This is a genomic window from Flavobacterium sp. MEB061 (assembly GCF_000834715.1).
Taxonomy (GTDB): domain Bacteria; phylum Bacteroidota; class Bacteroidia; order Flavobacteriales; family Flavobacteriaceae; genus Flavobacterium; species Flavobacterium pectinovorum.
In genome coordinates this window covers 1-98,217 of the sequence record NZ_JXQR01000016.1, presented here as the reverse complement: position 1 = coordinate 98,217, position 98,217 = coordinate 1, and the positions used below count along the sequence as shown (strand labels likewise).

87 protein-coding genes and 2 tRNA genes are annotated in these 98,217 nt (G+C 33.2%); 35 read left to right on the top strand and 54 right to left on the bottom strand.

Annotated features, from left to right (window positions below; all coding sequences use genetic code 11):
* Positions 1-381: 381 nt before the first annotated feature.
* The 5 genes from RT99_RS10440 to RT99_RS10420 all read right to left on the bottom strand — a co-directional run bounded on the left by RT99_RS10440 (position 382) and on the right by RT99_RS10420 (position 5,966).
* Positions 382-1,287, bottom strand: coding sequence for an N-acetylmuramoyl-L-alanine amidase (locus RT99_RS10440; protein ID WP_042564690.1), 906 nt, complete (start codon positions 1,285-1,287; stop codon positions 382-384).
* Between the two features lie 35 nt (positions 1,288-1,322).
* On the bottom strand, positions 1,323-1,865 hold the full coding sequence (locus tag RT99_RS10435; RefSeq protein WP_042564689.1) for a hypothetical protein: 543 nt from the start codon (positions 1,863-1,865) through the stop codon (positions 1,323-1,325).
* A 39-nt stretch (positions 1,866-1,904) separates the two neighbouring features.
* Complete coding sequence (rimO, locus tag RT99_RS10430; RefSeq protein ID WP_042564688.1) at positions 1,905-3,218, bottom strand: 30S ribosomal protein S12 methylthiotransferase RimO; 1,314 nt, start codon at positions 3,216-3,218, stop codon at positions 1,905-1,907.
* Between the two features lie 184 nt (positions 3,219-3,402).
* A complete protein-coding gene (locus tag RT99_RS10425; RefSeq protein ID WP_042564687.1) occupies positions 3,403-4,905 on the bottom strand; it encodes an OmpP1/FadL family transporter in 1,503 nt (500 codons plus the stop codon).
* 44 nt (positions 4,906-4,949) lie between these two features.
* Positions 4,950-5,966, bottom strand: a complete 1,017-nt coding sequence (locus RT99_RS10420; protein WP_042564686.1) for a hypothetical protein — start codon at positions 5,964-5,966, stop codon at positions 4,950-4,952.
* Positions 5,967-6,067: 101 nt separating this feature from the next.
* On the opposite strand from RT99_RS10420, the gene proS reads away from it, so the two are divergent.
* From proS to rpsT, 4 genes are all read left to right on the top strand, one after another.
* The gene (gene proS / locus RT99_RS10415; RefSeq protein ID WP_042564685.1) at positions 6,068-7,546 is read left to right on the top strand and encodes a proline--tRNA ligase; all 1,479 of its coding nucleotides are present in this window, start codon (positions 6,068-6,070) and stop codon (positions 7,544-7,546) included.
* A 77-nt stretch (positions 7,547-7,623) separates the two neighbouring features.
* A tRNA-Glu gene (locus RT99_RS10410) sits at positions 7,624-7,695 on the top strand.
* A gap of 42 nt (positions 7,696-7,737) precedes the next feature.
* A tRNA-Glu gene (locus RT99_RS10405) sits at positions 7,738-7,809 on the top strand.
* 155 nt (positions 7,810-7,964) lie between these two features.
* Entirely contained in the window at positions 7,965-8,216 is a 252-nt protein-coding gene (gene rpsT / locus RT99_RS10400; protein WP_041517133.1) for a 30S ribosomal protein S20, read from the top strand.
* Positions 8,217-8,381: 165 nt separating this feature from the next.
* Here rpsT and RT99_RS10395 read toward each other — a convergent pair whose 3' ends face one another.
* Positions 8,382-8,792, bottom strand: a complete 411-nt coding sequence (locus RT99_RS10395) for a response regulator (RefSeq protein ID WP_042564684.1) — start codon at positions 8,790-8,792, stop codon at positions 8,382-8,384.
* A 5-nt stretch (positions 8,793-8,797) separates the two neighbouring features.
* Positions 8,798-10,510: a PAS domain-containing protein gene (locus tag RT99_RS10390; RefSeq protein ID WP_042564683.1), complete on the bottom strand. Its 1,713-nt coding sequence runs from the start codon at positions 10,508-10,510 to the stop codon at positions 8,798-8,800.
* Between the two features lie 167 nt (positions 10,511-10,677).
* Between RT99_RS10390 and typA the strand changes: the two genes are divergently transcribed.
* Positions 10,678-12,474, top strand: a complete 1,797-nt coding sequence (gene typA, locus RT99_RS10385) for a translational GTPase TypA (RefSeq protein WP_042564682.1) — start codon at positions 10,678-10,680, stop codon at positions 12,472-12,474.
* A gap of 90 nt (positions 12,475-12,564) precedes the next feature.
* Here typA and RT99_RS10380 read toward each other — a convergent pair whose 3' ends face one another.
* From RT99_RS10380 to RT99_RS10370, 3 genes are read right to left on the bottom strand one after another with little or no spacing between them, the layout of a single operon-like run.
* Positions 12,565-14,901, bottom strand: coding sequence for a T9SS type B sorting domain-containing protein (locus tag RT99_RS10380; protein ID WP_042564681.1), 2,337 nt, complete (start codon positions 14,899-14,901; stop codon positions 12,565-12,567).
* 13 nt (positions 14,902-14,914) lie between these two features.
* Positions 14,915-15,751, bottom strand: coding sequence for an ABC transporter permease (locus RT99_RS10375; RefSeq protein WP_042564680.1), 837 nt, complete (start codon positions 15,749-15,751; stop codon positions 14,915-14,917).
* 3 nt (positions 15,752-15,754) lie between these two features.
* A complete protein-coding gene (locus tag RT99_RS10370; RefSeq protein ID WP_042564679.1) occupies positions 15,755-16,666 on the bottom strand; it encodes an ABC transporter ATP-binding protein in 912 nt (303 codons plus the stop codon).
* A 107-nt stretch (positions 16,667-16,773) separates the two neighbouring features.
* Here RT99_RS10370 and RT99_RS10365 point away from each other — a divergent pair, with 107 nt between their 5' ends.
* Both RT99_RS10365 and RT99_RS10360 read left to right on the top strand, forming a co-directional pair.
* A complete protein-coding gene (locus RT99_RS10365; protein ID WP_042564678.1) occupies positions 16,774-17,826 on the top strand; it encodes a hypothetical protein in 1,053 nt (350 codons plus the stop codon).
* A 103-nt stretch (positions 17,827-17,929) separates the two neighbouring features.
* On the top strand, positions 17,930-18,790 hold the full coding sequence (locus RT99_RS10360) for a hypothetical protein (RefSeq protein WP_042564677.1): 861 nt from the start codon (positions 17,930-17,932) through the stop codon (positions 18,788-18,790).
* Positions 18,791-18,952: 162 nt separating this feature from the next.
* Here RT99_RS10360 and RT99_RS10355 read toward each other — a convergent pair whose 3' ends face one another.
* The gene (locus RT99_RS10355; RefSeq protein ID WP_042564676.1) at positions 18,953-22,687 is read right to left on the bottom strand and encodes a metallophosphoesterase; all 3,735 of its coding nucleotides are present in this window, start codon (positions 22,685-22,687) and stop codon (positions 18,953-18,955) included.
* Positions 22,688-22,713: 26 nt separating this feature from the next.
* Between RT99_RS10355 and RT99_RS10350 the strand changes: the two genes are divergently transcribed.
* Complete coding sequence (locus RT99_RS10350) at positions 22,714-23,898, top strand: Pycsar system effector family protein (RefSeq protein WP_042564675.1); 1,185 nt, start codon at positions 22,714-22,716, stop codon at positions 23,896-23,898.
* Between the two features lie 17 nt (positions 23,899-23,915).
* On the opposite strand, the gene RT99_RS10345 is transcribed toward RT99_RS10350, so the two are convergent.
* Positions 23,916-26,285, bottom strand: coding sequence for a GAF domain-containing protein (locus RT99_RS10345; RefSeq protein ID WP_042564674.1), 2,370 nt, complete (start codon positions 26,283-26,285; stop codon positions 23,916-23,918).
* 228 nt (positions 26,286-26,513) lie between these two features.
* Between RT99_RS10345 and RT99_RS10340 the strand changes: the two genes are divergently transcribed.
* Together RT99_RS10340 and RT99_RS10335 are read left to right on the top strand one after the other, a co-directional pair.
* Complete coding sequence (locus RT99_RS10340) at positions 26,514-27,266, top strand: glucose 1-dehydrogenase (protein WP_042564673.1); 753 nt, start codon at positions 26,514-26,516, stop codon at positions 27,264-27,266.
* A gap of 71 nt (positions 27,267-27,337) precedes the next feature.
* Positions 27,338-27,919 (top strand): TetR/AcrR family transcriptional regulator, encoded by a 582-nt coding sequence (locus RT99_RS10335; protein ID WP_042564672.1) that lies wholly within the window; start codon positions 27,338-27,340, stop codon positions 27,917-27,919.
* An 80-nt stretch (positions 27,920-27,999) separates the two neighbouring features.
* Here the strand turns inward: RT99_RS10335 and RT99_RS10330 are convergent, their stop codons facing one another.
* The 9 genes from RT99_RS10330 to RT99_RS10290 form a co-directional block, all read right to left on the bottom strand.
* Positions 28,000-28,236: a hypothetical protein gene (locus RT99_RS10330; RefSeq protein WP_042564671.1), complete on the bottom strand. Its 237-nt coding sequence runs from the start codon at positions 28,234-28,236 to the stop codon at positions 28,000-28,002.
* Positions 28,237-28,360: 124 nt separating this feature from the next.
* Complete coding sequence (locus tag RT99_RS10325) at positions 28,361-29,419, bottom strand: nucleoid-associated protein (protein WP_026984812.1); 1,059 nt, start codon at positions 29,417-29,419, stop codon at positions 28,361-28,363.
* A 44-nt stretch (positions 29,420-29,463) separates the two neighbouring features.
* Positions 29,464-29,823, bottom strand: coding sequence for a four helix bundle protein (locus tag RT99_RS10320; RefSeq protein ID WP_042564670.1), 360 nt, complete (start codon positions 29,821-29,823; stop codon positions 29,464-29,466).
* 91 nt (positions 29,824-29,914) lie between these two features.
* Complete coding sequence (locus RT99_RS10315) at positions 29,915-30,454, bottom strand: hypothetical protein (RefSeq protein WP_042564669.1); 540 nt, start codon at positions 30,452-30,454, stop codon at positions 29,915-29,917.
* A gap of 181 nt (positions 30,455-30,635) precedes the next feature.
* Positions 30,636-31,235: an HPP family protein gene (locus RT99_RS10310; RefSeq protein WP_042564668.1), complete on the bottom strand. Its 600-nt coding sequence runs from the start codon at positions 31,233-31,235 to the stop codon at positions 30,636-30,638.
* Positions 31,236-31,327: 92 nt separating this feature from the next.
* Positions 31,328-32,608, bottom strand: a complete 1,281-nt coding sequence (locus RT99_RS10305; protein ID WP_042564667.1) for a chloride channel protein — start codon at positions 32,606-32,608, stop codon at positions 31,328-31,330.
* Positions 32,609-32,872: 264 nt separating this feature from the next.
* On the bottom strand, positions 32,873-33,262 hold the full coding sequence (locus RT99_RS10300) for a VOC family protein (protein ID WP_042564666.1): 390 nt from the start codon (positions 33,260-33,262) through the stop codon (positions 32,873-32,875).
* Positions 33,262-33,837, bottom strand: coding sequence for a sugar O-acetyltransferase (locus RT99_RS10295; RefSeq protein ID WP_042564698.1), 576 nt, complete (start codon positions 33,835-33,837; stop codon positions 33,262-33,264). Before RT99_RS10295 ends, RT99_RS10300 begins: the two co-directional genes overlap by 1 nt.
* A 320-nt stretch (positions 33,838-34,157) precedes the next feature.
* The gene (locus RT99_RS10290; RefSeq protein ID WP_042564665.1) at positions 34,158-34,616 is read right to left on the bottom strand and encodes a DinB family protein; all 459 of its coding nucleotides are present in this window, start codon (positions 34,614-34,616) and stop codon (positions 34,158-34,160) included.
* 138 nt (positions 34,617-34,754) lie between these two features.
* On the opposite strand from RT99_RS10290, the gene RT99_RS10285 reads away from it, so the two are divergent.
* From RT99_RS10285 to RT99_RS10250, 8 genes are all read left to right on the top strand, one after another.
* Positions 34,755-36,920: a TonB-dependent receptor gene (locus tag RT99_RS10285; protein WP_042564664.1), complete on the top strand. Its 2,166-nt coding sequence runs from the start codon at positions 34,755-34,757 to the stop codon at positions 36,918-36,920.
* 264 nt (positions 36,921-37,184) lie between these two features.
* On the top strand, positions 37,185-37,592 hold the full coding sequence (locus RT99_RS10280) for a DUF2141 domain-containing protein (RefSeq protein ID WP_117614809.1): 408 nt from the start codon (positions 37,185-37,187) through the stop codon (positions 37,590-37,592).
* 47 nt (positions 37,593-37,639) lie between these two features.
* A complete protein-coding gene (locus tag RT99_RS10275) occupies positions 37,640-38,263 on the top strand; it encodes a hypothetical protein (RefSeq protein ID WP_042564663.1) in 624 nt (207 codons plus the stop codon).
* A gap of 17 nt (positions 38,264-38,280) precedes the next feature.
* On the top strand, positions 38,281-39,648 hold the full coding sequence (locus RT99_RS10270; protein WP_042564662.1) for a histidine kinase: 1,368 nt from the start codon (positions 38,281-38,283) through the stop codon (positions 39,646-39,648).
* A gap of 2 nt (positions 39,649-39,650) precedes the next feature.
* Positions 39,651-39,977, top strand: a complete 327-nt coding sequence (locus RT99_RS10265) for a 2TM domain-containing protein (RefSeq protein ID WP_042564661.1) — start codon at positions 39,651-39,653, stop codon at positions 39,975-39,977.
* Between the two features lie 2 nt (positions 39,978-39,979).
* Positions 39,980-40,285: a 2TM domain-containing protein gene (locus RT99_RS10260; RefSeq protein ID WP_042564696.1), complete on the top strand. Its 306-nt coding sequence runs from the start codon at positions 39,980-39,982 to the stop codon at positions 40,283-40,285.
* A gap of 16 nt (positions 40,286-40,301) precedes the next feature.
* Entirely contained in the window at positions 40,302-40,667 is a 366-nt protein-coding gene (locus tag RT99_RS10255) for a 2TM domain-containing protein (RefSeq protein WP_042564660.1), read from the top strand.
* Positions 40,668-40,704: 37 nt separating this feature from the next.
* Positions 40,705-41,472, top strand: a complete 768-nt coding sequence (locus tag RT99_RS10250; RefSeq protein WP_042564659.1) for a LytTR family DNA-binding domain-containing protein — start codon at positions 40,705-40,707, stop codon at positions 41,470-41,472.
* Positions 41,473-41,651: 179 nt separating this feature from the next.
* Here the strand turns inward: RT99_RS10250 and RT99_RS10245 are convergent, their stop codons facing one another.
* Entirely contained in the window at positions 41,652-42,677 is a 1,026-nt protein-coding gene (locus tag RT99_RS10245; protein WP_042564658.1) for a COX15/CtaA family protein, read from the bottom strand.
* 16 nt (positions 42,678-42,693) lie between these two features.
* Positions 42,694-44,127: a CCA tRNA nucleotidyltransferase gene (locus RT99_RS10240; RefSeq protein WP_042564695.1), complete on the bottom strand. Its 1,434-nt coding sequence runs from the start codon at positions 44,125-44,127 to the stop codon at positions 42,694-42,696.
* A gap of 339 nt (positions 44,128-44,466) precedes the next feature.
* Here RT99_RS10240 and yaaA point away from each other — a divergent pair, with 339 nt between their 5' ends.
* The gene (gene yaaA / locus RT99_RS10235; protein WP_042564657.1) at positions 44,467-45,225 is read left to right on the top strand and encodes a peroxide stress protein YaaA; all 759 of its coding nucleotides are present in this window, start codon (positions 44,467-44,469) and stop codon (positions 45,223-45,225) included.
* A 237-nt stretch (positions 45,226-45,462) separates the two neighbouring features.
* Here the strand turns inward: yaaA and RT99_RS10230 are convergent, their stop codons facing one another.
* The 23 genes from RT99_RS10230 to RT99_RS10120 form a co-directional block, all read right to left on the bottom strand.
* The gene (locus RT99_RS10230) at positions 45,463-47,052 is read right to left on the bottom strand and encodes an MDR family MFS transporter (RefSeq protein WP_042564656.1); all 1,590 of its coding nucleotides are present in this window, start codon (positions 47,050-47,052) and stop codon (positions 45,463-45,465) included.
* A gap of 3 nt (positions 47,053-47,055) precedes the next feature.
* Complete coding sequence (locus RT99_RS10225; RefSeq protein WP_042564655.1) at positions 47,056-48,135, bottom strand: HlyD family secretion protein; 1,080 nt, start codon at positions 48,133-48,135, stop codon at positions 47,056-47,058.
* A gap of 12 nt (positions 48,136-48,147) precedes the next feature.
* A complete protein-coding gene (locus RT99_RS10220; protein ID WP_042564654.1) occupies positions 48,148-49,467 on the bottom strand; it encodes a TolC family protein in 1,320 nt (439 codons plus the stop codon).
* Positions 49,457-50,086 carry a TetR/AcrR family transcriptional regulator gene (locus tag RT99_RS10215; protein ID WP_042564653.1) on the bottom strand — a complete coding sequence of 210 codons (630 nt, stop codon included), beginning with the start codon at positions 50,084-50,086 and terminating at the stop codon, positions 49,457-49,459. Before RT99_RS10215 ends, RT99_RS10220 begins: the two co-directional genes overlap by 11 nt.
* Before the next feature lie 281 nt (positions 50,087-50,367).
* Positions 50,368-51,129 carry a tryptophan synthase subunit alpha gene (trpA, locus tag RT99_RS10210; RefSeq protein ID WP_042564652.1) on the bottom strand — a complete coding sequence of 254 codons (762 nt, stop codon included), beginning with the start codon at positions 51,127-51,129 and terminating at the stop codon, positions 50,368-50,370.
* Between the two features lie 158 nt (positions 51,130-51,287).
* Complete coding sequence (locus tag RT99_RS10205) at positions 51,288-52,025, bottom strand: carbon-nitrogen hydrolase family protein (protein WP_042564651.1); 738 nt, start codon at positions 52,023-52,025, stop codon at positions 51,288-51,290.
* Between the two features lie 11 nt (positions 52,026-52,036).
* Positions 52,037-52,354, bottom strand: a complete 318-nt coding sequence (locus RT99_RS10200) for a gamma-glutamylcyclotransferase family protein (protein ID WP_042564650.1) — start codon at positions 52,352-52,354, stop codon at positions 52,037-52,039.
* A gap of 128 nt (positions 52,355-52,482) precedes the next feature.
* Positions 52,483-53,664, bottom strand: a complete 1,182-nt coding sequence (gene trpB, locus RT99_RS10195; RefSeq protein WP_042564649.1) for a tryptophan synthase subunit beta — start codon at positions 53,662-53,664, stop codon at positions 52,483-52,485.
* A 12-nt stretch (positions 53,665-53,676) separates the two neighbouring features.
* Positions 53,677-54,309 carry a phosphoribosylanthranilate isomerase gene (locus tag RT99_RS10190; RefSeq protein WP_042564648.1) on the bottom strand — a complete coding sequence of 211 codons (633 nt, stop codon included), beginning with the start codon at positions 54,307-54,309 and terminating at the stop codon, positions 53,677-53,679.
* A 146-nt stretch (positions 54,310-54,455) separates the two neighbouring features.
* Complete coding sequence (gene trpC / locus RT99_RS10185; protein ID WP_042564647.1) at positions 54,456-55,241, bottom strand: indole-3-glycerol phosphate synthase TrpC; 786 nt, start codon at positions 55,239-55,241, stop codon at positions 54,456-54,458.
* Between the two features lie 71 nt (positions 55,242-55,312).
* Positions 55,313-56,305: an anthranilate phosphoribosyltransferase gene (gene trpD, locus RT99_RS10180; protein WP_042564646.1), complete on the bottom strand. Its 993-nt coding sequence runs from the start codon at positions 56,303-56,305 to the stop codon at positions 55,313-55,315.
* Positions 56,306-56,391: 86 nt separating this feature from the next.
* The gene (locus RT99_RS10175; protein ID WP_042564645.1) at positions 56,392-56,799 is read right to left on the bottom strand and encodes a GNAT family N-acetyltransferase; all 408 of its coding nucleotides are present in this window, start codon (positions 56,797-56,799) and stop codon (positions 56,392-56,394) included.
* A gap of 48 nt (positions 56,800-56,847) precedes the next feature.
* Complete coding sequence (locus tag RT99_RS10170) at positions 56,848-57,414, bottom strand: aminodeoxychorismate/anthranilate synthase component II (protein WP_042564644.1); 567 nt, start codon at positions 57,412-57,414, stop codon at positions 56,848-56,850.
* A gap of 92 nt (positions 57,415-57,506) precedes the next feature.
* On the bottom strand, positions 57,507-57,950 hold the full coding sequence (locus RT99_RS10165) for a hypothetical protein (RefSeq protein WP_042564643.1): 444 nt from the start codon (positions 57,948-57,950) through the stop codon (positions 57,507-57,509).
* 204 nt (positions 57,951-58,154) lie between these two features.
* Positions 58,155-59,555 carry an anthranilate synthase component I family protein gene (locus tag RT99_RS10160; RefSeq protein WP_042564642.1) on the bottom strand — a complete coding sequence of 467 codons (1,401 nt, stop codon included), beginning with the start codon at positions 59,553-59,555 and terminating at the stop codon, positions 58,155-58,157.
* Positions 59,556-59,848: 293 nt separating this feature from the next.
* Positions 59,849-61,123, bottom strand: a complete 1,275-nt coding sequence (locus tag RT99_RS10155) for a hypothetical protein (RefSeq protein ID WP_042564694.1) — start codon at positions 61,121-61,123, stop codon at positions 59,849-59,851.
* A gap of 200 nt (positions 61,124-61,323) precedes the next feature.
* Positions 61,324-61,890: a YceI family protein gene (locus RT99_RS10150; protein WP_042564641.1), complete on the bottom strand. Its 567-nt coding sequence runs from the start codon at positions 61,888-61,890 to the stop codon at positions 61,324-61,326.
* Between the two features lie 31 nt (positions 61,891-61,921).
* The gene (locus RT99_RS10145) at positions 61,922-62,554 is read right to left on the bottom strand and encodes an NAD(P)H-dependent oxidoreductase (protein WP_042564640.1); all 633 of its coding nucleotides are present in this window, start codon (positions 62,552-62,554) and stop codon (positions 61,922-61,924) included.
* A gap of 4 nt (positions 62,555-62,558) precedes the next feature.
* A complete protein-coding gene (locus RT99_RS10140) occupies positions 62,559-63,020 on the bottom strand; it encodes a MarR family winged helix-turn-helix transcriptional regulator (RefSeq protein ID WP_042564639.1) in 462 nt (153 codons plus the stop codon).
* Positions 63,021-63,246: 226 nt separating this feature from the next.
* Positions 63,247-64,857, bottom strand: coding sequence for a glycerol-3-phosphate dehydrogenase/oxidase (locus RT99_RS10135; protein ID WP_042564638.1), 1,611 nt, complete (start codon positions 64,855-64,857; stop codon positions 63,247-63,249).
* Positions 64,858-65,041: 184 nt separating this feature from the next.
* Complete coding sequence (locus tag RT99_RS10130; protein WP_042564637.1) at positions 65,042-65,521, bottom strand: DUF6691 family protein; 480 nt, start codon at positions 65,519-65,521, stop codon at positions 65,042-65,044.
* Positions 65,522-65,549: 28 nt separating this feature from the next.
* The gene (locus RT99_RS10125) at positions 65,550-66,119 is read right to left on the bottom strand and encodes a YeeE/YedE family protein (RefSeq protein ID WP_042564636.1); all 570 of its coding nucleotides are present in this window, start codon (positions 66,117-66,119) and stop codon (positions 65,550-65,552) included.
* A 200-nt stretch (positions 66,120-66,319) separates the two neighbouring features.
* Positions 66,320-67,738: a rhodanese-like domain-containing protein gene (locus tag RT99_RS10120; protein WP_042564635.1), complete on the bottom strand. Its 1,419-nt coding sequence runs from the start codon at positions 67,736-67,738 to the stop codon at positions 66,320-66,322.
* A 209-nt stretch (positions 67,739-67,947) separates the two neighbouring features.
* On the opposite strand from RT99_RS10120, the gene RT99_RS10115 reads away from it, so the two are divergent.
* From RT99_RS10115 to RT99_RS10100, 4 genes are all read left to right on the top strand, one after another.
* Positions 67,948-68,538 carry an HD family hydrolase gene (locus RT99_RS10115; RefSeq protein ID WP_042564634.1) on the top strand — a complete coding sequence of 197 codons (591 nt, stop codon included), beginning with the start codon at positions 67,948-67,950 and terminating at the stop codon, positions 68,536-68,538.
* A 187-nt stretch (positions 68,539-68,725) separates the two neighbouring features.
* On the top strand, positions 68,726-70,072 hold the full coding sequence (locus RT99_RS10110; RefSeq protein ID WP_042564633.1) for a cytochrome ubiquinol oxidase subunit I: 1,347 nt from the start codon (positions 68,726-68,728) through the stop codon (positions 70,070-70,072).
* A gap of 2 nt (positions 70,073-70,074) precedes the next feature.
* Positions 70,075-71,151 carry a cytochrome d ubiquinol oxidase subunit II gene (gene cydB, locus RT99_RS10105; protein WP_042564632.1) on the top strand — a complete coding sequence of 359 codons (1,077 nt, stop codon included), beginning with the start codon at positions 70,075-70,077 and terminating at the stop codon, positions 71,149-71,151.
* Between the two features lie 68 nt (positions 71,152-71,219).
* Complete coding sequence (locus RT99_RS10100; protein ID WP_042564631.1) at positions 71,220-72,497, top strand: hypothetical protein; 1,278 nt, start codon at positions 71,220-71,222, stop codon at positions 72,495-72,497.
* Positions 72,498-72,720: 223 nt separating this feature from the next.
* On the opposite strand, the gene RT99_RS10095 is transcribed toward RT99_RS10100, so the two are convergent.
* Positions 72,721-73,506 (bottom strand): sulfite exporter TauE/SafE family protein, encoded by a 786-nt coding sequence (locus RT99_RS10095; protein WP_042564630.1) that lies wholly within the window; start codon positions 73,504-73,506, stop codon positions 72,721-72,723.
* Between the two features lie 212 nt (positions 73,507-73,718).
* A complete protein-coding gene (locus RT99_RS10090; RefSeq protein ID WP_042564693.1) occupies positions 73,719-74,360 on the bottom strand; it encodes a Crp/Fnr family transcriptional regulator in 642 nt (213 codons plus the stop codon).
* 467 nt (positions 74,361-74,827) lie between these two features.
* Between RT99_RS10090 and RT99_RS10085 the strand changes: the two genes are divergently transcribed.
* From RT99_RS10085 to RT99_RS10060, 6 genes are all read left to right on the top strand, one after another.
* Positions 74,828-75,139, top strand: coding sequence for a rhodanese-like domain-containing protein (locus tag RT99_RS10085; RefSeq protein ID WP_042564629.1), 312 nt, complete (start codon positions 74,828-74,830; stop codon positions 75,137-75,139).
* 79 nt (positions 75,140-75,218) lie between these two features.
* Entirely contained in the window at positions 75,219-76,799 is a 1,581-nt protein-coding gene (locus RT99_RS10080; RefSeq protein WP_042564628.1) for an NADP-dependent glyceraldehyde-3-phosphate dehydrogenase, read from the top strand.
* 308 nt (positions 76,800-77,107) lie between these two features.
* Positions 77,108-78,967: a M1 family metallopeptidase gene (locus RT99_RS10075; RefSeq protein WP_042564627.1), complete on the top strand. Its 1,860-nt coding sequence runs from the start codon at positions 77,108-77,110 to the stop codon at positions 78,965-78,967.
* Positions 78,968-79,150: 183 nt separating this feature from the next.
* Entirely contained in the window at positions 79,151-79,768 is a 618-nt protein-coding gene (locus RT99_RS10070) for a hypothetical protein (RefSeq protein WP_042564626.1), read from the top strand.
* A gap of 159 nt (positions 79,769-79,927) precedes the next feature.
* The gene (locus tag RT99_RS10065) at positions 79,928-81,205 is read left to right on the top strand and encodes an alpha/beta hydrolase-fold protein (RefSeq protein WP_207384886.1); all 1,278 of its coding nucleotides are present in this window, start codon (positions 79,928-79,930) and stop codon (positions 81,203-81,205) included.
* Positions 81,206-81,225: 20 nt separating this feature from the next.
* Positions 81,226-81,618: an ACT domain-containing protein gene (locus tag RT99_RS10060; protein WP_042564625.1), complete on the top strand. Its 393-nt coding sequence runs from the start codon at positions 81,226-81,228 to the stop codon at positions 81,616-81,618.
* Between the two features lie 71 nt (positions 81,619-81,689).
* Here RT99_RS10060 and RT99_RS10055 read toward each other — a convergent pair whose 3' ends face one another.
* A complete protein-coding gene (locus RT99_RS10055; protein ID WP_042564624.1) occupies positions 81,690-82,253 on the bottom strand; it encodes a hypothetical protein in 564 nt (187 codons plus the stop codon).
* Between the two features lie 176 nt (positions 82,254-82,429).
* On the opposite strand from RT99_RS10055, the gene RT99_RS10050 reads away from it, so the two are divergent.
* From RT99_RS10050 to RT99_RS10030, 5 genes are all read left to right on the top strand, one after another.
* Positions 82,430-82,834: a GNAT family N-acetyltransferase gene (locus RT99_RS10050; protein ID WP_042564691.1), complete on the top strand. Its 405-nt coding sequence runs from the start codon at positions 82,430-82,432 to the stop codon at positions 82,832-82,834.
* Positions 82,835-83,121: 287 nt separating this feature from the next.
* Entirely contained in the window at positions 83,122-83,469 is a 348-nt protein-coding gene (locus RT99_RS10045) for a hypothetical protein (protein WP_242607190.1), read from the top strand.
* 184 nt (positions 83,470-83,653) lie between these two features.
* Positions 83,654-84,736: an efflux RND transporter periplasmic adaptor subunit gene (locus RT99_RS10040; protein ID WP_042564622.1), complete on the top strand. Its 1,083-nt coding sequence runs from the start codon at positions 83,654-83,656 to the stop codon at positions 84,734-84,736.
* A 121-nt stretch (positions 84,737-84,857) separates the two neighbouring features.
* Entirely contained in the window at positions 84,858-88,025 is a 3,168-nt protein-coding gene (locus tag RT99_RS10035; protein WP_042564621.1) for an efflux RND transporter permease subunit, read from the top strand.
* On the top strand, positions 88,018-89,451 hold the full coding sequence (locus tag RT99_RS10030) for a TolC family protein (protein WP_042564620.1): 1,434 nt from the start codon (positions 88,018-88,020) through the stop codon (positions 89,449-89,451). Before RT99_RS10035 ends, RT99_RS10030 begins: the two co-directional genes overlap by 8 nt.
* A 300-nt stretch (positions 89,452-89,751) precedes the next feature.
* Here RT99_RS10030 and RT99_RS25325 read toward each other — a convergent pair whose 3' ends face one another.
* Both RT99_RS25325 and RT99_RS10025 read right to left on the bottom strand, forming a co-directional pair.
* Positions 89,752-89,916, bottom strand: coding sequence for a hypothetical protein (locus RT99_RS25325; protein WP_165587196.1), 165 nt, complete (start codon positions 89,914-89,916; stop codon positions 89,752-89,754).
* Between the two features lie 44 nt (positions 89,917-89,960).
* A complete protein-coding gene (locus RT99_RS10025; RefSeq protein WP_042564619.1) occupies positions 89,961-91,322 on the bottom strand; it encodes a GH1 family beta-glucosidase in 1,362 nt (453 codons plus the stop codon).
* A 446-nt stretch (positions 91,323-91,768) separates the two neighbouring features.
* On the opposite strand from RT99_RS10025, the gene RT99_RS10020 reads away from it, so the two are divergent.
* A complete protein-coding gene (locus RT99_RS10020) occupies positions 91,769-92,140 on the top strand; it encodes a lipocalin family protein (RefSeq protein WP_242607189.1) in 372 nt (123 codons plus the stop codon).
* A 92-nt stretch (positions 92,141-92,232) separates the two neighbouring features.
* Here the strand turns inward: RT99_RS10020 and RT99_RS10015 are convergent, their stop codons facing one another.
* From RT99_RS10015 to hmpA, 3 genes are all read right to left on the bottom strand, one after another.
* On the bottom strand, positions 92,233-95,820 hold the full coding sequence (locus RT99_RS10015) for a PAS domain-containing protein (RefSeq protein ID WP_042564617.1): 3,588 nt from the start codon (positions 95,818-95,820) through the stop codon (positions 92,233-92,235).
* 10 nt (positions 95,821-95,830) lie between these two features.
* A complete protein-coding gene (locus tag RT99_RS10010; protein WP_042564616.1) occupies positions 95,831-96,277 on the bottom strand; it encodes a response regulator in 447 nt (148 codons plus the stop codon).
* A gap of 471 nt (positions 96,278-96,748) precedes the next feature.
* On the bottom strand, positions 96,749-97,960 hold the full coding sequence (gene hmpA, locus RT99_RS10000; RefSeq protein WP_042564614.1) for an NO-inducible flavohemoprotein: 1,212 nt from the start codon (positions 97,958-97,960) through the stop codon (positions 96,749-96,751).
* Between the last annotated feature and the right edge of the window lie 257 nt (positions 97,961-98,217).

Sequence of the window (98,217 nt, the reverse complement as noted above, 5' to 3'; positions counted from 1 at the left end):
TTTTTTTGGAGCTGTCGAAACATACTAATGTTTTGGCAGCTTTTTTATTTGTGCTTATTTTTTTACACAAATTAAAAGATTAAAAAGATGCTGTTTCTTTGTGTTGAATTTTTTGCCACAGATTAAAAGATTAAAAAGATTCTCTTATTTGTGTTGAGCTTTTTTTTTACCAAGACTCGAACGATAAAGAACTAGAGAAGCAATTTCCCTGTTTTTTTCTAATTTCTAATTAAACTAAGCGGATAATAAAAAATTAATCTGTGACAAAATTTCCGCATTTTAAATTCGTGAAAATTAGTGTAATTCGTGGCGAACTTCTGTAAACAAAAAAAGCGTTTCTAAATTTTAGAAACGCCTTTTGTATTTTATAATAATGATGTATTATTGAAGTTGCTTTTTATAAATCGAATAAATCGTATCAATCGTTTTTCGATCTAAAACAGATGTTGCATCCGTTTGAATATAATGTAATTTAAAAGCCTGAATTGCTGCAGTAAGATTCTTGGTATTGTAACCAATAATGCGTAAAGCAGGTTCAATTTTAAAATCAAAAGGAGCTTCTTCCAAAATTTCGTCTGGCCAGATTCCAAAACCTTTTTCTGCTAAGGTTTTCCATGGAAACAATGCACTCGGATCTTGTTTTCTTCCTGGAGCAATATCTGCATGACCTAAAATATTTTGAGTTGGAATATTATAGTCTTTTTTCAGTTTTGTCAAAAGCGCAACTAAACTGCTTATTTGTGCTTCGGTAAAAGGTTTAAAACCATTATTGTCAAGCTCAATACCAATAGAACTGGAGTTTAAATCTGTATTTTTCCCCCAGGTTGATGCGCCGGCATGCCATGCTCTTAAATAGTCATTTAGCATTTGCACTACTTTTCCATTTTCAGAAATAATATAATGTGCGCTAACTTGTGTTTTAGTTTTTGTAAAAGTGTTTATAGTTTGCTGTACAGAATCTTGAGCTGTGTGATGAATAATAATAAAACTTGGTTTTCTTAAATTAAAATTTACAGTACCAATCCATTCTGTGTTTATACCATTCAATAAAGCAGTTGATCCCGTTTTTGATAAGGTATCTTTTATAATACCTAATTGCTGCGCATAAGTAGTGTCAATAACTACAGGGCTAACAGCAGGTATTGGCTGAGCTTCTTTACTTGTAATTTGATTTTCTAAAGTTTTAAGCTGTTGGTCGTAGGCTTTTTCAGTAGTTTTATAAGGATTTGTAGAGCAAGAAGTAATAATAATTGCTAAAATCAGATAACAAAAATGTTTTTTTGCCATGGTTTTATTATTTTTTAAAGATATAGTTAAAACAATTATTCTTCTGTTTTTATTGCCTCGGTTTCTTTTTTATCGTCTTTGTTTTCTTTAGAATCTTTTTTCTTTTTAGATTTTGTTTTTTTGATCTCCTTAAAGTTCTCCATAAAATCGGTGTATTTTGGAATCTGGTCAGGATTTAAAAAAGCAGTTATTTTTTTAGTAGTGCTTTCTCTCAACGCTTTCATTTGCTCAATTTTTTCATCTTGGCTGCTGCTTTCGTTTTTCAAAAGAACCCCTTGTTCTTTCATGCTGTCTGTTAGAACATTGGTGATAGCAATAGCTTGCAATTCATCAAGGTTTACTTCGGGTTTCATTTGTTCTACGATCTTGGCTGCTGTTTCTTCAGCCGGAACTTCTTTTGGTTTGCTTGTGTTGCCTTGAGGACCTTGCATCATGCTTCTGTCCATGCCCATTCCGCCGCCTCTTCCGTAGCCATTGCTGCCATAACCATTGTTATACCCGTTTCCGTATTGAGCAGAAATAGTGTTGAAACATAATAAGGCAAAAACTAAAAGAAATAAAGATTGGATAGATTTCATAAATGTTTTTTCTAAAATTAGCAAATGAATACTGTAAATTTAAGCAGGTTCTCCGTATAAATCAAATTCTGTAGCTTCAATTATCCTTATATTAACAAATTCACCTGTTTTTACATAATGTTTTGATGCATCTATTAAAACTTCATTATCAACATCCGGGCTGTCAAACTCTGTTCTTCCAACAAAATGTGCGCCTTCTTTTCTGTCAATAATACATTTAAATACCTGTCCAACTTTTTCCTGATTCAAATCCCATGAAATTTGCGATTGCAATTCCATAATTTCATTAGCTCTGGCTTGTTTCACATCGGCAGGAACATCATCTTCAAGTAAATAGGCATGAGTGTTTTCTTCGTGAGAATAAGCGAAACATCCCATTCTGTCAAATTTCATTTCCTGAACAAAATCTTTCAAAATTTCAAAATCTTCCTGTGTTTCACCTGGGTAACCAACAATTAAAGTAGTTCTAATTGCCATTCCCGGAACTGCAGCACGGAAATCTTTCAATAATTGAGTTGTTTTTGCCTGAGTTGTACCACGACGCATTGATTTCAAAATAGAATCAGAAATATGCTGTAACGGAATATCAATATAGTTGCAAATTTTTGGTTCGCGTTTCATTAATTCCAAAACGTCCATCGGGAAACCGGTAGGGTAGGCGTAGTGCAAACGAATCCATTCTATACCTTCTACTTTTGCTAATTCTTCTAAAAGCTCAGCAAGATTTCTCTTTTTATAAATATCAAGACCATAATAAGTTAAGTCCTGCGCTATTAAAATTAATTCTTTAACGCCATTTTTAGCTAAGCCTTGAGCTTCTTTGACTAATTTTTCAATTGGTTGAGAAACGTGAGTACCTCTCATTAAAGGAATTGCACAAAAACTGCATGGTCTGTCACAGCCTTCGGCAATTTTCAAATAAGCGTAATTTTTAGGAGTTGTAGTTAAACGTTCTCCTAATAGTTCATGTTTATAGTCAGCTCCTAAGGCTTTCAATAGTTGAGGTAATTCTGTTGTACCAAAATATTGATCTACATTCGGAATTTCTTTTTCTAAATCGGGTCTGTAACGTTCAGATAAGCATCCGGTTACAAAAACTTTATCAACTAAACCTTTGTCTTTTTTATCAGCGTATTCCAAAATCATATTTACTGATTCAGCTTTTGCATTATCAATAAATCCACAAGTGTTAATTACAATGATATTTCCTTCTTCTGCAGCTGGTGCTTCGTGTTGTACTTCTTTTCCATTCGCACGAAGCTGTCCCATAAGCACTTCGCTATCATATACATTCTTCGAACACCCAAGAGTGATTACGTTAATTTTGTTCTTTTTTAAAGACTTGGTTCTCATACTTTTATAAATTGGAGTGCAAAATTACACTTTTTTATTCAAACACCACTTGTTTCGGTTTGTTTTACATGTTTTTTATGAAGCTAATCGTTTCATAATTGTGGTTCAATCTTTTTTCGTATTAAAAAAAAATCCGTCAGATAAAAAACCTGACGGAAATTTCCATTCATCTATTTATTTTTAATTACAATTCAAATAATAAAGTCAAAGAAACATTATTCAGTTTCGATGTAATATTGGCACCATCAGTAAATCCTGTGGCAAAAAATCCCTGATTTGTTTTTCTTTCAGCATAAGAATATGCTAAATCTAATTTTGTGCCTCCAAAACTATATCCTAAACCGCCAGAATAGCTGTTTAAATCTCCAATAGTAGTTCCGTTTTTATATGGGCTTTCTTCAAATCGATATCCGCCTCTTAAGCTTAATCTCTTTATTTTATATTCTGCACCAATTCTCAATTCGCCATTATTTGTCAATTGATTGCTTATGTCGTTATTTACGCCTCTAAAACCGGCATCATTTGTTGGTTTGAATTTTGTGTTTCCGTAATCTTTAATAGAATAATCAACACTAATTAATCCTGATTTTCCAAATACATACGCACCGCTAAAAGTGAATTTTCCCGGAGTTTGTAAGGTGTAAGATTCATAAACATTTACAACATTAGGATCTACATCTTCATAAAGTTCAGGTCCTCCGTTAGCTTGTCTTGTTGTGTGTAGGCTTTGGTAAGTTTCGTCATAAAGTTTATACCAGGTATTAGATTCGTAGGCTAAACCAAGTCTAAATGCTTCTGTAACTTTGGCAATAGCACCTAGTTGAAAAGAGAATCCGTTTCCGTAAGTATATAAGTTATTGTTGAATCTTAAATTAGATATAGTTGCAGTTGACTGTAACGGATTATTGTTATCTTCATAAAAGCTGCTTGATCTCGTATAATCTGTGATATGTACATTTAAGTTTGCCCCAAGAAAAATTCTGTCTTTATAAGAAGTTGCAATATTGAAACTTAATTTACTGTTATATCCTCTTGTATAAACTTCATTTTCGTGATAGTAATTACCGCCGGCAGGGACATTTGAAGTATATTGTGTATTGTTGTCATTGTTGGCTAAAGGGTTTATAACATATCCTTCATACCCAAAATGAGCTTGTTGCTCATCATAGAATTGATCTATATATGGAATGTTTCTAATGTCTCCCAAAGAAATTCCATTAGCGTAAGTTAAAAAATATTGATCAACAGAATTTGTTGGATTAGTTCCTGCTGAAAAAATATTGTTATTGAAGTTGTTAGTGTTTTCGTAAGAAGCCCCAATAGCAATTTTATTCCATCCGTTTTTTGGATTCCTGTCATGAAAAACAAATACACCTCCGGCCTGATTCAGGATAAAAGAATTATCCTTGTCGCTTGTTTGAGTTCCGAAGTAATTAGAATTATTTTTATTGTTCTGATTGCTGAAAGTTACCGCCATCTGATTATTTGAAAACACAGCAGATCCTGCAGGGTTTACGGAAAGAGAAGATAAATCTCCGCCAACAGCTCCAAAGGCTCCGCTCATGGCTCTAAATCTGGCAGTTCCGGTCAAATTGTCCTGAGCATAGCGTACGGCATCTGAAACTTCTTGAGAATGTGAGACGCTAAAAGTTAGTCCTGATAGAATTAGGAATAATATTTTTTTCATTTGATTAGGTGTTAAATGATTTAAAGATTGAAACAGTAGAGGAATTATCTTCTTCCTCCGCCGCCACCGCCGTAAGATCTTCCACCGCCGCCACCGCCGCCTGATGATCTCATGCTTCCGCCGCCGCCACTGTTGTAAGAACGTGAAGAACTGTTGCTTGGTGTTGAATAACTTCTTGATGAGTTATTGCTGCTGTTGTTATAGCTTCTGCTAGTTGAGTTGCCTGATCCTCTGTTTGAGTAATCGTAACTACTATTTCTGGAAGAGTTGTTTCTGTTTGTAAAAGTAGGGCTTGTCGTTCTGCTATTTACAGAAGAACCTCTTCTGTAATCAGAATAGCTGCTTTGTCTGTTTGTGTTATAACTATTTCTGTTAGTAGTATAGCTTCTGTTTGAATAGCCTCTATTGGAATAACTTCTGTCTGTGTAGTTTCTGTTAGAATATCCTCTTGAAGTGTAATTTCTGTTATAAGCATAATTTCTTCCTCCATAGTAAGCAGCAGATCCTCTTCTTCCATAATTATAGGCGTAGTTGTTATAACGGTATCCGTAACCACCTCCCCAGTATCCAGGGTATCCCCATCCAGGTCCCCAATATCCAGGATAACCCCAGGCATATCCAGGGTATCCCCAGTAGCCACCACCATAACCCCATCCATAATAAGGGTATCCTAATCCAAAGCCAAAACCTATTGACCAGGTTGGATCAGAATAATAGTTAACTGCAACTTCAGTATTACCGCTTCCCCATGCAGGATATGCATTCGTAGTTACAGCAGTTTGTGTGCTGTCATTTTCGGCATAATTGCCATAAGAATCTACATCAGTAAAAATTTCGGTCGGCTGATCGTCGTCTTGTAATGATTTAAAGTATTCTTTATATTGATTGTTGGTACCTGTGGTATTTGTTTGAGCATACGTTCTTGATGAACCACCATATACTCCGTCATTGTCATTATATGAAGTATTTTGGTAAGAACCACACGATGCTGCTAGAAAACTCAATAATCCAATTAAATAGAAATGAGCTGAGTTTTGGCGAAGAGAAATAGAAGTTTTCATATCTGTGGTGTTTTTTATTGTTGCACATTACAAAAATAGTTAGTTTTGTCAAACTATTTAGTTAAAATTATTAAAACAAAATTTGTGCCAAACTATTCAATATGAGTAAGAACCTCACTACAAGATCAGAAGATTATTCGAAATGGTATAACGAACTGGTTGTAAAAGCAGATTTAGCCGAAAATTCAGGCGTTAGAGGATGTATGGTTATTAAACCATACGGATATGCGATTTGGGAAAAAATGCAGGCTGAGCTGGACAGGATGTTTAAAGAAACAGGACATCAAAACGCGTACTTCCCTTTATTTGTGCCTAAAAGCATGTTTGAGGCTGAAGAAAAAAATGCAGAGGGATTTGCAAAAGAATGCGCCATTGTAACACATTATAGATTAAAAAATGATCCGGACAAACCCGGAAAATTAATGGTTGATCCAAATGCAAAGCTGGAGGAAGAACTTATTGTTCGTCCAACAAGTGAGGCAATTATTTGGTCTACTTATAAAGGATGGGTTCAATCCTACAGAGATTTACCTTTATTGATTAATCAATGGGCAAATGTAGTGCGTTGGGAAATGCGTACACGTTTGTTTTTAAGAACGGCTGAATTTTTATGGCAGGAAGGACATACAGCGCATGCCACAAAAGCAGAAGCAGTAGAAGAATCTGAAAAAATGATGAACGTTTATGCTGATTTTGCAGAGAATTTCATGGCGATTCCGGTTGTAAAAGGTATTAAAACCGAAACAGAACGTTTTGCAGGTGCTGATGAAACCTATTGTATTGAAGCATTAATGCAGGATGGAAAAGCATTACAAGCAGGAACCTCTCACTTTTTAGGTCAAAACTTCGCAAAAGCATTTGATGTAAAGTTTGCTAATGCAGAAGGAAAACAAGAACATGTGTGGGGAACTTCCTGGGGAGTTTCTACCCGATTAATGGGAGCGTTGGTTATGACGCATTCTGATGATCAGGGATTAGTGTTGCCTCCAAATTTGGCACCTATACAAGTTGTTATTGTGCCAATCTATAAAACAGATGAACAATTAGCAGAAATTACGGCTGCGGTTAATGATTTGACTGCTAAGTTGAAAAAGTTAAAGATTTCAGTTAAATATGATGACAGAACAACTCAAAAACCAGGATTTAAGTTTGCTGAATGGGAATTAAAAGGAGTTCCCGTTAGAATTGCCGTTGGTCCAAAAGATTTAGAAAACGGAACTTTTGAAGTTGCGAGACGTGATACATTGACAAAAGAAGTGGTTCCTGCAGAAGGAATCGTTACTTATATAAATGACCTTTTAGAGCAGATTCAAACAGATCTGTTTAATAAAGCATTAGACTATCGTAATACACATATTACAGAAGTGAATAGTTTTGAGGAGTTTAAAGAGATTTTAGATGGAAAAGGTGGTTTTGTATCGGCTCATTGGGATGGTACGGCAGCTACTGAAGAAAAAATAAAAGACCTGACAAAAGCAACGATTCGTTGTATACCTTTGGATAGTATTGAGGAGGTCGGAACCTGTGTGTTTACTGGTAATCCTTCTACAAGAAGAGTGCTGTTTGCTAAGGCATATTAAAAATTTTTAATTTTTTTTGCATCAGGTATTGTACATCTTAAAAATAGTTGTATTTTTGCATCCGCATTAGAGAAGCAGGCCCGTTCGTCTATCGGTTAGGACGCATGGTTTTCATCCATGTAAGAGCGGTTCGATTCCGCTACGGGCTACAAAATACCTCTATTTAAATATAGAAAAACTTAGAAGGATATGGTCTGTTCGTCTAGGGGTTAGGACTCCAGGCTTTCGTCCTGGTAACAGGGGTTCGATTCCCTTACAGACTACTAAAATTAGTTGTGAATAAGTTTTGTAAAATAAAAATTGGTGTCTCGGTTTTTGTTTTATTAGTTAAAACCAAAGTGATTGTTTTGCAATTGTGGGAGGTTTTTCTTTTTTAACTAGTATCTATAATAATTATTACATCTAAAATTAAAACAAAATGGCAAATCATAAGTCAGCATTAAAAAGAATCAGAAGTAACGAAAAAAGAAGAGTTCTTAACAGATATCAACATAAAACTACTCGTAATGCTATTAAAGCATTAAGATTAGCTACTGATAAATCTGATGCTGCTTCAAAATTATCAACTGTAATCTCTATGATTGATAAATTAGCTAAAAAGAACATCATTCATGATAATAAAGCTTCTAACTTGAAGTCTAAATTAACTAAACATGTTGCTAAATTGTAATTAATTGCAATTTCCTAAAAATATAAAAAATCCTCTTTTAGAGGATTTTTTTTTGTTTGAATAAAATTGAATTTTTATAAATTTTCAATAAAAAAATTCAAGTTCCAATATTTCTGTAGAAGTATTTGAATTTTTTTTGATTTTTTGATTTTTGATTATACGTTTTTAAAGCTCCATTTTCTTTTTTAAATATTCTAACATCGGCTTTGTAATTGGTTTTGAAAGAAAATCTATTATTATAGGGTATTTTTTGGCTTTGGCAAGATCGTGAGGATCAATTGTAGAAGACAAGACAATAACTTTTGCAGTATTAAATTCAGAATAAGCCTTAGAGGTAAAGTGGTCTAAAAATTCCCAGCCACCCATCACCGGCATATTTAAGTCTAAAAAAATTAATTCCGGTTTTTTGCTTACCTTATTTTTGTTATTGTATTTTAATGTGTTGAAATGATGTAATGCTTCTTCGCCATTTGGAGCAGTAATGATTTCTTTAGAAAAAGAAGATTTCGCAATCACTTTTTTGCATAGCATTAGTGTGATAGGGTCGTCATCAATACATAAAATTTGCTCAAGCATAATAATTAATTTTTAAATGTTATTGTAAAAGTGGTTCCTATGTTAACTTCACTTTCTATACTAATAGTGCCTCCCATTGTTTCTACTTGCGATTTTACAAGATATAATCCCAGTCCCTTACTGTCGGGATAGTTGTGAAATCTTTGGTATAATCCAAAAACTTTATCACGATTTCTTTCAAGATCAATACCAATTCCATTATCCTTAAAGGTTAGAATGACTTGATGATCTATTTGTTCTGCAGTTATAGATATTTTTAGTTTCCTGTTTTCTGATTTGTATTTTATAGAATTGGTGAGTAAATTAAGTAAAATACTTTCAATATAAGCTTTGTTTGTGTTTAATAATGGTACCCTGTCAAACTTAAGTTTGATTATTGGCTTATGTAATTCGATTTGAAATGATAGTTGGCTAAATACGTTTTCGAATACTTCTTTTAAAGATACTTCTTCTTTTTGCATTGAAGGATTGTCTTTAATGATAATAACCTTTACTAAATCATTAATAGTCTCATTTAATAAGTGAGTTGATTTGCTAAATCCGGTCAAAATTTCTTTTAATTCAGGGTTTTCTATCGGAATATCTTCGGTAAGATTTAAAAGCCCAATTAAATTTGACAAAGGCGCACGCAGATTGTGTGATGTGATGTACGAAAATTGTTTTAAATCTTTATTGTTTTGTGTTAATTCGCGAATAAGATGCTCTTTTTCTGTTTCTAGTTTTTTCTCATCTGTAATATTTCGTTGAATAGAAATCCAATGTGAAATAACACCTTCATTATTAAAAATTGGAATCATGGAAAAACGCACCCAATATTCTTCTTTATGTTTTGTATAGCTTATGGTTTCTATTAAGCATTCTTCTTCATTTTTAATTGCCCGCAAAAGTTTTTTTAATTCATCTGAATCTGAATTTGGGCCTTTGTTGAAAATATTAGTTGATTTTCCAATTATTTCATTTGAATGATAGCCTGACATTTGCAGGAATGCAGGATTTACGTAAACAATTTTAGGTATTTTTCCGTTTATAGAGTTTGCTTCTGTAATTAAAATTGAATCTTTAGATTGTGTAATTACAGTTTCGAGAAGCTTCAATCGTTGTTCTTCTTCTTTTTGTTTGGTAATATCCTGGATTGCTCCAATCATTCTAATGGCTCTTCCGTTTTCATCTTTCAGTAAAAAGCCCCGGTCTAAAACGTATTTATAGGTTCCGTCTGCACATCTAAAGCGATATTGATCCTGCCATTTTTCGGTTTTTTGCTCTATAAATGAATATAGTTTTATAGACATTCTGATGCTGTCTTCGGGATGAATTTTGTCAAACCACCATTTTGAAGTTTTTCCAACCTCTTCTTGCTTGTACCCAAAAACGCTTTCAATTCCTTTATTCCAGTTAATGCTGTCTTCCTGTATTTTCCAATCCCAAATGGTATCGCTTGTGGCTTTTGCTACAATATCATATTTTTCATTAGATTCTTTGATTTCTTCGTTTGTCTGCTTTAGTTTTTCGAAAATTGAGACATTTTTGCTTTCGTTTTTAGAGAGTATGTATTTGAAAAAGAGACCGGTAATTAAGATGAAAATGATGTCTTTTATAATAAAAAAATAAAAGTTTTCTTTGGAGGAGATAAAACTAGCGAGTAATTTATGACAGATTATAGTCACAAATAACGAAATCATAATATAGATTAGAGTAATTTGGATAGTTTTACTTTTCATTACTCAAATATAATTAAATTAACCATAATTAAGCAAAAATTAGATTTCATTTTGACCTTAAAATTAACATTGAGAGTTGAACTAATTACTTGGATATACGCAAACTATCAAAGAAACGTTTTTTATATCAAAATAAAGTGTACCTTTGCACCCATTAAAAATCACAGATGGAATCTATTAGAAACATTGCAATTATTGCCCACGTCGATCACGGTAAAACCACTTTGGTTGATAAAATTATGTATCACTGTCAATTATTTCGTGACAACGAAAATACAGGTGATTTAATTCTTGATAATAACGATTTAGAGCGTGAGAGAGGTATTACTATTACTTCTAAAAACGTATCAGTTCAATATAAAGGAACAAAAATCAATATTATTGACACTCCAGGCCACGCGGATTTTGGAGGTGAAGTAGAACGTGTATTGAACATGGCCGATGGTGTATGTTTGCTAGTGGATGCTTTTGAGGGTCCAATGCCACAAACTCGTTTTGTACTACAAAAAGCGATTGACTTAGGTCTTAAGCCATGCGTAGTTATCAACAAAGTTGATAAAGAAAACTGTACTCCTGAAGAAGTTCATGAAAAAGTTTTTGACTTAATGTTTGAATTAGGTGCTTCTGAAGAACAATTAGATTTCCCAACTGTTTACGGCTCTGCTAAAAACAACTGGATGTCTGATGATTTCAGAAACCAAACTGATAATATTGAGCCTTTATTAGACATGGTTATCAAAAATGTACCAGCTCCTAAAGTATCTGAAGGAACTCCTCAAATGTTGATTACATCTTTAGATTTCTCTGCATTTACAGGTCGTATCGCTATTGGTCGTCTTGAAAGAGGTATTTTGAATGAAGGTATGCCAATTTCTTTGGTAAAAAGAGATGGAAAAGTTATAAAATCACGTATTAAAGAATTACATACTTTTGAAGGTTTAGGTCGTAAAAAAGTACAACAAGTAATTGCTGGAGATATCTGTGCTATTATTGGAGTTGAAGGTTTTGAAATTGGAGATACTATCGCTGATGCTGAAAATCCTGAAGCTTTACAAACTATCGCAATTGATGAGCCAACAATGAGTATGTTGTTTACAATTAACGATTCACCTTTCTTTGGTAAAGAAGGTAAATTTGTAACTTCTCGTCATATTAGAGAAAGATTAACAAAAGAATTAGAGAAAAACTTAGCTATGAAGTTAGGCGAAACTGATTCTGCTGATAAATTCATGGTTTTTGGTCGTGGAGTACTTCACTTATCTGTTCTTATTGAAACAATGAGAAGAGAAGGGTATGAGTTGCAAATTGGTCAGCCACAGGTTATCATCAAAGAAATTGATGGTAAAAAATGTGAGCCAATTGAAGAATTGACAATCGATTTACCAGAAAACCTTTCAGGTAGAGCAGTTGAATTCGTTACAATGCGTAAAGGAGAAATGCTTTCTATGGAAACTAAAGGGGAGCGTATGATTGTGAAATTTAATATTCCATCACGTGGAATTATTGGATTGCGTAATCAATTACTTACTGCAACAGCTGGTGAGGCTATTATGGCACACCGTTTTATTGGATATGAGCCTTACAAAGGAGAAATTGCAGGACGTAACAAAGGTTCGTTGATTTCTATGGAAAAAGGAAAAGCTATTCCTTATTCTATCGATAAATTGCAAGATCGTGGTAAGTTTTTTGTTGAACCAAATGCTGAAATTTACGAAGGTCAGGTAATTGGAGAAAACTCTCGTGCTGATGATATGTGTGTAAACGTAACTAAAGAGAAAAAACAATCTAACGTTCGTTCATCTGGAAATGATGAAAAAGCAAGAATCATTCCACCAATTATTTTCTCTCTTGAAGAAGCTTTAGAGTACATTCAAAAAGATGAATATGTAGAGGTAACTCCAAAATCTATTCGTTTGAGAAAAATCTATTTGACAGAAACTGATAGAAAAAGATTTAAAATCTAAGGTTTTAAATTTCAATATAAAAATCCCAAATTCCATAAGGAGTTTGGGATTTTTTATTTTTAAGATATTGGAATTTGGAATTTTGTACTGTTATCTTTTTAAACTAAAATGACCTTTAACTATTTTACCATCTACAAAAGTTAGATTAAACCAATAGTCATCTGAAGGTAATAGCTGTCCGTTAAAAATTCCATTCCAGCCACTACTATTACGGTTCATTTGTTTTAGTAATTTACCATAACGATCGAAAATAAAAAGCGTGTAATTAGGGAGTTCATCTAAGTTCTTAATGAACCACAAATCATTATATCCATCTTCGTTTGGAGTAAAAAATCTAGGGTAGTCCAAAACATATATAAGATAAGAGTTTGATAAACCACAACCATTTATATCTCTGGCAATAGCATTATAAATTCCCGGAGCAACATTACTAAATAACGGATCTTTTTGAAAAACAATTCCGTCTAATGAAAACTCATAATTTCCAACTCCTGTATATTCAAGTAAAACTGAATTTTCATTGGCAGAAAAATCTTTTATCGCTGCTCCTGTTATAGTTGCAGGTTCTGATAGAATTACTTTGAATTTTTTAGTCTTCTCACAACCATTTTCGTCTTTTACAGTAACTGAATAATCTCCAGCTGCATTTACAGTTATTGTATTTGTTGTACTTCCTGTATTCCACAAATAATTTGAGAAGCCTGTAGCAACTGTCAGATCGATTTCATCCCCTTTACATAGGTATTTAGATTCATCTTCAAAATTTGGCGGATCAAAAGTATTTACAACAAGTGTAATCGGAGTTATATCATAGCAATTTGGTCCGTTAATAATTCTCGCATAGATTATTTGTGTTAAAGCAATTGTGTTTTTAAAGATATTGGGTAAAGCATTTGTTTCTGTTACTGCAGCATTTGTGTCTAAATAATATTGAACAGTTAATCCAGCTGGTAACCCTGAAACGATTTGAGGAGTAACTTCTGTACTTAGGTCAAATTGATAAAAACCGTCTTGTATTTCATCTCCATCACATGTAGCTACCGGGTTTTGACTTGCAATAGCTGTATTTGAAATTTGTAATGTTATTTCGGCTATTTTATAACAGCCGTACTTGTTTTCAAGTCTTGCAAAAATAATTTGAGAGGCTGATTTATTGGTATAGTTTTCAGGCGTTAGAATTGGATTTGTTTTGGCTTCAGCATTAGTCAATGATTCATAATATCCACTGTTTAAAATTTCAGAATCATTATTTTTTATGATATTATCTACTTTCGTTAAATTGAAAATTGAAATTCCATCTGTATTATCATCACATTGTATTAAAGTCGTATTTGCCGAAAGGATTTCAGGTGCATAATCAATTTTTATTTCTCCTGATAGTACACATGTTGTTCCTATTACGGTAGCTTCAACCTTGTAGGTCCCGGCTTCTGCAACTTCAAAAGTTGAATTTGTGCCTAAAATTGTAGCAGGATTATCTTTTTTATACCATTTAAATGTATGATCAGTAGCAGAAAGTTTGCTGTCTAAAAGAATTTTTTCTCCAAAACAAGCAGGATTGTTTGTTGCAATTGTGCGATCTTCTCCAAAATCAATTTTTGAAATAAAACTTCCTGCTTCTAAGAATACAGCCGAATCATAATATTGGTTTTTATCATCTGCAATAACAAGTTTTATGTGATATTTTCTTCCTGCAATTACATTAGTCTGCGCATTCATGACAACAGTTTGTCCGGCATAATTTACAGGACTCGAACCATTATTTAATCCATTAAAATAAATTTCATTTTTAGCCGCGCAACCATCATATTTATCCCCGTTAATGGCGACGCTAGGTTCAATTTTTGGATGAACATTTGTTGATGAAACCGGTGTATTTGTATTAGGAAGTACAGCCAGATTTTTATAAGGATCGTTTGTTCCGACTTCTTTAATTAAAAATGCAAAACCATCAGAATAGACACATGGATAAAAAGATTGATATTCATTTGATGCAAAAATATAATTGAAACTTAAAAAGTTTGTTAACGGTACAAAATCAAATTCTAATGACGTAGCATTTATAGAACTAATTCCTAAAGTTTGGTCTAAGTCTGAATCACCTAGCCATTTTGTACTTCCCTCACCTAAATCACTTTTATAAGGGCCAATTGCGTTTGTACTTTTAGAAGTTGCTAAAACTATACCTTCAGGAAAAGGAAAACGGGTTGAACCGGCATTAAAATAAGCAAAACTTTTTTGACCCGGACTAAAATCATCTCCTTTTCCTGATGAATTTGTAATAGAAACACAAGAACTGTTTACTAAAATATTTTCAATAAGCTGCTGGGGTGTTTTTTGATCATCAATACTTATAAATTGTGCATTTACCTTTACAGATAGACAACTTAGAAATAAAAAGAACAAAACAATTTTAAAATAATTCATAGTAGCAAATATACTATAAATCTCTATTTTTTAGTATTCTGTAAGAAAAATAAACAAACAAATATGTCCAGATCATAACGATCAGAATTGAAAGATAATGGACGTCATAATCCTTAGTATTTTCAACACCAATTTGGTTTCCAATTGTTTTTATTACTGATAATCTTGTAAATGGTTCAATAATTAAATTAGACATTGCTTCTAAAGGTAAAAATTGCATGATATAGTCACCGGTATTACTATTTGGAAAAACCTGAAAAACTAAAAGTCCTTTTATGATTGATTCTACAAAAAGCCATACTAAAAGAAAACCTAATGCAAACGCAGATCGTTTTACGAAGATTCCTAAAAATAAACAAAAAGAAAAGAATCCGGTAAGTTTAACAAAAAAGGCTAAAAGGTAATCCAAATCCATAAAAATAACATCAAATTCTGTGTAAGACGAAAAGCTAAATCCTAAAATTAAACTCATTACAAAAACAAAAATTGTAGAGCATAATGCAAAAAGTACAACTGTCAGGAATTTAGACAAAATGAACTCTTTTTTGCTTAAACCATCAATTAGATTTTGTTTTAAAGTACCGTAACTATACTCATTAGCCATCATTGAGACGATTACGATCGCCAGAAAAAGTTTCAGCCATGCGGCAATATAGGTATTAAAATGCCAGATGAAGGGGAAGTTGAAAATTCCCATTTCGGCTACATGAATTTTAACAACTCCAAAATCGAATTTTATGGAAGCAATTAAAGCAATAAAAGAAAGTAAAATAAAATACGTTAAAGTAAGTACACGACTGGCTTTGTTTTTCCAGATTTTTTGTAATTCTATAGATATAAGTCGGTTCATGGTTTAGTTGTTTTTGATGGTGGCATTTTTGGTTAATTCTAAAAATTGTGCTTCTAAACTATTTTTTCGTTTTACCAAATGGCTTAAAGTAAGGTTTTTTGAAAACAAAAACTGATTCAGTTCTGATGCTGATAAATCTGATTTTAAGTAAACCAATAATTTCCCATCTTCTTCAGTAATTCTGTCTATTGCCGTATGTTCCTGCAAAACAGTTCTTAAAAGCACATTGTCATCTGCCATAACTTCGAAAAAGCCTTCATTTGCAGACATTCCATCTACTGAACCGGAATATAAAATTTCGCCTTTTCTTAAAACAATAACATGAGAACATACTTTTTCGACTTCATCCAACAAATGCGAAGCCAGTAAAATTGTCGTTCCCTGCGATGCAATTTTTTTTATAATATCTCTAATCTGGTGAATTCCCTGGGGATCTAATCCGTTTGTTGGTTCATCTAAAATTAAAATTTCAGGATCATTTAAAAGTGCTGAGGCAATGGCCAAACGCTGTTTCATTCCTAAAGAAAACGTACTGAATTTGCTATTTTTTCTTTCTGACAAACCTACTAAATCCAGTTTTTCGATTATTTTAGAATAGTCAATACTTTTTATTTTACAGACTAATTTCAGGTTTTCTTCGGCCGTCATGTAAGGATAAAAGTTAGGTCTTTCTATAATTGCTCCAACTTTTTTTAGCGCTTCATGCGTTTGAATGTTCCCGTTGAACCAGCGATAATCACCAGAGGTTTTGTTTACAACATTCAGCACAATTCCCAATGTAGTTGATTTTCCACTTCCGTTGGGTCCTAAAATGCCATATACACGGCCTTTTTGTATTTCAAAAGATACATTTTTTAAGGCTTGAATGCGCCCGTATCGTTTGTGAAGATTTTCAATAGTAAGTATGGTTTCCAAATTTATTTCGGTTTTAGTTTTTAGTATGACGATTCAACTTGTATATTGTTACGCTAAATTTATTTATATCATGCTATTGATGTAAATTTGTATTAAAGATATTCAAAATGAGCGAACCTTTAATGGTTTTAAAAAAACCATCTTATCCTTTAACACAATCTCTTTTAAGTTATTTAGAACGATACGAACGAATTTCAAAAGTATCAGTATTCTATGATGATTTATTGCGCTTTGCCGGTTCTGTAAATGTTTATGATAAGAATGAAACCGATACGCTCTGGATTCGTGTTTATTATAGTGAATTTGAAAGAAATGAAATCGACCTCAATCTAAAAAAAGTATATTCGCTCTTGCATTCTGATGGAAATAGCGAGATTATCCAGTTTCTAAATATTGATGCGATTGATTATTGTACTTTCGGAAATTCGAAACCTTTTCGAATAAAAGTTAGAAACATTCTCAATGATAATTACGTTCATTTTTATATCAAAAAAGCAGATGCTTCAAGAATTTACGGTTTAGAATTGGAAGATATTCTTTCGCCCGATAAAATAAATTTTTTAGTTTTTAAAGACACTTTAATCGAAGAGCATATTATCGGAATTCCCGGAGATGTTTTCATGGATACTTTACTGGATAATTGTACTGAAATGGAAAAATCTCAAATTGCAAAAGAGTTTGTGAAATTCAACGAACGTTGTATGATTCGGCTTTTAGGCGATATGCGAGCGTATAATTATGTAATTGTGCCAATTCACGATTTTGATCAGGTGGTTTATAAAATTCGCCCAATTGACTTTGATCAGCAATGTTATGAGGGAAATTTTAAAGTTTATCGCCCACAATTTTTTAAGGAAAATTATCCGATGATAAAACTCATCAAAGATAAATTAGAAGAACGTTCTATTATTCAGTATAAAGATGAAGAAAGAGCAATTTTGGCAAAACGTATTCATTCTGCCGAAAACAGAATCAAAAAATTATTGAATATAATGTGTCATGATACCATTTCGACAGAAGAACATCTCAATCAACTAAAAATGGAATTGTACCGTTATACAAATGATATGAAATTCAAAAATGCAAAATCAATGGGACATATTATGTTTGCAGCTTTTGAGTTTATTACACGCAATTTTAAAAATACTAACTTAATTTGAGTCTTTTTTTGCCACAGATTTCATAGAGTAAAATGGTTTTAGAAACAAATCAAAAAAAACTTTTACTCTATGAAATCTGTGGCTAATAATTAAAATAAATACTATGAAAAAGTTTTTTTTACTTGGAATTTCCGTTGCTTTATTGGCTTGTCAGCAACAATCAAATAATGATTTAAAGGAACTTTATTCACTTCCAAAAAAGTTGAAAGAAGTTTCGGGAATTACTTATTTTCCTAAGAACAATTTGCTTTATACATTGGAAGACAGTGGGAATAAAAATGCCATTTATGCTTTAAATTCAGACGGAAAATTAGCCAAAACAATAACAATAACAAATGCTACAAATGTAGATTGGGAAGATATTAGCAAAGATAAAAACGATAATATTTATATTGGTGATTTTGGAAATAACGACAATGAACGTAAAGATTTGTGTATTTACAAAGTTGCTAAAAATGAACTGGATAAAGATATGGCTGTAGCCGAATATAAAGTTTCATTTTCGTATCCGGAACAAACAGAATTTCCGCCAAAGAAAAAAGAACTGTTTTATGATGTTGAAGGTTTTTTTGAACACGAAAACTATTTTTATCTTTTCACAAAAAACCGAAGTAAAAATTTTGACGGAACAGTTTTTATTTACAAAATCTTAAACGCACCCGGAACTCAAAAAGCAACAAGAATTGGAGAATTTAAAACCTGTGATAACTATAATCATTGTGTTTTAACAAGTGCAACGATCAGTCCTGATGGGAAAAAAGTTGTGGTATTAAGTCATGACAAAATAGTTTTGTTTAAAGATTTTAAAGGAGATTTATTCCACAAAGGAACCCAGACAGAAATCAAACTAAATCACTTTTCTCAAAAAGAAGCCATAGTTTTTAAAGACAACAGCACACTGCTTATCGCCGATGAAAAAACAAACAAAGTAGGAGGAAACGTCTACGAGTTTAAACTTAAATAAGGTTCTGAGATGCTAAGATGCTAAGGTTCTAAGTTGCTAAGGTACTAAGATACTAAGAGAAAAAATAAGCCACGAATTCACGAATTTTTTATTACAATAATTCGTGAATTCGTGGCTAAAAAAATCTTAGAATCTTAGTACCTCAGAACCTTAGAACCTTTCCTAGAAACTATATGCCGCTCCAAAAATAACTCTTCCTACTTCATCAGGAGATTTAAAGTAAGAGATTCGTGCTGTTAAAACATTAATAGCATTTACCCAAAGTCCGCCACCGTAATCCTGGTGCCATTTTTTAGAATCTTCGCCGTCAAGCCAAACTCTTCCGTAATCAAAACCACCCAAAATTCCGTATGTTAACGGAGCAATTGTTTTTTGAATCTTACCAAGACTCAATCGTAAATCACTACTTTGAGAAAAATAAGAACTTCCTAAAAATCGTTCATTTCTATAACCTCTTAAGTCAGTATCTCCACCTAAAGTTGCGCCGTGATAGAAATCATAATTATTATTTAGAACAGCTTTTCCTTTTAGATAAGTAGCCAGAACTAATTTTCCGTTATGATCAATTTTATGTGTAAATCCTAAAAGGCTTTCAATAGTTGGGAAATTTTGTTTGCTTTCATCTAAATTAGTTAGCCAGGTTGCAGAAACCATAAAAGCCACGCCTAAAGTAGGTTTAGCAGCAAAATCAGAATTTTTAAAAAGATATTTAACTTTTAAACCGCCATAATTCTGATTATTAAAAACATTGGGATTTATGATATTTGGCGTGTCGATAAATCTGTTTTCGGTTTCCTCAACTGTTAGTCTTTGAAAAACAGGCTGTACACTAAATTCACTTCCATAACGTCCGACGTGTCTGATAGCACCTGAAACATTAAATTTTCTGATGCGAACACGGTTGTAATCCATGTCCACTTGCTGATTATCATATTTGGTTTCGTTTCCATAGCCAAAATAGTTCATGGCAAAATTTGGAGTCGTATAAAGTGATTCAACATCAATAACCCATTTGCCTAATAATCCGGGAAAATGTGCTACATAATTAAATTCTAAACCACCCGTAGCAAAATAGTAAAATGCATTTATAACGTGTCTTTGCGTATACGGATTTTGTTTGAAATTGTTTACGGTATAATTTAAATTCACACCAACTTTTACGCCATCATCAGGATTAAATCCAATATTTGGAAGCCCTGAAATAACATTATATTTTGGTTTTTCGTAATTGTATAAGTTTACATCATAATCATCTGTAAGCTCCGTTTTTGTTTTAGAATCAAGATTATAAGTATTGTTTTTTGATTTGAAATCGTAAACAATAACTTTTTTTCCGTTTTCGATATTATAAGTGTCATTATTTTGTCCGCCAATTAAACGAATTTTGATTTTTGATTTCTGATCTCCAACAACCTGAAAAACATCAGAATCGTCTAAACCATAAACCCAAAGATTTTTGGTTTTAGCATCCGTTACCGTTTTGGTATAAACAAGTTCATCACCGTCTTTTTTAATTCGGTATACCTGAATTTCAATGCTTTTTCTGGCATTATGGTTTATAACGAATTTATCTTTTTTATCCGTCCCGGCAATCATTACTGTTTTAGACAGCACATCCGAATATTCCGAAGCATATTTTTGCAGGTCTTTTTTTCTGTTCTTCAGCTTGCGTTTAATATCTTCTATAGTTTCATCCTGAACCTCTTTCGGCATATTTTTAAAAGCATTGTCAATATCAGCATCCGATAAGTTTTCCTGAATAAATTTTGCCTGTTCAATCCAGTCTTTTTCTTCAGAAGTTTTTAAGAAAGCCAAATCCATAGGATAAGGTTCTCTGGCAAGCCATTTTACATTATCAATTTTGTTTTTGAAAGTACGCATATGACGAAGCGCAGGAATATTCATTAAAAGAGAAAGTAAAGTTCCGTCGTATTTGGCAAAAGCCTGATCACGATCGCGGGGAATTGGTTTATAAATAACTTTGTCACCTTTTTTATATTCTCCCCAACGCCATTGATCGCTGTGTCTGTCCCAGTCGCCAATTAGCATATCAAACAAACGCGCTTTCATATATTCTTTTTCATCAACCGAATATTTTTCGTCTTTATGAAGGTTAGCCATCATATCTTCGGTACTGATAATATTGGTTGGATTTCCAAAATTTTTGCCATCCAGATGATTATCTGCGGGTCTTTCTTCGACCATATACAATTCATCGCCAAAATTTGAATTGAATTCTTTCAATCCATTTTGTTTTGGAATATAATATAAAACAGGATTGGTGTGCGAAATCCCTAAATGATCTGCCATACTGCCAATTGCAAAAGGAGCATAAGGATGAGAAGTTGTATAAAAATCTAACAGAAAATTTTCAGTATATGTTTCTTCAAAATCATTTACAACGTATTGATCTTTAAATGCAACCGACTGTAAAAATACGGTTGCACTTTTTTTCATGGCGCGCATTACATATTCTCTTCCTTTTGGATCAGACATTCTTAAAGATACAGATTGATGTCCGCCGCCTTCGCGAATAGGTTTTAAACCACCCATTAAAGTGTCTACGGTAGCAATTCGGGCTTCGATAGGCATACTGTAATATTTCCTGTAATGTTGCCCAAATAAAAATTTATGAAACAAACTTTTATCGGTCATTTCAGCAGAATAAATTGAAGTATTAATTGTAGCAGGAAATTTATTTGATTCACCTGCCTCCCAGTTAATTTCTTTGGCTTTTATAATCTCTCGTTCAAAAAGTAATTTTTCTTTTTGATTTTCATTTCCAAAATAGGTGACTTTTGCATCTCCGCTTTTAAATAAAGTTAGTGTTGCATAACCATTTCCGCCGTACGAAAAATCATTTTCATTGATGGCTCTCGCAGCTTCAGATTTAGATCCTGCACCACTAATAATTTGCCTGATATTTTCTTTGCTAATGTATTGAAGGTTATGATCGTGTCCCGAAACTACAATTACATTTTTCTGCCCTTGTAAAAGTGTTTTAATTCTCTTGGCATAAATAGTATATTGTTTATTTTGAATATCCTGCGGACTCACGCCAGATGTTTTTCGAAGTAAATTAATAAACGAACCAATTATAGGAAGCGGAATTTTTTTCTCTAAGGGAAATAATTGTTTTTCTAACGAAAATTGACCTCCATGTGTTCCGTTGCTTAATAAAGGATGGTGTATTGCCAGGACAACTGTTTTTTCCTGATTTTTATTTAGAATATTTTCCAGTTCATCAAAAAAGTCTTCTCTGGTTTTGATGTCACAATTATCATTAATTGTTGGATGATTGTTCCAATCTTCCAGAAACCATTCACTGTCAATAGCAACCAATGTAGCTGTACTATCAATTTTTATATCTTCTATCGGGCAGCTTTTTCTTGGCAGGAATGCTTTTTTATCGTTTAAATATTTCGTTACAAAATCTGCCTGGAGTTCCAAACCTTTAATACCGCTGTACCAATCGTGGTTTCCGGGAATAAAAACGGTTTTACCTTTAAATCCTTCTGTTAATTTTAATTGATTGGTTAGTTTTGTTTCTGCCAAAGTTTTATCCGAAGCATTGTTGTCGCTAGGAAAACCTTTTGGATATATATTATCTCCTAAAAATACTAAAGTAGATTTTTTATTCGCCTTCTTTAATTTTTGATGCAATAATTCAAGTGTTTGCTGCGATTGTTCTTCATCTGCATTTCCTGCATCTCCCACCAAAAATAAAGTATGTGCAATTTTTATAGTATCAGTTGCGTTGTCAGTTTCGTTAGCGCTTACATTTTTTCCGTATTGCGCCTTATGTGTTGCGCAGGAATAGAGTAAGAATAATAGGGTAATTACTAAAGAATAACTTTTAATCTTAGTAATAAAATGATTATCCAAAAACAATTTCATAATTTAGTGGTATAAAAATATTCTTTATGAATCTAATAGAACAGTCCGAAGATTTCGTCAGTAATTTACTCAAAGATAAACTTTCTAATTTATATTCTTACCATAATTTTAACCATACTTTAACTGTAGTAAATGCGGTAAAAGAGCTGTGCAAAAAAGAAGATGTAGATGGAAATGAAAAAGAAATGCTTTTGGTCGCAGCTTGGTTTCACGATACAGGTTATACCGTTGGATATGAAAACCATGAAGAAGAAAGTGTTAAAATTCTAACTAAATTCCTGAAAGAAAAAGGACAATCTGATGAATTTATTGCAAAAGTTTCTTCCTTAATTTTAGCTACTATAAAAGAATATGTTCCAAAAACGCATTTGGAAAAAATCATAAAAGATGCAGATTACGCACATCTGATGGGATCCCAATATGAAACAACCTGCGAATTATTACGTCTTGAATTAAAAAACGCCTACAATGTTTCGTTTTCTAATACCGAATGGGCAAAAGAAAACCTAAACTTTTTATTAAATAAACATCGCTTTTATACAGATTATGCCTTGAAAAAATGGCAGCCTTTAAAAGAGAAAAACTTAATTCTTGTTCAGAAAAAAATTGATAAACAAGAAAAGAAAGCAGCCGACAAAGTGGAAGAAGAAAATAAAAAGAAAGATAAAATTGAAAAACCCGATCGTGGCGTTGATACCTTATTTCGCGTTACGCTGGGAAATCATACACGCTTAAGCGGAATTGCAGATAGTAAAGCCAATATTTTATTATCGGTAAATGCAATTATTATTTCTATTGCACTTTCATCTATTATTCCAAAATTAGACAGTCCAAAAAATGCACATTTAGTGATTCCAACATTTATTATGCTAATGTCCAGTGTTACTACAATTATTTTTGCGATTCTTTCAACACGTCCAAAAGTAACGACGGGAGTTTTTACAAGAGAAGATATAGAAGCCAAAAAGATCAATTTATTGTTTTTTGGGAATTTCTACAAAATGCCTTTAGAAGAATACGATTGGGCAATGAATGAAATGATGAAAGATCGTGATTATCTGTATTCGACTATGATTAAAGATTTGTACTATCTGGGATTGGTTTTACAGCGTAAGTATAATTTACTCCGAATTGCCTATAATCTTTTTATGGCGGGAATAATTATAACGGTAATTGCTTTTGTAATAGCATTTAAAGGAGTAGGAGCATAAGAGAAAAGCTCAACTAATTAGTTGAGCTCATCCAATAAATCCTGATAGGTTATTTTTTTTGTTGCCGGATTATTTACGTTGTTAATTACTTTTACACGAATAGCGCGTAAACCAGAAACTCCCTGAAGATCTTCTACTTCGAATTGTTCGATAGAAGGTTCCAGGATTTTTTTATGCTGTAAATATTTAATGTATTTCAAATATTCGGTTTCCTCATTATTTTGAGAATACACAATCGTAATTTTTTCTTTTTCAGTAATTCTGTCAGTTGTGCCTTTGATGTTTGCTTTGTCAATACGTTTTTTAACAACTTCATATCTTGCATTGTACGTTCCATCGACATCAAAACGTTTTTCATCCATTCTAAAACGGATAGAAAGCGCCTGACTAAAAACCAAAATCAACGAAGTTACATCCAACTCATAAGGTAAAGATTCTTTAAGCTGATGATGTTCTAATTCCATTTCGCATAAAGTCTGTAATTGCCACAAACGTAAATTGTGCAAATACATAATATCAAAAGGTTTTGTTGGCGAAATTGAAGCACCAATATATAAATTGTGTTCAACACCATCCGTTTTAAAACGCTCGTAATAATGCGGATAAATTTGTTGCGCCTCAAGCTGTTTTTTGTCCAGAACCGATGCTAATCTCTTATTTATAATAGACATTGCATTGTCAAATTTCTTTCTTTCCTGATAAAACATTCCTGTTTTTTCGTCCAGACTTTCAAAATACAATTCTTCCAGTTTTTGGTTTTTTGCCGTGTCTTTCGTATTCTTTAAAATAGGATGAATTTCTTCTTCTATATAACGTTGAATGTGTTGCTCAGTATCTGCTTTTAAAGGATTCTCCAGCTCAGCGCGCATAGACTCCAATTCAAATTTTCGTTGTTCAAGAAGTACTAAATTGCTGTTGGGTTTTTGATTTTCGAAAATATCCAAAAGTGTTGTCAGCTGATTTTTTAAATCTCTTTTAACCGTTTCATTTCTGTGCTCAGACGAACCTTTAATATCGATTTGTCCGTATAATGGAAACACATTTTTAAAAACAATTTCCTTAAAAATATAATCTTTTGTATGATTGATATTTTGAAAATAATTTTGAGATTCTTTTTTAAATTTCCAATAAACACTTGGGTGAATCGTAGTATATTCACGCTGAATAATCGCTTCAACCTGATGTTGCATATCAGTATTGTATCGATCGATAGTGTCTGTTAAATAAGGTAAAACCAACTCTAGTTTAGTTGCATTTACACTATTTAAGTCTCTCGGATTTTCAGAAACCAATTCTACAACCCCCAGTAAATGTCCGTCTTTTACAACAGGCGCAAACACGGCACTTTGAATACCTAGTTTTAATAAATGTTCGCCAAGTCTGTTATTTGGAGATTCTTCAATGAATTTTTTTACATTCGAAATCACAAAAGGCTCTTTATTATCTAACAAATTTTCAAACGAACATCCAAAAAAAGCATTCTTGCAATCTACTTCCTGTTCTTTAGAAAGTAAAAAACTCTGCAGCTGATTATCATATTTTACCGGTCTGATGAATTTTTCTTCTTCCGGATTATAAATAATAAAACCAACTTTAAGATGTGAAACCTTAAAAATCGATTTAAAAATATTCTCTATAATATCGTTAGAAGCAACCGTTTTTGTATCTGGTTTAAGTAAATTACTTTTTAAGTTCGAAATAGCACTTTCAGTCGTTGCATCAAATAAAGAAACAATTCCAAAACCTTTTAAAGTCCAGCTTCCCGGAGGAAATTTAGATTTCCATAAATCAATATCATTATAATTATCAATTAATAAATCGATATCATCTTGTGTCAAATGCACTGAATTTTCTGTTGGAATAATTTCCATGAAATCGGCATTGTACAAAATTCGATAATGTTTTTCGACACCTTCTTCATCCGGAATATCGTAAAAGAAAGGTTTATTGAAGTCTATATTTTGTTTGTAATAACTACTCAAAATAAGGCAGCAATTGTTGATATAAAACTGATGACTATCAAAATCACGAATTTCCATGTAAAATTCGTCTCCTGCATTACGCAATATTTTCTTGAAACGTTCGGTGTAATTAAAAGATATGTTTTGAAAAGGAATCGTAATCGCTTTTATTTCATTGTAAGTTAATGCGGTAGGAAATAAATCGGCTGTAATATTTTTGATTAAAGCTTCATGTGTTTTAATAATACTGTAATCGTGAATTCCTGATCTGAATTCCGGGATAGCTTCAACTTCTTTTAAAATTGCTTTGGCATAATTTGATCGATAATCAACATTTGATAAAGCAATTTCTTCAAAAGATTCAATTAGCTTATGAAAAGATATTATTGTTTGGAAAGGACTTTCGCTGTGTAGAAGATTATCCATTGGTATTTTTATTTAAGCTACAAAATTAAGCATAAATTAAGAATGTTTGACATTTTACGATTTCTTTCGTTTATAACAACATAGAGGGAATGCCTTAAAAATGGGAGCTTTTAAAAACAGTAAATTATTTTAACTAAATATTAACATTAATTATAACGGAACGATCGTTCCGTTATAATATCTTTGTACCATAATAATTGAATAATCAATAATTTAAAAACAAATAAAATGAAAAATTTAGAAAACAAAGTAGCTATTGTAACAGGTGGAAATAGTGGAATAGGGTATGCAGCAGCAGCAGAATTAGTTGCTAAAGGTGCAAAAGTAATTATAACAGGAAGAAACAAAGAAGCTTTGGCAAAAGCCGAAACAGAATTGAACGTAACCGGAATCGTTTCAGACCAATCAGATTTAAAATCAATTGATAGTTTGGTTGAGCAAGTAAAAGCACAATTCGGAAAAGTTGACATCTTATTTTTAAATGCAGGAATTGCTTCTTTTGCTCCGGTAGAATCAGCTTCAGAAGAACATTATGACAGTATTATGAATGTAAATGTAAAAGGAGTTTATTTTACAGTTCAAAAAGTATTGCCAATTTTAAACGATGGTGGTTCTATTATCTTTAATACTTCAATCAATGCACATGTTGGTATGCCAAACTCAAGCGTTTACGCATCAAGCAAGGCTGCAGTTTTATCTTTAAACAAAGTTTTTGCTACAGAATTGGCGCCAAGAAAAATCAGGGTAAATGCTGTTTCTCCTGGTCCTGTTGAAACTCCGCTTTACGGAAAATTAGGTTTACAAAAAGAAGAAGTAGAAGGTTTTGGAGCTATTTTGGGAGAAAAAATTCTATTGAAACGTTTTGGACAATCTTCAGAAATTGCAAAGACGGTTGGTTTCCTTGCCTCAGATGATGCTTCATTCATTACAGGAACAGAAATTGTTGTTGATGGCGGACTTACTGTAAACGCTGTTGTATAATTTTTTTGACTAATTCAGGAACGATTGTTCCGTATTTTTGTATCTTTGCAAAGTAATTTAATTTTGAAGTTATGGCTAGAACAAAAGAATTTAACGAAGATCAGGCTTTAGACAAAGCGATCGAGATTTTTTGGCACAAAGGTTACAACGGAACTTCGGCTCAGGATTTGGTAACGCATTTAGGGTTAAGCCGTTCTAGTTTGTATGATACTTTTGGAGACAAGCAGAAATTATTTGCTCAATCGTTACTGCGTTATCAAAAACAGTCACAAGATCAGGTTATTAAACTTTTGGATGAATCTGAAAATGTAAAAGAGACATTGCATGATATTTTTAAACAAGCAATTATCGAAAGCTTAGAAGATCGAATTACAAAAGGCTGTTTCATGGTTAATTCTTCTGTAGAACTTGCCATGCACGATGAAGAGATTGGAAAAATCGTAAAAAACAACAGTCAGACAATGGAAGAAGTTTTTACGAAAGCAGTTCAAAAAGGACAAGCTGCCGGACATATTTCCAAAGCTACTGATGCGAGGGTTTTATCCCGATTTATTTTTAATAATTACTCTGGAATCAGAGTTCTCGCCAGAACCGGCGAAAGAGATAAGCAAGTTTATGACGATATTGTAAAAGCATTATTTTCTATATTATAATTTAGAAAACTGGCAATCAAAAAACGGCAATTACTAATGTAGTTGCCGTTTTTTGTTTTAATTGACAGAAAATAAAATAATTATCTGTTTCCGTCCAATAGTTTCATTTCATCTATAATAGAAAGAATTGCTAATTGTTCTTTTTCGTTTAATTTTTCAGTATATAAAAGAGTAATTAAAATAGTATAAGAATCTTCTAAATTTGAATTTCCCTCAAGTTTAAGATTATGTGGATTTTGATATTTTTCCAGCAATGTTTTTGCAGTTTCAAAAGCACGTTCTTCTAATGTAAGTTCTGTTTTTTTTAAAGCTGCCATTTTTGGGTGTAAGTGAGATAGAATATCAAATCTAGTAATTTATAAACATATAAATAAAAAACGGCAATTACTGAATGTAGTTGCCGTTTTTTGTTTTAAGTAAGTAATAGAAAATGAATGACTCTTAGCTTTTTTCTTCTTTATTGAAATAAACTAAGTAGTAATACATCTGTTTTTCTTCATCCCAGCCTTTTTCAACAAATTTTTCTGCGCTTTCAGGGTTGATAAAATCCATTTTAATCTGAATATGGGTATCCAGATTAATAACGTTTTTAATCGATTTTCTGGCGTCTGAAACTGCTGCGTTTGCAATAGGGAATGAGGTTACATCTTCGATGCTGTATTTTTCTCCTTTATCAACTTTATAGTTTTTGAATTCAGGAATTAAGTCAGGATTGTCTAATACTTCATTTAGGAAATTTTGTTCTTCAAACTGATCATTTTTAGCGAAATAATTCACAGATCTGTTCATAAACATTACTTCTTCTTTTTTGTCTTCTGCCGGTAAAACAACATCTTTTGCGAAGTTCTGGCAGAATTTTAAGTATTTTTTAGTGATGAAGTTCTCATCTTCAAAAGCATCAACTGATAAAAAGTGCTCTAACCAATAACGCGCATCATAACGGTTACTATCTACAGTTAGAATTTTATATCCTTCTTCTTTTTTATAATTAAAAATCAAACATCCTTTATCAAGTTTGCTCAGGTTGATTCCTTGCTGCAAAATCATTTCAAGATTGCTGTCTTTTTCTTCAAACTGTAAAAAGTCGGCCTGTAACTCACTTTTAAAAATTCCGATAGCATCAACAACGTTATTGTCGATACTTAAATTTGTTAAATACGTTACATAAACTTCTCCGTTTTTAATATGCGGATGGTTTGATTGCTCGAATAAATGCGTCGTGATTTTTTTTGAAATTTCCTGTAAGTTACCAGGATTAGTAAAAATCTCAGTTGCATATTTAAACATGTCATTGTAATCCAAATCGACTTCGTGCGCAAACTGATAATAGTTTTCTTCTTTCTCTCTAAAAGGTTTAAAAAAGTACTCTTTTATCAAAGGCACAATTTCATCATTTAAATTAAATGGCTGTTCCGATAAAAAAATAGCTTCGTTTCTGCTTTTGTTCCCTACGCGGTGTATCGCAAGCGTCTCGATGTGGGTGTTGAATAGGTTGATCATATTTTGAGTTACTGAGATTCTAAGTCTCTGAGATTCTAAGTTTTCTAAATAGTGTCTTTTAATTTTCTAATTAAAGACGCTAACATTCTTTCGATCTCGCGACTATCCTCATATAAATTGTTAAATTCTTCTTCTTTTATATAAATAATATTTTTTGCAATTTCAAGCTGGGTTTGCATTTCAAATATAGAACCCAGAGAAATATATAAAAATCGCAAAAAATCTTTAGTGCTTTCTCTACCAGATCCTTCTGCAATATTACTTGGGATAGATATAGAACTTCTACGTATTTGAGAAGTTAATCCAAACATTTCTTCTTTTGGAAAAGTGTTTGTTGCTTTATAAATTTTGGTAACCAAGGAAATTGATTTCTGCCAAACTAAGATTTTTCTAAAATGACTCATTTTTTATTTTTAAATTATTTTTTAAAAATAAGAAAATTCCCTCAGTAAAAAAACTTAGAATCTTAGAGACTTAGTATCTCAGAAACTTAGGTTAATTCCAATTCTCCTCAAATCCATAATCTTCAAAGCTGTCATCGCCTTCGAACATGTCAAGATCGTCTTCGTCAAGATCATCTTCAAATTCTCCGTAGATATCGTCGTGCATATCGGCTTCGAAAGTTTTTTCGGTGGCTTCGTCCGGCATTTCTCCGTGAGAGAATAAGGTTTCAGGATAAGTAGCTCCGGCAATTTGATCTTCGATCGCAGCCAATTCAACTAAGAAAGTCCACATGCTGATGAAATCATACACGTAAATAATTTTAGTGTTTTCCTTGTCCAAAATACTAGATAATGGATAATCGCCCATAGTTCGTTGTTCGCCGGGAATGTCGCCGGTATCAAAAAGCGGAATTTCATCTTCCTGATTCCAGGTTTCATCACAAGTATAAAATGAAGCAACTTCAGTTCCGTCAAAACCGAAAGCGTTGAAGATCGCATTGTGTAAATCCTCAAGTGTATCGTCTTCAAGAATTGCAATGTCTCTAAAAATGTCTTCTTCGGCGTCTAGAATTACTCTAAATTTATAAACCATAATCTTTGTATTTTTTGAAAAGTCAAAGGTAAAATATAAAAAATGAAATACGAATCACGAATTGCGATTTGTTGAAAAGATTTTTCTCCGATCCTGCAAGGTTTTCAAAACCTTGTAGGTTTCAATCGCAATCGTAGTTATACCTACAAGGTTTTGAAAACCTTGCAGGAGAGAAAAACTACTATTTCCCAACCAGGCGCTTTCTAATCTTATGATAACGTTTATGATAAGAACTATGACTTGGGTAGCTTCTGCTTGATGTCATATTATTAAAAACCAAAGCTGTTAAAAGCAAAATCAAAACGCCGACTAATACTGGAGAAAAAACATATTCGTAACCCAAAGCTTTTATTTTGTCTGAACCAATAATTGCGATAAGAGCCGTTGCGCCGCCGGGAGGATGAAGTGTTTTGGTAATTTGCATTAAAATAATTGCCAGCGAAACGGCGAGGGGAGCAGCAATCCAGATAATGTCCGGTGCCAGTTTGTGCACTGTAACGCCAATAAAGGCAGAAACAAGATGTCCGCCAACTAGATTTCGAGGCTGTGAAAACGGACTTTGAATGATTCCGTAAACCAAAACGCTCGAAGCTCCAAAAGAACCAATTAAATAAACAGCATCATTTCCGGAAAAATGAATCGACTGAACATAAGCCAGAATTCCAATCCCGACAAATGATCCGATAAAAGACCAAAAGTGTTCTTTAAAATCGATTAAAGTTTCTTTATAAAGAATATAGCGTGTTTTGCGATAGCTCCTTTTTATTTTTTGGGTGGGCATTTTGTGGTATTATTTTGTTTTTTTGCCACAGATTAAATGATTTCAAAGATTAATTATCTGTGGCAATTAATTAATCTGTGGCAATATTTTTTTTACTTTATTAAACTTGGCGAATAAGAGTAAACTGTATACGGATAAATCATTTTTGCAGTGTATTTTGAAATTAAACAAACTACAAGAATCGGTAAAAATAAAGTATAATCATTTGTTAGTCCGCAAACTAAAAATATGGCTGTAAATGGCGCGTGTATACTGGCGCTTAAAACAGCTGCCATTCCGATAATCATGAAATTAACCGGAATTACATTTACATGGAAAAAAGTATTTAAAATCGAAGACAGTAATAATCCTAAAAAAGCGCCAATAAAAAGACTCGGAGCAAAAACACCGCCGTCGCCTCCGGAAGCCAGAGTTATAGAAGTTACGATAGGTTTTAAAAGCAAAATTCCAACAAAAGTAAAAGCCAGAGTTAAGGTTAAAGGAAGTTGTGATGAACTGCCGAAAATTCCTTTTATAGCGTGATATCCTTCTCCGTATAATTGCGGAAAAATAAAAAGAGAAACACTTAATACTACAGATCCTATAATGATTTTATAATAATGTGTATCGATTTTGCCAAATTGAGATTTAAAAAATAATACACAACGTGTTAGATAAACAGAATTCATTCCGGCTAAAATTCCCAAAAGGATAAAATAGGGAATCGCTCTTAAATGCCAGGTCGTAATAGAAACTGCAAATAAAGGTTCTTCTTTTAAAATAGAAAGTAAACCAAAAGCTATTGAAACCGCAATAACATTAGAAATAATAAAAGCACGGGTTACTTTTCGTGAAATAACTTCCAAAGCAAATAAAATTCCGGCAATTGGAGAACTGAATAAAGCTGTAACTCCCGCCGCAACTCCTGCACAAATTAATTCGGTTTTGTATTGACGAAATACATTTTCTTTTTGCTGAGCAACAGAACCAATTGTAGCGGTTGCAACAACGGTAGAAACTTCGATTCCGGTTGAACCTCCAAAAATAACCGTTAATAATCCGTTTATAAAGTGGGATGGAATTTTATAAGAAGGTAAGTTTTTTGAAGTTGATTTTGTGCTTTCAAAAACTTCTTTGATTCCTTTGTTTTCTTTTTTCTTAAAAAGATATTGTCTAAGGAAATAAATTACAGACAATCCGAAAACCGGAAAAAGAATATAAAAAAGTGGATTTACTGAAACTTCATGAAAGAAGATTTCTTCGTAATATTCAGTGATTTTTTTAAGCGAAATTCCTAAAAAGGCTGAAAGAAAGCCAATTAAAATAGAAACAATAACTAATTTTCGGAACTTAATAAATTGATGATTTTTTTTGATTTGCGCCGTTTTGTTCATCAGAAGTAAATTTGTAAACCGCATTATTTTTATGCGGATTACAAAATTAGAGAATCAAATTCGTTTTTTCGTAAAAAAGAATCATTAAAATGTGTTAAAACTTTAAAAAGAAGGAAAAATCTTTCTTTATGAAAGAAGGATGCCACAAAGGCACTAAGACGCTAAGTTTTTACTGCTTGTAAAGATTTTCTAATCACTTTAATCATTAATCTTTGGTTTAAAAAAACTTTGTGTCTTAGCGTCTTAGTGGCAAAAAAATCTTAATTATCGCTCATAAAACTCAATGGGCAGCAAATCAGGATCAGCAATAAATGTAAAACGTTTTTGAGTCGTTTCATCAATTCGAATTGGTTCTGCTTCTATATTTTTTGTGTTTAAAAAAGCAACAGTTTCGTCCAGATTAATTACTTCAAAAGCCAAATGGCGTAAACCAACAGCCTCCGGTCTTGAAGGACGTTTTGGCGGATCCGGGAATGAAAATAATTCGATAATATAAGTGCCATTCAAAGCCAAATCTAATTTATAGGATTGTCGTTCTTCACGATAGATTTCTCTAATAATTGTCAGACCTAAAACTTCGTTATAAAAAGTTTTAGATTTTTGATAATCCGAGCATAAAATAGCAATGTGGTGAACTTTGTTTAAGGTAAGCATTATGTATTTGATTCAGTTTCCTGATTTAATTTTCTAATAATTTTTGCCGGATTTCCAACCGCTAGTGAGTTATCCGGAATGTCTTTTGTTACCACAGATCCAGCACCGATTACACATCCTTTTCCAATGGTAACTCCGGGACAAATAACAGAATTTCCGCCAATCCAGCAATCGTCTCCAATAGTTACCGGATAAGCATTCTCGAGTGATTTTCTCAATTCGGCGTCAAGCGGATGTGATGCCGTGTAAATTTGAACATTTGGTGCAATAAATACATTTGATCCAATATTTACTGGGGCACAATCCAAAACAACACAATTTACATTGAAATAAACGTTATCTCCACAAAAAATATTATATCCGTAATCACAGTGAAAAGGTGGTTCTATATAAAAACCTTCTCCTGAATTAGGAATCAGTTCTTTTAATATTTCTTTCGCTTTTTTGGTTACCCTGTATTCTCTTACATTCAGAGTATGCAGAAGATTTTTTGCTGTTCTGCGGCCTTTTACTAATTCCGGGTCAAAAGCGTTGTAATATTCGCCCGAGATCATTTTTTCTTTTTCTGTCATTATAAGGGTATAATATTTTAGTCTTGGCAATTTTCTGCAAAACTGCAGATGAATACTACGACGTTAATTTGGTAAAAAAGTTTTTTTTCTAAATACGATCAATTTGACATAAATCAAATCTTTTTCAGGAGCTAATCCCGCTATCCGTTTCAATCTTTTGCTCCATTTCATTACACAAAAGGATTTCCACTTCTATCGGGGCTAGGACACTCATTTTCAAAAGAATATTTTTCGTTTATTTCGTCATTTCCAGAAACGAGAAGTTTTCGCAAGAAACTCCATAAAGAAGTATCGTCTGTGTTGATTAAAATGCATATTTCTATTTAAAGAAGCTTCTTCAAAATAACAATTTGTCCCAAATGATAAACGTCATGCTGAATAATTCCATGAATATCTTCATAAAAATTATGATTGTTATTTGGATCTATTTTATCAAAACCTGCATCATCAAAATCACTCAAAAAGGCACTCCACTGTTCCTGAGATTTTGCAAGACTCTGTAAAGATTGTTCCCATGCCGGTTCCGATGAATCTAATATTGGAACAAAATAATTGTGATCCGGAGTTGTGATAATTTCTCCCTGAACACGTCTTAAAATATTTCTTCTCCATTGTATTAGATGATTGACAATTTCCCAAATCGTATTTAGATTAGGATTTACTTTTTTAATAGCCTGTGCAGCTGTAAGATCTTTTAAAGTATCTGCTAATGTGACCTCAAGCCACGGATTTCCATTATAAATGGACTGATATAAATTTGAAACTCTTTTACTTTCTGACATGATTGATAGTTTTTAAACGTGAAAGCTAAGATACGAATAAGTAATTTACAACTCATCCTCAAAAATCTACAATTGGGTTATTTATTATTTTTTTAGTAAGAATGTTAAAATACATTTGCTTCATCAAAATCAAAAACCATGACAACCAAATTACTTTTTACAATTAGCATTTTATTTTTTACAACAGTCATTTTTGCTCAAAATACCATTTCAGGAAAAGTGGTAGATGAAAAAGGAAAACCAGTTCCGGGAGCAAATATTTATATCGATGGAACTTACGATGGAGCAACAAGTTCTGAAACAGGAGAATTTTCTTTTGAAACAACTGCCGAAGGAAATCAATTTATAGTAGTGAGTTTTTTACTTTATGAAACATTCAAAAAAGAAATTGATGTTGCCAATTATAAAGATCAAACGGTAAAACTAAGAGAAAATGTAAACGCGCTTGATGCCGTTGTTATTACCGCGGGAACTTTAGAATCTGGGGATAAAGCGAGAGTTTCTGTTTTAAAACCTTTAGATATTGTAACAACTGCTGGTTCTGCAGGAAATATTATTGCGGCTTTGCAAACATTGCCTGGAACACAAACCGTGGGCGAAGACGGACGTTTATTTGTTCGTGGAGGAGAAGCAAGCGAAACGCAAACTTTTGTAGACGGACTTCGTGTAGCACAGCCCTATGGCGCAACCACAAATAATTTACCAACACGAAGCAGATTTTCTCCTTTCTTGTTTAGCGGAATCGCATTTTCTACCGGAGGATATTCTGCAGAATATGGTGAGGCTTTATCAAGTGTTTTATTGTTGAATACACAAGATGAACCGGATCAAAATAAAACAGATATTGCTTTAATGACTGTAGGTTTAGGAATTGGAAATACGCAAAAATGGAAAAAAAGTTCTTTTAGTATTAATACCAATTATATCAACTTAGCACCTTATCAGGCTGTGATTCCGCAAAATGTAGATTGGAATAATCCGTATCAATCTTTGGGTGGAGAAGCTGTATATCGTTATCATTTTGAAAGAGGTATTTTTAAATTATACGCCGCTTTTGATTCAGAGAAATTCGATTTAAATCAAAAAAATGTAAACTTCACTGATCCGATAAGAACTGATTTGAACAATAATAATTTTTATTTAAACGGTTCTTACAAAGGAGATTTTGGAACTGGCTGGCAGCTTACAACCGGAATAAGTTACGGTTACAGCAAAAACAAAATCAAATACGATATAAACGATGTCGATACTAATGAAAATGCTGCGCAATTGAAATTAAAATTAAGAAAAAATATTTCGAACTATTTTAAATTGTCTTTTGGTGCAGATTATTTTATCACAAAATTTAATGAAAATTTCAAGGATAATGTTTCAATTGATGTTGCAAACGGTTACGATTCAAATATCGCTGCTTTTTATACCGAAGGCGATATTTTATTCTCAAAAAATCTGGCAATGAAAGTCGGTGCCAGACTTTCAAACAATAGTTTATTAGACGAAACCAATATTGCACCAAGAGCTTCTATTGCTTATAAAGTTTCTAAAACGAGTCAGTTTTCATTTGCTTATGGAGATTTCTCTCAAACACCGGTTGTAGATTATATCAAATATTCAAAATACCATCAGTTTGAAAGTGAAAAAGCACAACATTATATTTTAAATTACCAGTTTACAAGACCAGGACAAACTTTTAGAGCCGAAGCTTATTATAAAGACTACAGCAATTTGGTTCAATACAATACAAGAGATATTGCTTACAATTCGGTTTTTAATAATAACGGTTCAGGTTACGCAAAAGGATTGGATTTGTTTTGGAGAGATAGTAATTTATTGAAACATTTAGAATACTGGGTATCTTATTCTTATATTGATTCTGAAAGACAATACAAGAATTTCCCAACGATGGCCACTCCAAATTTTGTTGCCAATCATAGTTTATCAATTGTAACAAAATATTTTATTACAGACTGGAAATCGCAAATAGGTTTTACAAACAGTTACAGTTCAGGTCGTCCTTATAATGATCCAAACCAAACGCAATTCATGAACGGAAAAACAAAATCATATAACAGTTTGAGTTTTAATTGGGCGTATTTATTGACAACACAAAAAATCCTGTATTTCTCAGTTTCAAATGTGTTAGGAACTCAAAACGTTTTTGGGTACGATTACGCCAAAACTCCGGACGCAAACGGAATCTATAACAGACAAGCCGTAACGCCAACCGCAGACAGATTCTTTTTCGTTGGTTTCTTTTGGACAATTAGTGATAATAAAAATGAGAATCAGTTGAAGAATTTATAAAGATGCTAAGTTTCTAAGATGCTAAGATTTTAGATATTAAGCAAAAAAACTTAGAACCTTAGCAACTTAGAATCTCAGAAACTTTAAAAAAACAATTCAGTAACCAAAATCAACAACTCAGTATTATTTAATTTTAAATGAATAATAACCAAAGTACTTTTGAAGTATAAATTAACAATCAGAGTTTTAATCATCAAAAAAAAACTTAGCAACTTAGAACCTCAGTCCCGAAGCCTCTGGATAGTAACTTAAAAAAGAAAAACCATGACCAAAATTATCGCAATCACAATGTTATTTATCTGCAGTTTTATTTCTGCTCAAAATGTAAAACTAACTGTTTCTGTTTCAGGTTTAAAAAACAACACAGGAGTTGTTAAAGTAGGTTTGTATAACTCAGAAGGTACGTTTCTAAAAACAGTATTTAAAAGCCTTTCTTCTGAAATTAAAAACGATAAAGCAGTTGTAACATTTGAAAATCTTCCGGCAGGAGAATATGCAATTTCAACGTATCACGATGAAAACAATAACGGAAAATTAGACAGAAATGCAATGGGAATACCTTCTGAAGATTATGCGGCTTCAAACAATGCTAAAGGATTTATGGGACCTCCTTCCTATAATGATGCTAAATTTGTTATCAATAAAGATTCAAAAATTGAAATTACATTATAAATAAATACTAATCAATAAATTAATATAACCATTTAATTACTTATAAAATGAAAAGAATAATCACTTTAACCGCATTATTTATAGTTGCAATAAGCACTGCACAAACACAATTTGAACAAGGAATGGGGAAAGCTTTCGGACTTTGGAAAGAAGGAAAAAATTCAGAAGCTTCTGCTATGTTTGAAAGAATTGCGTCGGCAGAAAAAACAAGCTGGTTACCCAATTATTATGTTGCAATGGTAAATACGACAGCAGCATTTAGTGAAAAAGATCCAACTAAAATTGATTTGATGCTAACAAAAGCGCAAGATGCAATTGATGTTGAAATGATAAAAGATCAAAGCAATTCAGAATTATACGTGATTCAGGCTTTACTTTATACGGCTTATGTGGTTGCTGACCCAATGACAAATGCGCCAAAATATTCTTCTAAAATTATGGAAGCTTATGCAAAAGCAAAAACCTTAAATCCAAATAACCCAAGGGCAGTTTTTGGAGAAGCTGATTACCAGTTAGGCGGAGCAAAATGGACAGGGGTTGACACAAAACCGCTATGTGCGCAAGTTGATAAAGCTATCGAACTTTTTGCTACTTTTAAACCAGAAACACCTTTTTCTCCAAAATGGGGATTAGACAGAGCTTTGGAAACCCAAAAATCTTGTAAAAAATAAATTTAAATTACTCATAAATGAAAGATCATAGGAATATAACTTATAGGGATTTAAAAAGCGGAACAATTGTTTCTTTCAAGATTTCTATGGTCTTTACAGTAATCTTTACAGCCTTTTTAGGGGTAGATTTAAATGTTAAAAACGTTCTTATTACTTTTTTTATAAGTAGTCTTTATTCTTTTGGTTTAGGTTTTGGCAACGGGTTTATCAACAGTCTTTTAGATAAAAAATGGGATTGGCTGGAGCAGACAAATCTTAGGGTTTATTACGGGATTTTGGTAACTGTTTTATATACGGTTCCGGTGGTTCTAGGAATAAACTATTACATCTTTATTGTTCTGCAAGACATGACAGTAAAAGAGTTTTTTGGAGAAAGAATGCTTTGGGTGCATCTTTTTTATATCATTCTTTCTTTAGGAGTTTCGACTTTTATGCAGGCCAGAAGCTTCATGGTAAAATGGAAACAGGCATCGAAGTTTGAAATAACACAGCAAAGAATTATTGCAGGAACGGCAAATGCGAAATTCGAAAGTTTAAAAAATCAGATAGACCCGCATTTTCTTTTTAATAGTTTAAATGTATTAAGTTCCTTGATCGAAGAAAATCCGGATAATGCACAACGTTTTACCACTTCTTTATCTAAAATTTATCGCTACGTTTTGGAGCAAAAAGATAAAGAACTGGTTTCTGTTGAAGATGAATTGTCATTTGCAAAAACCTACATGAATTTGCTGAAAATGCGTTTCGAAAATAGTTTGTTTTACGAATTGCCAGCAACAACAGATATTAATCCCGATGCAAAAGTGGTTCCGTTATCGTTACAGCTTTTACTCGAAAATACAGTAAAACACAATATTGTAAGTGAGCAGAAACCGCTGCATATCAAAATTTTTGTTGACGGAGATTATTTAGCCATTCAAAATGTTTTTCAAAAGAAAGAAGTTTTGCAGGATAGACAAGGAGTTGGTTTGCAGAATATTGTAGATCGATACGGAATTATAACCAACAGGAAGGTTTTGATAGAACAAAACAAGGAAACTTTCACCGTTAAAATTCCAATTTTAACCAAACAAATTACAGTTATGGATGCAAGTGTAGATTATAATGATGAAAATAAAGCTTATTTCAGAGCTAAAAAAAGAGTTGAAGAACTGAAAGGTTTTTACGGAAACATACTTTCATATTGTTGTGTAATTCCATTTCTGATCTTTATAAATTTAAAATTTTCACCAGGATTTCAATGGTTTTGGTTTTCGGCTTTAGGCTGGGGATTTGGAGTAGTAATGCACGCTTTTAAAGTTTTTGGTTATAGCTCTGATTGGGAAGAACGAAAAATTAGACAGATTCTGGAAAAAGAGAATAACAATCAAAAAAACTGGAAATAGTCATGGAAACAAATTCTGATATTGATCGTGAAAAATTTGATTTTCAAATCGCAAGTAAAAAAGTAATAAAACTAAAGTCATTTTATGTACATACGTTTATTTACATCACAGGATTAATTATTTTTATTTTAAAAGATTATTACGGATTTCCACTCAATTTCTTTCCGTTCAAATATCTTAATTACATTATAATGTTAATATGGACTTGTGTATTTATAATTTCAGCAGTTGATATATTTGCTTATTATAAGATTTTTGGAGAGGAATGGGAGCAAAATAAAGTCAAAAATATTTTAGATAAAAGAAAAGAAAAACAAAAATGGGAGTAATCATGGAAATGAATTTTAGCGAAGAAGACAGATACTATCTTGCAAAAAAGAAAGTAGAAAGCATAAAAGGATTTTACGCAAATCTTACGTCATTTATTGGTGTGAATGTGATTTTAATTTTCATTAATTTATATACAACACCAGATCATTTGTGGTTTTACTGGCCGCTATTGTGGTGGGGATTAGGCGTACTTTTTCACGGATTAAAGGTTTTTGAAGTACTTCCGGTTTTAGGAAAAGACTGGGAAAAAAGAAAAATCAAAGAATTTATGGAAAAGGAAAAAGAGAACAAAAACAAGTGGAAATAATTTAATTTATAATATAATGGGAAGATTTAGAAGACGTATGTACGAAGAATATTCGCAAGAATTTTCAACAGATGAAAGCTTTAATGAGGCGTACAGAAAAGTAAAAAGAATAAAAAGTTTTTATTCGCATTTAAGAATTTATATTATAGTAAACGCTATCATCATTGTTGCCAGTGCAAATGACGACTTTTTTTCAAAAGGAATTCTGGATAGCGGATTATTAGATTGGGAAACATATTCAACTGCTTTATTTTGGGGAATAGGTTTATTGGCTCACGGAGTCTCAGTTTTTGGAAGAGATGTGTTTTTTAGCGCTGATTGGGAGCAAAGAAAAATTGAGGAATATATGAAAAAGGAAGCTGCCAGTAATAAATGGGAATAATTGTAAATTTACTTTTTTAAATTTTGCTTTGTAATAAATGACAACACTAATAATAGAAGACGAAAAACCGGCTGCAAGGTTATTGCAACGAAAGTTAGAAAAGCTAAATATCGCTGTAGAAACCATGCTGCATTCTGTAGAAGAATCAGTTAACTGGTTTTCCAATAACGAGCATCCGGATTTGATTTTTCTGGATATTCAATTGTCAGATGGTTTGTCGTTTGAAATTTTTGAAAAAGTAGAGATTAAAAGTGCTATCATTTTTACAACTGCTTATGATGAATATGCCTTAAAAGCATTTAAACTCAACAGCATTGATTATCTTTTAAAACCCATTGACGAAGATGATCTTGACGTTGCGGTTGCTAAATTTAAAATGCGTTTGCCTAAAATAGAATCCGAACCCAAAAATCTTCAGCTGGATTTTGAGCAAATACGCCAAATGTTGTCTAATCCTTTTGAAAAGAGTTTTAAAAAGCGATTTACAGTTAAAATCGGTCAGCATTTAAAAGTAATTACCACAGATGAAATAGAATGTTTTTTTAGTGAAAACAAAGGAACTTACATTCATACTTTCGACAATCGCAACTATTTAGTCGATTCGACCTTAGAAATTTTAGAGCAGGAATTAGATATGAAGAATTTTTTTCGCGTAAGCAGAAAATTTATTGTTCCGCTTCCTGCAATCAAAGAAATTCAGGTATACACCAATTCCCGACTAAAAGTAATATTACCAACTTACAAAGAAGATGAGGTTATTGTAAGCCGCGAAAAAGTGGGAGATTTCAAGAATTGGTTAGGGTAAATTAATTCATAAATAACAATATAAAGCATTCCTACGGAATTCATCTTAATAGTAAAGAGCCATCGGCTCGATCTATTTTGTAGGACCGGATTTCAATCCGGTTTAAAATATAGAATTCAGCAAATCAAAAACACAAAAAAATCCTTCATTTGAAGGATTTTTTTGTGTTTTTAAATTTATTATTTACTCAATCTGTGTAACGTAAATGTCATAGCACTTAAAAGGAAAAATGCCATAATTTGATGAATTAATCCTAATGCCAATGGTACACTATATAAAAGTGTAAATACCCCAAGTAAAAATTGAATAAAAACGAAAACTACTAAAGTTTTAATTCCGCTTTTTTGCGTTTGACTAAGTGAAAATTTACTGCTTTTGTAAGCAAGAAAAAGAATCAGAGCAACAACAACATAAGCAAAAGTTCTGTGTACAAACTGAACACCGCTTTTACCTTCAATTAAATTTTTTACCAAAGTCGATTGTTCAATAAAAACAGAATCGTGTATAAATTGTCCATCACTCATTAAAGGCCAGTGATTGTGAATTAACCCGGCATTTAATCCTGCAACAAAACCGCCATAAATAATTTGAATTAACAAAGCAACCAAGGCATATCTGGCAATATTTCGAAGTGGGATTATTTTATTAATGTCACGCTTAGGATAAATCAAATCTAATGCAACCCATAAAGTATAAGCAAAAGTGATAAACGCAAAAGTAAGGTGTAATGAAAGTCTAAAATGACTAACATCCGGATTGTCAATTAATCCGCTGCGAACCATAAACCATCCTAAAAAGCCCTGGAAACCACCCATCGCCAAAAGAACGATACATTTTTTAATAGTTTCGCGATCCAGCTTTTTTCTAATTAAGAAATAAACAAAAGGTACAAAGAAAACAAGCCCAATAATTCTTCCGATAAAACGGTGAAACCATTCCCAGAAATAAATAAATTTATAATCTGCTAATTGAAAATCGTTGTGAATATTGATTTTTTGATACTCTGGAAATTTCTTGTATTGTTCAAAAGCTTCATTCCATTTTGCATCTGTCAACGGCGGGAAAGTATCGGTTACCAAATGCCAGTCGGTCATTGATAAACCTGAATTTGTTAAGCGGGTAATTCCTCCCACGACAACCATTAAAAACAATAAAACACATCCCGATAGTAACCAAATGATTACTGATTTATTTTCTTTTTTCATTTTTATTAAAAAATACTTATTTCTCTACTTTTTTTAAGCCTAATTTTTCTGCTCTTTTAATTACAAAATCATAAGCCGCTTGATATTCATTTGGAATATCACCTTCTAAAATGGCTTCTTTTACGGCTTCTTTTAATACTCCGATTTCGCGTGAAGGTTTCAAATCGAATATTTCCATAATTTCTTCACCGGAAATTGGCGGTTGAAAATTACGTACATGATCGCGTTCTTCCACTTCAACAATTTTCTTGCGAACAATTTCAAAGTTTTTATGGTATTTTTTAAACTTCGATGGGTTTTTAGTTGTTATATCCGCTTCGCACAATGTCATTAAATCTTCAACATCTTCTCCCGCATCAAAGACCAAACGACGCACTGCGCTGTCTGTTACAATATCCTGCGCCAAAACAATCGGGCGAGAACTCATAATAACCATTTTTTGCACAAATTTCATTTTGTGATTTAAAGGCATATGAAGGCGTTCAAAGATTTTCTTAGCCATTTTTCCACCCAAAAATTCATGTCCGTGAAAAGTCCATCCTTGTTTTTTATTGAAACGCTTTGTTGGCGCTTTCCCAATATCATGCAATAATGCCGACCAGCGCAACCATACATCATCTGTATTTGGGCAAATATTATCGACAACTTCTAAAGTGTGATAAAAATTGTTTTTATGTGTATGACCTTCAATTTCTTCAACCTGATTTAATGCAGTTAGTTCAGGAAGAATAATATCTAAAAGTCCGGTTTTGTATAAAAGTAAAAATCCAATTGACGGTTTTGGCGTCGATAGAATTTTGTTTAATTCATCAACAATTCTTTCACCGGAAATAATTTTAATACGATCTGCATTTTTCGTAATCGCATTCAATGAATTTTCTTCAATTTCGAAATTTAACTGTGTTGCAAAACGAATCGCCCGAAGCATTCGCAACGGATCATCAGAATAAGTAATATCTGGGTTTAAAGGTGTTTTGATTGTTTTATTCTGTAAATCAGCCAAACCATTAAAAGGATCAGAAAGATCTCCGTAAGTTTTTTCGTTTAAAGATAAAGCCAAAGCGTTAATGGTAAAATCACGACGATTTTGATCATCTTCCAACGTTCCGTTTTCAACAATCGGATTTCGGCTATCAAAATTATAAGATTCTTTTCGGGCGCCAACAAATTCAATATCAGTGTCTTCAAATCGGAGCATTGCCGTTCCATAAGTTTTAAAAACCTGAACTTTTGGTTTTTTTGGAAGCAATTCAGAAACCTTCAAAGCCAATTCAATTCCGCTGCCAACAGCAACCACATCAATGTCTTTTTTAGAACCTCGATTTAAAAGCAAATCCCTGACAAAACCGCCAATAACATAACTGTCAACGTTGAGTTCCTGAGATGCTTTCGAAATAACTTCGAAGATTTTATGTTGTAAAGCTGTTTTATAATTTGTTTGTATAGCCACGAATTCAGTAATTTTTAATATTACATTTCTATTCTTGAAGAGATGAAAGGTCTGCAAATTTACAACATAGAAAATGCCTATTATAATGTAAAGGCCACTTTTTTATAGAAATTCACAATTTGACGTTTAGAATTTAGTGTATTAGAAAAAGGTTGCCACGAATTTCACGAATTTCCACGAATCACATTGGAATTCAAAAAAAGAATTGGTGAAAATTAGTGTAATTCGTGGCAAAAAAATAGTAGCGTAATTGTGCTTATAGGACTATTGAACAAATCAATATTTATCTCTTATTTTTAAAATTTCAATTTGTATTTTTGATTTTATAAAATCGCACAAATGAAAATTGTTATATCGCCGGCTAAATCTTTAAATTTTGAAAAAGAATTACCTACTTCTCAATATACAGAACCCGCTTTTTTAAAAGAAGCACGTCAGGTCCATAAAGTATTAAAACCAAAGAAACCTGCTGAATTATCTGAACTAATGTCAATTTCAGAGAAATTATCTGATTTAAACTGGGAACGAAATCAAAAATGGAAAACTCCTTTTTTTCCAGAAAATGCCCGTCCGGCAGTTTATACATTTGATGGAGATGTTTATACAGGTTTAGATGCTTATACCATTCCGTTAGATAAAATTGATGTTTTGCAGAATAAACTTCGAATATTATCAGGACTTTACGGAATCTTAAAACCACTTGATTTAATGCAGGCCTACCGTTTAGAAATGGGAACAAAATTACCCGTTGGCGAATATAAAAATCTTCATGAATTTTGGAAACCAACAGTTACTGCGGCTTTAAATAAAGAATTAAAAAAAGGAGAATTATTCGTGAATTTAGCGAGTAATGAATATTTTTCGGCAGTTGATGTTAAGGCACTAAAAGTTCCAATAATTACGCCCGATTTTAAAGATTATAAAGACGGAAAATTGAAGATGATCAGCTTCTTTGCCAAAAAGGCGAGGGGAATGATGGTACGTTATATTATCGACACCAATGCAGAAACTATTGAAGATTTAAAGGGTTTCAATTATGATGGATATGGTTTTGATGCCAATCTTTCAAAAGGAGATCATTTGGTTTTTACAAGATAGTTTTTTTTAAAGGTACAAAGGTACAAAGGTTCAAAGTGACAAAGGTTCAGAGGTTTTTTTTTGGAGAGCAGATAAGGAACCAAGTTGCTAATTAGTAGAGAGTCGGAGACTCGGAACATATTGTAGGTAGGGATTTTAATCCCTTCAAAAATATTGATCATTTATAAAAATAAAAAACGCCGGACTAAATTAATAGGCCGGCGTTTTCGTATTATAAATCAATTATTATAATTATTATTAATGCATTGCATCAGCAGGATTAATCTTGTTCTTTCCTTTTTTAATTAAAAGGATAATCGGTATACAACATAAAAACATGATTCCTAAGTACATAAATATATCCATGTATGACATAACTGTACTTTGTTTCATTACTGAAAATTCTAGAGCCTGGTATGCCTTTTTAAGCGCTACGTCAGCACTATAGCCTTTAGCTTCAAAAGATCTTTGCATTCCTAAAATACGTTGTTGAACCTGATAATCTGCAGGATCTAAATTTGTCAGCAAATTTACTCTGTGTTCCTGGCTAAAACGGGTAATAAAAGTGGTAATAATCGCAATACCAAATGATCCTCCTAATTGACGCATCATTCCGGTAAAAGCAGCTCCTTCACCAATATGTTTTCCCTTTAGTGTAGAAAGTGAAAGCGTTGTAATGGGTACAAAAAGTAATCCTAAACCAATTCCTCTTAAAATTAAAGGCCAATACATATGTTCTACACCAGTATCAGGTGTCATTCTTGTCTGCATCATAAAGGTAAAGAAGAAGAAAACTAAAAATCCTACTCCAACCATATAACCCTGAGGTACACCTTTCTGAATCATGTTTCCAACAAATGGCATCATAATGGCGGTTGTAATCGAACCCGGAATCAATAATAATCCTGCATCTGTCGCTGTCCATCCTAAAATAGATTGCGTATAAATCGGGATAATTAAAGTCGAACCATATAATCCGAAACCAAGAATAAAACACATTACGGTTCCAATTCTTAAATTTCCATCTTTTAAAACACTCAAATTTACAATCGGATGTTTATAAGTAAGTTCTCGCCATATAAACAAGATTAAACCAAGAACTGTTACAACGCTTAAGGTTACAATTAACGAATCGTTAAACCAATCGTCTTGTTGCCCGTGTTCTAATACAAATTGTAAAGATCCAATGAACGAAGCTAACAATATAATTCCCCACCAGTCAACCTGATTTGCTTTTAATTTTTCTCCATATTTCGGACTTCTAACAAAAGTCAAAGCCAAAATAGTTGCTATAATTCCTAATGGAATATTGATGTAAAATATATAAGGCCAGGAATAATTATCTACTAAATAACCTCCCAAAGGCGGTCCTAATGTTGGACCAACAATTACACCCATTCCGTAAATAGCCTGCGCCATACCACGTTTTGCAACCGGATAACTTTCTGTAATAATAGTTTGGGCTGTTACCAATAAAGCTCCACCACCCATACCTTGTACAAACCTGAAAGCAACCAATTCCCAAATATTACTGGCGTTACCACACAAAAAAGAGCAGACTGTAAATATTATGATAGAAGCCACAAAATAATTACGTCTTCCAAATTGCTGCGATAGCCAACTCGTCATCGGTATTACGATAACATTCGCAATTGCGTATGCCGTAATTACCCAAGCCACATCTGTCAAAGTAGCACCAAGGCTGCCTCGCATGTCTGTTAGCGCTACGTTTACAATCGTCGTGTCAACAATTTCCAACAGTGCACAAAGTACTGCAGTAATCGTAATGATCACACGTCTGTATCCGTATTCTACTAAATCGTCGTCTGCTTGTACTGCTGTTGCCATATTTTATTTTAAATGTACGTCTACGTCAACATTCATTCCCGGACGTAATAATTTTACTTTTTCCGGATCATTTGATTCGTCTAAACTAATTTTTACCGGTAATCTCTGAATTGTTTTTACGAAGTTACCTGTTGCGTTATCAGGAGGTAATAAAGAAAAACGTGATCCTGTAGCAGGAGAAAATGATGTTAAAGTACCTTTGAATTCATAATTTGGATATGCATCTACTTTTAAACTTACTTTTTGGCCCACAACCATTTTGTTTAATTGTGTTTCTTTGAAATTAGCTACAACCCAGGCTTCAGTATTATTAATGATATAAAATAAAGATTGCCCCGGCTGAACCAATTGTCCCGGCTGAATATCTACTTTAGAAACCTGACCGTCAATTGCTGCAGTTACAACAGTATAAGTAAGATTTAATTTTGCAACATCAAGCATAGTTTTAGCTCTTTTGATGTTTGCCGATGCAACTTCTGTTTGTTTATCTGAAACTTTAGATTTTGACTGAATTACAGATTTTTGGTAAGAAGATGCTCTTTGTTGTTGTTCTAAAACTCGAACTTGGTTTTCAGCTTCGTCTTTTGCAGCCTGAGCTTGTTCAAATTGTTGTTTTGTAATGGTATGCGTTTTATACAAATTGTTATAACGGTTGAAATCGTTTGTCAATTGTCTCAATCTGATTTTTGCACTTTCTATAGAACCACCTGCAGATCTCATTTGTGCATCAGAAACTGAGATGCTTGCGTAAGCACTTCCAATATCTGCTTTTGCAGCTTCGTATTGTCCTTCAGCACCTAATAAAGCAGCATTTGCTTCATCAATCTTCAATTGGTAATCTCTTTTATCGATAGTAAATAAAGTATCTCCTTTTTTTACAAAATCATTATCTTTTACATACACTTTGCTGATATATCCTGAAACTCTCGGGATAATCGGATTCATTTTTTTCTCGATCTGAGCATCATCCGTTTCTTCGTGTGCTAATGAATGCATGTATTTTGTTATTCCGTAAGTTCCGCCCACTAAAATCAATACGGTTAGTATAATGATGAATTTAGTATTTGTTTTTTTCTTTTCCATGAGAGCTATCGATTATATTTTAGAAAGATTGAATGATTGTGATAATTGTCCTGATACTGAAAGTAATTCGTAATATTTTTGAATTATAGTTGCTTTAGATACCGCCGTATTTATTTTAGCGCTTAATTGTTCAACATCGGCTTCAACCAAATCGTTGGTATCAGCAAGACCATTGTCAAATTTATCTTTTACAAGTCTGTAATTTTCAACTGATTGTTGAAGCGCTTCATCATAAACAACACTTTGATTAATAGCCAAGTCATAATCTTCAATAGATTTTTGAACTTCAACCTTAATAAGGTCTGTCATAATAGCTTCAGTATTTTTTACTTCAAGTGCTTTGCTTTCAGCTTGTTTTACATGCGCGCTGTTTTTAAGGATACCAGATAAATCATAAGATAAACCTAAACCAAAATTCATCGCATATTTTACAGTAATTATATCTTTAAGATCTAACGCAGTGTAACCGCCAAGTAACGAAATAGTTGGATAGTACCCGGATTTTGCTATTTTAATGTTGGCTTCAGAAGCTTTTTGCTGCAAGCGAATAGCCTCTAAATCTTTTCTGTTTTCAAGAGCCAAAGCATCAGATGTTGGTGCGTTGGTTGTCTTTAAATTAAAGAAATCATCTTCGTTAACCTGAATTTTTACAGACGGATCTAATTTAAGGATTGTCGTTAAATAAAAATTAATGTTATTGATATTATTATTAGCTTCATCAATAGATAATTGTGTTTTAGAAACCAATAATTGTGCTTTCAATAAATCATTTCTTGGAATAATTCCGTTTTTTTCCAGTTCTGTAAAATCAGTAACACGTTGTTTGGCGCTTTTTTGATTTTCATTTAAAACATCCAGCGTTTTTTGTGCCTTGTATAATGCAGTATAATAAGTGATTACTGTTAAAGCAACATCCTCTTTTGTTTTAATGGCATTAACGCTTTCAGCTTGATACAAGCTTTCGTATGCATCAATATTACTTTGAATTTTAAATCCTGCAAAAAGTGGCAAGCTTAAATTTGCCATTCCTATCATTGCGCGATCCGGAGAAGCTAAAGAAGCGCTCTCACCTTGATTTGGCATGTCAATCGAAGCCTTTGTAAGACGCTGATATTGACCGGATATTTTTAAATCAGGATATTGGTTATTCTTAACCGTTTGTAATTCGTACTTTTTTGTGTTTACCTTAGTGTTGGCAAGCGTAACTTCGTTACTTTTTTCCCAAGCCATTTTAACGGCTTCGTCCAAGGTTAAACTTGTTTTTTCTTGTGCTTCTATTGATGAAATTCCGATGAAGAAAATACCAAAGAGCATTAATTGATTAATTTTCATAAACAAGTAGAGCTTTTATAGTTTGTTGAATGTGCTTAGTAAGACTGGTTTTAATGTAATTGTTATACATTTCCTCGGTGTTTAAATTCAGTAATTCCACAAAAAATGATTTATTCATGTGGAAATGAAAAAAGGTTCCGATTATGGTCGGTGTAAGAAGCGGAATTATAATATCTTTTCTGAAAACGCCTTTGGCCTGGCCTTGTGCGATAATAGTTTCTACCGATTTTAAATTTCCTTTTTTTAATTCAGTAAAAGCGATCATGCTTCTTTCTCGTTTTTCGGAGTTGAGTTCAAAATGTAAAACCCTGAAAATCCCTTTGTTACAACTTATTCTATTAATGTAAATTTCGATTAATTTATTGACTTTATCAATCGGTTCGAGATTTTCTTGTAATAAATTTTCGAGTTGTAATTTTAAATCAGAAGTTTTGTAAAGAATCAAAGCTTCCAGCAGCCTTTCTTTTGAGCCAAAATAATACGATACCATTGCAATGTTAATTTTTGCATGTTTGGAAATATCTCGTATCGATGTACCCTCAAATCCTTTCTCAGAAAAAAGCTTTTCAGCAACCTCCAGAATCTGAATTTTTTTATCGTTTAATTCGATGTGTGACATGGTATTGTTTCTATTCGGGTACAAAATTAAACAAGTGTTTAAATTAAACGATCGTTTAATTTTTGTTTAACATAATATTAACATAAAACGGTGTAGTTGTTTTTGAGCATAAAAAAAGCTGAAATGTATATTTCAGCTTGAATTTTCGCAATCTTGTCATTCCGAGGAACGAGGAATCCCCGCAAGTAACTCCACAATCAAAAGACTCAATCTTTGTCGAGCTACTTGCGGGGATTCCTCGTTCCTCGGAATGACAAACTAAACTTTTATTTTGAATTTAATTATCTAATTCCCCCAACAAATTCCTTAATTTTTCCAGAACCGCTTTCACTTAAATGTTTAATAAAAGCACTTCCAATTATGGCACCTTTTGCAAATTTAGTTGCCTGATTAAAGGTTTCCTTATTTGAAATTCCGAAACCAATAATTTGAGGGTTTTTCAAATTCATATTTGAAATTCTTTCGAAATAATCTTCCTGAACATTTCCAAAACCAGATTGAGAACCTGTAACACTTGCAGAACTTACCATATAAATAAATCCGTTTGAAACGCTGTCTATAAAACGAATACGTTCGTCTGAAGTTTGTGGAGTAATCAAAAACACATTAATTAATCCGTATTTTTCAAAAATAGCTTTGTATTCATCAGCATAAACATCAACCGGTAAATCCGGAATAATTAAACCGTCGATACCAATTTCAGCACATTTTTTACAAAAAGCTTCGACTCCGTATTGCAGCATCGGATTAAAATAACCCATAATAATCAACGGAATTTTTACGCTTTCGCGGATATTTTTCAGCTGATCAAAAAGAATTTGAGTTGTCATTCCGTTATGAAGCGCCGTTGTAGAACTCGCCTGAATTGTTGGTCCATCTGCCAAAGGATCGCTAAAAGGTAAACCGATTTCGATTAAGTCAACACCATTTTTTTCTAAATCCTGAATAATCTGAACTGTATCATTTAAGTTAGGATACCCGGCAGAAAAATAAATAGAAAGTATTTTTTTATCTTCTTGTAATTTTTGAGTTATTCTGTTCATTTCGTTTATTTTTTTTCTCCTAACAGGCTTTTAAAATCTGTTAGGTATATTACTTAGTATTTATTTTTTCTCCTGCAAGGTTTACAAAACCTTGTAGGTGTTTTTTGTTTCCTATTCTGCATACCTACAAGGTTTTGTAAACCTTGCAGGAACCTTTGTTAATTGACAACAACCCGACTTTTCCAATCGTCATTTTTGTTTTCTACCAATAATAATCCAGAATCTGAATCATTCATTTGCCCAACCAATTCTCCTTTGTTATTCCAAAAAGCGCTTTGCCCTGCCGAAGGATAACCCCATGATTCTCCGCTAAAATTAGACATCAAAACATTCATTTTGTGTTTTTGGGCATAACTTTGCAAATCTCGATAGGCATTCGGAATACCGTTTGGAGTAAAGAAAATACTGGCTACATAAATATCAGTTTCTCTTTTACAGGCATTTTCAGGATGAAGCGGATTATCAATATCGGCACAAATTGCAAACGAAATATTTTTATTCTCAATCGTAATCATCGGATTATAATTAAAAGAAGATTGAAAAAATTCATCTTCGCCTTCATGCAAAAACTGTTTCGTATAAACTGCAACTGAATTATCCGAAGAAATAACAAATTCTCCAATAAACAATTGAGATTCTATTTGAACTGGCGCGCCTGCAATAATAATAATCTTGTTTTCAACAGCCAGTTTTTTTAAATGATTCAATCGGGAATCGTCTTTTTTGAAAGCTAATTCCAAAGCATTTTCTCTTTCATAACCCGTGATAGACATTTCAGGAAATGCGATTAATTGTGCTCCATTCTGAACCGCCAATTCTATAAATTGATAATGATCTAATAAATTAGCGTCAATATTTCCTCGTGTTGGTTTTGTTTGTGCTGCTGCTAGAATCATTACTACTTTAATTAATTTTCTATATAAATCCAGGCTTCTGTTCCAGACTTCAATTTAACCTGAACTCTTTTATAAGCATTAGATTCAAATATATCAGCTTTCGCTAACTCTGCGCTAGAAACATCGAAAACTACACCGTGTATAATATCTGAAGGATCTGTACTTGGCACTACAACAACATAGTCTGCCATTCCAAATTCTTCTTCTATTTGAAGGCTTTTTAGTTTGTGATCCAAAAGCTGATCTGCTGATCCGGTCAGGATTCTATTAAAAACTTGCCTTTGAATCTCTTTTGATCTTAATGTTCCGTAAGAGAATAACTTTTCCATAATTATGATTTTTCTCGTTTTTTGTTTGCGTTAGGGATAGGAGCGATATCCTTTTTTATGGCTTTTTCTGCCATAAAAAAGATATAGCGGATAGCCCGACCGAAGGGAACGCCCAAATTACTATTCTGTTATAATTTAAAATAATCAATATAATTGTCTAAATCTTTATCGCCTCGACCAGAAAGACTTATAACTACAACATCTGTTGGTTTAAATTTCTTTTGATCTAAAACGGCAAATGCATGCGCGCTCTCGATTGCCGGAATAATTCCTTCTAATTTAGTTAATTGTAAACCTGCATTCATCGCATCATCATCGGTCACCGAGAAAAATTCTCCACGTCCCGTTTGTGCCAAATGTGCATGCATTGGACCAACTCCGGGATAATCCAACCCTGCAGAAATTGAATAAGGCTCCGTAATTTGTCCATCGGGAGTTTGCATTAAAAGGGTTTTACAACCGTGAATAACGCCCACTTTTCCTAATTTACTAGTTGCCGCGCTATGACCGCTGTCGACACCTTTTCCGGCAGCTTCGACTGCTATGATTCCAACTTCCGGCTCATGCAGAAAGTGGTAATAAGTTCCGGCAGCGTTACTTCCGCCACCAATACAAGCGACAACATAATCAGGATTTTCTCTTCCTTCTTTTTCTTTTAACTGCCATTTTATTTCTTCGGAAATTACACTTTGAAAACGTGTCACCATATCTGGGTAAGGATGAGGCCCAATCGCAGATCCGATAATATAATGTGTATCAACCGGATTGTTAATCCAGTCGCGAATCGCTTCGTTTGTAGCATCTTTCAACGTTCTTGAACCCGAAAGTGCAGGACGAACTTCTGCGCCTAACATTTTCATACGAGCTACGTTTGGTGCCTGACGCGCAATGTCAATTTCGCCCATATACACGATGCATTGCAAGCCCATTAAAGCACAAACTGTTGCCGTTGCAACGCCATGCTGGCCAGCTCCGGTTTCGGCAATAATACGTTTTTTACCCAAACGTTTGGCAACCAATATCTGCCCAATTGTATTGTTAACTTTGTGTGCTCCGGTATGATTTAAGTCTTCTCTTTTTAGATAAACTTTGGTGTTGTATTTTTCAGACAAACGCTTCGCAAAATAAAGCGGACTAGGGCGTCCTACGTAATCTTTTAGCAATTGATCAAATTCTGCTTTAAAATCTAGTTCGCTGGTAATTTTTAAATAATTCTGGCGTAATTCTTCTACATTCGGATACAGCATTTCAGGAATATAAGCTCCTCCAAATTCCCCGTAATATCCTTTTTCGTTAACGTTAAAATTCATTTTATTAAAATTTTAAAAGTTGGCAACATCAAATTTTCGTTTGAAATTGCTAAATAGATTTTTGTTTTTTAGCCCCGGTTCGATTTCAAATTTACTATTTAAATCGACTGCATAAATAGGAAGATTTGTTTTTGAAATTTCTTCTATGGCTTTTAATTCCTGAATTCCGATGCCGCCACTCAAAAAGAAAGGCTTTTTCGAATTGTATTTTTTTAATATCGTCCAGTCAAAAGTGGTTCCGTTTCCGCCTGGTAATTTTCCTTTTGTGTCAAACATAAAGTAATCACAAACAGCTTCGAAAGGTTTTATAATTTCGAAATCAAAATTTTCATCTGCCGAAAAAACTTTGATGATTTCGATTTTCTTTGGCAATTGCTTTTTTAAATCTGATAAAAATTCAACAGATTCATGTCCATGCAATTGAACGGCTTGTAAATTGTATTTTGCAACTTTTTCCAGAATTTCTTCTTGAGGCTGATTTACAAAAACACCCACTTTTTTGATCGTTTCTATCAGTTCCGGAATTTCTCCGTTAAAGTATCGCGCGGATTTCTCCCAGAAAATAAATCCCATATAATCGGGTAGGAGAGCCCCTACCTCAAGGATGTTTTCTGGATATTTCATTCCGCATATTTTGAGTTTCATTTTTTGTTGTTTTTGCCACGAAGGCGCTAAGACACTAAGTTTTTTTTAAATTTTGATTGCGCTTAAAAAATGCAAAGCTTACAAAGTTTTTTTCGCCACGAATTCACGAATGATAATAAATAAATTCGTGAATTCGTGGCTATTTTTTATATGCTCAAGTTTTTAATAAACTCTGTTGCGGCTTGTCCGGCGTTATCGGTTTTCATGAAGTTTTCTCCAATTAAAAATCCGTTGTAACCGTAAGGTCTTAATTCTGAGATGGCTTCGATTGATGAGATGCCACTTTCGGATACTTTTACAAAATCATTTGGAATTTGCGATGCCAATTGTTTGCTGAAATCAAGACTTACTTCGAATGTTTTTAAGTTTCTGTTGTTTACGCCGATCATGTCTAAACTCGGCATAATCGATTTTTCTAATTCTTCCTGATTGTGAACTTCCAATAGAACTTCTAAACCTAATTTCTTTGCAAATTCAGATAATGATTTGATTTCTTCACGAGTTAAAACGGCTGCAATCAGTAAAATTAAATCGGCACCAAAAGCTTTAGCTTCAAGAATTTGGTATTCATCAACAATAAATTCTTTTCGCAAAAGCGGAATATTTACACTCGCTCTTGCTAAAAGTAAATCGTCAAGAGAACCGCCGAAATATTTTCCATCGGTTAAAACTGAAATTCCGCAAGCGCCTGCATTTTCATATCCTTTTACAACTTCTTCAACCGTAAAACTATGATTGATTACTGATTTTGAAGGCGAACGACGTTTGTGTTCGGCAATAATTCCTGTTGAACTTGTTCTCAATTTTTGACTTAAAGAAATAGTTTCTCTCCGAAAAAACACAGAACTTTCCAATTGCGAAACAGGAATAATCGATTTTTTTAGAACGACTTCTCGTTGTTTATCAAATATTATTTTATCTAAAATATTCATTGTTGTTGTTTTGCCACGAAGTCACAAAGACGCAAAGTTAATTTGTGGTAATTCGTGAAATTTGTGTTTGTTTATTTACTTAAATCTTGTAACGTTTTTAGCGCTTTTAATCCTTTTCCGGAGAAAAGACTTTCTTTTGCTAATTCAAATCCTTCGAGCGGAGAACATTTTGTAACCGTTGCGATTGCCATTGCGGCATTTGCTAAAACTACATTATTCTGTGCTTCAGTTCCCTTTCCAGAAATGATGTCAGTGAACATTTCTGCCGATTCTTCGATGGTTTTTCCGCCTTCGATTTCGGTTTGAGATAAAAGTCTAACCCCAAAATCTTCTGGTTTTAACATTCCTTCCATGTGCGATGTTATCGTTTTGGTTGGTCCTGTTAGTGAGATTTCGTCATATCCGTCAAGCGAATGTAAAATGGTGAAATTGATATCGGTATTTTGATATAAATAAGCATACATTCTAGCTAATTCAAGATTGAAAACACCAACCAATTGATTCTGTGGAAACGACGGATTTACCATTGGTCCCAACATATTGAAGAACGTTTTTACAGCTAATTCTTTACGGATTGGTCCAACATTTTTCATCGCTGGATGAAATAGGGGAGCATGCAAAACGCAGATTCCGGCTTTGTCGATACATTTTTCTAAAAACGACGGATCATTACTAAATTTAATTCCCATTTTTTCCATCACGTTGCTTGATCCTGAAATCGATGATACTCCGTAATTTCCATGTTTTGCTACTTTTATTCCGGCTCCTGCCGATATAAATGATGCTAAAGTTGAGATATTGAAAGTGTCTTTTCCGTCACCGCCTGTTCCGCATAAATCGATCGTGTTGTAAGCTGATAAATCAACGCGCACACATAATTCCAACAAAGCTTCACGAAAACCCGAAAGCTCATCAATCGTAATGCTTCGCATCATAAATACGGTCAAAAATGCAGAAATCTGACTTGGATTATAACTTCCGCTTGAAATATTAATCAAAACCTCTTTTGCTTCTTTTTTAGAAAGCACTTCGTGATTGATTAATTTATTTAATATAGTTTTCATTTTTTTTTAAGTTGCTAAGATTCTAAGATACTAAGGTTCTAAGTTTTTTAAACTGAGACTTTAAACTGAGACTGTTTACTTGTTTTTCAATGTTCATTTCCCTGATAAATCCACATTGGTTCTGTTTTTCCGGCTCTTTCGAATCCGTTTTTTTTATAGAAGTCAACTGCTTTTCCGTCGGCGGTTAGCATTTGCATGTGAAAGTGACTGTATTTCTCCTGCATTTTATCTACAATCATTTTTCCAATCCCTTTTCCCTGATACTCCGGTAGCACCAATAAATGCGGATAATAAACCGTTAAAAATCCATCAGAAATTGCATTCCCAAGTCCAACTAATTTTTTTCCTTCCCAAGCCGTAATTAAGGTTTCTGAATTTGTAAGTGCATTGTATAATTCATTTGGTTTATTGGCAGAACTCCATTCGTTGACTTTGTATAAAATCAGAATGTCTTCAATGTTGATTTCTTTGGTTTCTGAAAGTGTTATTTCCATAAGGTTCTAAGATTCTAAGTGACTAAAGTTTTAAACTGTGACTGTATATTAGTTTTTTATCCAATTCTCTAAAATTAATTTTCCTTTTGGTGTCAAAACACTTTCCGGATGAAACTGAACACCTCTTACGTCAAACGTTTTGTGTCTTAATGACATAATTTGACCGTTTTCATCAATTGAAGTTGCTTCAAGAACGTCTGGCAGATTAGCGTCTACAACCCATGAATGGTATCTTCCAACTTCGAATTCGTTGCCTAAACCTTCAAACAAAATTTCATCTGAAACTACTTTTTTTACATTCGTTGCAACACCGTGATACACTTTATCAAGGTTTGAAAGCGTTCCGCCAAAAACTTCGCCAATTGCTTGTTGTCCCAAACAAACGCCAAGAATACTTTTTGTTGGAGCATATTTTTCGATTACAGCTTTTAATAATCCCGCTTCATTCGGAATTCCGGGACCTGGTGAAAGTAGAATTTTATCGAAAGTTGCGATTTCATCAATTTCAAATTCATCGTTTCTGTAAACGGTAACTTCACAGTTTAAATCTTCCAGATAATGCACTAGATTATAAGTGAAACTATCGTAATTGTCTATAACTAATATTTTTTTCATGTCTTAATTTTGTTTCAGGTTTCAAGTTTTTTTTGTTTCAGGTTCCAACAACGTGAAACCTGAAACCTGAAACTTGAAACTTTTTTATTTTTTTATTTCTCTCGAACGTACTTTTCTGTAATGATACGGTCGATTCCTAATTTTTCTACTTTTTCTACTCCTTTTTGAGTTAGTGTATCATTTTTGATTTTTACTACGAACTCAAATTTTCCATTTTCCCATTGGCGGTTATTGAAATATTCCAGATTCTCGGTGTAAATACTATCTTTTAAAGTGTATTTTCCGCCTCCGCCAAAGAATACTGCTGCTGTGCTGTCTTTTCCATTATTTAAGTCATGATTAAAAAAAGCAAAATGAGTATCATTTATAATTTTAATCATTTTTGTTTTTGGATTGAAAGTCGAGAACGTTGAATCTTTTTCTGTCGTTTCTGCTGAAATAAGTCGCCAGGTTCCTTCAATTGGAGTCTCCTTTTTTTCCGAATTGCAAGCTGTTATGCTAATGATTAAAAATAAAATTGAAATTGCTTTTTTCATGATTATTTATGGTTTTATGGTTTGTTTGTTAATTGTTTCGGTTTTTTATCAATCTTGTCTCCAACGGTTGAAACCGTTGGCTATGTTTATATAACATTCTTTTTATTTTGCTTTTAAAATATTGCCCGAGGTTTTAACCTCGGGAGACATATTATTAATCATTCTGTGTCCCAGTCACTGCGAATAAAAACTTAGATTGAAAAACTATATTTTCTCCGCCATTTCAAGCGCTGTATTCAACGCTCTTAATTTATTATAAACCTCCTGCATTTCGCTTTCTTCGTCAGAACTTGCTACAATTCCCGCTCCGGCCTGACAATGCAATTGATGATTTTTACTAAGGAAAGTTCGAATCATAATGGCGTGATTAAAGTTTCCATTAAAATCCATAAAACCAATTGCACCTCCGTAGAAATTACGATTTGTTTTTTCGTAATCTTCAATCAATTGCATCGCTCTGTGTTTTGGTGCACCGCTTAAAGTTCCTGCCGGAAAAGTATCTGCAACGACCTGCATCGTGGTAGCTTTTTCATGTAAATGTCCTGTAACTTTTGAAACTAAGTGAATTACGTGCGAGAAAAACTGAACTTCTCTGTATTTCTCAACGTTTACATCATGTCCGTTTCTGCTTAAATCATTTCTGGCCAAATCAACAAGCATTACGTGTTCGCTGTTTTCTTTTTTATCTTCCGAAAGTTCTTTGGCTAAAAGTGCATCACGCTCGTCATTTCCGGTTCTTTTAAAAGTTCCGGCGATTGGGTGAATTTCTGCTTTTCTGTTTTTTACGATAATTTGTGCCTCGGGCGAAGACCCAAATATTTTGAAATCTCCATAATCAAAAAAGAACAAATAAGGAGACGGATTTATACTGCGTAAAGCTCTGTAAACATTGAATTCATCACCTTTGAAACCTTGTGTAAAACGACGTGATAATACCAATTGAAATACATCTCCGCGGAAACAATGCTTTTTGGCTAAAGCCACATTGTGTTTAAATTCCTCATCTGTTAAGTTAGAGAAACCTTCGCCTTCCTTGGTGAATTTATATGAAGCTATATTTCTAGATTGAAGTAATTGCTCAATTTCCGAAATGTTGTTTCTTCCATCAACGCTATGACAAAAAATGTAAGCTTCATTTTTAAAGTGATTAATTGCAATAATGTTTTGATAAACGGCGTAAAATACATCCGGAATTGAGGTTGCATTGTCTTTTTTAGCAATTGAAACCTTCTCGAAATAACGAACGGCATCATAAGAAATGTATCCAAACAAACCGTTATTGATAAATTTAAAATCATTTTTTTCTGATTGAAACTGACTTGAAAATTCCTGAATTACTTCTGGAATATTAGTCGTTGCATCAATTGAAATTTTTTCTGTAGTTCCGTCAGGAAAAGTTTTTGAAATTGTTTCGTTTTCGATTTTAATCGTCGCAATCGGATTGCAGCAGATGTAAGAGAAACTGTTGTCATTTCCATGATAATCACTACTTTCCAATAATAAACTATTAGGAAATTTATCTCTTATTTTAAAATAAATACTTACTGGCGTAATCGTGTCTGCCAGAATTTGTTTGTAGTGTGTGTTGAGTATAAAAGGTTTCAAAGTATGTTGTTTTTAATTTTAATTTATTTCACTTGAGTTTCGACCAAAAAAAAAGGCTTGTCGTGATGACAAGCCTTTTAAATTTATAGTTTACAATACCATAGGAAGCTTTGTTCACGACGATTGACGTAAATTCTTCCACCACCAAATATTGTTCATTGTTGTTTTCATATCTTATTTTGATGTCACAAATATATAAATGTAATTTGGATTAGAATACATAAAATTTGAAAAAAAACTTTTCTAAATCTACAAATTTGTTAAATTTCGACAGATAAGATGGTTTTAATTACTTAGTTTCCAATTGCAATAGTGTTATTTTGGTTTACTCTAAAATCTGGACTTCCTTTGATATTAGGCGTTGTAAATAAATCAATGTTTCTGATTTTAGTAAAATCCAAAGCAAATTGCGGTTTGCTGTAATAACTTTTAATTCCCGCGTCATTACTGCTTGATTCACTTGTAATTTCGCCCTGGCAATTGTTTACAATTACATTTTTGAAGTTGATTTTAGATAAATTGGCATCTCCATTTCCAATATTTCCTTCCAATATTACAAAAGGGGTAAAACCGGATACAATACTATTTGTTAGATTAAAAAATGTATTTTCTTTTATATGAATAGATTCTCTAACCAGGCCCTGATTATTTTCTTCCAGATTAATAAGTGTAATGTTTGAGGCATTTATTTTAGTCAATTTATTGATGTCTGTATTTTCGATTTTATCATAAGAATCAATTTCAAAACATCTTGAACCTGAAATATCTGATGAAAAAGGATGGCGAATAGCAATACTGTTGCTAATATTAATTTGTGCTCCCTGTGTAAAATCAAAATCATCATCAGTAGTTCTGTAAGAAACTAAGTTGTTCATGTCTAAATTTCCTCCATAACATTCAAATGAATCATCGTTTGAAAAACTAATTTGGATGTTACTTAAAACTGTCTTTTTTCCAACTGCGGCTAATGAAAGCCCATTGAGTTCTTTCAAAGCACTTAATTTTCTTCCTGAATATTCGATTCTCACATATTTTAAAATTCCGGAATTGTCTTCGGCATCCTGACCACCATAATGATTTAACAAAGGATCAAGATCAAAAGGTAAAGTGTGCAATCCTCCAAGGCTATTTATTGGAGCTTTTCCCATAATAACAATTCCACCCCAGTCACCTGGTTTTCTGTCCAAAACATCCTTGTTTGATGTAAAAATGATAGGGTCTGTTTCTAAACCTTCAGCCATTATTTTGCAGCCATTTGTTATTACTAATGTTCCGCAGCTTTTGTCATCTCCGCGAATTACAGTTCCCGGTTCGATAGTTAAAACAGCATTGTTGGTTACATAAACAGTACCAACCAATTGATAAGTGTTTCGTTTGTATAATTTGGTGTCTTTGTCAATCGTTCCTGCAATAATATTGCTAGCTTCGCTATATTCTGTGTTGGCAGGTTTAAAATTAGTCCAGTTGTTCATCCAGTTTGTGGTGCCAACAATTCCTCTTTGTTGTTGTGCCTGTAGAAAAAAACTGCTTAGAATGCTTAGAATTGCAATGCTGATTTTTGTTTTCATAACTATAATTTGGATTTCTAGTTTTTGATTTTTTAAGTACTCCAAAATTAAAAGCCGTATGTTAATCAAAACATTGTGGGTTGTTATGAAAGGGTTATTTAAGTGTTAAGAACGTTATTATTGTGAAAAGTATAAAAAAGAAACCCCAAAAGCCTAAACTTTTGGGGTTTTCTAAATTTTGAATCAGTAAGTCTAAAATATTAGAATTTTAAAGCTACAGTTAATTCGAAATCGTCATTGATAGTTTTGTCTCCTAAGTTTTCGAAGAAGTTACCAGAGTTGTATTTGATATCATATTTAGTTCTGTCAACTTTAAATGCAGTTGTAGCAGTGTTTCCAGCTACAGTGATGTCAAAAGTTACAGGTTTAGTGATTCCTTTGATAGTTAAATCAGCAGTTACAGTATAAACGTCAGTTGCTTTAGCTCCGATAGTTTTGAAAACTAATTTTGCAGTTGGAAATTTGTCAGTTCCAAAGAAATCGTCAGCTTTTAAGTGACCATTCAATTTTCCTTGGTATTCTCCAGTTAAATCAGTTGCAGTTAAAGAAGTCATATCAACAGTAAAACTACCACCAGTTAATTTTTTCCCTTTGAAAACTAAAGCTCCGTCTTTAAAGTTTACAGTTCCAGAGTGCTCTCCAGTTACTTTTTTACCTACCCATTTGATAGTAGATGCTTTAACGTCAATTTTTTTAGTTTGAGCATTTACTGAAATACTAGCCGCTGCTACGAATAATGCTATTGCAATTGTTTTTAAATTTTTCATTTTGTTAAAATTGATTTTGGATTAATAATAATTATATAGTGATAAATAATTCTTCGTGAGATTTTCTAACTTTTTTGTAATGCTGAGCGTCGTCCTCATCATGTCTGTAACCTACAGTTGCAATAACTGAAGCGTTTAAGCCTAATTTATCGAAACCTAAAATTTCGTTAAATGCAGCTGCATTGAAACCTTCCATTGGAGTTGCGTCGATTTTTAATTCCGCAGCAGCAGCTAATAAAGTTCCTAAAGCGATATAAGTTTGTTTGGCTGTCCAGATATTTTTAGCCTCTTGTGATAAGTTTGAGATCACACCATTCATCATATCCGCAAATCCGCCTAAAGCTTCAGTAGGAAGACCTCTTGTTTCACTTATGTTTTTAATATAAGCTGCTACAGATTCTGGTCCTGCATTTAAGTCATTTGCAAAAATGAATAATTGAGATGCATCTGTAATTTGAGTTTGTCCGTAAGCAGCAGCTTTTAATTGCTCTCTTAATTCAGGATTTTCTACGATAATAACTTTGTATGGTTGTAATCCGTATGAAGAAGCAGCTAATCTAACAGCTTCTTTTAAAGTATTTAAATCTGCATCTGAGATTTTTTTTGTTGCATCAAACTTTTTTGTTGCATATCTCCAGTTCAAATTTTCTAATAATGTACTCATAATATTAATTTTGTTGGGTTCGGTATTTTTCTAATAATCGATTTAATAATTCTAATTCTTCCGGGCTTATATTTCTGGCAAATGAACGCTCGTGTTCATCTACTTTCGGATCTAATTCTTTTAAAACATCCAATCCTTTTTGAGTGATTGATACTTCTATCTTTCTTCTATTGCCAGGGCAAACATTTCTTGTAACATAATCTTTTAGCAACAGTTTGTCAACCAATCTAGTAGTGTTGCTGGTTTTAGCAAGCATTCGTTCCTGGATCACACACATATTAGCAGGATTACCTTTTTGCCCTCTTAATATACGTAGCACATTATATTGTTCTCCGGATAAATCATACGGTTTCATCAACTCGCTGAAATGATCCTGAATCACGTTTTGCGTGTACATGATATTCAGAATAACTTTTTTCGCATTATCCATCTTAACTGTACTTTTAATAACCTCTTCAATTGTCATAGTCGTAAGTGTATAATTTGTATATACAAATGTATAACTTTTAATAGTTGTATATACAAGTGTTGTGTTAATTTTTTGTTAATTCAAATTAACAACTATTATAACTTCATAAAGTCTATAGAATTAGTATAAAAGTAATGCAAAATTTTGATTAAGATGTTATTTGACTGATAATAAAATGGTTTCCTATAATTTTATTCTGAAATTGATTTGGGATAGGAGCGTACTAAGCAGGTTTTTTGCCCTTATTAAGAAAGGCTTGTTGAAATTCAGGCAGTAAAAAACCTTTAGAAATTTCTTTAAAGTTTAAAATTTCTTTGTTGATCCAGACTTCATTATGTCCTATTTCTTTGGCAAGTATTCTCGCTACTTTTTCAGATGATTCAATTGCGGCTCTGGCATCTAAGAATAGTAAGCGAACACGTCTTGCTAAAATATCATCAACAGTTCTGGCCATTTCATGTCGAATAGCCCAAACAACTTCTGCCATTGTAAATTCGTGATCGTGATGTAATTTCTCTTTTAATTCGGGTTCGTTTTGTTGTAATTCAATTATTTTTGGGATATCCGAACCGTAGATATATAAATGATTTTCTCTATCTAAGGCAGAAGTAGCTTTATTTCCATGAATAGGAAGAAACTCCGTATTACAATCTTTTTTAGGAAGTTTACCTGTTTTGATTGCTTTGTTTATAATGTCCTCAGAAATTTTTCTGTAAGTAGTCCATTTTCCTCCGGTAATTGTAATCAAGCCTGTTTCTGAAACAATAATTTTATGACTTCTGGAAACTTCTTTGGTACTTTTTCCTTCTTCCTCCGGAGCTGCCAAAGGACGTAAACCGGCAAAAACAGATAAAACATCGGCTCTGGTTGGTTTTTTTGATAAAAAACGCTGAGCAGTCTGCAATACAAATTCAATTTCACTTTCCAGAGCGATAGGTTCTAAACTGTGTTTTTTTATTAATGTATCAGTAGTTCCCACAACAATATAATTATGCCAGGGAACTGCAAATAAAACTCTTCCGTCACTTGTTTTAGGAATCATTAAAGCGTGTTCACCCGGTAGAAAAGATTTGTCAAATACGAGATGAATTCCCTGACTTGGAACAATATATTTTTTATAAACCTTGTCATTCAGTTTCATTATAGCATTTGTAAAAACGCCTGTTGCATTAATGATGGCAGCTCCTTTTATTTCGTATCTGTCACCTGTTTCATGATCAATTGCCAAAACACCAATAATTTGGTTTTTATCGTCTTTTAATAAGTTTATGACTTTGGAATAATTTAAAAGACACGCTCCTTTTTCAATAGCAGTTTGTGCGAGATTAATGGCTAAACGCGAATCATCAAATTGCCCGTCATGATAAATAACACCGCTTATCAAGCCTTTCCTTTCAACGGCGGGTAGCATTTCGATTGTTTTTTTCTTTGAAATATATTTTGAACTGCCAAAACTTAAACGCCCTGATAATAAATCATAGATTTTCAATCCGAAAGTATAAAACCAGCCGCCCCACCAATTATAATTTGGAATTACAAAAGATTGGTTTTTGACTAAATGACTTGCATTTTTTGCCAATAAACCTCTTTCTTTTAGTGCCTCTCTTACCAAATGAATATCTCCCTGTTCCAGATAGCGCACACCGCCATGAACAAGTTTGGTACTTCTGCTGGAAGTTCCTTTTGCAAAATCTACAGCTTCGAGCAAAATAGTTTTGTATCCTCTGCTTGCGGCATCAAGAGCTGTCCCTAAACCGCTAGCTCCGCCACCTATTATAATAACGTCCCACTTTTCAGTGTTTTTTAATATTGATAACTGTTCTGAACGTTTCATATTTATGGATTGTTTTGGCGGGTATTATTTTTAACAAACATAACTAAAGAAAATGAAACCAAACCTATTTTTAAAATTTGTCTGTTAATAGATTTAAAAGAGCAACTCAGGGAAAGTTATTAAAAAGGCAAACCCGACAGGTTTTAAGAATCTGTCGGGTTTGATATTTTAAATCGAAAAAAAATTAATGAGGAAGTTTATCTTTTATCAAACCATAAAACCATGTTCCTAAAATAGCACTTAATAAAGTTACTAAAATTACGGTTACTCCAGTACCTATTTGCGCAAATAATGGACCAGGACAGGCTCCGGTTATTGCCCATCCAAAACCAAACATTAATCCGCCATAAATTTGTCCTTTGCTGAAAGTTTTAGGCTGAATTTCTATTTTTTCACCCTGGATTGTTTTGATATTAAATCTTTTGATTATTTGAACAGAGATTATTCCAACCACAACTGCACTTCCAATTACGCCATACATAAAGAAAGATTGTAATTGAAACATTTCCTGAATACGAAACCAACTAATGATTTCTGCTTTTACGAATACAATTCCGAAAAAGATTCCAACCAAAAGATATTTTAGGTTTGAGAATCCGGAATCTTTCAATTGACTTCCGTTGATTCCTTCTGTATCTGTATTTTTATTTTCTAAATTATTCATTTTTGAAATTTTAAAGTGAAAGAATATCCTAAAGTGCAAGAATATAAGGCAAAATCAAATTTGCCATAATAAAACCGCCAATCATAAAACAGATTGTTGCTACTAATGAAGGCCATTGCAAGTTTGAAATTCCCATAATCGCATGACCGCTCGTACAGCCGCCCGCATAACGCGTTCCAAAACCAACTAAAAATCCACCAACGACAATCATGATAAAGCCACGAAGTGTAAATAAACTTTCCCAGGAAAAAAGTTCTTTTGGCAATAAACCAGAATGATCTGTGATTCCATAAGATGCTAATTGTTGGGAGAGCTGTGGTGTAATTTCAACCTGATTTGGATTTGATAGAAAATAAGCTGCTATGATTCCACCAAGAAAAATTCCGAAAACGAAAAATAAATTCCAGCTTTCTTTTTTCCAGTCGTATTTAAAAAAGGAAATATTCGCCGGAATGCAAGCTGCACAAATATGGCGTAATGAAGAACTAATTCCAAACGACTTATTGCCAATAATCAACAAAATTGGGACAGTCAACCCAATCAACGGACCTGCAACATACCAAGGCCAAGGTTCTCTTAAAATTTCTAGTAGGTTCATAGTTTATTTTAAAAATTAGATTTTTATTTTTTACCATTAAGATATTAAGGGAATTAAGATTTGGCAGCTTAATGAAACTTGATAAAGAAAATTAAGTATTACTAGCTTAATTTTCTTAATATCTTAATGGTAAAATTTATGTTCAATACTTTTAAGATACAGTAACTTAATAAACTTAATATCTTAATGGTAAATAAAAATTATGCTTTCAACACCTTGCTCTGACAAACAAAATCAGATTTTGGAATATTTGTTTTTGCAATGGCTCCAAAACCTCCGTCAATTTCGGTAAAATTTCTGAAACCGCGAGCTTGCAAAATCGAAGCCGCAATCATACTGCGATATCCTCCTGCGCAATGCAAATAAAAATGCTCATTTGGGTTAATGTCTTTTACCCAGTCATTTATGTAAGCAAGTGGTTTACTGTAAGCATCTTCTATGTGTTCCGCTTCGTATTCAGTTTCTTTACGAACATCAATAATTTTATCTTCTTTAATATTGAATTTATCAGCAAATTGCTCAGCCGAAATTCGGTTCACCGTATCCACTTCAAAACCTGCTTTTTGCCAAGCCTCAAAACCACCTTCAAGATGTCCAATAATTGTATCAAAACCTACACGGCTTAAACGTGTTACGGTTTCTTCTTCAAGACCATTTTCGGTAACTAATATAATAGGTTGTTTTACATCAGCAACTAAAGTTCCAACCCACGGTGCAAAATCACCATTGATTCCTATATTAATAGATTGCGGAATAAATCCTTTGTAGAAATCAGCACTTTTTCGGGTATCTAAAATCAATGCTCCGGTTTCTTCGGCAACAGCTTCAAATTCTGTTGCTTTAATGGCTTTCATCCCGTTATGCAAAACTGTTTCAAAGCTTTCGTAACCGCCTTTGTTCATGGCCACGTTCATACTGAAATAGGCTGGCGGAGGTAATAATCCGTCTGTAACTTCTTTAATAAATTCTGCTTCGGTCATATTGGCACGCAAAGCATAATTTGTCGCTTTTTGATTTCCAATTGTCGAAACCGTTTCTTTACTCATATTTTTTCCACAAGCGCTTCCGGCACCATGCGCAGGATAAACGATTACGTCATCTGCCAGCGTCATAATTTTATCTCTAAGTGAATGAAATAAAATCCCGGCTAATTCATCCTGAGTCATTCCAGCAGCTTTTTGAGCCAAATCGGGACGGCCAACATCACCAATAAATAAAGTGTCTCCAGAGAAAATAGCGTGATCTTTTCCGTTTTCATCTATCAATAAATATGTGGTGCTTTCCATAGTATGCCCGGGAGTATGCAACGCTTTAATCGTCACATTTCCAAGTTTGAATTCCTGTCCGTCTTTTGCAGAAATGCAGTCAAATTCGCAAGCCGCATTTGGCCCGTAAACAATTGGTGCCTGAGTTTCTTTGCTTAGATCGATATGACCTGAAACGAAATCAGCGTGAAAATGCGTTTCAAAAATATATTTCAATTTTACCTGATCGCGCTCTAAACGATCCAAATAAGGCTGGATTTCTCTAAGTGGGTCGATAATAGCTGCTTCTCCGTTTGAGGTAATATAATATGCACCTTGTGCTAAACATCCGGTGTAGATTTGTTCTATTTTCATGATATGTGTTGTAAAAATAAGGGAATACAAAGGTAACTTAGTTTTTACTTAAAATGAGTGACTAATGTTACACAAATTTGATTTTTGTGTAAAAATTTGAGGATTTTATCATAGAAGTAAATTAAGTAATAATTCTACATAATTGAACTTAACATCATTTATATAGTAGAAAAAAAATCTACGTAATTTTACAGCCTAACAAAATCATTATGAAGACAGAAGATTTATTGAATCAAATTGCTTTTATAAAAGAAATTGATAAAGTAAAATATATTCAGCGAAAAACGAAATTGTTCAATAGCGACCGAAATGAAAATGATGCAGAACACAGTTGGCATTTGGCATTAATGACGATTGTTCTGGCTGAACATTCAAATGAACCAATTGATGTTTTGAAAGTAGTAAAAATGGTTTTGATTCATGATATTGTCGAAATTGATTCCGGTGATGTTTTTATATACGATTCTGAAAAAAATCATTGTAATACAGATGAGGAACGATTGGCGGCAAATCGCATTTTTGGTTTATTGCCCAAAAAACAAGCTGAAGAATTAATTGCAGTTTGGGAAGAATTTGAAGCTGGTGAAACCAATGAGGCCAAATTTGCAAAAGCAATGGACAGATTAGAACCATTATTGCAAAACACCTCAAACAACGGAGGAACCTGGAAAGAGTTTGATGTAAAATACGATAAGGTTTACGAAAAAAAGAGTGTGATAAAAGATGGTTCCGAAATTGTATGGAATTACGCTGAAAGTTTAATAAATGAAAGCGTAGCAAAAGGAATTTTGAAAAAATGATTAAACATAGCCCGCGGTTTCAACCGTGGGAAACGTATGATGATTTTGCATGAGTTCCCGCGGTTGAAACTGCGGGCTATGTTTTGTTGAAAAGTTTAACAAATATCAGGGTATAAAGTTTTTTTTAAGGCAGGAATTTCGGGTTTTAATGGGTAAATTTGTGGGACTTCATAAACAAATACCACTCATGGAAGAAATGCTTTTTTATGACCGAATGCAATTTGCCTTCACCATTACCTTTCACTATCTTTTTCCGCAACTTACAATGGGTCTTTCGCTGATCATTGTTTATTTTAAATGGAAATACCTCAAAACCAAAAACGAACAATACAATCATGCCACGCATTTCTGGATGAAAATTTTCGCCCTGAATTTTGCAATGGGCGTTGTGACCGGAATTCCGATGGAGTTTCAGTTTGGAACCAATTGGGCTAAATTCTCTGAATTAACAGGCGGAATTATTGGTCAGACTTTGGCGATGGAAGGCATGTTTTCCTTCTTTTTAGAATCCTCATTTCTTGGAATATTTTTATTTGGAGAAAAACTTCTCGGACATAAATGGCATTTTGTCACCGGGTTATTAATTATGATTGGTTCCTGGGCGAGCGGTTATCTGATTATTGCCACACATTCGTGGATGCAGAATCCGGTTGGTTATGAAATCCTTGAAAACGGGAAATTTGTCCTTACGAATTTCAAAGCCTTGTTTCTCAATCCGTGGTTGTGGCCTTCATATTTACACAATCAGGCGGCTTCTTTGGTAACGAGCTCATTTGTCGTAGCCGGAATTGGTGCTTTTTATATTTTGAGTCAGAAGAACGTTTCTTTTGGAAGATTATTTCTTAAAACAGGAGTAATTTTCGGATTGATTTCTAGTGTTATTGTCGCTGTTCCAACGGGAGATTTACTGGCTAAAAACGTTGTGAAATACCAACCCGTAACTTTTGCCGCGATGGAAGGAATTTTTCATACCGAGAAAAAAGGTTCAGAAATTGTTTTAATTGGTCAGCCCGATGTAAAAGACAAAAAACTAGACAATAAAATCGCAGTTCCAAATATTTTGAGTTTCCTGACTTACGGAAACTGGGATCAGGAAATCAAAGGTTTAGACCAGTTTGAAGAAGATTTACATCCAACAAATATTTCAGGATTGTATTATGCATATCATATTATGGTTGGGCTCGGAACTATTTTTATTGGATTAATGGTTTTAGCACTTTTTCAATTAGTTAGAGGAAAATTATACCAAACTAAATGGATTTTATGGTCACTCATGTTTATGATGCCGTTTCCGTATATCGCCAATACAACAGGTTGGTACACAGCAGAATTAGGAAGACAGCCCTGGCTTGTTTATAATTTGCTGCGAACTGCAGAAGGTGCATCGCCAACCGTTTCATCAGGAAATACTTTATTTACCTTATTAGGCTTTATCGGTTTGTATCTTTTACTCGGTATGCTGTTTTTGCTTTTAATTGGAAAAATTATCAATAAAGGTCCGCATCATGTGGAACTTTCAACAGAAAAAATATAAGTATGGAATTTTTTTGGTACGTAGTTTTAATGGGAATTCTGGCCGTTTACATTGTACTGGACGGTTATGATTTTGGAGCAGGAATAATACATTTATTTTTTGCTAAAACAGAAAAAGATAAAAAAGCAATCACAAATTCCATTGGTCCGTTTTGGGATGCCAATGAAGTTTGGTTGATCGCTGCCGGGGGAGTTTTATTTTTTGCTTTCCCAACTTTATATGCTTCTTCTTTCAGCGGATTTTATTTGCCTTTGATCATGATTTTATGGCTTTTAATTTTTCGTGCCATAGGATTAGAAATGCGCGGACAGGTGCATCACCCAATGTGGGAAGCAATTTGGGATAAAGCCTTCGGAATTGCGAGTTTGCTTTTAGCACTGTTCTTCGGAATTGCTTTAGGAAATATCGTTCGCGGCGTCAATCTGGGAATGGTGCAAAACGGAGTTTCAACACAGGAACCCCATTTTTTCTTTTTGCCTTTATGGAATCCAACTTTTAGTCCGCAGGCAAATGAGCTGGGAATTATAGATTGGTTTACACTTTTTCTGGGAATCGTAAGCGTTGTCGCTTTAATGATTCACGGTGCCAACTGGATTATTTTTAAAACCAATTCAGACTTGAATCCGCAACTTAAAAATATGGTTTTCAAACTGAATATTGGTTTATTGGTTTTGGTTTGCATTTCGCTGCAAATCTGGCATTTTATCGAGCCTGAACCGTTTCATAATTTTATTGAAACACCAATTCTTTGGTTTTTCCCTGTAATGGCTTTTGTTGGTATTTTAGGATTATTCAAAGTACGTTCCTTCAAAAAAGATGGCCACGGATTTATATTCTCGTCTTTATTTCTTGTCGGCGGATTTGCTTCAACAGCTGTTTCAATTTTCCCAAATGTTTTGCCTTCAACAAATAAAGTAAATCCATCTCTTACGATTTATAATACTGCAGCCGGAGAATACGGTTTAAATGCAGGATTAAGCTGGTTTTTTATCGCTTTGTTTTTGGTGATTATTTATTTTATTATTCAATATCGCGTTTTTAGTGGGAAGATGGATGATATTGGGTATGGGGAGCATTAGATTGTTTTTTATTCGCCACGAATTGCACGAATTAAATAATTAATAATTATAGCGTAAATATTGGTATAATGAATTTATTGAAAAAAGTAAAACATAAAAAACTAATTATTGAAAACGATTATGATTTAGATGAAATTGTTAGAAAATATGGTAAGACAGGAGATGAAATAGAGGAATATATTAGTGGAGAAGTAAATCACGAAAAAACGCAAATAATAAGAAAATTTACTTGTGTTGAGAATTTAGGAACACAAGAAACTACGAAAGCTGAATATGAAGCTAATATTAATGATTCAAGATATAATATTTATAGTTTTGGGTCTGAAATTAGTTATGCTTTTACTGATTTTGAAAGTAGTGAAATATCAAAAGAAGAATATTTTGCACAAGATAAATTTAGTGAATTTCACTATTTTACAGAATTGAATTATAAAGATTTTTTAGATGACTTTGATTTACAGGCATTTGATTATTTTTTTGAAAATGTTCTAGTAAAATGGTGTTACGAGTCATTCTCTTCAATTGAAAAAATAATTGCAGATAGTTCTAAAATTAAGGGAAAAATGATTTTAGATGCTGTTTTCAAGAAAATCATTAAATCAAATAATTTTCTTGAAAATTTTAGGTTAGAATCTAAAACAAATAATATTCAAAGAGAGATTTGTTCATATTTGATAAGCTACAATAATATTTTATTAACGAATATAAAAAATAGATTTAAACTAATATTTCCGAGTGTAATAAAAAATATCCCTAATGAAGTTAAGAAAGCAAGAGAAAAGAAAGTTTTAGAAGATATTCTTTTTGCATGTGGAAAAATGCAGGATAATAAAATTTTTAATGATAGTCAAGATGAAAATGCTAGAACAAAACAAGTCTTGGATATCTTATCTAAACATTATAAAACATCAGATCAATCACAAATAGGAAATTCGTCCACTGGAAAAAAAGCAGGCTCATTAGATGGAATTATTGGAGACAAAAAGCTTAATGAATATTATATAGAAGCACTAAATTTAAGTTACATTGATAAAAAATATATAACTAGTCACATAAATAAGCTTGAAAAAAATTATGACAATAAAGGTCTATTAGTAAAGTTTGTTCTTGTCTATTGTAATGTTGATGATGGTAAGTTTTTCGAATTTACAGTTAATTATAAAAACTTTCTCAACATTGATCTTGTTTATAATTATCAACTCATAGGAGAAAGTGAAGAAGTTTTAAATGATCTAAAATATACAAATCAAAAAATTTTTAAAACTTGTCACATGAGAGAAAATCACAAAGTATATTTATATCATGTTTTACTTAAGTTTCCAAAAGACAAACTTACAATTGTTTAAAATTATGAAATGTTGAAACCTCAATTTACACAAGTCTGCGTTAGGGATAGGAGCGGTATCTTTTTTTTTGGCTTTTTCTGCCAAAAAAAAGATATAGCAAATAGCCCGGCCGAAGGAAACGCCCAAAAAATACAAATCCGCTTATTCCCTGAAATAAACGGATTTTTTTAGTTTCATCTTTGTCAAAATTTAAAACTTTGACAAAGATTACTCTACAAGTGAACTAAAATAAAACCTCTTTTGTGATAATATAAAATCCCATAACGAGAACAAACCAGCCAAAAATAGGTTTCAGTTTTGTTCCGTCGATTTTTTTAGAAAGCTGACTTCCTAATAACATTCCGATAAGTGCCATTGCCGAAACACCTAATAAAAAAGGATAATTTATGGGGGTTCCGATGTATAAATCTCCTGCGAAGCCTATCGAAGAATTGATTGAAATAATTAATAATGAAGTTCCAACGGCCTGTTTCATGGGTAATTTCGCGAAGAAGAGAAGGGCAGGAATAATCAAAAATCCTCCGCCGGCACCCAGAAACCCGGTTATGATTCCAACAATAAAACCTATAAAACTAAGTTGAAAGTAATTCGTTTCTGCGCCTTTTATTTCGGGTTGGTTTTTTCGAATCATAGAAATTGCTGCCGTAATCATCAATACCGAAAAGATGATCATAATCAGAAAATCTTTGGAAACAGAATAAGAAGCAATTGAAAAAAGGGTAGAAGCAATCTGCGGAAAAATAACTTCACGAATAATCAGAATAGAAATCACAGAAGGAATCGCAAAATACAAAGCCGATTTTAGTTTGAGGTTTCCCATTTTGTAATGGCTGTAACTCCCAAACATTGCGGTTAATCCAACAATAAATAAAGAATAAGAAGTGGCTTGCTCGGGATTTACTTTAAACAAATAAACCAAAATCGGAATAGTTAATATAGATCCGCCACCACCAATTAAGCCAAGCGAAATCCCGATAATGATTGAAGCAAAATAGCCTAAATATTCCATTGCATTTGTTTTTATGCAAAGGTGCTTCGTTAATTAGAAATGTACAGTAACATTTATCACACAAGTAAATCTCTGGATAAAAATATTTTTTTACCATTAAGATATTAAGATAATTAAGCTGTACTTCTTTTATCTTAATCTTCAATAAAGAAAATTAAGCAGTTAGTCTTAATTTTCCTTAATCTCTTAATGGTTAGAAAAAAAACTTAGTGTTAATTCGTGAAATTCGTGTTTAATAATTCAATTTGGTTGCGGTTAAGTTTGACCAGACCTCGTTGTTCCATTTTTTTGAGTAATCTGGATACGACTTCGCGTGAAGTATTTAATTCGGTTGCGATTTCCTGATGCGATAATTTTACTTCAGAACAGCCACAGGCATCAGAATGTCTTTTTAGATAAAATTCTAAACGCTCGTCCATAGAACGGAAAGCAATATTATCAACAACTTCTAAGACTTCTTCAAAACGGCTTCGATAAGTTTCAATTACAAATTCATACCATGTTCTGTGTTCCATCATCCATTTGTCCATCATTTGCAGCGGAATCATCATGACCGAAACATCTTCGACAACTTTTGCCATAATCTGACTTTTTTCGCTTTTGGCAGTGCAAATCATAGAAATTGCACACGCTTGTCCCGGTTGTAAATAATACATTAAAAATTCTCCTCCATCTTCACCTTCCCGATAAATTTTGATTTTTCCTTTGGTAATCAAAACTGTGTTTTTAATGTATTGTCCGGTACGCATTAAAATGGTTCCTGCTTCAAAATCCTGTGCGCTTCCATTTTCTTCAATAGTAGAAATAAGTTCGCTGGAGAAATTGGGAAATATGTTTTGTAATGAATTTTGCATGTATCTGGTTTGTTTTTTTGCCACGAATTCACGAATTAATAAGTGAAAATTAGTGCGATTCGTGGCGAACAATTTTAATCATTTTAATTTTTTAATCTGTGGCAAAAAAACTTCATCACTAATTTATTCGTGAAAAATAGAGCAATTGCTTCGCCTGTTCGCTATCGCTCGGGTCGTGGTGAACTTTTTTTATCAAATTAAGATTAAAGAACATAATATTATACAAAGATAGCAGATTGAAACGTTATTAATTGTCAGAAAACTATTTTTAAGATGTATTTTAGGTAAATGCAAAAAACCTATTTTCCATCGATTTTATAGACTATATTTTTAAAAATAGTAAGTAAATTTGTATTTCACTGATTATTATACTTTCTCTAAAACGTTTTCTGAGAATAATAATCGAAATCGCATTTGGTACGTTTTTAATTAATAGAAACGTCGTAATTTTACAAAAAACACATATTATGAATTTATCACAAGAAGATTGGGTTAATCAGCTTGCTGCTGACGAGAATGCAGTTATACTGGACGTAAGAACTGAAGACGAATTTAATGACGGTTATATCGAAAATGCCGTAAATATTGATATCAATAAAGGTCAGGGATTTATTTATGAAATCGAAGAACTTGACAAAAATAAAAATTATTATGTGTATTGCCGTTCTGGGGCAAGAAGTGCCAAAGCATGTCAGGTAATGAATGAGTTAGGTATACAAAATGCCTATAACCTGCTTGGCGGAATCCTGGATTGGGAAGGCGAAACTATAAACCCATAAAAGTGAAGAAGAGGCATAAAAGGCCTCTTTTTTCTTTTGAAATTGCTATTAATAACCAAACTATAAAAATTACCAGATTATGAGTTTTATACCCGAAGAATATCAGATTAAAACACTAATAAATCAAGACACTTATCTTGTAAATGGAGAATTGAAACAATGGACAGGACAAACAACTCCTGTTTTTTCGACGATTTCTTCTACAGAAAAATACTCGCCAACATTATTAGGATCAATCCCGTTTATGGGAGAAAAAGAAGCGGCAGAAGTTGTGGAGGCTGCCAATGGTGCATACCATAAAGGTCAGGGCTTATGGCCAACGATGAAAGTGGCAGACCGAATTAAATGCATGGAGAATTTCGTAAGACAAATGAAGGATACCCGCGAAGAAGTGGTGAAACTTTTGATGTGGGAAATTGGAAAAAATCTTGGCGATTCGCAAAAAGAATTTGACAGAACGGTAGAATATATTCAGGATACGATTGATAGTTATAAAGAACTAAACGGACGTAGTTCTCATTTTGAAAAAGTACAAGGTGTAAATGCCATGATTCGTCGCGGACCTTTGGGTGTTGTTTTATGCCTTGGACCTTACAATTACCCGCTTAACGAAACTTTTTCGTTATTGATTCCGGCTTTGATTATGGGAAATACTGTAATTTTTAAACCGGCAAAACATGGTGTTTTATGTATTTCGCCATTATTGCATGCTTTTAGAAGCAGTTTTCCAAAAGGTGTAATCAATATTGTTTATGGCAGAGGCCGTGAAATTGCTTCTCCAATCATGAAATCAGGAAAAATTGATGTTTTGGCATTAATCGGGAACAGTAAATCAGCGATTGCTTTGCAGGATCAACACCCTAATAAAAACAGATTACGTTTGATTTTAGGTTTAGAAGCCAAAAACCCGGCGATCGTTTTACCGGATGCCGATTTGGATTTGGCAATTCAGGAATGTATTGCAGGTTCTTTATCTTTTAACGGACAGCGTTGTACGGCTCTAAAGGTATTATACGTTCACGAATCTATTGCAGAAGAATTCAACAGACGTTTTTCTGAAAAAGTTGACGCATTAGTATTTGGAAATCCTTGGGATAAAAACGCTTCGTTGACTCCGCTTCCTGAAACAGATAAACCAGCCTATATTCAGGGATTAATTGATGATGCAACTTCTAAAGGAGCAAAAATCCTGAATGAAAAAGGTGGAAAACATACCGAAAATTATATTTTTCCGGCAGTTTTATTTCCGGTAAATAAAGAAATGAGAGTTTATCACGAAGAACAATTTGGACCTGTAGTGCCAATTATCTCATTTAAACATATTGACGAACCTCTGGATGATATGGCCGAATCAAATTACGGACAACAAGTAAGTTTGTTCGGAAAAGATATTAAAACTTTGGCTCCACTTATTGATTCTTTAGTGAATTTAGTGTGCAGAGTAAACCTGAACAGTTCTTGCCAAAGAGGCCCGGATGCTTTCCCTTTCACAGGTCGTAAAGATTCTGCCGTAGGAACCTTAAGTATCCCGGATGCATTGCGTTCATTCTCAATTCGTACGTTTGTAGCTTCAAAAGATATCGCTTACAATAATGAAATTTTGCAGGAATTGTTAAACAGCAAGGAATCAAACTTCATTAATACCGATTATATTTTGTAGTGATAAAGGTTATATATTAAATTGTAGATGCCGTCTTTTTCTTTTGAATTAGGCGGTTTTTTTGTTTGCCACGAAGGCACAAGGACGCAAATTTTTTTTGTTTTGAGCTAAATTTTAATCTCGCAAAGTCGCGAAGACGCAAAGTTTTTTTAATTTGTGTCTTTAAAAAAGAATCTTTGCGTCCTTGTACCTTCGTGGCAAATTAACCCTAAACTTAAAAATATCTTTAAGTAATTGTAACATTCAGCAGAAAAACGCAACTAATAGTAACAGCAACTAATAAATAAACAAAATTCCCAAAACCACGTATGGAAAAATTTATACTAATTGTCTTTTTGTTTTTGGCACAAAATAATTTTGCGCAGGAACTTTATATGCCGCGAAATATCAAAGAAGCTTACGCAAAAGGGACTCGCTCGATGGACGGAAAACCTGGAAAAAATTACTGGCAAAACCACGGAAAATACGATATCGCATTAACGGTAAATGCTGACACAAAAATTATCAGCGGTACTGAAACTATTGTCTATACAAACAATAGCAGCGATACTTTAAAAAACTTACCAATTCGTTTTGTAAACAACCTTCATAAACCTTCTTCGCCAAGAAGCGGTGATGTTAGTAATGATTTTTTAAGCGACGGATTGACTATTACATCTTTAAAAATTGAAGGAGAAGTTTATAAAGAAGATGCCAGAAGCTGGGGAACGGTTGGAAATGTAAAAATGAAAAAACCATTGCCTCCACATTCTAAAATAACAATTAATATCGATTGGCATTATCCATTGTCTAAAGAGAGTGGAAGAGAAGGACAAATAGATAATACTACTTTTTTTGCCGCTTACAGTTACCCGCGTGTGACTGTTTTTGACGATTACAATAGATGGGACAGATTGCCACACACGGATCGTCAGGAGTTTTACAATGATTTTAATGATTATACCTATTCTGTAAAAGCACCTAAAAACTATGTAGTTTACGGAACCGGAGATTTATTAAATCCAGATGAGGTTTTACAGCCTGAATTTGCAGCGCGTTTGAAAAAATCATACGTAACAGATGAAATTTTGCATATTGCAAACGAACAGGAAATGAAAAGTGGCGCAGTAACAAAGCAAAACGAATGGAATGTTTGGAAATTTGAAGCAAAACATATCTCAGATGTTTGTTTTGGTTTAAGCGATCATTATTTATGGGATGCGAGCAGCGTTGTTGTAGACAAAAAAATAAATCGTCGTGCGAGCGTTCAGGCGGCGTATGATATTAAAGGAACTGATTTTGTAAATTCAATCAAAAATAATCAATATGCTCTGGACTGGTTTTCAAATAACTGGCCGGGAATTCCGTATCCGTTTTCTAAAATGACCGCTTTTCAGGGTTTTGCAGATATGGAATATCCAATGATGTGTAATGATTCGCAGATGAATGATCCGGTTTTTGCGCAATTGGTTCAGGATCACGAAGTAGCACATACTTATTTTCCTTTTTACATGGGAATCAATGAAACACGTTATGCTTTTATGGATGAAGGATGGGCAACTACTTTTGAATATTTAATAGGAATTGCAGAACATGGTAAAGAAGCTGCCGATAAATTTTATAAAGAATTTAGAGTAGAAGGTTACATAAATGATGTTTCAACAGAAGAAGATCAGCCGATAATTTCAATGTCATCTCAACTTTCAGGTCCAGGTTATGGAAACAATTCATACGGAAAAGCTTCTCTTTCCTATATTGCATTAAAAGATTTGCTTGGAGATGATTTGTTCAAAAAATCGCTTCACGCATACATGGATAACTGGAACGGAAAACATCCAATTCCGTGGGATTATTTTAATTCGATGAACACCGCTTCAGGAAGAAATTTGAATTGGTTTTTTAATAACTGGTTTTTTACCAATAATTACATAGACCTTTCCGTTAAAAAAGTCGAAAAAAATATTGTAGCTATAGAAAACGTGGGAGGTTTTGCTATTCCATTTGACGTAAATGTCATTTACACAGACGATTCAAAAGAAACTTTGCATCAAACTCCTGCAATTTGGCAAAACAATCAAAAAACAACTTCAGTTACCTTAAAAAATAAAAAACAAATTAAGCAGATAACACTTGATGGAGGTATTTTTATGGATGCCACGCCAAACAACAATATATTTTTAGTAAGATAAATCATCTGTTTTAGCAATAAAAAATCCTCTTTCTTATTTTAAGAAAGAGGATTTTGTGTTTTAATTCGTTGATATATAATTATTTGCGTGTTATTGCTTTGTGCTTTATAAAAAAATACGTAAAAGCGTAAAATAGTTACGAATTTAACAATTATGTTTGCAAAAAAATAAAGCCATTTTTAAATGAGAAAAAAATACTTTACTGTTATTATTTTATTATTTGCAATTAAAAGCTTTGCTCAGATGGATGCAAAGGCTAAATTTCAAAAAAATAAATACGAATTAGCTGTTTCCTGTTACAAAAAATTAGACTTTATAAATGCATTGGATCTATTTTCTGTGGCATCAAAAATTAAACCTGAAAATGAATTGGGTCAGGAATCAATTAAAAAAGTAGATACTTTAAAATGTCTCCTGAGAAAAAATATGATGCAAAAAGCTTTGGGTATCTGGAAGCTGACTGGAGATAAACCAATGTGGGCTGTAAAAACAACAAAAGACTCTCAAAATATGTTAGTTGATGAATTTGTTGAAATATCAGAAAACAAGATTTTGTTCTACGAGCAGGACAAAAAAACCTTAGTAAAAAAAATAATAAAAACAGAGAACTTAGTTTATTACAACAAAGACAAATCAGATTCATTATTTTCGGCCGTTATTTTGTCTGATGGTACAATTTGGAATTGCACTGTCGATGATAAATCACATGCATTACACGTAATAAACATTGCCAAACAAACGGAAAACGGTGTTGAAAAAATTGAAAGTGAAAATTTAGAACGTTATTATTTGAAAATGTAATTACTGATAAAAAGAGTTTTTCTAATTAAAATACTTATAAAAGCCGCAAAGAAATAAAACTCTTTGCGGCTTTATTTTTCTCAGAATTGGTGACTCAACAATCAATTTTTATAGTTTTTGTTTTATATTTATTGTCTAACTACTAACGCAAAAACAAAGATGAAACAAATTAATTTTCGAGGTAATTTTTCAGGTTTTTTAAACTTCAATATGATTCTTTTATGTTGTGTTTTATTGTTTGGAAATTATTCAAACGCTCAAAATAAAAACCAGATTACTATAGGAACAATTGATAGTATTTCTTCGAAAGTTTTAAATGAACAAAGAAAAATTTGGATTCATCTTCCCAGAAGTGTTCAATATAAAGGATTTTCTATCCAAAAATATCCGGTCGTTTATTTATTAGACGGAGATGCCCATTTTAGCTCTGTTGTTGGAATGATAGAGGAATTAAGCGAAATAAACGGAAACACAATATGTCCGGAAATGATTGTTGTAGGTATTCCAAATACAAACAGAACCAGAGATTTAACCCCAACACATTCTGATATCGATTTGCCTTTTGTGAATAAAGATTTAAGCGAGCAATCTGGCGGAGGAGAAAAATTCACAGAATTTTTGGAGAAAGAATTAATCCCTTATATCGATTCAAAATATCCAACAGCGCCCTATAAAACACTAATTGGACATTCTTTTGGCGGATTAACCGTTATGAATGTTCTTACCAATCATACCAATTTATTCAATTCTTATGTTGCCATCGATCCTAGTATGTGGTGGGATAAGCAAAAGTTTTTAAAAGAAACCACAAAAACATTAGCAACTAAAAATTTGGCAAATGTTTCTCTGTTTTTGGGAGTTGCCAATACAATGGAAAACAATATGGATCTTCTAAAAGTTCGAAAAGATACTTCGGTAATTACAAAACATATTCGATCTGCATTAGATTTAAACGATTTTTTAAGTCAGAATAAAAAAAGCAATTTACAATATCAATACAAATATTATAAAGACGATAATCATGGTTCGATTCCCTTAATTGCAACTTATGATGCACTTCGTTTCCTTTTTGCTTTTAATCAATTAAAGCTTTCAATTGGAGAGCAAATGAATTTTAATAAAGCGGTTTTTGCTAAAATTGAAAAACATTATGAAAATGTATCCAAACATCTTGGTTATAAAGTAAATATCCCAGAACAGGTCGTAAATGTATATGGTTATCAGGCTCTTTCAAAAAAGGATAGTGATTTGGCAGGTTATTTATTTAAACTAAATGTAACAAATTATCCAGAAAGTCCGAACGTATTTGATTCACTCGGGGATTTTTATGAAGCAAACGGAGATAAAAAAAATGCTATTGCCAATTATCAAAAAGCATTGACTTTAGATAAAGATTTTCCGGAAACAAGACCGAAATTAGAGAAACTCTTAAAATAATTATTTAGTAAAAAATAGTCATGTCAGGAGAAAAAGATTTAAAGCAATTGCTAAAAAGCATGAAACCGGAACATATTTCCGGCGATTATGTTTTTTGTAAAGTTGCCAATTTAGAAAACGTAAATCTAAATGAAGTTGAAATGTTCTTTAGAGAAAAAGAAGCGATTACCTTAATTCTGAAAAAAGAAATAGCAGAAATTCTAAAGCTGGAATATTCAGTTTTAATGGCGTGGATAACGTTAACCGTTCATTCTTCATTGGAAGCTGTTGGATTAACGGCAGCATTTTCGAAAGCACTTTCAGAAAACGGAATTAGCTGTAATGTTGTCGCAGCATTTTATCACGATCATATTTTTGTAAATCAAAAAGATATAGAAAAAGCAATGGAAATCCTGAACGCATTTTCGAATTAAAGCTAAATATTTTTGCCACCGATTTCACCCATTATAATTCTTTAAATCTGTGAAATCGGTGGTATTTATTTTTATAAAAATTTAAACCCAAGCGAAACATTCACAATTCCTGTTTTTAGTTCTCTATCGGAAGCATCAAGATCTGATAGACCTGCAAGGTAACGGGCATCTAAAGTAAATCTCCATACATCGACGCCTACACCGCCAAGAATACTGCTGTTGTCCTGCTCGAAAGCAATTAAGCTAAGATCATTATTGGCTTTTATATCAGAGTAATGTTTCCAGTTATAACCAACAAAAACACGAAGATTTCCTAATTTTCCAAACGGAAGTATTTTATAACCAGCAATTAAAGAAGCGTCTGTTCCTGATAATTCATATTCCGTTTCGCCAATTCCGGTTTGAGAAACACTAAATTTATTTTTTGCATAACCAAATTCGGCCTGACCGTAAAAAAGCAATAAATTAACTCTCGCAAATCCCGAAAAACCTATATCTGTACCTGAACTTTTAGAACTAAAATCATCTGTTACCGCCGAAGTAATATTGGATGAAAATTGAGGTCCAAATTGTATTAATTGTGCAAAACCATTTACACTTATACATAATAATACTGCTGCAAGGAATTTTTTCATAACTGGATTTGTTGTTTTTAGTTACTATAAAAATAATTATTATTCATTAGAATAGAGAGATTTATCTTATTTATTTTTTAATTATTTGTATGGTATTTAAATAGATATGTTTTTGTCTTTTCTTTGAGGAAGAATAAAAGCAAATTGGCTTAATTTTGAAAACAAAAGAAGTTAAAATGAAAATTGCAGCAATACAGGCTTCTCAAACCTGGCAAATCAGACATGACGTAATGTGGCCAGATCAGCCTTTTGAATTTGTTCAATTAAAGGAAGATGATTTAGGAGAACATTTTGGTGTTTTTACAGATGACCAATTAGTTTCAATAGTTTCCTGTTTTTTTTCTGGAGATGAAATGCAGTTTAGGAAATTAGCAACTTTAGAACAATTTCAGGGACAGGGTATTGCGTCAGGATTATTGCATTATATCTTGAAATTGGCAAAAGAAAGAGGAGCAAAAAAAGTTTGGTGTAATGCCAGAACAAATAAAAAGAATTTTTACGGGAAATTTGGAATGACAGATACTTATAAAACTTTTGAAAAAAACGGACAGGAATTTACTATAATGGAAATTTTGTTTTAGAAAGCGTATCATAATTATGAAATAAAATATAGATAATCAAATATTTACGATTCTCATTTTTTGGAACTTGCTTATTTGTCAATATTTTAGTGAAGTTACTTTTATGTTAATTTGCTCTATTATTTCCGCACAAAATCGCTCGATTTATTGTTGAATTAATAGTGAAATAAAAAGAAAACGTTTTCGCAAATTATAACTTGTTAAGACTTTCTTATTTTATTTTTTTTATTCCGATCTTTTATTACTTTCGCACTCAAATGAGAAAGTTAGTAGTATTTTTAACATTTATGAATTTCCTTCTGCTAGGCGGAGGGCAATACCTTAATGCTGAAACACATCTAAATTCTCACCACAATCTTGAGAAAAGACACCGCGTAAAATTCACCAATAACGAACAAGGCAGTTCAATAATTGAAGATGCTGATATAGATTTGGATGAAGAATATTTTGGTGACGATTTTAAAGGTGGTCTTTCCAATAAATTTTTTGCAACAAACTACAGCTTACTTGATAGCTGGTATTTGACATTATCTCGTCAAAGCGCTGCAAAATCTTCCAATCATTTTGATATTTTCGGCTCATCTTGTGGCCAGTCAAATCCTATCTACATTACTCAGAGAGTTTTAAGAATTTGATTCTATTTTATACATCGGTTACCAAAGCGTGATCATGCATAAATATGGATTTTATTTTTAGAATTTACTTCTTAGAATTTACCACACTTACGACATTCAATTCACGTATTGGCGACTGATGCTTTCTACATCTAAAGGGATTTTTGCATCCCCATTCAATCGCTTAATTTCCAATTACATACCAATGAAAAGAATTATCGTGTTAACGGGCATGCTTGCCGTGTTGTGCCTTACCAGTTGTACATCAAAAAAAGAAGAAAAAGAAGAAGAAGAAAAATTTACAGTTACCAACCCTGTAAAAATTGACACTTCATTTACTAAAGAGTATGTTTCGCAGATAAAATCTGTTCGAAACATCGAAATCCGCGCCCAGGAAAAAGGGTTTTTACAAAACATCTATGTTGATGAAGGTCAGTTTGTTAAAAAAGGTCAGCTGTTGTTTAAAATTATGCCAAACATGTATCAGGCAGAATTGCTTAAAGCACAGGCAGAGCAAAAATCAACAGAAATTGAATTGCAAAATTCTAAATTATTAGCAGATAAAAATATCGTTTCTAAAAACGAATTAAGTGTAGCTCAGGCAAAATTACAATCAGCAAAAGCAGAAGTTGCATTAGCAAAATTACATTTATCATTTACGGAAATCAGAGCGCCGTTTGACGGAACAATCGATAGAATTCCTTTAAAATTAGGAAGTCTTATTGACGAAGGAGAATTATTGACAAGCCTTTCAGATAACAGTCAAATGTTTGCTTATTTTAATGTATCTGAGCCAGAATATCTTCAATATCAAACTGATGTAAAAGATCGTGCAGGAAATAATGTTGGTTTGCTTTTGGCAAATGGAGATGTTTTTAAATACAAAGGAAATGTTGAAGTTATTGAAAGTGAATTTGATAACGAAACCGGAAATATTGCTTTTAGAGCCAGATTCCCAAATACAGGAAAACTGTTAAGAAATGGTGAAACAGGAAAAGTTCAAATGCTTGTTCCGTTGAAAAACGCTATCGTAATTCCACAAAAAGCAACTTATGAAATTCAGGATAAAAAATACGTTTTCGTAGTTGATAAAAACAACGTGGTAACTTCTAAAGAAATCACAATTACAGGTGAAATTCCGGATTTATATGTTGTAAGCAGCGGACTTGGAGAAAATGATAAAATCTTGCTTGAAGGAGTTCAAAAGGTAAAAGACAATGATAAGATTAAATTCGAATTCCTTTCTCCTAAAACGGTAATGAATAATTTACGATTAAAAGCGGAGTAATAAGTTTTGTTGTAATTGTTTCAGGTTTCAAGTTTCAAGTTGCGCACTGAACCTGAAACTTGGAACCTGAAACCTGAAACTTTCAAATTCCAATTTGGTTTAATCATTAAAAAATATAAAAATGTTTAATAAATTTATTCAAAGACCTGTACTTTCGATAGTTATATCGCTTGTGATAGTCTTTTTAGGGGTGTTGTCGGTGATGAATTTACCAATTACCCAGTTCCCTTCAATTTCTCCTCCAATGGTAAATGTTACGGCAGATTACCCTGGATCAAATGGAGAATTGATGATCAAATCGGTTGTAATTCCTTTAGAAAGAGCTCTAAATGGAGTTCCGGGAATGAAATATATGACTTCTGATGCCGGAAATGATGGTGAGGCAAGTATCCAGGTTGTATTTAATTTAGGTACAGATCCTAATCAGGCAGCCATTAACGTTCAAAACCGTGTAGCTTCGGTTACCAATAAACTACCTCCTTTAGTAGTAAGAGAGGGTGTGAAAATTACGCGTGAGGTTCCGAGTATGTTGATGTATGTGAATCTTTATAGTACGGATAAAAATACCGATATGAAGTTCTTGTACAACTATGCTGATATCAATGTACTTTCAGAATTAAAAAGGGTAAACGGTGTTGGATCTGGAGATATTTTGGGAACACGTGAATATGCAATGCGTATTTGGTTGAAACCTGACAGAATGCTGGCTTATAAGATTTCTGCCGATGAGGTAATGGAAGCATTATCAAGCCAAAGTTTGGAAGCTTCTCCGGGTAAAACGGGAGAAAGTTCCGGTAAACGTTCTCAGGCGTTTGAATATGTATTAAAATATTCAGGACGTTTTACAACAAAAGAACAATATGAGAATATCGTAGTAAGATCAACCAGTAACGGCGAACTTTTACGTTTGAAAGATATTGCAAAAGTAGAGTTTGGAAGTTCGATGTATGATATTTATTCGAACTTAAATGGTAAACCTTCTGCTGCGATTGTATTAAAACAGTCTTTTGGAAGTAATGCGAATCAGGTTATTGAAGACGTAAAAGCAAAACTGGAAAAAATCAAGCAAAAATTCCCAAAAGGAATGAATTACGAAATATCATATGACGTTTCTAAATTCCTTGATGCCTCTATCGAAAAAGTAATTCACACCTTAATCGAAGCTTTTATTTTGGTGGGATTAGTTGTTTTTCTTTTCTTAGGAGACTGGCGTTCTACTGTTATTCCTGCAATTGCGGTACCCGTTTCATTAGTAGGAACTTTTGTATTCATGACTTTCTTTGATATTTCATTGAACTTAATTACGTTGTTTGCTTTAGTATTGGCAATTGGTGTCGTCGTCGATGATGCGATTGTAGTTATCGAAGCCGTTCACGCCAAGATGGAAGAAGAACATCTTTCTCCATTTAAAGCGACTAAAAAAGCAATGCACGAAATCGCAGGAGCTATTATTGCGATTACATTCCTTATGGCGGCGGTATTTATTCCGGTTGCATTTATGTCTGGTCCAGTTGGGGTTTTCTATAGACAATTTTCTATCACGATGGCAACAGCGATTATACTTTCGGGTATTGTGGCTTTGACTTTAACACCGGCACTTTGTGCAATGATGTTGAAAAACAATCACGGCAAACCGAAAAAGAAAACACCTGTAAATATATTTATTGATGGTTTTAACAACAAGTTTAATCTGGCTCAGGGAAAATATCAAAATGTATTAGGTAAAATCGTAAACAGAAGAGCCGTTACAATTATTGCGCTTTTAGGATTTTGTGCCGGTACATGGTTAATAAGCAGTACAGTTCCTTCAGGATTTATCCCGAATGAAGATCAGGGAATGTTCTATGCTATTATTCAAACACCTCCGGGATCATCATTAGAAAGAACCAATAATATTGCCGAGAAACTGCAAAAAATAGCTGAAGGGGTAGAAGGAGTAAAATCAGTTTCTTCATTGGCAGGTTATGAAATTTTAACTGAAGGTACAGGATCTAATGCAGGAACTTGTTTGATCAATTTAGAAGACTGGAACGATCGTAAACAATCTGTACAGGAAATTATGACAGAGCTGGAAGAAAAATCAAAAGATATTCCGGGTGCCAATATCGAATTTTTCCAACCGCCGGCAGTTCCGGGATATGGAGCAGCGGGAGGATTTGAGCTTCGTTTACTGGACAAAACAGGTTCTAGTGATTTCAAAAAACTGGAAGCAGTTAATAAAGATTTCGTAGAAGAATTGAACAAACGTCCAGAATTATCTAACGTGTTTAGTTTCTTTAGTGCGAGTTTCCCTCAGTACATGATGAAAGTCGATAATGATTTGGCTCAGCAAAAAGGAGTTTCTATCGAAAACGCAATGAATACCTTGTCAACTCTTGTGGGTAGTAACTATGAAATTAGTTTTATAAAATACGGTATTAACTATAAAGTAATCGTTCAGGCCGCTCCGGAATATCGTGCGCAGCCAGATGATATTTTAAAACTTTATGTAAAAAATGATCGTGATGAAATGGTTCCTTTTTCGGCCTTTATGAGATTAGAAAAAGTGTATGGACTTTCGGAAATTACGAGACATAATATGTACACTTCTACAGAAATTAGTGGTGGTGCAGCTCCGGGCTATAGTTCAGGTACAGCTATTAAAGTAATTCAGGATGTTGCAGCCAAAAAATTACCTAGAGGATATGATATTGACTGGGCAGGTATTTCTGCAGATGAGGTAGCTCAGGGTAATCAGGCAATATGGGTATTCCTTATTTGTTTAGGATTTGTGTACCTGGTTTTGGCGGCCCAATATGAAAGTTTTATTTTGCCATTATCAGTAATTCTTTCTTTACCTGCGGGTATTTTTGGAGCTTTCCTTTTATTAAAAGTTGCAGGATTAGAAAACAATATTTATGCACAGGTTGCCATGGTAATGCTTATTGGTTTACTTGGTAAAAATGCTGTATTGATTGTAGAGTTTGCCATACAAAGGCATGCGGCAGGAAAAACAGTTCTTGAGTCTGCAATGGAAGGTGCAAAAGCAAGGTTCCGTCCTATTTTGATGACTTCATTTGCTTTTATCGCCGGATTATTACCACTTGCATTTGCATCTGGTCCGGGTAAAATTGGTAACAGAACTATTGGTACTGCAGCTGCGGGAGGTATGCTTATCGGAACTATTTGTGGTGTATTTGTGATTCCCGGATTGTATTACATCTTCGCAAAAATTGCAGAAAAACACAAATTAGTTAAACATGAAGAAGAGAATCCATTAACAGAAGAAATTGACAACAATCATGTATAAATTTAAAACATATCAATATGGTGTTGCGTTGGGGGCTTGTCTTGCTGTTGCAAGTTGTAAAGCTCCGCAAACGGTAGCCGAAACACCAAGTAAACCAGTTCCGGAGGTTTTTGCAAATAGTAAAGACACCACGAATATGGCAACTATTCCATGGCATGATTTCTTTAAAGATCAAAATCTGGTAAATTTAATTGACTTAGCCCTGAAAAACAATCAGGAGTTACTGATGACTTTACAGGAAATTGAAATTGCCAAAAACGACGTTCGTGTTAGAAAAGGGCTTTTATTGCCAACTGTTGGTGTTAGAGCCGGAGCGGGTGTAGAAAAAGTGGGTAGATATACAAGTCAGGGTGCAGGTGATGCTTCGACAGAAATTATGCCGGGTAAGGAAACGCCTGATCCGCTAGGGGATTTTAAAATAGCCGCTTACGCGAATTGGGAAGTGGATATCTGGAAAAAACTACGTAATTCTAAAAAAGCGGCGTTAACCAGATATTTGGCTACTGTTGAAGGAAAAAACTTTGTAGTAACAAGCCTGATTGGTGAAATTGCAAATTCTTATTATGAATTATTGGCTTTAGACAGCCAGCTTGATATTGTAAAACAGAATATCGAATTGCAATCGAACGCTTTAGAAATTGTAAAAGTTCAAAAACAAGCGGCGAGAGCAACAGAATTGGCCGTTCAGAAGTTTCAGGCTGAGGTTTTGACTTCAAAAAGTTTAGAGTTTGACATTCGCCAGAAAATAAAAGAAGCAGAAAACAAAATTAATTTCTTAGTGGGTCAATATCCACAGGAAATTAAAAGAGACCGAACCAATTTCCTGACTTTGTTACCTTCAACAGTACAATCAGGAATTCCATCTCAATTGTTAGCCAATCGTCCTGATGTTAAACAAGCTGAATTGCAACTTACTGCTGCAAAACTGGATGTAAAAGTTGCCCGAGCTGAGTTTTATCCGTCTTTGGATATTTCTGCAGCGGTTGGCTTTAACGCTTTTAACCCATCGTATTTGTTTACGCTTCCAGAATCGTTATTGTATTCGTTAGCGGGAGATATTGCAGCACCATTAATTAACAGAAATGCGATTAAGGCGGAGTTTAACAGTGCCAATGCAAGACAGCTTCAGGCGTTGTACAATTATGATAAAACGATTTTAAACGCTTATATCGAAGTTTCAAATCAGCTTTCTAAAATTGATAATTTAGGAAAAAGCTACGATCTAAAATCACAACAGGTTGATGCCTTAAACACATCAATTGATGTTTCTAACGATTTGTTTAAATCAGCCAGAGTAGATTATTTTGAAGTATTGATGACACAAAGAGATGCTTTAGAAGCTAAATTGGAATTAATAGAAATTAAAAAAGACCAATTAACGGCTGCAGTCAATGTTTATAAAGAACTAGGCGGCGGTTGGAAATAATATTGCCTTGTTAATTTGTAGACAAAAGCCTTTCGGGAGTAAAATCCTGAAAGGCTTTTTATTTATATTGTTTTTGAAAAAAATCTAGATGTTAATCCGTATGGTATAACGCAACAAAAGTTTAATTAAACACATAGAAACATAGATTTTGTTTTTTTGAAAAAAGTAAATCAAAAAGAAACTCGTTTCTCACACATAGCTATGTTTGTTAAAATAAGTGAAACACCTTTTTTTAAGTTCAATAATTCTATGTTTCTATGTGTTAAAATAATACACCCAAGAGGAAGAGGTCAAATTCTATTAAGACTCCTTCTCATTATTAATCTCAGCTTCTTCTTTTTTTGGAACGTAGTTTAGCTCTTCTTCAATCTTTTTGCGGTCTTTTTTATTTTGTCTGATCAGAATATAAATCAGTAAGACAACGCCAATAATTATTGCCCTTATAATAAACCAGTTTATTTCCATAAAATTGCTATTTAAGTTGATGTGAATTTCCGGATTTTATTTTCTTAGTTTTGTTTTGATAAAAATTCACCAAACCATAATCCTGATTGTTTGATGGTTCTTTTTTGAGTATCAAAATCAACGTGAATTAATCCGAATCTTGCATTATAACCTTCAGCCCATTCAAAATTATCGGTAAGACTCCAAACAAAATAGCCATCGACATTTAAACCTTCGTGTTTGGCTTTTAAAATTTGTTCTAAATTATCCTGTATAAAATGAGTACGTTTAATATCATATACTTTTCCATTTGTAACAGTATCCGGAAAAGCAGCACCATTTTCGGTTATAATGATTTTTTTGATGTTTTTATAACCGTTAAATCTTTTCAAAACATGGTATAGGGCAGGAGGATAAACTTCCCATCCCATTTCGGTGGTAATTACATTTCTTTTTTCGGCACTAACAAGTTCGGCACCAATATACGGAATGAGCATCGATGATCTTACTACTTCGCGTGTATAACATTGTAGTCCGATGAAGTCAAAATCAAAAGCAAGATTGTCAAGATCGCCTTTTACAATATAACTATTGAGTTTTTTAAGTACAGGCAAATCTTCCTGTGGATATCCAAGTCCTAAAATAGGTTCTATAAAAGTTCTGTTCAGCAAAGTATCGACCCTTTTTGCGGCCTGAATATCGGCAGGTTTGTCAGAGAAAGGTTCAATATGTGTACAGGAGAAAGTGGTACCAATATTTGCATCAGCAACTTTATTTCGCAATATTTTTGCGCCCGCAACAGTTGCCAATGTTACATGATGCATCGCTTTGATGTAATTGGTAATTCCTTTTTTTCCCGGAGCATGAATTCCTAAAAAATATCCTGCGCCTGTAAAAACAGAAGGTTCGTTTATCACCATCCAGTTTTTAACCCTGTCGCCAAAATATTGTGCACAAACCTCAGTATATTCTGAAAACCATGAAACACATTCCCGATTGGTCCATCCGCCTTTTAATTCCAGCGCATGTGGTAAATCCCAATGATAAAGTGTAATCCAAGGTTCGATTTCGCATTCAATTAAAAAATCAATGATTTTGTTATAGTAGTCAATTCCTGCCTGATTTACAGGATGAACTCCTGTAGGCATAATGCGCGACCAGCTAATAGAAAATCTAAAATTTGGAATATTTAGCTGTCGTACTAACTGAATGTCATCTTTATAAGTATTATAAAAATCGCATGCATTAATGGCGTGATGACCATTTTTTATTTTGCCTTTTTGAGAAGTAAAAACATCCCAGATCGAAGCGCCTTTACCTTCGGCATCATGCGCTCCTTCAATTTGGAAAGCGGCTGTAGAGACTCCCCACAGGAAATCCGTCCCAAATTGTTCTTTATTTAGTAGTGAGTGGTCAATTTTATTCATTTAAATATGCTGTCCTTTATTTTTTAGTCATTAATGAAGGAAAGTAGTTTGCATTGCTCTTAAAAAAAGCCATTCTTTAAATGAAGTCAGGAATGAAAGGTTGAAGAATTTCATGATATATAGTTTTAATCAAATTAATAAAACATATATAAATTGAGCGTAACCTAAAGGTTATGAAATGGTTAACTATATTTTTTACCCAAAAAATCAATATTGAATAAAAATTAACAAAAGCTTAATTAAAAGAGTTATAAGTGATAATTATGCAACGATATTAGTTAAAATTATCTAAAAATATAAATTATGTAAGAAATGCCAAAAATTATAGAACATACTTCAGCTTCTTTCCACCTAATTTTGACTTAGTAATTAAAAAATAATTAAAACGAGATCAAATCATGAAAAATTTAAAACAAATATTATTCGTAGTAGCATTAAGCTTTGGTATGTTCGCAACATCTTGTAGTAGCGACGATAATGAAGGAGAAACAATTGTTCCAATTCAAGGTAAATTCAACCTAAGTCAAACAGGAACAATCGTTAATGGACAAGAAGTATTGGTAGATGCTCCACAAAATGCAAGTGGATGTAACAGAGATTATTTAGAGTTAAGATTAAGTAACACAGCAGTTATAGGTGATTACGACGGTTCTAATTGTGCTTTAACAGAAACTACAGGTACTTATGTAAGATCTCATAATGATTTAACTATCACTGTAGGAAATGTAAGTTCAACATCTGATATCATGAATCTTACTAACAAAGAACTGAAAATTAAAGATAAAGCTACTGGTATAATTACAGTATATACAAGATAATTTATTTTTTTGAAACAAATCCTGACTTCACAGAAGCCGGATTAAAACGGAAACGACTCCATAAAAGTTGTTTCCGTTTTTTTATTTATTGATTATAAGGGAATATAGATGTCAAAAGTGGCACCTTTATCCTTTTCGCCTTTGGCAGTAATATAGCCGTTATGATTTTCTACAATTTTTTTTACGATAGCCAGGCCAATCCCGGTTCCGTTATATTTTTCTTTTCCGTGTAAACGCTGAAAAACTTCAAAGATTTTGGTGTTATATTGTTGGTCAAAACCAATTCCATTGTCAGAAATACTGATGTGGCAATAACTTCCTTCATTGGTTAAATTGTCTTCAGAGCTTTTTACCTGATGAATTATACTTTTTATTTTTATAACCGGCTGAATATCCGGTTTAGAAAATTTAAGTGAATTGCTTACCAAATTATATATTAATTGTCTGAATTGAAATGGGATGATATTAATTTCACAAGATTCCGTATTTTCAACAACTGCATTTTTTAGTTCCAGTTCCTCTTTTAGATCTTCTTTTACTTCATTTATAATTTCAGAAATATCTGTTTTTTCGAATATTCTTTCCTGAGTATTTGTTCTTGAATAAGAAAGTAAATCATTAATAAGCGTTTGCATTCTGTTGGCTGCATTTTGCATTCGCAGAAACTTATCTTTTCCAACATCAGATAAATTTTCAGATTCTCTTTCCATAATCTGTGAAGCAAATGTTTGAATTTTTCGAAGCGGTTCCTGCAAATCGTGACTTGAGATATACGTAAAAGACTGGAGCTCTTTATTCATTTTCTCCAGTTCCATATTATTGCGCTCCAATTCTTCGGTTCTTGCTGCAACTTGCTTTTCTAATTCGTTTGTAAAAGCCTTTTCAGTTTGAATGTCTGTAAAAGCGACAACCCATTTTATGATTTTATTTTCTTCGCCAAAAACCGGCTCGCCAATAACGGCGTGCCATCTGTAATTTCCATCTTTACCTTTTACTCTTACATCGCATCTGTAAACTTCTCCTGTTGCCAGACTATGGGTCCAGACTTTGATATTCTCGTCATAATCATCCGGATGAATCAGGGTTCTCCACTTAGCTTCTCCATTAGGATGAATGCCTGTATATTCAAGCCATTTTCCGGAAGCAAACAAAACATTTCCGTTTTCGTCTGTTTCCCAGATTAATTGCGGAATACTTTCTGTTAAGGAACGGAATCTTTTTTCGCTTTCTTCTATTTTTTTTCTTGCCAGGACTTTTTCGGTAACATCAATTATAGTCACTTTTATTCCAGAAATGCTATTGTCTTTTTCACGCATTGGTGCGTATTCAAAATCAATATACATTTCATGACCGCCGTTTTTGCCATTAATAAAAATTAACGACTCAGACTCAGAATGTACTTTGCCGGTTGTGTAAACTTCGTTTAATAAATGGGCATATTTTTGTTCTTTGAGTTCCGGAAATATGTCTAAGATTTTTTTGTCCTGTACATCACTTTCATTTTTTCGCCAAATATTTTTTAATAAAACATCATTAGCAATTTCAATGACCATATCGCGTCCCTTCAGTATTGCCTTTGGTACAGGAGAATACATAACCAGATTGCGGAATCTTTTTTCGCTGTCCTCCAGTTCCTGCTGATTTTTTTTCTCCAGAGTAGTGTCTCTTATAGTCCCTATTAATTTTTCGGGATTATTGTTTTCATCATAAAAAACTTTCCCTTTGCTTTCCATCCAATGTATCGATTTGTCAAGCCAAATCATTCTCGCTTCATACTGTAAATATCCTTTTCTAAAAGCGCTTTTAAGTGCCTTGTTTCGTACAGGCATATCATCGGGATGAATATGTTTTATTAATTGTTCGTGTGTTAATTGAATATGAGTGTCATAACCGCCAACTATTTCAAGATATTTTTGAGAATAAATGGCTTCTTTTGTTTTTACATTCAATTCCCAGGTTCCTAATTCGCTGGCTTCTACAACAATATTCAGGCGTTCTTCGTTTTGTTCTGTTATTTTTCTTGATTGAACTTTTTCGGTAACTTCGGTAACCGTTACTATAATTCCGGATATTTCGCCATTTTCTTCTTTTAAAGGATGATAAAGAAAATCGAAATAAAGATTTTGCAGTTTTCCGAATTTATTGATTGGTACGGGAAGTTCATTTCCGTGATACGGAATTCCGGTTTCCAATACACCAATTAATAAATCACTTACCGTTTTTTCTGTTTCAGGCAACGAATCAAATAAAGGTCTGCCAACAAAGGTTTTTTCTTCTTTGCCTACTAATTTTAAATAGGCTTCATTTGCCATTTCTACCATAAGTTTTTTACCACGCAAAATGGTAATTCCAACCGGAGCCTGTTTTACAGTATTACGAAAACGCTTATCACTTTCTTCTATTTTTTTCTTTGCCAGATTTAAATCAGTCAAATCAACTCCCGTATTCATTACACCATAAATATTACCATTTATGTCGTAAAGCGGCGTTAAGCTATAATTAAAATAATAAGTATGAAGTTTTCCATTTACCGTTAAATCAAGCGGTGTATTTTGAGTATGAAACGATTTTCCTGTTTCAAGAACCTCATTAATCTGCTCAAATACAAGCTGATTATCAAGTTCCGGCAATACCTCTTTAAAAGATTTTCCGATGACATCATTTCCTTTTCCCCAAATATTGATAATAGATTCATTTGCAAGTTCAATCCGCATTTCTTTCCCCACATAAACTGCAATAGGAAAAGGTGCATTATCTACCAATGCTCGTACTTTATGCTCGCTCTCTTCAACTTTTGCTCTCGATAATACCTGAGATGTTACTTCAATTGCCACGGCTACAATGCCAGAAATACTTCCGTCAGGTTCAGTAAGCGCTTCGTAGGCAAAATTGATATAGGTGTCTTCTATTTTTCCATTTCTGGGAAGTTTAACGAGTTGTTCGTTAGCCGTAATTTTTTCGCCCTTTTTGTATACATTATCCAGTAAACTTTCAAGATAATTGTTTTTAGTTTCCGGTAATGCTTCAAAAATGGGTTTGTTAATGACCTCTTCATTTGTAGTTCCCCATAAATGAACCATTTGCTCATTTGCAATTTCAACAACATGATTTTCACCTCTAAAAACACACATTGCTACAGGAGCCTGCATGATATTATTTCGAAATCGGATATTGCTTTGTTTTAAGGCTTCAGAATTTTTTTTCTTTTCAGTCGTTTCAATTACGGTGACCAAAACACCGCCAACTTCTCCGTTTTCTTTTTTGATCGGACTATATGAAAAATCAAAATAACATTCTTCTGTAAATCCATTACGGTTTAAAGGCACCATAAAATCAGGAATACTAACGGATTTTCCTTTCATTACATCCGCAAACATAGGTCCAATGGTTTCCCAAATTTCAGAAAATGTTTCTTTCGAACTAATTCCTAAAGCTTCCGGATGTTTAGTTAAACCCAAAATAGGCCGAAAACTGTCATTGTATAATTGAGTATATTCATTTCCCCATGCAATGTACATTCCAAAAGGGTTATTAAGAACTACAGACAGCATTGTACAAAGACTTTGGGGCCAAAACGCCGGATCGCCCAAAGGTGTTTTACTCCAGTCTTTAGACCGTATGAGTTTCCCCATTTCTGCGCCACCTTCCAAAAAATACAGCTCTTTATTTGTAATGCCCATTCAAATAAATTTAAGGTTGAAGGATGAAATTTTCTCTTGCAGGTTGTTTAAAATTGCTTTCGGAGGCAATGCTTAAAGCACTTCCAATTACTTTTTTTAATTTAGAAAATTCACCGGGTTTTTGAATATAATAAACAGCTCCTTTTCCGTAAACTAAATCTACAATATCTCTGTCTAAGGAAGTAGAAAAAATAATGACCGGAAGATTTCTATATTCTTCCAGCTGTTTTATTTCCGTTAAACATTCCAGACCATTTTTTCGGGGCATATTTAGGTCAAGAAACAAAATATCGGGTAAATTTTCCGCACCACTTTCAGATAAAAAATCCATAAGTTGTACCCCGTCATTTACCGTTACAAGCGATGTAGGAAGAAGTAATTCGTCGAGAGCTTCTTTAAAGAAGTCACAATCATCTTCGTCGTCGTCTGCAAGTAAAAGATTGTATTGTTGTTTCATTATATTAAGGTAGAAATGTTTTAGCTAATATAAAACTATTTTTTTTACAAATATTAATGTGCAATAAATCAAACTCTATAATTTTTTATAGAGTTTAATAAACCGTATTGTCTTTCCCTCGATTTTTGGAGAAATAAGAGAAGCCAAATTATTTTTCGATATTCCTTGCGTTTTCCTGTAAGGTTTCTCAAACCTTGTAGGTATCTGATTTAAAAAATTAATCCTGCAAGGTTTCTAAAACCTTGCAGGATTAAAACTGTGAATATTTACTTTTTATTAGAAAATATAAATAATGAAAACAAGTTTGAAATCAAACCCGCAACGAGCCACGAACGCATCCAAAAAAATAAAAAAGCAGATTTATTTGTGCAATTAATACTGGCAAGAGTAAGGGTGATAAAAAATGTTGTTGTCAAATTTTGCAATACTGGAATTAGGTATTTCTTATTTTGAAACCGAACCATTTTCATCTCAATTCAAATTGATAAGTTGAGGTCCGAATTCTTCGTAAAAAATATTTTCCTGACTTACATTTAGATTTACCAAAGTTTCGTATTGTGTTTTAATAAATATTTCGGGACCACAGATGTAATATTTTGCCTGATCCAATAAAATAGAATCTTTGCATTTATGAAGATCGACGCGTCCTTGAATTATTTCGCTTTGACTCTCATTTTTATCTTCTAAAGTGTCATAAAAAGTAAAAGTTTCAAGATGTTTTGCTTCTTCTTTTAATGTTGTAATTTGATCTTTAAATGCGTGAACAGATTCATTTCTGCAGCCGTGAATCCAGATTGTTTTTTTATTCTGAATGTTGTTTAAATTAGTTTCCAGCATGCTTAACATCGGCGTAAGCCCAACTCCGCCACTGATTAAAACTAACGGATTTGGAGAATCTTTTTCTAAATGAAATAATCCGGCAGGAGCAGAGATGGAAATATGATCGCCTTCTGATTTTGAATGCAAAGCATTCGAAACATAACCTGATGGATTTGGTGCAATGCCGCTTTCTCTTTTTACCGAAATTCTATAATATTCAGGATTAAAAGCACTTGACAAACTGTATTGTCTGGGTTGCAAAAGTTCTAATTCGGGCACATAAACCTGAACGCTAATAAATTGGCCGGGATGATAATTGGTGATTTCTTTTCCGTCTTCGGGATAGAGGTAAAAGGATTTGATTTCGGTGGATTCTTCTACAATTTTTTTGATTACGAATTTTCTCCAGCCGTTCCAGCTTCCGGGTTTGGCGCTGTTTTCCTGATACATTTCTTTTTCAATATCAATCATAATTTGGGCCAGCTGATAAAAAGCAACTGTCCAGGCGTCGAGTATTTCTGGTGTTGCGGCTTCTCCAACAACTTCGCCAATAGAAGCGATAAGTTGTGTTCCGATGATTTTATATTGATCGGGCTGGATATTTAAACTTCTGTGTTTTGTTCCAATTCCTTTTAGAACTCCAATTAAAACACTCGGATCGTCAATATTTTCAGCGTAAGCCAAAACTGCATTTGCAAGAGCTGATTTTTGTCTTCCGTTTGCCTGATTTCCCATATTAAACATGTTTCGCAATTCAGGATGATGCGTAAACATTCTTTTATAGAAATAATTGGTAAGATCTTCGCCGCTTGCTCTTAAAATTGGAATTGTAGCTTTGATAAGCTCTTTTTGATGTGGATTCATTTTTAATAATTAGGATTTGATTAGGATTAAATATTCAGATTCTAAAGCAATAATGTGTTTAGAATTTGATATTTACAAATTTAAATAGGGCAGAAGGCTCTGTTTTATGACTCAAATCATAAGAATCAAAAAAATAAATAAGTTAAAGTTATTTTAGAAGCGAATAACTCCGAAAAAGATCTAATGAATTTGGGGTTGCGTTAGGGATAGAAGCGGAAATCCTTTTTTTGAGCTTTTTCTGCTCAAAAAAAGATTGG

Coding starts and splice junctions, on each gene's coding strand:
- RT99_RS10440 (WP_042564690.1), bottom strand. CDS start 1,287: ATGGCAAAAAAACATTTTTGTTATCTGATTTTAGCAATTATTATTACT.
- RT99_RS10435 (WP_042564689.1), bottom strand. CDS start 1,865: ATGAAATCTATCCAATCTTTATTTCTTTTAGTTTTTGCCTTATTATGT.
- rimO (WP_042564688.1), bottom strand. CDS start 3,218: ATGAGAACCAAGTCTTTAAAAAAGAACAAAATTAACGTAATCACTCTT.
- RT99_RS10425 (WP_042564687.1), bottom strand. CDS start 4,905: ATGAAAAAAATATTATTCCTAATTCTATCAGGACTAACTTTTAGCGTC.
- RT99_RS10420 (WP_042564686.1), bottom strand. CDS start 5,966: ATGAAAACTTCTATTTCTCTTCGCCAAAACTCAGCTCATTTCTATTTA.
- proS (WP_042564685.1), top strand. CDS start 6,068: ATGAGTAAGAACCTCACTACAAGATCAGAAGATTATTCGAAATGGTAT.
- rpsT (WP_041517133.1), top strand. CDS start 7,965: ATGGCAAATCATAAGTCAGCATTAAAAAGAATCAGAAGTAACGAAAAA.
- RT99_RS10395 (WP_042564684.1), bottom strand. CDS start 8,792: ATGCTTGAGCAAATTTTATGTATTGATGACGACCCTATCACACTAATG.
- RT99_RS10390 (WP_042564683.1), bottom strand. CDS start 10,510: ATGAAAAGTAAAACTATCCAAATTACTCTAATCTATATTATGATTTCG.
- typA (WP_042564682.1), top strand. CDS start 10,678: ATGGAATCTATTAGAAACATTGCAATTATTGCCCACGTCGATCACGGT.
- RT99_RS10380 (WP_042564681.1), bottom strand. CDS start 14,901: ATGAATTATTTTAAAATTGTTTTGTTCTTTTTATTTCTAAGTTGTCTA.
- RT99_RS10375 (WP_042564680.1), bottom strand. CDS start 15,751: ATGAACCGACTTATATCTATAGAATTACAAAAAATCTGGAAAAACAAA.
- RT99_RS10365 (WP_042564678.1), top strand. CDS start 16,774: ATGAGCGAACCTTTAATGGTTTTAAAAAAACCATCTTATCCTTTAACA.
- RT99_RS10360 (WP_042564677.1), top strand. CDS start 17,930: ATGAAAAAGTTTTTTTTACTTGGAATTTCCGTTGCTTTATTGGCTTGT.
- RT99_RS10355 (WP_042564676.1), bottom strand. CDS start 22,687: ATGAAATTGTTTTTGGATAATCATTTTATTACTAAGATTAAAAGTTAT.
- RT99_RS10350 (WP_042564675.1), top strand. CDS start 22,714: ATGAATCTAATAGAACAGTCCGAAGATTTCGTCAGTAATTTACTCAAA.
- RT99_RS10345 (WP_042564674.1), bottom strand. CDS start 26,285: ATGGATAATCTTCTACACAGCGAAAGTCCTTTCCAAACAATAATATCT.
- RT99_RS10340 (WP_042564673.1), top strand. CDS start 26,514: ATGAAAAATTTAGAAAACAAAGTAGCTATTGTAACAGGTGGAAATAGT.
- RT99_RS10335 (WP_042564672.1), top strand. CDS start 27,338: ATGGCTAGAACAAAAGAATTTAACGAAGATCAGGCTTTAGACAAAGCG.
- RT99_RS10330 (WP_042564671.1), bottom strand. CDS start 28,236: ATGGCAGCTTTAAAAAAAACAGAACTTACATTAGAAGAACGTGCTTTT.
- RT99_RS10325 (WP_026984812.1), bottom strand. CDS start 29,419: ATGATCAACCTATTCAACACCCACATCGAGACGCTTGCGATACACCGC.
- RT99_RS10320 (WP_042564670.1), bottom strand. CDS start 29,823: ATGAGTCATTTTAGAAAAATCTTAGTTTGGCAGAAATCAATTTCCTTG.
- RT99_RS10315 (WP_042564669.1), bottom strand. CDS start 30,454: ATGGTTTATAAATTTAGAGTAATTCTAGACGCCGAAGAAGACATTTTT.
- RT99_RS10310 (WP_042564668.1), bottom strand. CDS start 31,235: ATGCCCACCCAAAAAATAAAAAGGAGCTATCGCAAAACACGCTATATT.
- RT99_RS10305 (WP_042564667.1), bottom strand. CDS start 32,608: ATGAACAAAACGGCGCAAATCAAAAAAAATCATCAATTTATTAAGTTC.
- RT99_RS10300 (WP_042564666.1), bottom strand. CDS start 33,262: ATGCTTACCTTAAACAAAGTTCACCACATTGCTATTTTATGCTCGGAT.
- RT99_RS10290 (WP_042564665.1), bottom strand. CDS start 34,616: ATGTCAGAAAGTAAAAGAGTTTCAAATTTATATCAGTCCATTTATAAT.
- RT99_RS10285 (WP_042564664.1), top strand. CDS start 34,755: ATGACAACCAAATTACTTTTTACAATTAGCATTTTATTTTTTACAACA.
- RT99_RS10280 (WP_117614809.1), top strand. CDS start 37,185: ATGACCAAAATTATCGCAATCACAATGTTATTTATCTGCAGTTTTATT.
- RT99_RS10275 (WP_042564663.1), top strand. CDS start 37,640: ATGAAAAGAATAATCACTTTAACCGCATTATTTATAGTTGCAATAAGC.
- RT99_RS10270 (WP_042564662.1), top strand. CDS start 38,281: ATGAAAGATCATAGGAATATAACTTATAGGGATTTAAAAAGCGGAACA.
- RT99_RS10265 (WP_042564661.1), top strand. CDS start 39,651: ATGGAAACAAATTCTGATATTGATCGTGAAAAATTTGATTTTCAAATC.
- RT99_RS10260 (WP_042564696.1), top strand. CDS start 39,980: ATGGAAATGAATTTTAGCGAAGAAGACAGATACTATCTTGCAAAAAAG.
- RT99_RS10255 (WP_042564660.1), top strand. CDS start 40,302: ATGGGAAGATTTAGAAGACGTATGTACGAAGAATATTCGCAAGAATTT.
- RT99_RS10250 (WP_042564659.1), top strand. CDS start 40,705: ATGACAACACTAATAATAGAAGACGAAAAACCGGCTGCAAGGTTATTG.
- RT99_RS10245 (WP_042564658.1), bottom strand. CDS start 42,677: ATGAAAAAAGAAAATAAATCAGTAATCATTTGGTTACTATCGGGATGT.
- yaaA (WP_042564657.1), top strand. CDS start 44,467: ATGAAAATTGTTATATCGCCGGCTAAATCTTTAAATTTTGAAAAAGAA.
- RT99_RS10230 (WP_042564656.1), bottom strand. CDS start 47,052: ATGGCAACAGCAGTACAAGCAGACGACGATTTAGTAGAATACGGATAC.
- RT99_RS10225 (WP_042564655.1), bottom strand. CDS start 48,135: ATGGAAAAGAAAAAAACAAATACTAAATTCATCATTATACTAACCGTA.
- RT99_RS10220 (WP_042564654.1), bottom strand. CDS start 49,467: ATGAAAATTAATCAATTAATGCTCTTTGGTATTTTCTTCATCGGAATT.
- RT99_RS10215 (WP_042564653.1), bottom strand. CDS start 50,086: ATGTCACACATCGAATTAAACGATAAAAAAATTCAGATTCTGGAGGTT.
- trpA (WP_042564652.1), bottom strand. CDS start 51,129: ATGAACAGAATAACTCAAAAATTACAAGAAGATAAAAAAATACTTTCT.
- RT99_RS10205 (WP_042564651.1), bottom strand. CDS start 52,025: ATGATTCTAGCAGCAGCACAAACAAAACCAACACGAGGAAATATTGAC.
- RT99_RS10200 (WP_042564650.1), bottom strand. CDS start 52,354: ATGGAAAAGTTATTCTCTTACGGAACATTAAGATCAAAAGAGATTCAA.
- trpB (WP_042564649.1), bottom strand. CDS start 53,664: ATGAATTTTAACGTTAACGAAAAAGGATATTACGGGGAATTTGGAGGA.
- RT99_RS10190 (WP_042564648.1), bottom strand. CDS start 54,309: ATGAAACTCAAAATATGCGGAATGAAATATCCAGAAAACATCCTTGAG.
- trpC (WP_042564647.1), bottom strand. CDS start 55,241: ATGAATATTTTAGATAAAATAATATTTGATAAACAACGAGAAGTCGTT.
- trpD (WP_042564646.1), bottom strand. CDS start 56,305: ATGAAAACTATATTAAATAAATTAATCAATCACGAAGTGCTTTCTAAA.
- RT99_RS10175 (WP_042564645.1), bottom strand. CDS start 56,799: ATGGAAATAACACTTTCAGAAACCAAAGAAATCAACATTGAAGACATT.
- RT99_RS10170 (WP_042564644.1), bottom strand. CDS start 57,414: ATGAAAAAAATATTAGTTATAGACAATTACGATAGTTTCACTTATAAT.
- RT99_RS10165 (WP_042564643.1), bottom strand. CDS start 57,950: ATGAAAAAAGCAATTTCAATTTTATTTTTAATCATTAGCATAACAGCT.
- RT99_RS10155 (WP_042564694.1), bottom strand. CDS start 61,123: ATGAAAACAAAAATCAGCATTGCAATTCTAAGCATTCTAAGCAGTTTT.
- RT99_RS10150 (WP_042564641.1), bottom strand. CDS start 61,890: ATGAAAAATTTAAAAACAATTGCAATAGCATTATTCGTAGCAGCGGCT.
- RT99_RS10145 (WP_042564640.1), bottom strand. CDS start 62,554: ATGAGTACATTATTAGAAAATTTGAACTGGAGATATGCAACAAAAAAG.
- RT99_RS10140 (WP_042564639.1), bottom strand. CDS start 63,020: ATGACAATTGAAGAGGTTATTAAAAGTACAGTTAAGATGGATAATGCG.
- RT99_RS10135 (WP_042564638.1), bottom strand. CDS start 64,857: ATGAAACGTTCAGAACAGTTATCAATATTAAAAAACACTGAAAAGTGG.
- RT99_RS10130 (WP_042564637.1), bottom strand. CDS start 65,521: ATGAATAATTTAGAAAATAAAAATACAGATACAGAAGGAATCAACGGA.
- RT99_RS10125 (WP_042564636.1), bottom strand. CDS start 66,119: ATGAACCTACTAGAAATTTTAAGAGAACCTTGGCCTTGGTATGTTGCA.
- RT99_RS10120 (WP_042564635.1), bottom strand. CDS start 67,738: ATGAAAATAGAACAAATCTACACCGGATGTTTAGCACAAGGTGCATAT.
- RT99_RS10115 (WP_042564634.1), top strand. CDS start 67,948: ATGAAGACAGAAGATTTATTGAATCAAATTGCTTTTATAAAAGAAATT.
- RT99_RS10110 (WP_042564633.1), top strand. CDS start 68,726: ATGGAAGAAATGCTTTTTTATGACCGAATGCAATTTGCCTTCACCATT.
- cydB (WP_042564632.1), top strand. CDS start 70,075: ATGGAATTTTTTTGGTACGTAGTTTTAATGGGAATTCTGGCCGTTTAC.
- RT99_RS10100 (WP_042564631.1), top strand. CDS start 71,220: ATGAATTTATTGAAAAAAGTAAAACATAAAAAACTAATTATTGAAAAC.
- RT99_RS10095 (WP_042564630.1), bottom strand. CDS start 73,506: ATGGAATATTTAGGCTATTTTGCTTCAATCATTATCGGGATTTCGCTT.
- RT99_RS10090 (WP_042564693.1), bottom strand. CDS start 74,360: ATGCAAAATTCATTACAAAACATATTTCCCAATTTCTCCAGCGAACTT.
- RT99_RS10085 (WP_042564629.1), top strand. CDS start 74,828: ATGAATTTATCACAAGAAGATTGGGTTAATCAGCTTGCTGCTGACGAG.
- RT99_RS10080 (WP_042564628.1), top strand. CDS start 75,219: ATGAGTTTTATACCCGAAGAATATCAGATTAAAACACTAATAAATCAA.
- RT99_RS10075 (WP_042564627.1), top strand. CDS start 77,108: ATGGAAAAATTTATACTAATTGTCTTTTTGTTTTTGGCACAAAATAAT.
- RT99_RS10070 (WP_042564626.1), top strand. CDS start 79,151: ATGAGAAAAAAATACTTTACTGTTATTATTTTATTATTTGCAATTAAA.
- RT99_RS10065 (WP_207384886.1), top strand. CDS start 79,928: ATGAAACAAATTAATTTTCGAGGTAATTTTTCAGGTTTTTTAAACTTC.
- RT99_RS10060 (WP_042564625.1), top strand. CDS start 81,226: ATGTCAGGAGAAAAAGATTTAAAGCAATTGCTAAAAAGCATGAAACCG.
- RT99_RS10055 (WP_042564624.1), bottom strand. CDS start 82,253: ATGAAAAAATTCCTTGCAGCAGTATTATTATGTATAAGTGTAAATGGT.
- RT99_RS10050 (WP_042564691.1), top strand. CDS start 82,430: ATGAAAATTGCAGCAATACAGGCTTCTCAAACCTGGCAAATCAGACAT.
- RT99_RS10045 (WP_242607190.1), top strand. CDS start 83,122: ATGAATTTCCTTCTGCTAGGCGGAGGGCAATACCTTAATGCTGAAACA.
- RT99_RS10040 (WP_042564622.1), top strand. CDS start 83,654: ATGAAAAGAATTATCGTGTTAACGGGCATGCTTGCCGTGTTGTGCCTT.
- RT99_RS10035 (WP_042564621.1), top strand. CDS start 84,858: ATGTTTAATAAATTTATTCAAAGACCTGTACTTTCGATAGTTATATCG.
- RT99_RS10030 (WP_042564620.1), top strand. CDS start 88,018: ATGTATAAATTTAAAACATATCAATATGGTGTTGCGTTGGGGGCTTGT.
- RT99_RS25325 (WP_165587196.1), bottom strand. CDS start 89,916: ATGGAAATAAACTGGTTTATTATAAGGGCAATAATTATTGGCGTTGTC.
- RT99_RS10025 (WP_042564619.1), bottom strand. CDS start 91,322: ATGAATAAAATTGACCACTCACTACTAAATAAAGAACAATTTGGGACG.
- RT99_RS10020 (WP_242607189.1), top strand. CDS start 91,769: ATGTTCGCAACATCTTGTAGTAGCGACGATAATGAAGGAGAAACAATT.
- RT99_RS10015 (WP_042564617.1), bottom strand. CDS start 95,820: ATGGGCATTACAAATAAAGAGCTGTATTTTTTGGAAGGTGGCGCAGAA.
- RT99_RS10010 (WP_042564616.1), bottom strand. CDS start 96,277: ATGAAACAACAATACAATCTTTTACTTGCAGACGACGACGAAGATGAT.
- hmpA (WP_042564614.1), bottom strand. CDS start 97,960: ATGAATCCACATCAAAAAGAGCTTATCAAAGCTACAATTCCAATTTTA.